Source organism: Streptomyces sp. NBC_00273, from assembly GCF_036178145.1.
GTDB lineage: Bacteria > Actinomycetota > Actinomycetes > Streptomycetales > Streptomycetaceae > Streptomyces.
On sequence record NZ_CP108067.1, the window covers coordinates 3,558,073 to 3,672,175 of the forward strand.

The 114,103-nt window shown below is 71.5% G+C and carries 100 protein-coding genes, 5 tRNA genes and 1 riboswitch (1 of these 106 cut by a window edge); of the genes, 33 read left to right on the forward strand and 72 right to left on the reverse strand.

Going from position 1 to position 114,103, the window contains the following annotated elements; genetic code table 11:
- Positions 1-2: 2 nt before the first annotated feature.
- From OG386_RS14880 to OG386_RS14925, 10 genes are all read right to left on the reverse strand, one after another.
- A tRNA-Glu gene (locus OG386_RS14880) sits at positions 3-75 on the reverse strand.
- A gap of 23 nt (positions 76-98) precedes the next feature.
- Positions 99-170, reverse strand: a tRNA-Gln gene (locus OG386_RS14885).
- A 24-nt stretch (positions 171-194) separates the two neighbouring features.
- Positions 195-267, reverse strand: a tRNA-Glu gene (locus OG386_RS14890).
- A 61-nt stretch (positions 268-328) separates the two neighbouring features.
- Positions 329-401 (reverse strand) — tRNA-Glu (locus OG386_RS14895).
- Between the two features lie 27 nt (positions 402-428).
- Positions 429-500: transfer RNA gene (locus tag OG386_RS14900), tRNA-Gln, on the reverse strand.
- An 86-nt stretch (positions 501-586) separates the two neighbouring features.
- Entirely contained in the window at positions 587-1,315 is a 729-nt protein-coding gene (locus OG386_RS14905) for an HAD family hydrolase (protein WP_328788570.1), read from the reverse strand.
- Between the two features lie 10 nt (positions 1,316-1,325).
- Positions 1,326-2,003 carry a DUF4241 domain-containing protein gene (locus OG386_RS14910; protein WP_328788571.1) on the reverse strand — a complete coding sequence of 226 codons (678 nt, stop codon included), beginning with the start codon at positions 2,001-2,003 and terminating at the stop codon, positions 1,326-1,328.
- A gap of 95 nt (positions 2,004-2,098) precedes the next feature.
- Positions 2,099-3,574: a glutamate--tRNA ligase gene (gene gltX, locus OG386_RS14915; protein ID WP_328788573.1), complete on the reverse strand. Its 1,476-nt coding sequence runs from the start codon at positions 3,572-3,574 to the stop codon at positions 2,099-2,101.
- Positions 3,567-4,373 (reverse strand): fumarylacetoacetate hydrolase family protein, encoded by an 807-nt coding sequence (locus tag OG386_RS14920; RefSeq protein ID WP_189745462.1) that lies wholly within the window; start codon positions 4,371-4,373, stop codon positions 3,567-3,569. Before OG386_RS14920 ends, gltX begins: the two co-directional genes overlap by 8 nt.
- A 97-nt stretch (positions 4,374-4,470) precedes the next feature.
- The gene (locus OG386_RS14925) at positions 4,471-4,659 is read right to left on the reverse strand and encodes a hypothetical protein (protein ID WP_030009260.1); all 189 of its coding nucleotides are present in this window, start codon (positions 4,657-4,659) and stop codon (positions 4,471-4,473) included.
- Positions 4,660-5,238: 579 nt separating this feature from the next.
- On the opposite strand from OG386_RS14925, the gene OG386_RS14930 reads away from it, so the two are divergent.
- From OG386_RS14930 to OG386_RS14965, 8 genes are all read left to right on the forward strand, one after another.
- The gene (locus tag OG386_RS14930) at positions 5,239-8,847 is read left to right on the forward strand and encodes a sensor histidine kinase (RefSeq protein ID WP_328788575.1); all 3,609 of its coding nucleotides are present in this window, start codon (positions 5,239-5,241) and stop codon (positions 8,845-8,847) included.
- A gap of 9 nt (positions 8,848-8,856) precedes the next feature.
- On the forward strand, positions 8,857-9,270 hold the full coding sequence (locus OG386_RS14935; protein ID WP_030708442.1) for a roadblock/LC7 domain-containing protein: 414 nt from the start codon (positions 8,857-8,859) through the stop codon (positions 9,268-9,270).
- Between the two features lie 151 nt (positions 9,271-9,421).
- Entirely contained in the window at positions 9,422-9,814 is a 393-nt protein-coding gene (locus OG386_RS14940) for a DUF742 domain-containing protein (protein WP_030014827.1), read from the forward strand.
- The gene (locus tag OG386_RS14945; RefSeq protein ID WP_266605322.1) at positions 9,795-10,379 is read left to right on the forward strand and encodes a GTP-binding protein; all 585 of its coding nucleotides are present in this window, start codon (positions 9,795-9,797) and stop codon (positions 10,377-10,379) included. Before OG386_RS14940 ends, OG386_RS14945 begins: the two co-directional genes overlap by 20 nt.
- A gap of 293 nt (positions 10,380-10,672) precedes the next feature.
- The gene (locus OG386_RS14950) at positions 10,673-13,858 is read left to right on the forward strand and encodes a nitrate- and nitrite sensing domain-containing protein (RefSeq protein WP_328788576.1); all 3,186 of its coding nucleotides are present in this window, start codon (positions 10,673-10,675) and stop codon (positions 13,856-13,858) included.
- 10 nt (positions 13,859-13,868) lie between these two features.
- Entirely contained in the window at positions 13,869-14,282 is a 414-nt protein-coding gene (locus OG386_RS14955; protein ID WP_030037347.1) for a roadblock/LC7 domain-containing protein, read from the forward strand.
- A gap of 93 nt (positions 14,283-14,375) precedes the next feature.
- On the forward strand, positions 14,376-14,930 hold the full coding sequence (locus tag OG386_RS14960) for a DUF742 domain-containing protein (protein WP_030016788.1): 555 nt from the start codon (positions 14,376-14,378) through the stop codon (positions 14,928-14,930).
- Positions 14,911-15,498, forward strand: a complete 588-nt coding sequence (locus tag OG386_RS14965) for a GTP-binding protein (protein ID WP_215149809.1) — start codon at positions 14,911-14,913, stop codon at positions 15,496-15,498. Before OG386_RS14960 ends, OG386_RS14965 begins: the two co-directional genes overlap by 20 nt.
- Positions 15,499-15,684: 186 nt before the next feature.
- Here the strand turns inward: OG386_RS14965 and OG386_RS14970 are convergent, their stop codons facing one another.
- The gene (locus OG386_RS14970; RefSeq protein ID WP_327383072.1) at positions 15,685-15,885 is read right to left on the reverse strand and encodes an acyl-CoA carboxylase subunit epsilon; all 201 of its coding nucleotides are present in this window, start codon (positions 15,883-15,885) and stop codon (positions 15,685-15,687) included.
- 23 nt (positions 15,886-15,908) lie between these two features.
- Positions 15,909-17,492 carry an acyl-CoA carboxylase subunit beta gene (locus tag OG386_RS14975; protein ID WP_327383073.1) on the reverse strand — a complete coding sequence of 528 codons (1,584 nt, stop codon included), beginning with the start codon at positions 17,490-17,492 and terminating at the stop codon, positions 15,909-15,911.
- A gap of 271 nt (positions 17,493-17,763) precedes the next feature.
- Here OG386_RS14975 and OG386_RS14980 point away from each other — a divergent pair, with 271 nt between their 5' ends.
- Positions 17,764-18,384 carry a YceI family protein gene (locus OG386_RS14980; protein WP_328788577.1) on the forward strand — a complete coding sequence of 207 codons (621 nt, stop codon included), beginning with the start codon at positions 17,764-17,766 and terminating at the stop codon, positions 18,382-18,384.
- Between the two features lie 47 nt (positions 18,385-18,431).
- Here OG386_RS14980 and OG386_RS14985 read toward each other — a convergent pair whose 3' ends face one another.
- From OG386_RS14985 to ureA, 6 genes are all read right to left on the reverse strand, one after another.
- Positions 18,432-19,787 carry a hypothetical protein gene (locus OG386_RS14985; protein WP_328788578.1) on the reverse strand — a complete coding sequence of 452 codons (1,356 nt, stop codon included), beginning with the start codon at positions 19,785-19,787 and terminating at the stop codon, positions 18,432-18,434.
- 122 nt (positions 19,788-19,909) lie between these two features.
- Positions 19,910-21,538 carry a citramalate synthase gene (gene cimA / locus OG386_RS14990; RefSeq protein ID WP_328788579.1) on the reverse strand — a complete coding sequence of 543 codons (1,629 nt, stop codon included), beginning with the start codon at positions 21,536-21,538 and terminating at the stop codon, positions 19,910-19,912.
- A gap of 362 nt (positions 21,539-21,900) precedes the next feature.
- On the reverse strand, positions 21,901-22,521 hold the full coding sequence (locus tag OG386_RS14995; protein ID WP_314244299.1) for a TetR/AcrR family transcriptional regulator: 621 nt from the start codon (positions 22,519-22,521) through the stop codon (positions 21,901-21,903).
- A 39-nt stretch (positions 22,522-22,560) separates the two neighbouring features.
- The gene (locus tag OG386_RS15000) at positions 22,561-23,610 is read right to left on the reverse strand and encodes an agmatine deiminase family protein (protein ID WP_328788580.1); all 1,050 of its coding nucleotides are present in this window, start codon (positions 23,608-23,610) and stop codon (positions 22,561-22,563) included.
- A gap of 30 nt (positions 23,611-23,640) precedes the next feature.
- Entirely contained in the window at positions 23,641-25,374 is a 1,734-nt protein-coding gene (locus tag OG386_RS15005) for an urease subunit alpha (protein WP_328788581.1), read from the reverse strand.
- On the reverse strand, positions 25,371-26,081 hold the full coding sequence (ureA, locus tag OG386_RS15010) for an urease subunit gamma (RefSeq protein ID WP_328788582.1): 711 nt from the start codon (positions 26,079-26,081) through the stop codon (positions 25,371-25,373). Before ureA ends, OG386_RS15005 begins: the two co-directional genes overlap by 4 nt.
- A gap of 155 nt (positions 26,082-26,236) precedes the next feature.
- On the opposite strand from ureA, the gene OG386_RS15015 reads away from it, so the two are divergent.
- Positions 26,237-27,667, forward strand: a complete 1,431-nt coding sequence (locus OG386_RS15015; protein ID WP_328788583.1) for a cytosine permease — start codon at positions 26,237-26,239, stop codon at positions 27,665-27,667.
- A gap of 84 nt (positions 27,668-27,751) precedes the next feature.
- On the opposite strand, the gene OG386_RS15020 is transcribed toward OG386_RS15015, so the two are convergent.
- The 4 genes from OG386_RS15020 to OG386_RS15035 form a co-directional block, all read right to left on the reverse strand.
- Positions 27,752-28,837, reverse strand: coding sequence for a branched-chain amino acid aminotransferase (locus OG386_RS15020; RefSeq protein ID WP_052872307.1), 1,086 nt, complete (start codon positions 28,835-28,837; stop codon positions 27,752-27,754).
- Between the two features lie 225 nt (positions 28,838-29,062).
- Positions 29,063-30,103, reverse strand: a complete 1,041-nt coding sequence (locus OG386_RS15025) for a 3-isopropylmalate dehydrogenase (protein WP_252309876.1) — start codon at positions 30,101-30,103, stop codon at positions 29,063-29,065.
- 100 nt (positions 30,104-30,203) lie between these two features.
- Positions 30,204-30,332 carry a hypothetical protein gene (locus OG386_RS15030; RefSeq protein ID WP_263411712.1) on the reverse strand — a complete coding sequence of 43 codons (129 nt, stop codon included), beginning with the start codon at positions 30,330-30,332 and terminating at the stop codon, positions 30,204-30,206.
- Between the two features lie 260 nt (positions 30,333-30,592).
- Complete coding sequence (locus OG386_RS15035) at positions 30,593-31,474, reverse strand: LysR family transcriptional regulator (protein ID WP_328788584.1); 882 nt, start codon at positions 31,472-31,474, stop codon at positions 30,593-30,595.
- Positions 31,475-31,575: 101 nt separating this feature from the next.
- Here OG386_RS15035 and OG386_RS15040 point away from each other — a divergent pair, with 101 nt between their 5' ends.
- Complete coding sequence (locus OG386_RS15040) at positions 31,576-32,589, forward strand: NADP-dependent oxidoreductase (RefSeq protein WP_328788585.1); 1,014 nt, start codon at positions 31,576-31,578, stop codon at positions 32,587-32,589.
- Positions 32,590-32,708: 119 nt separating this feature from the next.
- Complete coding sequence (locus OG386_RS15045) at positions 32,709-34,739, forward strand: phosphocholine-specific phospholipase C (RefSeq protein ID WP_328788586.1); 2,031 nt, start codon at positions 32,709-32,711, stop codon at positions 34,737-34,739.
- Positions 34,740-34,763: 24 nt separating this feature from the next.
- On the opposite strand, the gene OG386_RS15050 is transcribed toward OG386_RS15045, so the two are convergent.
- The gene (locus tag OG386_RS15050; RefSeq protein WP_328788587.1) at positions 34,764-35,303 is read right to left on the reverse strand and encodes a GNAT family N-acetyltransferase; all 540 of its coding nucleotides are present in this window, start codon (positions 35,301-35,303) and stop codon (positions 34,764-34,766) included.
- 463 nt (positions 35,304-35,766) lie between these two features.
- Here OG386_RS15050 and OG386_RS15055 point away from each other — a divergent pair, with 463 nt between their 5' ends.
- Positions 35,767-36,504, forward strand: coding sequence for a nitroreductase family protein (locus OG386_RS15055; RefSeq protein ID WP_328788588.1), 738 nt, complete (start codon positions 35,767-35,769; stop codon positions 36,502-36,504).
- Here the strand turns inward: OG386_RS15055 and OG386_RS15060 are convergent.
- From OG386_RS15060 to OG386_RS15075, 4 genes are all read right to left on the reverse strand, one after another.
- On the reverse strand, positions 36,488-36,703 hold the full coding sequence (locus tag OG386_RS15060; protein ID WP_327383089.1) for a hypothetical protein: 216 nt from the start codon (positions 36,701-36,703) through the stop codon (positions 36,488-36,490). The two genes, OG386_RS15055 and OG386_RS15060, sit on opposite strands and share 17 nt — an antisense overlap.
- Positions 36,703-37,596: a hypothetical protein gene (locus OG386_RS15065; protein ID WP_328788589.1), complete on the reverse strand. Its 894-nt coding sequence runs from the start codon at positions 37,594-37,596 to the stop codon at positions 36,703-36,705. The genes OG386_RS15060 and OG386_RS15065 overlap by 1 nt, the downstream gene beginning before the upstream one ends.
- Positions 37,597-37,847: 251 nt before the next feature.
- A complete protein-coding gene (gene pruA / locus OG386_RS15070; protein WP_328788590.1) occupies positions 37,848-39,479 on the reverse strand; it encodes an L-glutamate gamma-semialdehyde dehydrogenase in 1,632 nt (543 codons plus the stop codon).
- 32 nt (positions 39,480-39,511) lie between these two features.
- Entirely contained in the window at positions 39,512-40,438 is a 927-nt protein-coding gene (locus OG386_RS15075; protein WP_327383092.1) for a proline dehydrogenase family protein, read from the reverse strand.
- A gap of 160 nt (positions 40,439-40,598) precedes the next feature.
- On the opposite strand from OG386_RS15075, the gene OG386_RS15080 reads away from it, so the two are divergent.
- Entirely contained in the window at positions 40,599-41,894 is a 1,296-nt protein-coding gene (locus OG386_RS15080; RefSeq protein WP_328788591.1) for a PucR family transcriptional regulator, read from the forward strand.
- A 15-nt stretch (positions 41,895-41,909) separates the two neighbouring features.
- Here the strand turns inward: OG386_RS15080 and OG386_RS15085 are convergent, their stop codons facing one another.
- The 4 genes from OG386_RS15085 to OG386_RS15100 form a co-directional block, all read right to left on the reverse strand.
- Positions 41,910-42,170 carry a hypothetical protein gene (locus OG386_RS15085; protein ID WP_328788592.1) on the reverse strand — a complete coding sequence of 87 codons (261 nt, stop codon included), beginning with the start codon at positions 42,168-42,170 and terminating at the stop codon, positions 41,910-41,912.
- Positions 42,171-42,371: 201 nt separating this feature from the next.
- Positions 42,372-42,617 carry a hypothetical protein gene (locus OG386_RS15090; RefSeq protein WP_328788593.1) on the reverse strand — a complete coding sequence of 82 codons (246 nt, stop codon included), beginning with the start codon at positions 42,615-42,617 and terminating at the stop codon, positions 42,372-42,374.
- Positions 42,618-42,623: 6 nt separating this feature from the next.
- The gene (locus OG386_RS15095) at positions 42,624-43,193 is read right to left on the reverse strand and encodes a hypothetical protein (RefSeq protein WP_328788595.1); all 570 of its coding nucleotides are present in this window, start codon (positions 43,191-43,193) and stop codon (positions 42,624-42,626) included.
- Between the two features lie 70 nt (positions 43,194-43,263).
- Positions 43,264-43,842, reverse strand: a complete 579-nt coding sequence (locus tag OG386_RS15100; protein ID WP_328788596.1) for a TetR/AcrR family transcriptional regulator — start codon at positions 43,840-43,842, stop codon at positions 43,264-43,266.
- A gap of 89 nt (positions 43,843-43,931) precedes the next feature.
- Here OG386_RS15100 and OG386_RS15105 point away from each other — a divergent pair, with 89 nt between their 5' ends.
- Positions 43,932-45,500, forward strand: a complete 1,569-nt coding sequence (locus OG386_RS15105) for an MFS transporter (RefSeq protein WP_328788597.1) — start codon at positions 43,932-43,934, stop codon at positions 45,498-45,500.
- A gap of 90 nt (positions 45,501-45,590) precedes the next feature.
- On the opposite strand, the gene serA is transcribed toward OG386_RS15105, so the two are convergent.
- The 6 genes from serA to OG386_RS15135 form a co-directional block, all read right to left on the reverse strand.
- Entirely contained in the window at positions 45,591-47,180 is a 1,590-nt protein-coding gene (serA, locus tag OG386_RS15110) for a phosphoglycerate dehydrogenase (protein WP_327383098.1), read from the reverse strand.
- Between the two features lie 321 nt (positions 47,181-47,501).
- Positions 47,502-48,503, reverse strand: a complete 1,002-nt coding sequence (ilvC, locus tag OG386_RS15115; protein ID WP_030010003.1) for a ketol-acid reductoisomerase — start codon at positions 48,501-48,503, stop codon at positions 47,502-47,504.
- Positions 48,504-48,636: 133 nt separating this feature from the next.
- Positions 48,637-49,161, reverse strand: a complete 525-nt coding sequence (ilvN, locus tag OG386_RS15120; protein WP_030010002.1) for an acetolactate synthase small subunit — start codon at positions 49,159-49,161, stop codon at positions 48,637-48,639.
- A 31-nt stretch (positions 49,162-49,192) separates the two neighbouring features.
- The gene (locus OG386_RS15125; protein ID WP_327383099.1) at positions 49,193-51,079 is read right to left on the reverse strand and encodes an acetolactate synthase large subunit; all 1,887 of its coding nucleotides are present in this window, start codon (positions 51,077-51,079) and stop codon (positions 49,193-49,195) included.
- A 204-nt stretch (positions 51,080-51,283) separates the two neighbouring features.
- Complete coding sequence (locus tag OG386_RS15130) at positions 51,284-54,181, reverse strand: putative bifunctional diguanylate cyclase/phosphodiesterase (RefSeq protein WP_405788798.1); 2,898 nt, start codon at positions 54,179-54,181, stop codon at positions 51,284-51,286.
- Positions 54,182-54,463: 282 nt separating this feature from the next.
- The gene (locus OG386_RS15135; RefSeq protein ID WP_328788598.1) at positions 54,464-55,411 is read right to left on the reverse strand and encodes a 2-hydroxyacid dehydrogenase; all 948 of its coding nucleotides are present in this window, start codon (positions 55,409-55,411) and stop codon (positions 54,464-54,466) included.
- Between the two features lie 73 nt (positions 55,412-55,484).
- Between OG386_RS15135 and OG386_RS15140 the strand changes: the two genes are divergently transcribed.
- From OG386_RS15140 to OG386_RS15150, 3 genes are all read left to right on the forward strand, one after another.
- The gene (locus tag OG386_RS15140; protein WP_327383101.1) at positions 55,485-56,492 is read left to right on the forward strand and encodes an aldo/keto reductase; all 1,008 of its coding nucleotides are present in this window, start codon (positions 55,485-55,487) and stop codon (positions 56,490-56,492) included.
- A 144-nt stretch (positions 56,493-56,636) separates the two neighbouring features.
- Positions 56,637-57,872: a PQQ-dependent sugar dehydrogenase gene (locus OG386_RS15145; protein ID WP_328788599.1), complete on the forward strand. Its 1,236-nt coding sequence runs from the start codon at positions 56,637-56,639 to the stop codon at positions 57,870-57,872.
- Between the two features lie 33 nt (positions 57,873-57,905).
- On the forward strand, positions 57,906-58,085 hold the full coding sequence (locus OG386_RS15150) for a DUF6191 domain-containing protein (protein ID WP_328793258.1): 180 nt from the start codon (positions 57,906-57,908) through the stop codon (positions 58,083-58,085).
- Here the strand turns inward: OG386_RS15150 and OG386_RS15155 are convergent.
- The 6 genes from OG386_RS15155 to OG386_RS15180 all read right to left on the reverse strand — a co-directional run bounded on the left by OG386_RS15155 (position 58,048) and on the right by OG386_RS15180 (position 65,687).
- Entirely contained in the window at positions 58,048-61,116 is a 3,069-nt protein-coding gene (locus OG386_RS15155) for a helix-turn-helix transcriptional regulator (protein WP_328793259.1), read from the reverse strand. The genes OG386_RS15150 and OG386_RS15155 overlap by 38 nt on opposite strands.
- A gap of 59 nt (positions 61,117-61,175) precedes the next feature.
- Positions 61,176-61,376: a hypothetical protein gene (locus tag OG386_RS15160; protein WP_328788600.1), complete on the reverse strand. Its 201-nt coding sequence runs from the start codon at positions 61,374-61,376 to the stop codon at positions 61,176-61,178.
- A 166-nt stretch (positions 61,377-61,542) separates the two neighbouring features.
- Positions 61,543-62,133, reverse strand: a complete 591-nt coding sequence (locus tag OG386_RS15165; RefSeq protein WP_328788601.1) for a hypothetical protein — start codon at positions 62,131-62,133, stop codon at positions 61,543-61,545.
- A 121-nt stretch (positions 62,134-62,254) separates the two neighbouring features.
- The gene (locus tag OG386_RS15170; RefSeq protein WP_328788602.1) at positions 62,255-62,809 is read right to left on the reverse strand and encodes a GNAT family N-acetyltransferase; all 555 of its coding nucleotides are present in this window, start codon (positions 62,807-62,809) and stop codon (positions 62,255-62,257) included.
- A 39-nt stretch (positions 62,810-62,848) separates the two neighbouring features.
- Entirely contained in the window at positions 62,849-65,098 is a 2,250-nt protein-coding gene (locus tag OG386_RS15175) for an MMPL family transporter (protein WP_328788603.1), read from the reverse strand.
- A gap of 181 nt (positions 65,099-65,279) precedes the next feature.
- The gene (locus OG386_RS15180) at positions 65,280-65,687 is read right to left on the reverse strand and encodes a signal peptidase I (RefSeq protein WP_328788604.1); all 408 of its coding nucleotides are present in this window, start codon (positions 65,685-65,687) and stop codon (positions 65,280-65,282) included.
- Between the two features lie 53 nt (positions 65,688-65,740).
- Here OG386_RS15180 and OG386_RS15185 point away from each other — a divergent pair, with 53 nt between their 5' ends.
- The 3 genes from OG386_RS15185 to OG386_RS15195 all read left to right on the forward strand — a co-directional run bounded on the left by OG386_RS15185 (position 65,741) and on the right by OG386_RS15195 (position 67,585).
- Positions 65,741-66,547, forward strand: a complete 807-nt coding sequence (locus tag OG386_RS15185) for a GNAT family N-acetyltransferase (RefSeq protein ID WP_328788605.1) — start codon at positions 65,741-65,743, stop codon at positions 66,545-66,547.
- 56 nt (positions 66,548-66,603) lie between these two features.
- Positions 66,604-67,104 (forward strand): DinB family protein, encoded by a 501-nt coding sequence (locus OG386_RS15190; RefSeq protein WP_328788606.1) that lies wholly within the window; start codon positions 66,604-66,606, stop codon positions 67,102-67,104.
- A 208-nt stretch (positions 67,105-67,312) separates the two neighbouring features.
- Entirely contained in the window at positions 67,313-67,585 is a 273-nt protein-coding gene (locus OG386_RS15195; protein ID WP_328788607.1) for a hypothetical protein, read from the forward strand.
- 88 nt (positions 67,586-67,673) lie between these two features.
- On the opposite strand, the gene OG386_RS15200 is transcribed toward OG386_RS15195, so the two are convergent.
- Positions 67,674-68,408: a siderophore-interacting protein gene (locus OG386_RS15200; protein ID WP_328788608.1), complete on the reverse strand. Its 735-nt coding sequence runs from the start codon at positions 68,406-68,408 to the stop codon at positions 67,674-67,676.
- Positions 68,409-68,598: 190 nt separating this feature from the next.
- On the opposite strand from OG386_RS15200, the gene OG386_RS15205 reads away from it, so the two are divergent.
- From OG386_RS15205 to OG386_RS15220, 4 genes are all read left to right on the forward strand, one after another.
- Positions 68,599-70,713, forward strand: coding sequence for a penicillin acylase family protein (locus OG386_RS15205; RefSeq protein WP_328793260.1), 2,115 nt, complete (start codon positions 68,599-68,601; stop codon positions 70,711-70,713).
- Complete coding sequence (locus OG386_RS15210) at positions 70,710-71,321, forward strand: GNAT family N-acetyltransferase (protein WP_328788609.1); 612 nt, start codon at positions 70,710-70,712, stop codon at positions 71,319-71,321. The genes OG386_RS15205 and OG386_RS15210 overlap by 4 nt, the downstream gene beginning before the upstream one ends.
- A gap of 253 nt (positions 71,322-71,574) precedes the next feature.
- A complete protein-coding gene (locus OG386_RS15215; protein ID WP_328788610.1) occupies positions 71,575-73,449 on the forward strand; it encodes a protein kinase domain-containing protein in 1,875 nt (624 codons plus the stop codon).
- A 44-nt stretch (positions 73,450-73,493) separates the two neighbouring features.
- The gene (locus OG386_RS15220) at positions 73,494-74,159 is read left to right on the forward strand and encodes a DUF6461 domain-containing protein (RefSeq protein WP_328788611.1); all 666 of its coding nucleotides are present in this window, start codon (positions 73,494-73,496) and stop codon (positions 74,157-74,159) included.
- A 7-nt stretch (positions 74,160-74,166) separates the two neighbouring features.
- On the opposite strand, the gene OG386_RS15225 is transcribed toward OG386_RS15220, so the two are convergent.
- From OG386_RS15225 to OG386_RS15280, 12 genes are all read right to left on the reverse strand, one after another.
- Entirely contained in the window at positions 74,167-74,682 is a 516-nt protein-coding gene (locus OG386_RS15225) for a hypothetical protein (RefSeq protein ID WP_328788612.1), read from the reverse strand.
- A gap of 124 nt (positions 74,683-74,806) precedes the next feature.
- Positions 74,807-76,318, reverse strand: a complete 1,512-nt coding sequence (gene gatB, locus OG386_RS15230) for an Asp-tRNA(Asn)/Glu-tRNA(Gln) amidotransferase subunit GatB (protein WP_328788613.1) — start codon at positions 76,316-76,318, stop codon at positions 74,807-74,809.
- A gap of 16 nt (positions 76,319-76,334) precedes the next feature.
- Complete coding sequence (locus OG386_RS15235; RefSeq protein ID WP_030010588.1) at positions 76,335-76,580, reverse strand: hypothetical protein; 246 nt, start codon at positions 76,578-76,580, stop codon at positions 76,335-76,337.
- Positions 76,577-78,070: an Asp-tRNA(Asn)/Glu-tRNA(Gln) amidotransferase subunit GatA gene (gene gatA / locus OG386_RS15240; protein ID WP_030010587.1), complete on the reverse strand. Its 1,494-nt coding sequence runs from the start codon at positions 78,068-78,070 to the stop codon at positions 76,577-76,579. Before gatA ends, OG386_RS15235 begins: the two co-directional genes overlap by 4 nt.
- Positions 78,071-78,075: 5 nt before the next feature.
- The gene (gene gatC / locus OG386_RS15245) at positions 78,076-78,372 is read right to left on the reverse strand and encodes an Asp-tRNA(Asn)/Glu-tRNA(Gln) amidotransferase subunit GatC (RefSeq protein WP_030010586.1); all 297 of its coding nucleotides are present in this window, start codon (positions 78,370-78,372) and stop codon (positions 78,076-78,078) included.
- 279 nt (positions 78,373-78,651) lie between these two features.
- Positions 78,652-80,841 (reverse strand): putative bifunctional diguanylate cyclase/phosphodiesterase, encoded by a 2,190-nt coding sequence (locus tag OG386_RS15250; protein ID WP_405788791.1) that lies wholly within the window; start codon positions 80,839-80,841, stop codon positions 78,652-78,654.
- 387 nt (positions 80,842-81,228) lie between these two features.
- Positions 81,229-83,430: an NAD-dependent DNA ligase LigA gene (gene ligA / locus OG386_RS15255; protein WP_328788614.1), complete on the reverse strand. Its 2,202-nt coding sequence runs from the start codon at positions 83,428-83,430 to the stop codon at positions 81,229-81,231.
- 31 nt (positions 83,431-83,461) lie between these two features.
- Positions 83,462-84,445 (reverse strand): methionine synthase, encoded by a 984-nt coding sequence (locus OG386_RS15260; RefSeq protein WP_328788615.1) that lies wholly within the window; start codon positions 84,443-84,445, stop codon positions 83,462-83,464.
- A complete protein-coding gene (locus OG386_RS15265) occupies positions 84,442-85,131 on the reverse strand; it encodes an SDR family oxidoreductase (RefSeq protein WP_328788616.1) in 690 nt (229 codons plus the stop codon). Before OG386_RS15265 ends, OG386_RS15260 begins: the two co-directional genes overlap by 4 nt.
- Before the next feature lie 122 nt (positions 85,132-85,253).
- The gene (locus OG386_RS15270; RefSeq protein ID WP_328788617.1) at positions 85,254-86,207 is read right to left on the reverse strand and encodes a hypothetical protein; all 954 of its coding nucleotides are present in this window, start codon (positions 86,205-86,207) and stop codon (positions 85,254-85,256) included.
- The gene (locus OG386_RS15275) at positions 86,207-86,551 is read right to left on the reverse strand and encodes a DUF1330 domain-containing protein (protein ID WP_328788618.1); all 345 of its coding nucleotides are present in this window, start codon (positions 86,549-86,551) and stop codon (positions 86,207-86,209) included. Before OG386_RS15275 ends, OG386_RS15270 begins: the two co-directional genes overlap by 1 nt.
- A gap of 89 nt (positions 86,552-86,640) precedes the next feature.
- A complete protein-coding gene (locus OG386_RS15280; RefSeq protein ID WP_328788619.1) occupies positions 86,641-87,606 on the reverse strand; it encodes a GlxA family transcriptional regulator in 966 nt (321 codons plus the stop codon).
- 116 nt (positions 87,607-87,722) lie between these two features.
- Between OG386_RS15280 and OG386_RS15285 the strand changes: the two genes are divergently transcribed.
- The gene (locus OG386_RS15285; protein WP_327383123.1) at positions 87,723-88,646 is read left to right on the forward strand and encodes an NADP-dependent oxidoreductase; all 924 of its coding nucleotides are present in this window, start codon (positions 87,723-87,725) and stop codon (positions 88,644-88,646) included.
- A 174-nt stretch (positions 88,647-88,820) separates the two neighbouring features.
- On the opposite strand, the gene OG386_RS15290 is transcribed toward OG386_RS15285, so the two are convergent.
- Together OG386_RS15290 and OG386_RS15295 are read right to left on the reverse strand one after the other, a co-directional pair.
- Entirely contained in the window at positions 88,821-89,714 is an 894-nt protein-coding gene (locus OG386_RS15290; RefSeq protein ID WP_328788620.1) for an IS982 family transposase, read from the reverse strand.
- Positions 89,715-89,769: 55 nt separating this feature from the next.
- Positions 89,770-92,253 (reverse strand): helix-turn-helix domain-containing protein, encoded by a 2,484-nt coding sequence (locus tag OG386_RS15295; RefSeq protein ID WP_328788621.1) that lies wholly within the window; start codon positions 92,251-92,253, stop codon positions 89,770-89,772.
- 200 nt (positions 92,254-92,453) lie between these two features.
- On the opposite strand from OG386_RS15295, the gene OG386_RS15300 reads away from it, so the two are divergent.
- Positions 92,454-93,227: a PE-PPE domain-containing protein gene (locus tag OG386_RS15300; RefSeq protein WP_328788622.1), complete on the forward strand. Its 774-nt coding sequence runs from the start codon at positions 92,454-92,456 to the stop codon at positions 93,225-93,227.
- A gap of 72 nt (positions 93,228-93,299) precedes the next feature.
- Here the strand turns inward: OG386_RS15300 and mnmA are convergent, their stop codons facing one another.
- Complete coding sequence (mnmA, locus tag OG386_RS15305; protein WP_328788623.1) at positions 93,300-94,433, reverse strand: tRNA 2-thiouridine(34) synthase MnmA; 1,134 nt, start codon at positions 94,431-94,433, stop codon at positions 93,300-93,302.
- A 61-nt stretch (positions 94,434-94,494) separates the two neighbouring features.
- Here mnmA and OG386_RS15310 point away from each other — a divergent pair, with 61 nt between their 5' ends.
- Positions 94,495-95,175 carry an N-acetylmuramoyl-L-alanine amidase gene (locus OG386_RS15310; protein WP_328788624.1) on the forward strand — a complete coding sequence of 227 codons (681 nt, stop codon included), beginning with the start codon at positions 94,495-94,497 and terminating at the stop codon, positions 95,173-95,175.
- Here OG386_RS15310 and OG386_RS15315 read toward each other — a convergent pair.
- From OG386_RS15315 to OG386_RS15365, 11 genes are all read right to left on the reverse strand, one after another.
- Entirely contained in the window at positions 95,168-96,331 is a 1,164-nt protein-coding gene (locus tag OG386_RS15315) for a cysteine desulfurase family protein (protein WP_328788625.1), read from the reverse strand. The genes OG386_RS15310 and OG386_RS15315 overlap by 8 nt on opposite strands.
- Positions 96,332-96,485: 154 nt before the next feature.
- Entirely contained in the window at positions 96,486-97,343 is an 858-nt protein-coding gene (locus tag OG386_RS15320) for a thioesterase family protein (protein WP_150259545.1), read from the reverse strand.
- A 47-nt stretch (positions 97,344-97,390) separates the two neighbouring features.
- A complete protein-coding gene (locus OG386_RS15325; protein ID WP_266605178.1) occupies positions 97,391-98,047 on the reverse strand; it encodes a trimeric intracellular cation channel family protein in 657 nt (218 codons plus the stop codon).
- Positions 98,048-98,236: 189 nt separating this feature from the next.
- Positions 98,237-99,349: an ABC transporter ATP-binding protein gene (locus tag OG386_RS15330; protein WP_388619883.1), complete on the reverse strand. Its 1,113-nt coding sequence runs from the start codon at positions 99,347-99,349 to the stop codon at positions 98,237-98,239.
- The gene (locus tag OG386_RS15335) at positions 99,346-100,410 is read right to left on the reverse strand and encodes an ABC transporter ATP-binding protein (RefSeq protein WP_327388468.1); all 1,065 of its coding nucleotides are present in this window, start codon (positions 100,408-100,410) and stop codon (positions 99,346-99,348) included. Before OG386_RS15335 ends, OG386_RS15330 begins: the two co-directional genes overlap by 4 nt.
- An 80-nt stretch (positions 100,411-100,490) precedes the next feature.
- Positions 100,491-101,498, reverse strand: a complete 1,008-nt coding sequence (locus OG386_RS15340; protein WP_327383130.1) for an ABC transporter permease — start codon at positions 101,496-101,498, stop codon at positions 100,491-100,493.
- Between the two features lie 152 nt (positions 101,499-101,650).
- The gene (locus OG386_RS15345; protein WP_327383131.1) at positions 101,651-103,399 is read right to left on the reverse strand and encodes an ABC transporter substrate-binding protein; all 1,749 of its coding nucleotides are present in this window, start codon (positions 103,397-103,399) and stop codon (positions 101,651-101,653) included.
- Between the two features lie 77 nt (positions 103,400-103,476).
- Positions 103,477-104,472 carry an ABC transporter permease gene (locus OG386_RS15350; RefSeq protein ID WP_328788626.1) on the reverse strand — a complete coding sequence of 332 codons (996 nt, stop codon included), beginning with the start codon at positions 104,470-104,472 and terminating at the stop codon, positions 103,477-103,479.
- 463 nt (positions 104,473-104,935) lie between these two features.
- A complete protein-coding gene (locus OG386_RS15355) occupies positions 104,936-105,676 on the reverse strand; it encodes an enhanced serine sensitivity protein SseB C-terminal domain-containing protein (protein WP_327383133.1) in 741 nt (246 codons plus the stop codon).
- 94 nt (positions 105,677-105,770) lie between these two features.
- The gene (locus tag OG386_RS15360; RefSeq protein WP_328788628.1) at positions 105,771-106,505 is read right to left on the reverse strand and encodes an enhanced serine sensitivity protein SseB; all 735 of its coding nucleotides are present in this window, start codon (positions 106,503-106,505) and stop codon (positions 105,771-105,773) included.
- A 116-nt stretch (positions 106,506-106,621) separates the two neighbouring features.
- Positions 106,622-107,278, reverse strand: coding sequence for an AAA family ATPase (locus OG386_RS15365; RefSeq protein ID WP_328788629.1), 657 nt, complete (start codon positions 107,276-107,278; stop codon positions 106,622-106,624).
- A 206-nt stretch (positions 107,279-107,484) separates the two neighbouring features.
- A riboswitch (glycine riboswitch) is annotated at positions 107,485-107,588 on the forward strand.
- Positions 107,589-107,763: 175 nt separating this feature from the next.
- Between OG386_RS15365 and gcvT the strand changes: the two genes are divergently transcribed.
- The 5 genes from gcvT (at position 107,764) to OG386_RS15390 (ending at position 113,098) form a co-directional block, all read left to right on the forward strand.
- On the forward strand, positions 107,764-108,879 hold the full coding sequence (gcvT, locus tag OG386_RS15370) for a glycine cleavage system aminomethyltransferase GcvT (protein ID WP_328788630.1): 1,116 nt from the start codon (positions 107,764-107,766) through the stop codon (positions 108,877-108,879).
- A gap of 101 nt (positions 108,880-108,980) precedes the next feature.
- Entirely contained in the window at positions 108,981-109,364 is a 384-nt protein-coding gene (gcvH, locus tag OG386_RS15375) for a glycine cleavage system protein GcvH (RefSeq protein WP_327383136.1), read from the forward strand.
- A 17-nt stretch (positions 109,365-109,381) separates the two neighbouring features.
- On the forward strand, positions 109,382-110,638 hold the full coding sequence (gene glyA / locus OG386_RS15380; protein WP_030763890.1) for a serine hydroxymethyltransferase: 1,257 nt from the start codon (positions 109,382-109,384) through the stop codon (positions 110,636-110,638).
- Between the two features lie 408 nt (positions 110,639-111,046).
- Positions 111,047-112,429, forward strand: coding sequence for an L-serine ammonia-lyase (locus OG386_RS15385; protein ID WP_328788631.1), 1,383 nt, complete (start codon positions 111,047-111,049; stop codon positions 112,427-112,429).
- Positions 112,430-112,591: 162 nt separating this feature from the next.
- A complete protein-coding gene (locus OG386_RS15390) occupies positions 112,592-113,098 on the forward strand; it encodes an AMIN-like domain-containing (lipo)protein (protein WP_328788632.1) in 507 nt (168 codons plus the stop codon).
- A 50-nt stretch (positions 113,099-113,148) separates the two neighbouring features.
- On the opposite strand, the gene OG386_RS15395 is transcribed toward OG386_RS15390, so the two are convergent.
- Positions 113,149-113,793: a dihydrofolate reductase family protein gene (locus OG386_RS15395; RefSeq protein WP_328788633.1), complete on the reverse strand. Its 645-nt coding sequence runs from the start codon at positions 113,791-113,793 to the stop codon at positions 113,149-113,151.
- 52 nt (positions 113,794-113,845) lie between these two features.
- Positions 113,846-114,103, reverse strand: the final stretch of a protein-coding gene (locus OG386_RS15400) for a flavodoxin family protein (RefSeq protein ID WP_328788634.1). The gene runs 456 nt beyond the window's last position; the window shows 258 of its 714 coding nt (coding positions 457-714); its start codon lies beyond the right edge, outside the window — the gene reads right to left on this strand; the stop codon is at positions 113,846-113,848.

Consider the following 114,103-nt stretch of genomic DNA (forward strand, 5'->3'; position numbering starts at 1 on the left):
CGTACCCCCGACCGGATTCGAACCGGCGCTACCGCCTTGAGAGGGCGGCGTGCTAGGCCGCTACACAACGGGGGCTAGCTGGTGCTGCTTTTACTGCGCTGGGCTACCAGGACTCGAACCTAGAATAAGGGAACCAGAAACCCTCGTGTTGCCAATTACACTATAGCCCAAAGTGGTCTAGACCAGACCAACAGTACCCCCGACCGGATTCGAACCGGCGCTACCGCCTTGAGAGGGCGGCGTGCTAGGCCGCTACACAACGGGGGCCCTAGCGATCCTGCATCAAGACGTCCGGGTGCGACCCTGGAGATCTCGCGGGAAGGATCTGTACCCCCGACCGGATTCGAACCGGCGCTACCGCCTTGAGAGGGCGGCGTGCTAGGCCGCTACACAACGGGGGCAAAGCACTGCGTTACTGCTGCACTGCGCTGGGGTACCAGGACTCGAACCTAGAATAAGGGAACCAGAAACCCTCGTGTTGCCAATTACACTATACCCCACCAAAAGTCAACCCCTTACCGGGGCTTTTCTTCGGGTGGCGCCTCCGTCCGGCCTTTCGGCCCGCTCCGGCGGCGCAGAAAGAACATTACCGGATGCCTGACCGTGCTCCAAAACGGGTATCCCGCGCCAACAGCTGAGGGAGCTGGTCAAGGCCCTCGATGCGGTGCGCGCCCTCGGGCCCGGGGCCCCGACCGCCGTAGCGGTCGATCCAGACGGCCGTCAATCCGGCGTCACGCGCTCCGCGTGCGTCGATCTCCGGCTGGTCCCCCACGTACGCCACCTCGCCGGGCGGCAGCCCGAGCGCCTCGCACGCGGCCAGGAAAGCCCCCGCCTCGGGCTTGCTGACCCCGAGTTCGACGGCGCAGACCAGCACCTCGAAGCGGTCGCGCAGTCCGAGGTCGCGCAGCTTCGGGTCCTGGTTGGCGGTGGAGGAGTTGGAGAGCACCCCGTGGCGGTAGTCGGCCGCGAGGGCGTCGAGGGCGGGCACCACGTCGGGGAAGACGGCCCAGGCGGCCTTGTAGTGCTCCACGTACTGGTCGAACCAGACGTCGGCCTCGTCCGCGGTCATCCCGGGCTCCTCCAGGAACTCCCGTACCCGCTCCTGCCGCTGCCCCTGGAAGGTGCCCTCGCCGGCCGCGAAGCGCGCCCAGTGCCGGTCGGTGATCTCCCGCCACAGCGCGAGCGCCTGCGCGGGGGTCCCGTACCGGCCCGCCAGACCCGTGACTTCCACCTGTCGCGCCAGCCCGGCGGCGTCGGCCCCCGTGTAGTCGAAGAGGGTGTCGTCGATGTCCCACAGCACGGCGCGGATCGGCATGTGCCCGAGCCTATGCCGAAGCGCCCTCCTGCGGGGGCACGACGAAGAAGTCCGTCACGAAACAGGTGACCCGGCCGGCCGCGTCCCGCCCCACCCAGGTGGGGTACGCCCCGTCGCCCCAGCCGGACTGGAAGACCGCCACTTGATGTCCCCCGGGGCCGCTGAGCACGTAGGGGCCGGGGTGTCGGTACCCGTCCGCGAGGAACGGGGCGCGCAGCAGCTCCCGGGTGGCTTCGCGGTCGGCGAAGTCCCGCCCGGCGGACGCGTCGTGGAAGGCCCCCACGCCGGCGTCCACGCCGTAGCCGTAGAGCTCGCCCGGCCCCAGGTCCTCCAGGCGCTGCTCGCCGCTGAGCGCGAGCTCCCAGGCGGCCGTCGGCGCCTCGTTGACCACCAGCCGCAGGGCGGCGAGGTCCGGGCGGGGGGACCCCTGCGGCGGCGGCTCGTCGGCCGGGGCCCAGGTGACGAGCGCCGCTTCCAGCCGGTAGTGGCCCGGCGCCACCTCGACGTGGAACGCCGGCGTGCTGTCCAGCCCCAGATAAGCCATGGGATCGCAGGCCACCAGCCGGCCGGTCGGCAGCCACAGCTCGCCCCCGTCCGCCACCGAGAGGGTCCCGAGGTCTCCCTCCTCGTCGCGGAAGGCGTGGCCCGGCGTAAAGTGCCGGGCGAAGTCGGGAGCGGCGAGGGGCATGTGGAGCCTTCCGGAACGCGTGCGGGACGCCGCAGGGGGCGGCGGCCGGGGGTCCGGCCGCCGCCCCCTGCGGGACGGACGGGTGCTGCTGCGGGTCAGGCGGAGAGCTTGGCCAGGGCCGCGTCGATGCGGGCCAGCGAGCGCTCCTTGCCGAGGATCTCCAGCGACTCGAAGAGCGGCAGGCCGACCGTGCGGCCGGTCACGGCCACGCGGACCGGGGCCTGGGCCTTGCCGAGCTTGAGGCCGTGGGCCTCGCCGGCGGTCAGGACGGCCTGCTTGAGGGACTCGGGGTCGGTCCAGTCCGCCGACTCCAGGCCCGCGCGCGCGGTGGTGAGCAGCGCGGCCGGCTCGCCCTTCATCGCCTTGTCCCAGGAGGCCTGGTCCTCGACCGGCTCCTTGAGGAACAGGAAGTCGACGTTGGCGGTGATCTCCGACAGGACGCCCACGCGCGTCTGGGCGTACGGCGCGATGCGCTCCCAGGCCTCGGCGTCGAAGTCCTCGGGGGCCCAGTTGGCGTGCGGGGCCTGCAGCCACGGGGCGCAGCGGTCCGCGAAGACCTTCGGGTCGAGCAGGCGGATGTGGTCGCCGTTGATCGACTCGGCCTTCTTGAGGTCGAAGCGGGCCGGGTTGGCGTTCACGCCGTCGATGTCGAACTTCGACACCATCTCCTCGATCGAGAAGACGTCCTGGTCCTTGGAGAAGGACCAGCCGAGGAGCGAGAGGTAGTTCAGCAGGCCCTCGGGGAGGAAGCCGCGCTCGCGGTACAGGTTGAGCGAGGCCTCGGGGTCGCGCTTGGAGAGCTTCTTGTTGCCCTCGCCCATCACGTACGGCAGGTGGCCGAAGGCGGGGGTGCTCTTGGCGACGCCCAGCTCGATCAGTGCGGCGTAGAGGGCGATCTGGCGGGGGGTCGAGGACAGCAGGTCCTCCCCGCGCAGGACGTGCGTGATCTCCATCAGCGCGTCGTCGACCGGGTTGACCAGCGTGTACAGCGGGGCGCCGTTGGCCCGGACGATGCCGAAGTCCGGCACGTTGTCCGGGGTGAAGGTCAGCTCGCCGCGGACGAGGTCGGTGAAGGTGATCGGCTCGTCGGGCATCCGGAAGCGGACGATCGCCGGGCGGTGCTCGCCCCGGTACGCCTCGACCTGCACGGGGGTGAGCTCGCGGCAGTGGCCGTCGTAGCCGGAGGGCTTGCCGGCGGCGCGGGCGGCCGCGCGGCGCGCGTCGAGCTCTTCGGTGGAGCAGTAGCAGTGGTACGCGTAGCCGCCGTCGAGCAGCTTCTTCGCGACGTCCGCGTAGATGTCCATGCGCTCGGACTGGCGGTACGGGGCGTGCGGGCCGCCGACCTCGGGGCCCTCGTCCCAGGTGAAGCCGAGCCAGCGCAGCGAGGCGAGCAGCTGGTCGTAGGACTCCTCGGAGTCACGGGCCGCGTCGGTGTCCTCGATGCGGAAGACGAACGTGCCGCCGTGGTGGCGGGCGAACGCCCAGTTGAAGAGTGCGGTCCGGACCAGGCCCACGTGGGGGTTGCCGGTCGGGGAGGGACAGAAACGTACGCGGACAGGTCCGTTAACCACGCTTGATCACCTTGTTGGTGAGAGTGCCGATGCCTTCGATGGTGACGGCGACCTCGTCGCCGACGTTGAGGGGGCCGACTCCGGCCGGGGTCCCCGTGAGGATGACGTCGCCGGGCAGCAGCGTCATGGCCTCGGAGATGTGGACGATCAGGTCCTCGATGGAGCGGACCATGTCACTGGTACGGCCGAGCTGGCGCTGTTCGCCGTTGACCGTGCACTGGATGGTCAGGTCGCTCGGGTCCAGGTCGGTCTCGATCCAGGGGCCGAGGGGGCAGGCGCTGTCGAAGCCCTTCGCCCGGGCCCACTGCTTCTCCCGCTGCTGGACGTCGCGCGCGGTGACGTCGTTGGCGCAGGTGTAGCCGAGGATGACGTCCTTGACGCGCTCCTTCGGGACCTCGCGGCACATGCGGCCGATGACCACGGCGAGCTCCGCCTCGTGGTGGAGGTCCTGGGAGAAGGAGGGGTAGGTGATCGGGTCACCCGGGCCGACCACCGAGGTGGAGGGCTTGAAGAAGGTGATCGGGGCGTCGGGACGGCCTTGATCGTCAAAGATGGCGTTGCCGAGCTCCGCCGCGTGCTCCGCGTAGTTGCGGCCGATGGCCACGACCTTGTTCGGGAGCACGGGCGGCAGCAGCCGGACCTTGCTCATCGGGACCTTCGTGCCCGAGAGCTCGAAGTCCGCGAAGGGGATGCCCTTGATGATGTCGAGCACGAGCGTGGAGTCGTCGCCGGGGGCGCCGTCGCCCTCGACCGCGCCGAACGCGACGTTGCCGTCGATCGAGAACCTGGCGATGCGCACCGGTTGCGTCTGCCCCTCTGTATTTCCGCTGGCTGGAGTCTGCGGACCCCAGGCTAACGCGGCGGGCAGCGGCGCTTCACGTTCCTTTACGGGGTGGCTACTCCGCGGCGGCGGCGACCGGCACGTTCATCAGGACGGTGCGGCGCGGGTTCGCGGTCTGCGTCGGCAGCTCGACGGCGTGCTCCGGGGTGGCCGGTGCCGCCTGCAGGTCCTCGGCGTCCTTGAGGTGCGCGAGGGTCGTGCGGCGGGGGTTGGCTATGTTGCGGAACATCGTCGTCGTCTTCATCTGAGTTCGGGGTCCTCGGTTCGATCTTTGAGTGTCGGCTGTTGCATGCACCAACCCTGGCGCCAACCCTTTAAGGGGCAAGGCTAAACATCTGAATCCCCCGGCGAACCAGGAAGTAATGGCCACGGCTGTGTGAGTTTGCTCACCCTTGACCCGACATTACTGGCATATTGGACAGTCAATTCCAGCCCCCGAAACGGACATTGCGCCACTGAATGCTGCATTCCGCTCCTGATCATCTCGACTGGGACACCTTGACAGCCCTGTTGTTTGGATGGCGTAAGTCCGATTTCTACCGAATGCAGTCGCACATCGAGTAGCTCATCTGTCACAAGCCGTAACCGACTCTCCGGGCCGACACTCGCACCTTGTTGGAGATCCGCCACTGTGCTGGAATTCGCGGGACCGCCGCGGGAATGAGCCGGCGCGCAGGTGGCGCGACACCGCGCCGAGCGCGGTGGCAAGGAGAGGAAGACGCGCCGGTCACCGACGACCACCATGGGGCGGCAAGTGCCCCACGACTCGACACCGTCCCACCGGTCGCCCGGCGGGACGCCTGGTCCAGAGGTTGCGACGCTAGTGCAGGGACGATTCAAGAGGGATGGCAGCGCTGCGGCGGAGCAGGAGCCGCGCGGCGGGACCGACCGTGGCTCCTCGCCCCAGCACGCCCAGAACCGCGGGCCGGCTGTCGAAGGCGCAGGCCCCGACACCTCCGCCGCGGTGAAGGCGAAGGGCCGTGGGAAGTCCGTGAAGGCCAGGGTCAAGGCGAAAGCCGGACCCCTCGCGCCTGCCGGACCGGCTGAGCAGGACGAAGCGATACCGAAGGCCCCCAACGGGCCCGGCTCTCGCCTCGCCATGCAGAACTGGCGCATCAGCACGCGACTCGTGTCGCTGCTGACCCTGCCGGTCGTCGCCGCCACCACGCTCGGTGGTTTCCGTATCAACGACTCGCTCAACGACATCGCGCAGCTGGAGCACATGCAGCTGCTGACGACGATGACGCGACAGGCCACCAACCTGGCCGCCATGCTCCAGGAGGAGCGCGACCTCTCCGCAGGTCCGCTGTCCCTCTCCAAGGGCAAGACCACCAGCAGTGTCGACGTGGTCCGGCAGCAGACCGACACCGCCGCCAAGGCCTTCGCCGCGGCGACCGACAAGGTCGACAGCACGGGCGAGAAGGACGACACGCTCAGGTCGATCCGCAACAACGTCCTGCAGATCGGTCGCCAGCTCACCAACATCGATACGATCCGCACCCGTGCGTACGTCAACGGCGCCCAGCAGACCGTCAGTGAGTACAACGCGGTCATCGTCTCGCTGCTCTCGCTCTCCCAGGACATGGCGCAGGCCACGTCCAACCCGGAGATGATCAAGCGTACCCGCGCCCTGGCCGCGTTCTCCGCCGCCAAGGAGTACGCCTCCATCCAGCGCGCGATCATCGCCGCCTCGCTCCCCGACACCAACGAGCGCCAGGGTGAGCTGAAGGAGAACGACCGGCTCTACGCCCTCTCCGCCCAGAAGGGCGAGCAGCAGTCGAAGACGACCTTCGGACTCGTCTACCAGGGCCGGACCGAGGAGCTCCTCGCCGGTCTGGGTGACAGCAACTCCGAGATCTCCACCGCCGACGGCTACTCCCGCCGCGTCCTGGCCAGCCAGGACGCGTTCCTCCGGGAGAAGAACCGCTCCTGGCTCGACTGGTACGACGCCGACGGCACCAAGCTCCAGGCCATGAAGGTCATCGAGCTGACCCTGCTCGAGGAGATGGAGCAGAAGGCCCGTGAGCTGAAGAACGAGGCCCAGCAGGACGCCATCATCAACGGTGCCCTGATCCTCCTCGTCCTCGGTGTCTCCCTCGTCGGCGCCTTCGTCATGGCCCGCTCGATGATCCGCTCGCTGCGCCGCCTGCAGGACACCGCGACGCGCGTCGCGCAGGACCGGCTGCCCGAGCTCGTCAAGCAGCTGTCCGAGTCCGACCCGCAGGACGTGGACACGTCCGTGGAGTCGGTCGGCGTGCACACCCGCGACGAGATCGGCCAGGTGGCCGCGGCATTCGACGACGTGCACCGCGAGGCCGTCCGACTCGCCGCCGAGCAGGCCCTCCTGCGAGGCAACGTCAACGCGATGTTCACCAACCTCTCGCGCCGCTCGCAGGGCCTCATCCAGCGTCAGCTCTCGCTCATCTCCGAACTGGAGTCGCGCGAGGCCGACCCGGACCAGCTCTCCTCGCTCTTCAAGCTCGACCACCTCGCGACCCGCATGCGCCGTAACGGCGAAAACCTCCTCGTCCTCGCGGGCGAGGAGCCGGGCCGCCGGTGGACCCGCCCCGTCCCGCTGGTCGACGTGCTCCGCGCCGCCGCCTCCGAGGTGGAGCAGTACGAGCGCGTCGAGCTGGCCTCGGTGCCCGGCACCGATGTCGCCGGCCGCGTGGTCAACGACCTCGTGCACGTCCTCGCCGAGCTGCTGGAGAACGCCACCTCGTTCTCCTCCCCGCAGACCAAGGTCAAGGTCACCGGTCACGCACTGCCCGACGGCCGCGTGCTCGTCGAGATCCACGACACCGGCATCGGCCTCTCCCCCGAGGACCTCGCCGCGATCAACGAGCGACTCGCGTCGCCGCCGACCGTGGACGTCTCCGTCTCCCGACGCATGGGTCTGTTCGTGGTCGGCCGCCTGTCCCTGCGACACGGCATCCGCATCCAGCTGCGCCCCTCCGACTCGGGCGGTACGACGGCCCTCGTCATGCTGCCGGTGGACGTCGCCCAGGGCGGCAAGAAGCCGGCTCCGATGCCGGGCCAGGGCGGCCCCGGTGGCGCTCCGGGTGCTCCCGGTGCGCAGGGTGCCATGGGCGGCGCGGCCGCACGTCCGTCCGTCGGCTCGGGTCCGCAGCGCGGTCAGGTCGCCGGTGGCGGCCAGCGCGCCGCTCTGCCGGGCCGCGACAGCGCGGGCCAGCGTCCGCAGGGCGGTCGCCCGCAGCAGGGTGGTCCCGGTGGCCGTCCGCAGCAGGGTCCGACCACCGCGGGCCAGGGCCAGGGTGCCTTCGGTTCCGGTGCGCCGCTGCCGGCCCGCGGTCCGGTCCCCAGCCCCGGATTCGGTGGTGGCCCGCAGGCCCGTCCGGCTTCCGGTCCGACCGGATACCCGCAGGGCAACGCCTTCGAGCGACCCCAGCAGTCGCAGCAGCAGTCGCAGCAGCAGCCCCAGCAGCCGGCCGCTCCCGCGGCGCCGGCCCAGAACGGCCCCCGGCCGCAGCTGCCGCCGCGCGGTGGCGCTCCTCGTGCGGAGCTCCCCGGGCCGCAGACCACCAGCTGGGGCAGCGACCAGGCGCGCGGTCACGACGAGCTCTCGGGCCCCGGCTCGACGGCCGAGTTCGCCCGCCCGGACTTCAACGCCCCGATGCCCCAGGCGGACGGCGTCGCCAGCACGACCGGACAGTTCGAGCGTCCGGACGTGCGGGGCACCGTGGACCCGTCCACCACCGGACAGTTCGAGCGCCCGGGCTACCAGCCCCAGCGTCCCGGCGGCCCCGGTGTCGGCGGCTACGCCCCGCAGCAGCCCCAGGCACAGGCCCCGCAGGCCGGCAACGGGTACGCACCCGTACCGCCCGCGCGGCCCGAGACCCCGCGGCTGCCGCAGGCTCACCGGCCGGAGGCGCTGCCCCCGGCCCAGAGCCCCGGCGAGGCCCGCAGCCCGATCTTCGACACCCTGGAGTCGAACTGGTTCCGCGAGGAGGGGCAGCAGCCCCCCGCGCAGGGACCGGGCACGGCGATCCCCCAGCAGGGCCAGCAGTCCGCTCCGGCGGCCCCGGCGCCGCAGCAACCGCTGCCGCAGCGCGGCCAGGAGCAGGCGGCCGAGCCCGCCGGCACGGCGACCGGCGCCATGCCGACCGTCAGCTGGAAGTCCTCGCCGAACGACGAGCTGATGCGGCAGGCCGAGCGCGTGCGCCAGCCCGCCGCCGGCGGCATCACGACCTCGGGGCTGCCCCGCCGGGTCCCGCGGGCGAACCTCGTGGCCGGCACTGCGCAGCAGCAGGCCGAGGCGCAGTCGGGTCCGCAGGTCTCGCGTGCACCGGACGACGTCCGTGGCCGTCTGACCAACCTCCGACGCGGTATCCAGCAGGGCCGTCAGGCCGGCAACAACGGACCGGCGACCGGCAGTTACCACATCGACCCCACTTACCAGCAGGAGCGTTAGTTGAGTTCGATGAGCCAGGCGGCACAGAACCTGAACTGGTTGATCACCAACTTCGTGGACAACACCCCCGGGGTGTCCCACACGGTGGTGGTCTCCGCCGACGGCCTCCTTCTGGCGATGTCCGAAGGATTCCCGCGCGACCGCGCCGATCAGCTGGCGGCCGTGGCCTCCGGACTGACTTCGCTGACCGCCGGTGCCTCCCGTATCTTCGAGGGTGGCGCCGTCAACCAGACCGTGGTCGAGATGGACCGGGGATTCCTCTTCCTCATGTCCGTCTCGGACGGATCCTCGTTGGCCGTACTGGCGCACCCCGAGTGCGACATCGGCCTCGTGGGCTACGAGATGGCTCTTCTGGTGGATCGCGCGGGCAGTGTCCTCACCCCGGACCTGCGCGCCGAACTGCAGGGAAGTCTGCTCGGCTGACTTCCCACTCTCCCGGCCGGACGGTACTACCGGCCGGGAGATCGGGGCCCCACCCCGGAATCCAGTACTCCCGCCAGGCCGTCATCCCGTCCCCCCACCGGCCGCCCCGTAAGACGGCACGCTGACCACTGCTGTCCAGCCCGGAGGATCAATGACCCCGCCCCCCGCCTACTCCGATTCGTACGGAGACTCGTACTCGGAAGGCGATCAGCCGCTGGTGCGTCCGTACGCCATGACCGGCGGCCGGACCCGGCCCCGCTACCAGCTCGCCATCGAGGCGCTGGTCAGCACCACCGCCGATCCGATGCACCTGTCCGGCCTGCTCCCCGAGCACCAGCGCATCTGCACCCTGTGCCGCGAGGTCAAGTCGGTCGCCGAGGTCTCCGCACTGCTGTCGATGCCGCTCGGTGTCGCCCGGATCCTCGTCGCCGACCTGGCGGAGGCCGGAATGGTGGCCATCCACCAGCCGGGCAATGGAGAGGCCGGCGGCACGCCGGATGTAACGCTGCTCGAAAGGGTGCTCAGTGGCCTTCGGAACATCTAGCGGAGCGGCTCCTGCTCGCTCCACCACCTCCGCGAAGATCGTGGTGGCGGGCGGCTTCGGCGTGGGCAAGACCACGTTCGTCGGAGCCGTGTCGGAGATCAACCCGCTGCGCACCGAAGCCGTGATGACCAGTGCCTCGGCCGGGATCGACGACCTCACCCACACCGGTGACAAGACGACCACCACGGTCGCCATGGACTTCGGCCGCATCACGCTCGACCAGGACCTGATCCTGTACCTCTTCGGTACCCCGGGCCAGGACCGCTTCTGGTTCATGTGGGACGACCTCGTCCGCGGCGCCATCGGCGCGATCGTGCTCGTGGACACGCGCCGCCTCGCCGACTGCTTCCCCGCGGTCGACTACTTCGAGAACAGCGGCCTGCCGTTCGTCGTGGCCCTCAACGGCTTCGAGGGGCACCAGCCCTACACGCCGGAAGAAGTCCGCGAGGCCCTGCAGATCGGCCCCGGTGCTCCGATCATCACCACCGACGCCCGCCACCGCGCGGACGCCAAGAGCGCGCTCATCACGCTCGTCGAGCACGCGCTGATGGCGCGGCTCAAATAACACGGTTTCAGTTGTCGTGCGGGAGGGGCGGGCTGTGTCATACGACACGGCCCGCCCCTGTCGTTCATAACGTTTCGACAGTGAATTGCGGCCACTCGGCAACGGGATGCGGTCGCCCGGTGCCACTGCGCGCACAACTGCCCCCATTTTTGCCGCAGGTCGCTCTTTATGTCCGATTTATGTAGGGCATAAGCTTCTGGGTGTGGCCGGTTTCAACTGTTTGGAACACGGCCGTTAACCGTGCTGGAATTCAACGAACTAGCTAGTAGCACCGCCGAGAGGTTGTTGGTCGAGTGAGGCGAAGCATCGCAAGCCCCGCGGATGAACCCGCGCGCGGCAACTTCACCCCGCCGCCGCGAGCGGCCGCGTCGCCCGTCGACGTGCCCGTGGACCCGCCCGCGAGCAGCGGGAGCAGCAGCAGGTTCTCGCCCCGCAACTGGCGTGTGCCGACCCGTCTGAACGCCATCCTGCTCGTGCCGGCCCTCGTGGGCCTGGTCATGGGCGGCTTCCAGGTGAAGGGCTCCATCGACACCTGGAACGAGGCCCAGGACGCCGAGAAGATAGCCACGGTCGTCCAGGCGGCCTCCGGCTACAGCCAGGCACTGCTCAACGAGCGTGACCTGACCGCCGAACCCCTCCTGAACGGCCAGACGAAGGACGCGAAGGTCCTCAAGGCCTACGCGGACACCACCGCGGCCAAGGAGAAGTTCGACAAGGCCGTCAAGGACATGCCGAAGAACCTCGGCCTGGAGCGGCGCCTGGACCTCTTCCGCGCGGAGGAGCCCAAGCTCGACGCCGTACGCGACAAGGCGTACGTGGCGGCCCTGGAGAGCCCCAAGAAGAACCTCTCCGCCGGCGCGGCCGGCCCCATCCCGACCGAAGAGGGGTATGTGCTGGTCCAGCACTACCTCATGCAGTTCTCGAACGAGCTCGGTCTCGGGACCGGCAACGTGACCTCGTACGGCCGCATGGTCTACGCGATCGAGCTGGCCAAGGCGGCGAACTCGCTGCAGCGCGCCGTCGGTACGCACCTGCTGGTGCGCCCGAGCGCCGACGAGAACACCCGCAAGGCCCAGCTCGTCGCCTTCTCCTCCTACGCCTACCTCGAAGACATCGCCATCGGCGAGTACGTCGCGGCGGGTACCGAGGACGACGTGAACCGCCTCAAGGCGGTCATGGCCAAGAAGTCCGAAGAGGGCAAGGCCAAGATCGCCGACGCGAAGCACCAGGCCGAGCAGGCCGGTGTCCGCTTCATTCCCCCGCCGACGATCGGCGAGTCCGCGCTCGCCGGCATGACCGACGCGATCGCCAACAGCGAGAGCAAGAAGAAGCTCTCCGAGACCGGGGCGACCCCCGCGTTCTGGCAGGCCGCCGCCACCGCGAAGTTCGACGGTTACGACGAGGTCGAGAAGGAACTCCTCGACAAGGCCGTCAAGGACGCCGTCGCGGTCTCCGACGAGGCCCGCACCGACGCGATCGTCAACGGCGCCATCGTGGTCGTGGCCCTGCTCGCCGCCTTCATCCTCGCCGGCATGATGGCCCGCCAGATGGGCCGCGCGATGGCCCGCCTGCGCACCGCCGCCTTCGACATCGCCGAGCAGCGCCTGCCGATGCTCGTCGACCAGCTCTCGCGCACCGATCCCGGCAAGGTGGACACCCGTGTCCTGCCGATCCCCATCGACTCCCAGGACGAGATCGGCGAGGTCGCCCGCGCCTTCGACCAGGTCCACCGGGAAGCGGTACGGCTCGCGGCCGAGCAGGCCCTCCTGCGAGGGAACGTCAACGCGATCTTCACCAACCTCTCCATGCGCAACCAGTCGCTGATCGAGGGCCAGCTGACCCTCATCACCGACCTGGAGAACAACGAGGCCGACCCGGACCAGCTGGAGAACCTCTTCCGCCTGGACCACCTGGCCACCCGTATGCGCCGCAACGGCGAGAACCTCCTCATCCTCGCGGGCGAGGAGCCGGGCCGCCGCTGGGACCAGCCGGTCCCGCTCGTCGACGTGCTGCGCGCCGCCTCCTCCGAGGTGGAGCAGTACGAGCGCATCGAGCTCTCCGGCGTCTCGGAGGCCGAGATCCACGGCCAGGCCGTGACCGACCTCGTGCACCTGCTCGCCGAGCTCCTGGAGAACGCCACCACGTTCTCCTCCCCGCAGACCAAGGTCCGCGTCAACGCCACGCGTCTGCCCGACGGCCGTGTGATGGTCGAGATCCACGACAAGGGCATCGGCCTCACCGCCGAGGACTTCGCGGACATCAACCACAAGCTGGCCAACCCGCCGACCGTGGACGCCGCGATCTCGCAGCGCATGGGTCTGTTCGTGGTCGGCCGGCTGGCGGACCGCCACAGCATCCGCGTCCAGCTGCGCCCCTCGGGCGAGGCGGCCGGTACCACCTCGCTGGTCATGCTCCCCGACGCCATCACCCACGGTGGCGGTGGCGAGGGCATCCCGGACGACGACTTCACGGTCTCGCAGATCATTCCGGAGCAGCAGGCCCAGCTGGCTCCCCCGCTGCGCACCGCCGCCGAGCTCGGCTTCGACGACTCGCGGTACGACCAGCAGGGCTCCGAGGGCCCCGGCGCCGACCCGGTCGGCCGGTCCCTGGGGCAGCAGGAGCGGAGGGCCGCGCTGGCGGCCCAGGTGGGTTACCCGCAGGAACAGCAGCAGTACCCCGCCCAGGACTATCCGGAACCTCAGCCGGAGCACGGGTACCAGGAGTACCAGGGCTACGAGCAGCAGTCCGAGCAGGCCTACGACACCTCCTACGAGGCTCAGCAGGCACAGCAGGGCTACGAGGCGTACCCGCAGCAGGACTACGGCTATACGGAAGACGGTTACCCGGACCAGCAGCCGGCCACTCAGGGCTACGACAATGGCTTCGAAGCCCAGTCGGGGCAGGCCGAATGGCCCGAACAGAACACGTATCCGGCTGCCTACCAGCAGGATTACGGGACTGAATCGGAATCCCAGGCCGTCCCCGAACCGGCTCCGGAGCGCGTAGGCTTCGACCGTCCGGGTGCCGCTGCCGACACCGGTCACGCGATGACCGGAGCGGGCCTGCCGCGACGCGGCAGCCAGCAGCAGTGGCCGTCCGGGAAGCAGCAAACGGAGTCCACCGGATCCCTCTTCGAACAGCGGTCGCCGCGTCAGCAGCAGCCCGTCGAAACGGAGCAGGCGCCGGAGGGAACCGAAGGCACCGCTGCCTGGCGTTCGCGCAACGACGAACGCTGGCAGCAGGCCGGAAAGCTCCGTGAGCCGAAGGCGGGCGGGATCACCCCGTCCGGTCTCCCTCGGCGCGTGCCCAAGGCCAACCTGGTCGAGGGTGCAGCGGAGACGACCCCGCAGGGCGGCCCCCAGGTCTCCCGCGCACCGGAGGACGTCCGCGGCAGGTTGAGCAACCTGCGGCGCGGTGTCCAGCAGGGACGCAGCGCGGGTTCTGAGCAGTCAAGTAACAGCTATGACCAGGAGCGTTAGTGTGAGCCCGATGAGCCAGGCGGCACAGAACCTGAACTGGTTGATCACCAACTTCGTGGACAACACCCCCGGGGTGTCCCACACGGTGGTGGTCTCCGCCGACGGCCTTCTTCTGGCGATGTCCGACGGGTTCCCGCGCGACCGCGCCGATCAGCTGGCGGCCGTGGCCTCCGGACTGACCTCGCTGACCGCCGGTGCCTCTCGCATCTTCGAGGGTGGCGCCGTCAACCAGACCGTGGTCGAGATGGACCGGGGATTCCTCTTCCTCATGTCCGTCTCGGACGGATCGTCCCTCGCGGTGCTCGCGCACCCGGAGTGCGACATCGGCCTCGTGGGCTACGAGATGGCTCTTCTGGTGGATCGCGCGGGCAGTGTCCTCACCCCGGATCTGCGTGCCGAGCTGCAAGGAAGTCTTCTCAACTAGCAGACAGGCAGTGCGTTTCGCGCCATCGCACCATAGGGTGCGGTGGCGCGGTTCCACAGGGAGTACTGCGTTCTTGGAGTCGGAGGAGGAAACGTGACAACACCCGGAGGACATCCTTATGGCGGCGCGCAGCAGCCGCAGGGTGGGCACGACCAGAACCGCTTCAACTTTCCCTCGGCGCCGAGCCGGCCCGTGCCGGAGCAGAACCCCTACCAGCAGCAGCCGTACGGACAGCCCCAGCAGCCCCAGTACCAGATGCCTCAGCAACAGCCTCCGCGCGCCGCGCGGCAGCCGGCGCCGAAGGCCCACAACCCGCTGGTGCGTCCGTACGCGATGACCGGCGGCCGTACTCGGCCGCGCTACCAGCTCGCCATCGAGGCGCTGGTCAGTACCACGGCGGATCCCGCGCGTCTGCAAGGGCAGTTGCCCGAGCACCAGCGCATCTGCCGCCTGTGCCAGGAGATCAAATCCGTCGCGGAGATCTCGGCACTTCTCTCCATTCCTCTTGGTGTCGCCCGCATCCTCGTCGCCGACCTGGCGGAGGCGGGCCTTGTCGCCATTCACCAGCCCGGCGGCGACGAGTCTGCCGGTGGCCAGCCAGACGTGACACTGCTCGAAAGGGTGCTCAGTGGACTTCGCAAGCTCTAACGGCGGAGCGGCTCCTGCTCGCTCCACCACCTCCGCGAAGATCGTGGTGGCGGGCGGCTTCGGCGTGGGCAAGACCACGTTCGTCGGCGCGGTCTCCGAGATCAACCCGCTGCGCACCGAAGCCGTGATGACCAGTGCCTCGGCCGGGATCGACGACCTCACCCACACCGGTGACAAGACGACCACCACGGTCGCCATGGACTTCGGCCGCATCACGCTCGACCAGGACCTGATCCTGTACCTCTTCGGTACCCCGGGCCAGGACCGCTTCTGGTTCATGTGGGACGACCTCGTCCGCGGCGCCATCGGCGCCGTCGTGCTCGTGGACACGCGCCGCCTCGCCGACTGCTTCCCCGCGGTCGACTACTTCGAGAACAGCGGCCTGCCGTTCGTCGTGGCCCTCAACGGCTTCGACGGGAACCAGGCCTACACGCCGGAAGAAGTCCGCGAGGCCCTCCAGATCGGCCCGGACGCTCCGATCATCACCACCGACGCCCGCCACCGCGCGGACGCCAAGAGCGCGCTCATCACGCTCGTCGAGCACGCGCTGATGGCGCGCCTGCGGTAGCAGCCCTGCCGCACTCGATAGGCCCCCGTGTCACACGACGCGGGGGCCTTCGCCATGGGGGCGGGGTCCTGGACGGCTCCCCGGTCTCCCACGCGCCCCGGGGAGGCCCGCGCGTCCGGCGCCCTCGGCAGGTACGAGGAAGGCCCCGCACCCTGGACGGGTGCGGGGCCTTCTGGGCTCGGGAACTCAGCCCTGCCAGCTGTGCGGGGCGCGGAAGCCGGGCGTGCGCTCCAGGCGGCGCCAGCCGGCCTGGCCGGGCACGCGCACCGGGGTCTCCTCGGGCGTGGCGGCCGCGCGGGCGAGCAGGATCGCGGTGATCGCGGCCAGCTCTTCGGGCTGGGCGTTGCCCTTTTCGACGCGCAGCAGGGTGTCAGTGGCGGTGGTCATGTGGTGGCAGGTCTCCTTCGCGGTTACTGCGGCGGGTTGCCGTGCTTGCGGGACGGCAGATCGGCGTGCTTGTTGCGGAGCATCGCGAGGGCGCTGATGAGCACCTCGCGGGTCTCGGCGGGGTCGATGACGTCGTCGACGAGGCCGCGCTCGGCCGCGTAGTACGGGTGCATCAGTTCGGCCTTGTACTCCTTGACCATGCGCACGCGCATGGCCTCGGGGTCTTCGGCGTCCGCGATCTGCTTGCGGAAGATGACGTTGGCCGCGCCCTCGGCGCCCATCACGGCGATCTCGTTGGTCGGCCACGCGTAGGTGATGTCGGCGCCGATGGACTGCGAGTCCATGACGATGTACGCGCCGCCGTACGCCTTGCGCAGGATCAGCGAGATCCGCGGGACGGTGGCGTTGCAGTACGCGTACAGCAGCTTGGCGCCGTGGCGGATGATGCCGCCGTGTTCCTGGTCGACGCCCGGCAGGAAGCCGGGGACGTCCAGCAGCGTGATGATCGGGATGTTGAAGGCGTCGCACATCTGGACGAAGCGCGCGGCCTTCTCGGAGGCCTCGATGTCCAGGACACCGGCGAGGTGGCCGGGCTGGTTGGCGACGATGCCGACGACCTGGCCGTTCATCCGGGCCAGGGCGCAGATGATGTTGCGGGCCCAGCGCTCGTGGATCTCCAGGACGTCGCCTTCGTCGACGAGCTCCTCGATGACCTTGAGCATGTCGTACGGGCGGTTGCCGTCGGCGGGCACCAGGTCCAGCAGGACCTCGCTGCGGCGGTCGGCCGGGTCGCTCGTCTCGTGGACGGGCGGGTTCTCGCGGTTGTTGGAGGGCAGCATCGAGATGAGGTAGCGGACCTCGGAGATGCAGGTCTCCTCGTCGTCGTACGCGAAGTGCGCGACGCCGGAGGTCTCGGCGTGCACGTCGGCGCCGCCGAGGCCGTTCTGGGTGATCTCCTCGCCGGTCACCGCGCGGACCACGTCCGGGCCGGTGATGAACATCTGCGAGGTCTCCCGGACCATGAACACGAAGTCCGTGAGGGCCGGGGAGTAGGCGGCGCCACCGGCGCAGGGGCCCAGCATGACCGAGATCTGCGGGATGACGCCCGAGGCCTTGGTGTTGCGCTGGAAGATGCCGCCGTAGCCCGCCAGCGCCGAGACGCCCTCCTGGATGCGGGCGCCGGCGCCGTCGTTCAGGGAGACCAGCGGGGCACCGGCCGCGATGGCCATGTCCATGATCTTGTGGATCTTCGTGGCGTGGGCCTCGCCCAGGGCGCCGCCGAAGATGCGGAAGTCGTGCGCGTAGACGAAGACCGTGCGGCCCTCGACCGTGCCCCAGCCGGTGATCACACCGTCGGTGTAGGGCTTCTTGTTCTCCAGGCCGAACCCGGTCGCCCGGTGGCGGCGGAGCTGCTCGACCTCCCGGAAGGAACCTTCGTCGAGCAGCAGCGCGATGCGCTCACGGGCGGTCAGCTTGCCCTTGGCGTGCTGGGTCTCGGTCGCGCGGTCGCTGGGGCCGCGCCTCGCCTGCTCGCGCAGGGAGTGCAGCTCGGCCACGCGCCCGCGGGCGTCCGTCGGCTCGCTCGGGGTCTGGTCCACAACGGTCATGTACCGACCTTACGAAGATCGCGATGAAAAACCTCCGTTCATTCCTCACAGTCTCGGAAGACTTCCGCTGTCCGGCCCGCACAGTACGCCCAGTGGATGTAGGGACTCCGCCAGACGGGGCGCTCGCCCGTTGTGGGACCTTCACAAAATGACCTGACACCCCGGCTAGATGTTGAAACTTGAACGGAATAGGTCTAGCGTCGTTCCCGTTGAAGTCGTTGAAGATTCAACAGATTCTTCGGACCGTGCAGGAACCACCAAGGAGCAAGTCATGGGTCTCTTCACCCGCCGCAGCCAGAACGTGAACGTCCAGGACGGCGCCGCCGTCGCCACCCTGGAAGTGGACCCGGCGCTCGCCGCGCTCACCGGCGATTACGTCATCGACCCGGCCCACAGCAGCATCGGCTTCACCGTCCGCCACGCCATGGTCACCAACGTCCGCGGAGCCTTCACCGAGCACGAGGGAAGCCTGCACCTGGACGGCGCCGACCCGGCCCGCTCCACCGCCTCCATCGACGTGAAGATCGCCTCCGTCGACACCGGCATCGCCGACCGCGACGGTCACCTGCGCAGCGGCGACTTCTTCGACGCGGAGGCCTTCCCGCTGATGACCTTCCGCTCCACCGAGGCGCGCCAGCTCGGCGGGGACGCGTACCGCATCACCGGTGAGCTGACCATCAAGGACGTCACGCGCCCGCTCTCCATCGACCTGGAGTTCAACGGCTCGGCCACCGACCCCTACGGCAACGAGCGCGTCGGCTTCGAGGGCTCCACCGAGATCCTGCGCTCCGACTGGGGCCTGACGTGGAACGCCGCCCTGGAGGCCGGCGGCGTGATGGTCAGCGACAAGGTGAAGCTGACCTTCGACATCTCGGCCATCAAGCAGGCCTGACGGGCGGGCTCCCCCGACGCTCGGCACCGGGGGCGGCCGGACACCACCTAGAAGCCGCCCCCGCCGTCGAAGCCGCCACCCCCGTCGAAGCCTCCGCCGCCGAAGTCCCCGCCGCCGAAGTCGGACGGGTCGAAGTCGGCCCCGGAAACGTCCCCGCCCTCGAAGCCGCTGCCCGTGCCGCCGAAGTCCGCGGCGTAGGCGGGGCTGGACATCATCGAACCGAGCATCGTGCCCACCAGCAGGCCGGGCAGGATGCCGCCGCCGAAGTACCCGCCGGCCCAGGGACCGTACGCCGGGCCGGCGTCGTAGTACGGCCGCGGCCCGCGCTCGGTCTCGACCGTGCGGACCGCCGGGTCCAGGCCGTCTCGCAGCCGTACGGCGTCCGCCGTGCAGACCGGCACGGTACGGGCCGCCCCGCCGGCCGGAGCCCAGGTGGCGTCCTCGGTGCTCGGCCCGTGGCGCGGATCGAAGAAGCAGGGCGAGCGGCGCTCGGGAAGCGGCCTGCCCTGCCGGCGCGCGTCGAGCGTGGCCAGCGCGAAGCGACCGTCCTCCAGCGCCTGCGTGACGCCCTTGACCTCGTCGGGCCGCTGGACCGAGGCCATGATCTGCTTGGCCTTCTCGTACGAGTCGAGCCCCTGCTCGTAATCCCCCCGCATGGCGTCGTCGGCGCCGGGCTCACCGGGGTGGAAGTCGAGCCGTTCGAGCTCCTCGCCGAAGGCCGTGATGTCCTCGTCGACGACCACGGCCAGCCGGGCGATGGCCTCGCGCCGGGTCTCTTCCTTCTTCTTCCGGTTGCGGCGGACCAGCGCGTAGGCACCGCCGCCGCCCACCACGGCCACCGCGCCGAGGGCGATCAGCCCGCCGACCGGGGCGCCCTGGTCGGCGCCGGTCGTGCCCCAGGAGGCGGGGGCGCCGCCCTTGACCTGGGTCAGGGCCTGGTCCACGAAGTTGTTGAGCTGCGTGTTCGCGTTCACCGGTGCACCGGTCTTCACGGCCTCGGTGAGGTTGCGCACGGCATTGCGCGGCATGACCGCCCTGTCGGCGCCGGCGTCGAAGCCGTCGCCGAGCCGGATCGCGTAGAGCCCGGTGATCCCGGTCTCGGCCCGGACCGCGCCGAGCACCTTGTCCGCGGGGAACTCTGCGGTGGCCGGCAGCACGGCCACGAACACCGGCTTCCCCGCGTCCTTGATCTTCTTCGCGAGCGCGTCCGCCTGGGCCGTGGACAGCTGCGCCTCGGCCCCGGGAGCGACGTAGACCGGGCCCTGCTGGAGGGCCTCCCCCACGGCGGCGACCCCGCTGGCCGCCGAGGCCTGCGGCGCGGCGACGAGGGCGGTCGTCGCCAGCGCCAGCAGCAGACCGGAGAGCAGCGGTCCGAAGCGCATGGATATCAGCCTGGTCCTCATATCCATGACGCTACCGGAACCGGTACTTTCCCGTGTGAGCTGGACATAAGGGCCTCACCGGGCCGAAGTCCGGCGGGGCGAGGACCAGCGGACGCGGGCCCGGCAGACGCGGGCCCGGCGGGCTACTCGGCGGGTTCGACGCCCGCGTGCAGCAGGCCGTAGGTGAACGCGTCCTCCAGGGCCTGCCAGGAAGCGGCGATCACGTTCGGGGCCACGCCGACCGTGGACCAATCGCGTTCGCCGTCCGTCGTGGCGATCAGCACGCGGGTCGTGGACTCCGTGCCGTGCGTGCCCTCCAGGATGCGGACCTTGTAGTCGACGAGCTCGAACTTGGCGAGCTGCGGGTAGAACCGCTCCAGCGCCACCCGCAGCGCCCGGTCCAGCGCGTTGACCGGGCCGTTGCCCTCGGCCGTGGCGACGATCCGCTCGCCCTTGGCCCACAGCTTGACCGTGGCCTCGTTGGCGTGGGTGCCGTCCGGGCGGTCCTCGACGATCGCCCGCCACGACTCGATGCGGAAGTACTTGCGGGCGCGGCCCTCGGCCTCGGCGCGCAGCAGCAGCTCGAAGGAGGCGTCGGCCGCCTCGTAGGTGTAGCCCTGGAGCTCCCGCGCCTTGACCCGTTCCACGACCCGGGAGATGAGGGCGCGGTCCCCTCCGAGGTCGACGCCGAGCTCCTTGCCCTTGAGTTCGATGGAGGCGCGGCCGGCCATGTCGGAGACCAGCATCCGCATGGTGTTGCCGACCCGTTCGGGGTCGATGTGCTGGTAGAGGTCCGGGTCGACCTTGATGGCCGAGGCGTGCAGGCCCGCCTTGTGCGCGAAGGCGGAGACGCCGACGTAGGGCTGGTGCGTGGAAGGGGTGAGGTTCACGACCTCGGCGATGGCGTGCGAGATCCGGGTCATCTCGGCGAGCGCCCCGTCGGGGAGCACCTTGCGCCCGTACTTGATCTCCAGGGCGGCGACGACGGGGAAGATGTTGGCGTTGCCGACGCGCTCGCCGTACCCGTTCGCCGTGCACTGGACGTGGGTGGCGCCCGCGTCCACCGCGGCCAGGGTGTTGGCGACGGCGCAGCCGGTGTCGTCCTGGGCGTGGATGCCCAGGCGGGCGCCGGTGTCGGCGAGGACGGTGGCGACGGTGGCGGTCACCTGGGCGGGCAGCATGCCGCCGTTGGTGTCGCAGAGGATGACCACGTCGGCGCCGGCCTCGTGGGCGGTGCGCACGACGGACTTGGCGTACTCCGGGTTGGCCCGGTAACCGTCGAAGAAGTGCTCGCAGTCGACGAAGACGCGGCGGCCCTGGGCGACCAGGTGGGAGACGGTGTCGCGGACCATCTCCAGGTTCTCGTCGAGGGTGGTGCGCAGGGCGAGCTCGACGTGACGGTCGTGGGACTTGGCGACGAGCGTGATGACCGGGGCGCCGGATTCCAGCAGGGCCCGCACCTGCGGGTCCTGGGCGGCCGAGCCGCCCGCGCGCCGGGTCGCACCGAAAGCGACCAGCTGGGCGTTCTTGAAGGCGATCTCCGCACGGGCGCGGGAGAAGAACTCGGTGTCCCGGGGGTTGGCGCCGGGCCAACCGCCCTCGATGAAGCCCACTCCGAAGTCGTCCAGGTGCCGGGCGATCGTCAGCTTGTCGGCGACGGTGAGGTTGATGCCCTCGCGCTGGGCGCCGTCGCGCAGGGTGGTGTCGAAGACGTGGAAGCTGTCGTCCAGGCCTTCTGACAGCACAGTTGCCGCCTCTGGTGTCGTCGTCATGCTGATCTGACTCCTGTCGGATGAGTGGTTCCGGATATGCCCGGCATCCACTGCCCCCATCATCGCGCGCGGTCCGGTCCCGGCAGGGATGGTCCGGGAAACGAAAAAACCTCTCGCGGGTAGCGAGAGGTCTGCGCGCGGGTCCGAGGCACGGTGGCCGCTTCCGCGAAGTTCTTCCACGGTTCAGCGGCCACTGGGGACCGGCGCGCTGCTGGCGATAATCATGAGCTGAGCAGGCACGCTGGCAGTGTGCCACACCGCTCGCCGCGGATGGACGGGCATCTCACCATGCGGTCACCGCGGTCGGCGTGCCCGCCCGCACCCGCCGGTGGCCGGGTGGCGCGCCTCGAATGCCGGCGGGGCTAGTGCGGCGGGGAGAGGGTCTCCGTCAGGAATTCCCTCACGTGGGTGAGGATCGCCGTGCGGTCCAGCGTCGGCAGGCCCACCGCCAACTGGATGCTGAATCCGTCGAGCAGGGCCCGGACGCGGGTCGCCACGCGCTCGGCGTCCACCGGGCGGAACTCCCCGCGCGAGATGCCCTCGGCGAGCAGTGCGACCAGGTCGCGGTGCCAGGCGCCCTCGATGGCCGCCTGCCGGTCGCGCTCTTGGGGGCCGGCGTTCTGGGAGCGGTTCCAGACCTCCAGCCACAGCGTCCAGTGCGGGTCGCGGGCGCGCGTGGGCACGTACAGGTCCACGTACGCCTGCAGGCGCTCGCTCACCGGACCGCGGCGGGCGAGCAGGGCCCGCCGCTCGCCGCCCAGTTCCGCCTCGCTCCACTCCAGGGTCTGCAGCAGCAGCTCGTCCTTGCTGCGGAAGTAGTAGAGGAGGTGGCCGCTGCTCATGCCGACCTCGCGGCCCAGGCCGGCCATCGTCAGGCCTTCCAGGCCGCGCTCGGCGATCGTGGCCATGGCGGCGACGAGTACGTCCTCGCGCGGCGGCGCGTTCTTCCGCGCCGCGCGTACCGGTACTCCACCCGCCACCATGGACCACTCCTCGTCGGTCGGCTGCCGGTCGTCTGCGGATCAGACCTTCGGCTGCTGCTGGGTGATGCAGTGGATACCGCCACCCCCGGCGAAAATCGTACGTGCGTCAACGAGGGTCACGGTCCGCTCGGGGAACAGTCCGCGGAAGATCTCTGCGGCCTCCTCGTCGCGCGGGTCGTCGAACGCGCACAGCACGACGCCGCCGTTGCACAGGTAGTGGTTGATGTACGAGTAGTCCACCCACTCCCCGTCCTCCTCCAGCACGGTCGGCGCCGGGACCTCCACGACCTCCAGCTGCCGCCCGCGGGCGTCGGTGGACGCGCGCAGGAGGGCGGCAATGGTCTTGCAGCGCTCGTGGTCCGGGTGGGCCGGGTCGGGCTGGGTGTGGACCATGACGACGCCGGGGCGGGCGAAGGCGGCGACGATGTCGACGTGGCCCTGGGTTCCGTAGGTGCCGTAGTCGCCGGCCAGGCCGTACGGCAGCCAGATCGCCTTGGTGGTGCCGAGGTGGGCGTGGATCTCGGCCTCCACCTGCTGGCGGGTCCAGCCGGGGTTGCGGCCCTCGCCCAGCTGGACGGTGTCGGTGAGCAGTACGGTGCCCTCGCCGTCGACGTGGATGGCGCCGCCCTCGTTGACGAGCTCGGTGCTGTACGTACGGGTGCCGGCCACGTCCGAGACGTGCCGGGCGATCTTCGAGTCGTGCTCCCAGCGGGCCCACTCCTGGGCGCCCCAGCCGTTGAAGGTCCAGTCGACGGCGGCGAGCTCGCCCGCGTCGTTGGTGACGAAGGTCGGGCCGATGTCACGCATCCAGGCGTCGTCGAGCTCCTGCTCGACCAGCTGGACGTCGTCGCCCACGTGTTCGCGGGCGCTGTCGGCGTCGCCGGGCGAGACGACGAGGGTCACCGGCTCGTACGCACGGACCGCGCGGGCTACGGCGCCCCAGGCGGCGCGGGCCTCGGCGAGCTCCTGCGCGTTGGTGAAGGTCGGGTTGGGGCTGGGCCAGGCCATCCAGGTGCGCTCGTGGGGCGTCCACTCGGCGGGCATCCGGAATCCGGCGTCGACCGGCTTGGCGGGCTGATGGGCGGTCATGGCAGGCAGGTCCTTACGGGCTGTGCTGACTTACAGGAAGTACAGGCGGTTGAGGGAGACCGATTCGGCGGCTTCGGAGCGCAGCGGTTCCCCGTCGAGGGAGACCAGTCCGCTGCGCGCGTCCACATCGACCGCGCCCACCCGGGAGTTGAGCAGGAGGTCCCCGGGGCCGATCCCCCGGGTACCGCGGACGGCGACGCGGCGCCGGCGGGTCGGCATCTCGTCGCTGCCGAGGGCTGCGGCCGCGGCGGAGACGAAGGCGACGGAGATGTCGGCGGCCGCGGCCCCGTACGAGCCGAACTGCGGTCCGAGCACGAGCGGTTCGCACGTGTCGGTGGCGGCGTTCGGGTCGCCGGTGACGCCGTAGGCGGGGAAGCCGGACTTCAGTACGAGCTGGGGCTTGGCGCCGAAGAACTGCGGCCGCCACAGGACGATGTCGGCGAGCTTGCCGACTTCGATGGAGCCGATCTCGTGGGCGAGTCCGTGGGCGATGGCCGGGTTGATGGTGAGCTTGGCGATGTAGCGCAGGACGCGGGCGTTGTCGTCGCCCTCGCCGTCGCCGTCCATCGGGCCGAGCTCGCCCTTCATCTTGGCGGCCATCGCGAAGGTGCGGCGGATGGTCTCGCCCGCGCGGCCCATGCCCTGGGCGTCGGAGGAGGTGATGCCGATGGCCCCGAGGTCGTGGAGGACGTCCTCGGCGCCCATGGTGCCGGCCCGGATCCGGTCGCGGGCCATGGCGGCGTCGCCGGGCAGGTCGGGCTTGAGGTCGTGGACGGAGACGATCATGCCGTAGTGCTCGGCGACCGCGTCCCGACCGAAGGGCAGCGTGGGATTGGTCGAGGAGCCGATGACGTTCGGCACGCCCGCCATCTTCAGGACGTTGGGGACGTGTCCGCCACCGCATCCCTCGATGTGGAAGGCGTGGATGGTCCGGCCCTCCAGGACCCGCAGGGTGTCCTCGACGGAAAGGCACTCGTTCAGGCCGTCGCTGTGCAGGGCGACCTGCACGTCGTGCTCCTCGGCCACCCGCAGCGCCGTGTCCAGGGCCCGGGTGTGCGCGCCCATGTCCTCGTGCACCTTGAAGCCGGACGCGCCGCCCTCGGCGAGCGCCTCGACCAGCGGGGCGGCGTCCGAGGACGAACCGCGGGCGAGGAAGCCGATGTTGACCGGCCAGGCGTCGAAGGCGTTGAAGGCGTGCTTCAGCGCCCACGGGGAGTTGACGCCGACGCCCCAGACGGGGCCGAACTCCTGGCCGATGATCGTGGTGACGCCCGCGGCGAGCGAGGCTTCCATGATCCGCGGGGAGAGCAGGTGGACGTGGGTGTCCACGGCTCCGGCGGTGGCGATCAGACCCTCGCCGGACACGATCGAAGTGCCGGTGCCGACGACCACGTCGACGCCGTCGAGGGTGTCGGGGTTACCGGCCCGGCCGATCGCGTGGATCCGGCCCTCGCGGATGCCGATCGACACCTTGCGGATCCCGAGGACGGCATCGATGACCAGCACGTTGCTGATGACCACGTCGCAGGTCTCGCGGACGGCGGCGGCCTTCAGGTGCAGACCGTCACGGGCCGTCTTGCCGAAACCGGCCAGGAACTCGTCGCCCGGCTTCTGGGCGTCGTGCTCCACCCGGACGGTCAGCCCGGAGTCACCGAGCCGTACCCGGTCCCCGGCGCGGGGGCCGAAGACGGACGCGTACTCGTGCGGATCGACGTGCCGGCTGCCCGGCGCGCAGTGGTCGCTGTGCGGGGTCTTCTTGCTCACGCCCGGTCTCCGTCCTCGCGTTCGGCGGTGACGCCGAGGTAGCCGCAGGCCGCCGCGCGGCGCAGGGCCTCGTCCTTGGCTCCGGGTGCGTCCAGCGGCCCGTCGACCAGGCCCGCGAAGCCGATCGCGATCCGGTCTCCGCCGATGGGGACGAGGCCGACCTCGCCCTCGCCGTGGGGGTCGAACCGTACGGACGAGCCCGCCGGCACGCACAGCCGCATCCCGTAGGCCGCGGCCCGGTCGAAGTCGAGCCGCGGGTTCGCCTCGAAGAAGTGGAAGTGCGAGGTGACGCTCACGGGCACGGCGGCGGTGTTGCGGACGTGCAGGTGCAGGACCGGCTCCGGCTGGGGGGCGCCGGGTCCGGGGACGACCGCGCCCGGGGCGTGGTCGCCGAGCGGGACCGCCCCCCGGATGGGGGACGAAACCACTGCGAGGCGGGATCCGTCGTCGAAGACGGCCTCCACGTGCACCTCGGCGACCACGTCGGCGACGCCCGGCAGGACGTCGCCCGGGCCCAGCACGCTGCGGGCCTCCTCGATGGCCTCCGCGAGCCGCTTGCCGTCGCGCGCCGCCTCGCAGACCGTGTCCGCGATCAGCGCGGTGGCCTCCGGGACGTTCAGTTTCAGGCCACGGGCCCGCCTGGCCCGGGCCAGCTCCGCAGCGCTGCGGAGCAGCAGCCGGTCGCGCTCCGTAGGGGTCAGCCGCACGCCGATCCACCACCTCTTGAGTCGATGGGTTAGAGCATCACTCTAACTCTTCATTTCGTTGGAGGGAATCATTGACCTGGAGGCAAGCCTTGGGTCACATTGAGTGTCGCTCAAACGAAGCGCAACCACCCCCCGCCCTGCCAAGGGAGTCCCCCATGCCCATCGAACAGCGCGGAGTCGACACCATCCCCGAGGACGAGCGGACGAGCGGTCCCCGTGACCTGATCTCGATCCTTCTCGGCTCCAACCTCTGCCTCGGTGTGATCGTCTTCGGCTGGCTGCCCCCGTCCTTCGGACTGGGGCTGTGGCCCTCGGTCACCGCCATCGTGACCGGCACGCTCGTCGGCATCGCCTTCACCGCGCCGCTGGCGCTCGTCTCCCTGCGCACCGCGACCAACCTCTCCACCTCCAGCGGCGCGCAGTTCGGCGTCCGCGGCCGGCTCGTGGGCTCGGTGGTGGGTCTGCTGCTCTCGCTCGGCTACACCGCCCTCACCCTGTGGATCGGCGGCGACGTGATGGTGGGCGTCCTCTCGCGGCTCACCGGGCTGCCGGACACGGGCGCCACGCGCGGCCTGATGTACGGCGTGCTCGCCGCGTGCACCGTCGTCGCGGCCGTCTTCGGCTACCGGCTGCTGCTGCGCATGAGCAAGATCCTGGCGATCGGCATGGTGGTGCTGCTGGCCATCGGCGTCTTCGCCTACGCGGGGGACTTCACCACCGCAGCCCCGCCGGAGACCGCGTACCTGCTCGGCTCCTTCTGGCCGACCTGGATCCTCGCCGCCGTCGCCGCCGGGCTCAGCGGCCCGGTCGCCTTCATCACCCTGCTCGGCGACTACACGCGTTACATCTCCCCGCGGCGGCACGGCTCCCGCAAGGTGCTCTGGGCGACCGGGTTCGGACTGCTCTTCGGCCTCCTGGTCCCGCAGCTGTTCGGCACCTACACGGCGCTCGCCGCCCGGGCCGGAGCCGAGTACGCCGGACCGCTCGTGGCGACCTCGCCCTTCTGGTACCTGGTCCCGCTGCTCGCCGCCGCGGCGGCCGGCTCCGTCGGCAACGCCGGGCTGATGCTCTACTCGATGGGCCTCGACCTCGACGCCATCGTGCCCAAGGCCACCCGGACCACGGCCACCCTCGTCGCCGCGGCGGTCGCCACGGCCTTCGTCTTCATCGGCTCCTTCGAGTGGGACGTGCAGTCCGCGATGACCTCGTTCGTGCTGGTGCTGACCGCGATCGGCACCCCGTGGGCCGTGATCACCCTCATCGGGTACGTGCGCTGCCGCGGGCGCTACGACGCCGACGCGCTCCAGGTCTTCAACCGCCGCTCGGTGGGCGGGATCTACTGGTACCGCTCCGGCTGGAACGTCGCCGCCACCGCCTCCTGGGCGATCGGCGCCGGCATCGGCCTGCTCGCCGTGACCACCCCCTTCTACGAGGGCCCGCTGCTCGCCCTCACCGGCGGTGTGGACTGCTCCTTCGTCCTGTCCGGCCTGACGGGCGGACTCGTGTACACCGCCCTCACCGCCCGCCGCTCCCCCGCCCCGGCCCCGGCGCTCGCCGGCGCCGCCGAGGAGCCCGCGAACGCCTGAGCACCCGATCCCCCCGTACGTACGCAGGCCCGCGCCCCGGACGTTCCGGTGCGCGGGCCTGCCTACGTACGGGGCCGGTCGGGACTAGCCCAGCGGGTGCATCCAGCCGTGGGTGTCGGCGCTGTGGCCGGTCTGGAGTTCCAGCAGTGCCTTGCGCAGGCGCATGGTGACCTGGCCCGGCTCGCCGTCGCCCTGGGTCCAGTTGGCGCGCTCGGACTTGACCGAGCCGACCGGGGTGATGACGGCGGCGGTGCCGCAGGCGAACACCTCGGTGAGGGTGCCGTTGGCGTTGTCGCGCTGCCAGTCCTCGGTGGTCAGGCGGCCCTCTTCGGCGGTGTAGCCGAGGTCGCGGGCGATGGTGAGGAGGGAGTCGCGGGTGATGCCGGGAAGGAGCGAGCCGGTGAGCTCCGGGGTGACGATGCGGTCGCCGTACACGAAGTACAGGTTCATCCCGCCCATCTCCTCGATCCAGCGGTGCTCGACGGCGTCGAGCCAGACCACCTGGTCGCAGCCGTGCGAGGCCGCCTGGGCCTGCGCGACCAGCGAGGCCGCGTAGTTGCCACCGGTCTTCGCGGCGCCCGTGCCGCCCTTGACCGCGCGGACGTAGTCCTCGGAGAGCCAGACGGAGACGGGCTTGACGCCACCGGGGAAGTACGCGCCGGCGGGCGAGGCGATGACGATGAAGAGGAACTCGTTCGCCGGACGGACGCCGAGGCCGACCTCGGAGGCGAACATGAAGGGGCGCAGGTACAGGGAGGCCTCGCCGGAGTCCGGCACCCAGGCGCGGTCCTGCTTGATCAGCGCGTCGCAGGCCTCGATGAAGAGCTCGGTCGGCAGCTCCGGCATGGCCATGCGGCGCGCGGAGGACTGGAAGCGCGCGGCGTTGGCCTCGGGGCGGAAGGTGGCCACGGTGCCGTCGGGCTGGCGGTAGGCCTTGAGGCCCTCGAAGATCGTCTGCGCGTAGTGCAGCGTCATGTTCGCCGGGTCGATCGCGAGCGGCGCGTACGGGACCAGCTCGGCATCGTGCCAGCCGCGACCCTCGGTCCACTTGATAGTCACCATGTGGTCGGTGAAGTGGCGGCCGAAGCCGGGGCTGGCCAGGATCGCCTCGCGCTCCGCATCGGACAGCGGGTTCGAGGAGGGCTTGAGCTCGATCGTGGGCGTCGTCATGAGTGCTTGTCCTTCACCGGTTGTGTATGGCGGACCGCGCTCACGGCGCACTAGGACGTCCGAGCTTCCCCGCATTCCGCGGCCTCGCGTTCGATTATCGCGCGCGGGCAGGCTTCGGAGAAGCGGGGAGAGCGGCCCAGGGGAGATGGTGGCACCCGGGGCCGCACAGGAGAAGCCGCCGGGTCCCATTGTGACCCGGCGGCTTCCTGAGGTGGAGCTACCGGGTCAGCCGGCTACCCGAGCGGCGAGGGCGTCGCCGATCGCGTCGGTGGAACGGAAGGTTCCGTCGCGCTCCGCCAGGTCGGCGGAGACCGCGTCCTCGATGCGGACGGCCTGGGCCTCGTAGCCGAGGTGACGCAGCAGGAGGGCGACGGAGAGGATCGTCGCGGTCGGGTCGGCCTTGCCGGTGCCGGCGATGTCCGGGGCCGAGCCGTGGACGGGCTCGAACATGGACGGGAAGGCGCCGGTCGGGTTGATGTTCCCGGAGGCGGCGAGGCCGATTCCGCCGGTCACGGCGGCGGCCAGGTCGGTGAGGATGTCACCGAAGAGGTTGTCCGTGACGATGACGTCGAAGCGCTCGGGCTGGGTGACGAAGAAGATCGTCGCGGCGTCGACGTGCAGGTAGTCGGTGGTGACCTCGGGGTACTCCTGGCCGACCTTGTCGAAGATGTTCTTCCACATGTGGCCCGCGTACACGAGGACGTTGTTCTTGTGGACCAGGGTCAGCTTCTTGCGGGGACGGGCGTTCGCCCGCTCGTACGCGTCACGGACGACGCGCTCCACGCCGTACGCGGTGTTGATGCTGACCTCGGTGGCCACCTCGGCGGGGGTGCCGGTGCGCAGGCTGCCGCCGTTGCCGGTGTACGGGCCCTCGGTGCCCTCGCGGACCACGACGAAGTCGATCTCCGGGCGGCCGGCGAGCGGGGTGGCCGTGTTCGGGAACAGCTTCGACGGGCGCAGGTTGATGAAGTGGTCGAAGGCGAAGCGGAGCTTCAGCAGCAGACCGCGCTCCAGCACGCCGGACGGGACCGAGGGGTCGCCGATCGCGCCCAGCAGGATCGCGTCGTGGTGCTTCAGGGCTTCGAGCTCCGCGTCCGGGAGGGTCTCACCGGTGCGGTGCCAGCGCTGGGCGCCGAGATCGTATTGCTTGGTCTCCAGCTTCACATCCTGGGGCAGGACCGCGGTAAGGACCTTGAGTCCCTGAGCCACGACTTCCTGGCCGATGCCATCACCGGGGATCACTGCGAGATTGATGCTGGTCGACATGACGGAACCGTACTCCGTGTCCCAGCCCTCAGACATTCTGCGTCCATCATGTGGACCGATGTGGACCCAAGTGGACGCAGAACGTCTCGGGCGGCGCAGGTCAGTGGCCGGTCGACCCGCCGTTGTCACGGCGGTCGAGGGCGCGCTGGAGGGCGGCGGCGGCGTTCTTGCGGTCGTCGGCCGAGGCGGAGGTGTGGCGGACGCGGCGGGTGGCGGTGGAAGTGGTCATGGTGATCGACTCCTTGAGATCACGGCGTGGCGGGGCCACGGATGAGGGGTTCCTTCAAGGCGCCGGAAGAGGCGGGGAGCAGTGCGCCGCAGGGGTTGCCTGCCAGGGGCGCGCGCTCTCGACCGCCATTCGCCTGATTGGCGAGACGTTCGGCTTCTACAAAGCTAGGCCAGGTCCCGTTGTATGTCTCGGCAATTACTCGGGCTTCCTACTATCTGAGACGCGCAGCCCCCTGGAAAGGCGCGTCCAGAGGGTCCGTTTCAGCCCTTCTCGGAGCGAAGTTCCCTGATCAGGGCACGTACGGCGAGAGTTGAGGCCGATTCCGACGTAGTGACGTATCCCACCTGCCTCACCGGCCCCTCAGGGCCCAAATCAGTGATGTCCACCGCCTCGGTCGCCTCCCTCAGGGACAGCTCGGGCATGATCGCCATCCCGAGCCCGCGGCCGACCATGGTCAGCACCATCGCGTCGTCCTCCGCCTTGACCGTCGCCCGCGGGATCCAGTCCTGGGCCCGCCACCAGGAGCGGGTGTAGGAACCGCAGTTCTCGTCCCAGTCCATCAGCGGCAGGCCCTTCGGGTCCGGGTGCCCGGCCGGGTGGACCAGCCGGTACGCCTCCTGCGCGAGCACCCCGGTCAGCAGGCCGGGAGCCAGGTCCTGCGAGCCGCCCAGCGTGGCGATGCCCAGGTCGGCGCGGCCCGCCACCACCTCCCCGGCCGCTCCGGCGCCGATCTCGCGCACCACGCGGACCTCGGGGCGGATGCCCGGGTGCCGGGCCGTGAGCCGCTCCAGCGCGGGCGGCAGCAGGTGCAGGGCCGCGCTGCGGAACGCGGCGATCCGCAGCACCCCTTCCACCGCGCCGCGGACCGCGCCGCGGGCCTCCGCACCGAGGACCTCGTACATCCGCAGGATCCGGCGGGCGAGGGCGACGGCCCGCTCCCCCGCCGGGGTGGGTGTGGCTCCGGCACGGCCCCGCTCGAAGAGCACCGTGCCGACCTTGGCCTCGCTGCCGCGCACCGAGTGGGAGACGGCCGACTGGGTGAGGCCGAGCGCGGCCGCAGCGGCCGAGAAGCCGCCGCGGTCGGCGACGGCGACCAGGATCCGCAGCTCCTGGGGCAACAGGTCGGCAGTACTGCCCGGCATCGGCGCTTCCACCTCGTTCTATGAGCGGTGTTCATGGGTGTGGGGCTTCCATGAGCGCAACCCCCTGCCCGGGCCGGCCATTCCTTCCTAGCGTCGGGCCCATGACCACGAACACCGCTCACGCCGTCCACCAGATCGCCCGCCCCACCGGCTTCCCGACCGCCGGGGACTTCGTCCACGCCGCCTCCCCGGTCCCGGAGCCGACGCCCGGCACCGCGCTCGTCGAGAACCTGCTGCTCTCCGTGGACCCGTACCACCGGGGCATGATGGACGGCGGCGAGGGCGGCTTCGAGCTGAACACCCCGCTGGAGGGCCGCTCGGTGGGCCGGGTGCTCGCCTCCCGCGACCCGGGGCTGCGCGAGGGCGACCTGGTCTTCCACCGCGCGGGCTGGCGGACCCACGCCCTGGTCACCCTCGGCACGGACGGGACGCGCAAGCTGCGCGGCCACGACGGCGTCCCGCTGGAGGCGTACCTGAGCATCCTCGGCGGGACCGGCCTGACCGCGTACGCCGCGCTGACCCGGACCGCCACCCTGCGCGAGGGCGAGGACCTCTTCGTCTCCGCCGCCGCGGGCGGGGTCGGCACGGCCACCGGCCACATCGCCCGGCTGCTGGGTGCCCGGCGGATCATCGGCAGCGCGGGCTCGGCGGCCAAGGTCCGCCACCTCACCGACGCACTCGGTTTTGACGCGGCCTTCGACTACCACGACGGGCCGATCGGCGAGCAGCTCGCGCAGGCCGCGCCGGACGGCATCGACGTCTACGTCGACAACGTCGGCGGGGACCATCTGGAGGGGGCCATCGACGCGTTGCGCGAGTACGGGCGGATCGCCTGGGTGGGTGCGATCTCGATGTACAACGGGGACCGCTCGCCTGCCGCGCCCCGCAACCTCTTCGAGGTCGTACACAAGTCCCTGCGCCTGGAAGGTGTATTGGTTCGCAATCACACCAATCTGCAGGATGAGTTGGAGGACTTCCTCGTCCCTCATCTGCGCAGCGGCCGGATCGGTACCGACACCACCGTTGTCCAGGGCTTTGACCGTACGGTGGAAGCCTTCCTGGGCATGCTCCGCGGGGAGAACCTGGGCAAGATGCTGGTCCGGATCGGCAACTGATTCCGGCCACCCTTTTGTTCACCGATTTCTTACCGCACGGCTGTAGACCTTTGATCCCGGCGCCGCCACTCTTGCCGTCGATGTGCCAGCGGGGCACTTGAGTGGGAGGCGAGAGGCCAGTGACACCGATCAGCCGCAGAGGTTTCGTGGGAATCGGCGCCGGGCTCGTGGCGGGCGCCACCCTGCCCGCGGTCACGCCGACGACGGCGGCCGCGGCCGCCGCGACCGGCACCATCACCGATGTGAAGCACGTGGTGATCCTGATGCAGGAGAACCGCAGCTTCGACCACTACTTCGGCAGGCTGAAGGGCGTCCGCGGGTTCGGCGACCGCGCCGCCGGCAACATCCCGGGCGGCTGGGGCATGTTCAACCAGCCCAACTGGGGCGGCCGCCAGTACCCGTGGAAGCTGTCGGCCACCCCGCCGGCGGGCGGCGCGGACAGCGAGACCCTGGCCCAGTGCACCGGCGACCTCCCGCACAGCTGGACCTCGCAGCACGCCGCCTGGAACCAGGGCCGGATGGACAACTGGGTCACCGGCGTCGGCAACGCCCGCACCCTCGGCCACCTGGACCGCGGGGACATCCCCTTCCACTACGGCCTCGCCGACCACTACACGATCTGCGACGCGTACTTCTGCTCCGCCCTCAGCGCGACCGGCCCGAACCGCACCTTCCTGTGGAGCGGCAAGATCGACGCCACCAGCAAGGACGGCGGCGACGAGTCCGGGCTGACCTGGGAGACGTACGCGGAGGCCCTCCAGCGGGCCGGCATGAGCTGGAAGGTCTACCAGAACGCCCAGGACAACTACGGGGACAACGGGCTCGCCTACTTCAAGCGGTTCACGGACGCCGCCCCCGGCGATCCGCTGTGGGACCGGGGCATGGGCTCGGTCCCCAAGGTCACCGGCTCCACCCCGGACGACATCGCGGCCGCGATACGCGCCGACGTCGTGGCGGGCACCCTCCCCCAGGTGTCCTGGGTCGTGGCCAGCGAGGCCTTCTCGGAGCACCCCTACGCCCCGCCCGGTGACGGCGCCCACTTCGTGGACCTGGTCTACCGCGCCCTGGCCGCCGACCCCGAGGTGTTCGACTCCACGGTCCTCTTCCTCAACTACGACGAGAACGACGGGTTCTTCGACCACGTTCCGCCGCCGGTCGCCCCGCCCGGCACTCCCGGCGAGTACATCGACGGCCTCCCGATCGGCCTGGGCTTCCGCGTCCCGATGATCGTGATGTCCCCCTGGACCCGCGGCGGCTGGGTGAGCTCGGAGGTCTTCGACCACACCTCGGTGCTGCGGTTCATGGAGAAGTGGACGGCCGCCCTCGGCACCCCCGCCACCTGTCCGAACATCAGCGCTTGGCGCCGCAAGGTGGTCGGCGACCTGACCGGCGTCTTCGACTTCGCGCGCCCGGTCTACGGGGTCCCCGCCGGCCTCCCGTCCACCGCCAAGGTGATCGGCCAGGCGACCTGTGCCCCGCTCCCCAACCCGACGCCGCAGAACAACGCCCTCCCGGCGCAGGAGCCCGGCACCCGCCCGGCGCGGGCCCTGCCGTACCAGGCGAACGGCAACCTGGACCGCTTCGAGTTCGGGCCGACCGGTCAGATCACGGCCTGGTTCTCGATGGCCAACCAGGGCGCCGAGGCGAGGCGGGCGGCGCACTTCTCGATCCACCCGCACCAGCACCGGGACACGACGGCCTGGCAGTACACCGTCGACCCGGGCGGCACCAGCAGCGACTACTTCCACATCGGCTTCGGCCACGGCTCGGGCAAGTACGACATCTCGATGCACGGGCCGAACCGCTTCCTGCGCCGCTTCATCGGAGACGCGTCGAAGCCGGGCAAGGACATCGAGGTGGCGGCCCGTTTCGCGGTCGAGCCGGGCACCGGCAAGCCGGCGGTCTACTTCAAGATGAAGAACTCCTCCGGCTCCCCCGTCACGTTCACGATCCGCTCGAACGCCTACCGCACGGACGGCCCGTGGACCTACACGGTCCCGGCGAACTCCTCGCGCGAGGACTTCTTCAACGCCGTGGCCTACAGCAAGGGCTGGTACGACTTCACGATCCTCGCCGACTCCGACGGCACCTGGTCGCGCCGCTACACGGGCCACATCGAAACGGGCTCGGCCAGCATCACGGGGTCGTAGCCACCCCGACAGGGCCTGCACCAGCTAGAGGACGTCCCCGTCCCGCCAGTCGAAGTCGAGCCGCCCGGCGGGGTCCAGCCGGACCCCGCCGGGCGGCGCCCACACGTAGGTGGAGCCCTCTTCCTCCGGGAGCGGGACGGGCCCCTGCGGTGAGAGCGCCCCGATCCGACCGCCCCACACCTGCCAGCCGCGGCCCAGGTACAGGGCCGCCCCGTCCTGCGACGCCGAGAGCGCCCCGAGCACGTACGCCCGCCCGATCACCTGCTCCAGCCGGGCCATGACCTGCCCGCCGAGGCCGCGGCGCCGCGCGTCGGCCCGTACGGCCACGGCCTCGACGTACCCGGTGCGCAGGGCCCGCCCCCGGTGCACGACCCGCCGCATCACCACGCTGCCGTGCGCGACGAGGTCCCCACCCGCGTCCCGGACCAGCGCGTGCATCCCGCCGAGGGCGTGCTCGAAGTCCTCGTCGGCGAAGTCCCCGTCGAAGGCCCCGTCGAGCAGGGCCCGGATCTCGCGCAGCTCCGTACCGGTCAGCTCCGCCGTGTGTCGTACGAGGATCTCCATCGGGCGACCGTACCAACGCGTACCGGCGGCCCGGGACGGCCGGGAAAGGCCGGAAACAGCCGGGGGTTCGAAACCCGGAGTGCTGCCGGGCGCGGCCGTCCGCGTCGCCTTCGGCCGCGCTCGGACGAGCGCGCATCCGGCCTCCGGCGCCGGGCCGTCCCAATGGTCCACTTCGGCAGCGCCCGCACCGCCCAGTCCGGCGAGGGTACGTACGGTGGGCGGGGCCGGGGTGGTCCACCTGCGCCCGGTGCCCGCGGACGGCCGCCGGAGCGGGGGCCGCGGCGCTGCGCGCCGTCGCCGCCGGGTCCGTCGGCTCCAGGTCACATCGGCGGAGGAAGGTGTCCCGCAGGAGGAATCGACCGGTGATCACCGCGTCCGAAATCGCCCGAGCCCCCGCATACCGGGCGGGAGGTCCGCGTACGGCCCTGGCGGCGGGCCGCGCAGCGGCGTGAAGATCTGCTCCATGTCGCCTGAGACCACACCTGAGACCGCCTCCGGCACCGCTCCTGAGACCAGGCAGTGGACGCCCACCCACGGGGATCCGTACCGCCCGGTCGCCTACCGTCCCGCGCGGATGCCGCAGCCGCAATCCCTCGCGCGCGCCGCCGAGTTGCGGATCCGGATGGACGAGCGGCGGACCGTGCGCCACTTCTCCCCCGATCCGGTGCCCGAGCAGGTGGTCCGGGACGCCATCGCCTGCGCCGCGACCGCCCCCTCCGGGGCGCACCAACAGCCGTGGACCTTCGTCCTGGTCAAGGACCCGGCCGTGCGGCAGCAGATCCGCGCGGCCGCCGAGCAGGAGGAACAGCTGTCCTACGACGGCCGGCTGGGCGACGAATGGCTCGCCGCCCTGCGTCCCATCGGCACGGACGCCGTGAAGACCCACCTCACGGACGCCCCCGCGCTGATCGTGGTCTTCCAGCAGCGCTACTGGCTCGGCCCGGACGGCACCAAGCGCAAGCACTACTACGTGGACGAGTCGGTCGGCATCGCGGTCGGCATGCTCCTGTCCGCGCTCCACCTGTCCGGGCTGGCGGCGTTGATCCACACCCCCAGCCCCATGCGCTTCCTCAGCCACGTCCTGAACCGCCCGGAGAACGAGAAGGCCTTCGCCGTCATCCCGGTGGGCTACCCGGCGGACGACTGCGAAGTCCCGGACCTCCTGCGCAAGTCCCTGGACCAGGTCATCGTGGAGGTGTGACGGCCTCCCCGGCGGGCGGCTCCGGAGCGGGCCCGGACTGCCCGCCGCCCAGGGCTTCCGCGAGCCGCAGCCCGATCCGCACCCGGTCCTCGGACGTACCCGCCTCCATGGCCGCCCGCACCTGCCGCAGGATGAGCCAGTCCCGCACCACCTTGGCGACCCCGAGCACGGCCGCCGTCACGATCACCGCGGTCAGCATCACAGCGCCCTCGCTGTCGGAGCATCCGGCGCGTAACAGGGCCCGCGCCGCAGGGTGACGAATGCTCCGCCCATCGCGATCTCACCGGGAAACCACGGCTGGTCCCGCAGCCGCTCGGCGATCCCGTCCGGCCGCTCCGCCAAGCCGCTGCGACGCAGCCGCCGCTCGAGTTCGTCCCGTTCCACTCCGCAGCACCACTCGACGACCACGTCCCCGCCACCGTGGGTGTACACGTTGGCCGATCCGTGCGCGGCCCCGGCTGCGCCCAGCAGCCCCGGACGCCTCAGCAGCCTGCTGTTCAGCCAGTCCTGCGCCATGACCGATCCCGGGTCGTCCCCCGCGTCGGCGCGCCCGCCGAGCTCCGCCGCCTCCACGGGATGCAGGCGATGGCGGTTGCGCCGCCACAGTTGCGTCAGTCCGTCACCGTGCTCCGGCAGCAGCGGGCGCCAGTCCGGGTCGGGGTGCACCACCGCCACCGTTGCCCGGCTCTGCAGCTGGTTCAGCGCCCAGCTGCTGCCCATCGGGGCGATGCGCAGCCCCGGCACCCCGCGCAGTCCGCCGTAGTGCTCGTCGATGCGCGGCAGCACCGTGGAAAGGACTCGGTCCGCCATCGCCGGATGCAGGACGAGGGCCAGACCGGCGCGGACCGGCCGGGCGGCGGTGAAGCCGAACAGGGCCCCGTCACGGCGCTCGTGTTCCCGAAGCCCGTCGGCGAGCTCGGCCACCAGGAGCGATTCGAGGGTGCGCTGCGCCTCGTCCTCGGGGTCCGGCACCGGTCGGCGGCGGGTGATCAGGCCCGCTTCGGCCCAGCCGAGGCAGGTGCGGTGCGGCAGGCCGGTGGCTTCACGGCAGATGTTGGCCACGCGGTGGCGGTTGTCGGTGCGCCTGGACATACGTCTCCCCGGGCGTCGTCCCGGCACGGACGCGTAGAGGTCTCGTATCTCCTGGCAAACATCCCACCCCGTACGGGAACTCGTCAGAGCCCTTGGCTCCCTCGGGATACCGGGCCCGAGTGGCGGAGCTGGTCGCCGTACACGACAACTGCGCTCAGGCTAGCAGGAGTTGCCGAGGGGGGAAATGGATACCGCCCCCGCTCCGGACTTGGGGGTACCGGAGCGGGGGCGGGGTTCAGCGGGGCCCGTGATCAGCCCATGTGGGGGTACGCGTAGTCGGTCGGCGCGACCAGCGTCTCCTTGATGGAGCGGGTCGACGTCCAGCGCTGCAGGTTGCTCGCGGCACCCGCCTTGTCGTTGGTGCCCGAGGCGCGGCCACCGCCGAAGGGCTGCTGGCCGACGACGGCGCCGGTGGACTTGTCGTTGATGTAGAAGTTGCCCGCCGCGAAGCGGAGCTTCTCCATCGCGTCCGCGGCCGCGTACCGGTCCGCCGCGATGATCGAGCCGGTGAGGGCGTACGCCGAGACGGACTCCATCTGGGCGAGCATCGCGTCGAAGTCGGAGTCCTCGTAGACGTGCACGGCGAGGATCGGGCCGAAGTACTCGGTCGTGAAGACCTCGTTCTCCGGGTCGGTGCACGCGATGACGGTCGGGCGGACGAAGTAGCCCTCCGAGTCGTCGTAGCTGCCGCCGGCGATGATCTCGCAGGTCGGGTCGGCGATGGCGCGGTCGATCGCGGCCTTGTTCTTCGCGAAGGAACGCTCGTCGATGACGGCGCCGATGAAGTTGGTCAGGTCGCGGACGTCACCCATGGTGATGCCGTCGACCTCGGCCGCGAAGGCCTCCTTGAAGCCGTCGTTCCAGATCGAGGCCGGAACGTAGGCGCGCGAGGACGCCGAGCACTTCTGGCCCTGGAACTCGAAGGAACCGCGGGTCAGGGCGGTCTTCAGGACGGCGCGGTCCGCGGACGGGTGCGCGACGACGAAGTCCTTGCCACCGGTCTCGCCGACCAGGCGCGGGTAGGACTTGTACTTCTCGATGTTGTTGCCGACCGTCTTCCACAGGTACTGGAAGGTCTTGGTCGAGCCGGTGAAGTGGATGCCGGCCAGCTCGGGGTGGTTCAGGGCCACCTCCGACACCGCGATGCCGTCGCCGGTCACCAGGTTGATGACGCCCTTGGGCAGGCCGGCCTCCTCCAGGAGCTCCATGAGGAGGATCGCGGAGTGGGTCTGCGTGGGGGACGGCTTCCACAGGACCACGTTGCCCATCAGGGCGGGGGCGGTCGGCAGGTTGCCCGCGATGGCCGTGAAGTTGAACGGCGTGATCGCGTAGACGAAGCCTTCGAGCGGGCGGTGGTCGCTGCGGTTCCACACGCCGGCGGAGTTCGCGACCGGCTGCTCGGCCAGGATCTGGCGGGCGAAGTGGACGTTGAAGCGCCAGAAGTCGACGAGCTCGCACGGGGTGTCGATCTCGGCCTGCTGAGCGGTCTTCGACTGGCCCAGCATGGTGGAGGCGGCGAGCTTCTCGCGCCACGGACCGGACAGCAGCTCGGCGGCGCGCAGGATGATCGCGGCGCGGTCGTCGAAGGACATCGAGCGCCAGGCCGGGGCGGCGGCGAGGGCGGCGTCGATGGCCTCCTGCGCGTCGGCCTCGGTGGCGTTGGCGTAGGTGCCGAGCACCGACTTGTGGTCGTGCGGCTGGACCACGTCGAAGCGCTCGCCGCCGCCCATCCGCTTGACGCCGTTGATCGTCATCGGGAGGTCGATCGGGTTCTCGGACAGCTGCTTGAGCTGCGCTTCGAGCCGCGCGCGCTCCGGGGTGCCGGGGGCGTACGAGTGGACCGGCTCGTTGACCGGCGCGGGGACCTGGGTCACAGCATCCATGGGGCTGGTAACTCCTTGAGCTAGTGGGGTGCCTAGTTCTTGGTGATCATCGAGCGGAGGAAGAAGAGCAGGTTGGCCGGCTTCTCCGCGAGGCGGCGCATGAAGTAGCCGTACCAGTCCGTCCCGTACGCGGTGTAGACGCGCATCCGGTGGCCCTCGGCGGCGAGCCGCAGGTGCTCCTCGCTGCGGATGCCGTACAGCATCTGGAACTCGTACTCGTCCAGCTTGCGCCCGGCCGTGCGGGCGAGCTCCTGGCCGATGGCGATCAGGCGCGGGTCGTGCGACCCGATCATCGGGTAGCCCTCGCCGTCCATGAGGATCTTCAGGATCCGCACGTACGCCTTGTCGATCTCCGCCTTGTCCAGGTAGGCGACCTCGGCGGGCTCCTTGTAGGCGCCCTTCACGATGCGGACGCGGCTGCCGGCGGCGGCCAGGCGGCGGGCGTCGGCCTCGGTGCGGAAGAGGTACGCCTGGATCACGCAGCCGGTCTGCGGGAAGTCCCGGCGCAGCTCCTCGTGGATGGCGAACATCGAGTCGAGGGTGGTGTGGTCCTCGGCGTCGAGCGTGACGGTGGTGCCGATGGCGGCCGCGGCCTCGACGACCGGGCGGACGTTGGCGAGCGCCAGCTCGTGGCCGCCCTCCAGGGCCTGGCCGAACATCGACAGCTTGACCGACATCTCGGCCTTCTCGCCGAGGCCGAGCTCCGCGAGGCGCTCGATGAGCAGGAGGTAGGCGTCCCGGGCGGCGTAGGACTGCTCGACCTCGGTGATGTCCTCGCCGACGACGTCGAGGGTGACCTCCAGGCCGCTCCGCGTGAGCTCCTCGACGATCGGGATGACCTGGTCGACGGTCTCGCCGGGGATGAACCGATTCACCACGGGCTTGGTCACCGGGGCGGCGGAGACGATGCGACGCATCTTGTCGCTGCGCGAAGCGGCGAGGATCACGGGACCCAGCACGGGGGCACCTCCAACGGGTGGCAGAAGAAATGCGCAAGTAAAACCACCGTGAAACCTAAGGATCGCTTTGATCCTCTGCCATCGACAGCTGTCACGCATCCGTGTCCCGGATCTCATACATCTGTCTGAAGGGTCCGCGCCGGGGTGGGAGAATGGCCGCGTGAAGGGCGATTACCAGGACCTGGTGGACGAGATCTCCGCGCTGCTCGGCGCCCCGGCGACCCTGGAGAACCGGGACTTCCGGCTGATCGCCTTCGGCGCCCACGACAGCGACGACGATCTGGCCATGGACCCGGTACGGACCCGCTCGATCCTGACGCGGCAGTCGACGGCGGACGTCCGGTCCTGGTTCGAGGGCTTCGGCATCGCCCGCGCCACCGGGCCGGTCCGGATCCCGGCGGCGCCCGACGCCGGGGTGTTCCGCGGGCGGATCTGCCTGCCCGTGCGGTACCGGGGCATCGTGCAGGGCTACGTATGGCTGCTGGACCAGGAGCCCGGCAAGCCCGGGCCGGAGCCGGCGGCGCTGGACGCGGCCATGGAGGTGGCCCAGCGCATCGGGGTGCTGCTCGCCGAGGAGGCGAAGGCCGGGGCCGACCTGTCGCGGGAGTTCCTGGCGGTGCTCACGGCCGGCCCGGGCTGGCCGCAGGACATGGCGGTGGCCGCGCTGCGGGCAGCCCTCGGGCCGGGCGGGGACGGGCTGCACGCGGCGGTCTGCGTGGCGCCTTGGCCCGGGGAGGCCCCGGCATCGGTACCGGGCGCGGCGGCGGTGTGCGTCGTACCGCGGCGGGGCGGAGGCGAGCCGGGCGGCGCCTTCGGGCCCGGTGCAGCAGCGGGGCCGGGGTCGGAGCCCGCGGGCGATCCGGCGCTGGCGGTACTGCTCCGGCTGCGCTCGACGGACGCACTGGCTCCGGCCCTGGCGGCGGTGGCCCGGCTGCTGCCGCGCACGGCGGAGGCGACGGGAACGGGCGGGAGGGCCGCCGGCGGAACGGGCGCGGGCGGGACGGGCGGGGGCGTCGGGGCCACGACCACCGCCGTCGCCCGCGGGGTGACCGCCGGCGTCGCCGACCCCGTACGGGGCCTCGCGGACCTGCCCGCCGCCTGGGAGCAGGCCGTCGCCGCCGCCCGGGCGGCCGCGGCCCAGCCCCGCTTCGGGCCGGTCGCCCAGTGGTCGGCGATCGGCCCGTACCGGCTGCTGGCGGCGCTCGCCGCCGATCCGGTGGACGACCCCGCGGCCCGCACCCTGCTGACCCCGGCCAACCGCGAACTCGCCCGCACCGCCGAGGTCTTCCTGGACTGTGCGGGCCAGGCGGGCCGCGCGGCGGCCGCCCTGGGCATCCACCGCCAGACGCTCTACTACCGTCTGGCCCGGGTGGAGCAGCTGACCGGCCTCGACCTGGACGAGGGCGAGGACCGTCTGCTGCTCCACATGGCCCTCAAGGCCTCCCGCCTGGCCTGAGCGCCGACCCTTCGATCAGGTGCGGATCGCCGCGCGCTCGAACCACACGGTGAGCAGGGTCGGCACCAGCGCCACCCAGAACAGCACCTGCGGGACGATCCGTTCGGACCACGGCACGGTCACGATGACCACGGCGGTGAGCGTGCACCACGCCGCCTGCCCGACGACCAGCCGCGCCCAGCCGAGCCGCCGGAGCAGCGACCACAGGCTCATCCGGACTCCGCTGCGCATCGCCCGGTAGCGGCGCCAGGCACCGAAGCCCCAGACGGCGGCCATCAGGACGAGCGCTCGGGGCGGCCGGAGGTGGCGGGGGCGTCTGGAGTGCCGGGGGTGTCGTCGGGCATGGCGCCACCCTACGAACCCGCCGCGCGACCGCGTCAACCAGGTTCCGCCCGGCCGGGATCGCTCCTTCGCGGACGGCCCGGGCCGGGGTCGCCGGCGATCGGGCCGGTGTCCCGACCGCGCGGTGACCGGCCGTCAGCCGCCCCTCCCCTGTTCCAGGGCCCGGCCCGTGACCGCGTCGAGGACGATCCGGTCGCCCGCCGGCCGGCTCAGCGCGACCTCGACGGTCAGCGTGTGGAGCATCGCGTCGCAGCCCGCGCCCGGTTCCGGGGCGGCGCCGGGCAGGATCCGGCCCGACAGCACCACCGTGCCGGCGCCCTCCAGGACGTCCACGGCCACGCCGCCGTCGGTGTCTTCAAGGGGCGGGACCGGTGGTGTCACCGCCTCTCACGGGTCGACGGCGATCCGGGCGAGCGGGGTGTCGTACCCCTCCACGGTGAACAGCCATGCGGGCACCCGCGCCGGGCCGCGGCCGGTGCGCACGGCGGTGTCGCCGAAGCGGACTCCCGTGACCGGCAGCGCGTGCTCGCGGTCGCGGTCGGGGCCGCGGTCGATCTCCCCGTACGCCTGCGCCGCCGTCCGCAGCGGCAGGGTGAGCGTGCTGCCGTCGGGCCGGTGGATCGGGGCGGCCGGGGGCGGCGCGTCGGGCAGTGCGGCGCGCAGGAGGAAGTTCCCTTCCGCGTAGGCGCCTTTGTCCCCTCCGGAGTGGAAGCCGCCCGGCGGCTGCCAGTCCTGGGGATCCGGCGGGTGGTAGCCCGCATGCCACTGCCGCAGGGCCGCCGAGCCCTCCCAGGCGGCGGCCACCTGCTCCATGCGTGCGCGGCCGTCCGGCCGGGGACGGGGCGGGGCGCCCGGCGCCGCCCCGGGCTGCGGCGCGCCGCAGCCGGCCGTCAGGGCCACCGCCGTCAGGCCGCACAGCACGGCACCCGCCCGCATGCCCGTCCTCGCTCGCGCCACGGCTGCTCCCCTCGCTCGAGGCCGGTTCGGGGGTGGGACGGGGCGCGCCCGGCGGTGGTTCCGGCTCCGGTCAGCCCTGGGGCCGGGTCATCGCTTCGGCCGCCCGGCGCATGCCTTCGGTGAACTCCTCGGCGGTCGCGGCCGACTCCGGGTCGAAGAGCCACTGGATCATCAGGCCGTTCAGCAGGGCCTGGTAGAAGCCGCCCAGCGTCCGTACGTCCCGCTCGTCGAGCTGGTCCTCCGGGGTCCCCGTGAGTATCGAGATCAGTCCCCGGCGCCCCTCGGCCTGCGAGGCCGCGAGGATGGTCCTCAACTCCGGCCGCTGGCCCCGGCCGAGCGCCACCTCCAGGCTGGCCGCCCAGATCGGGCCCGACTTCTCGTGCTGCTCCAGCACGCCCTCCCACAGGGAGCGGAAGCGCTCCAGCGATCCGTCCGCGCCGTCGAGTCCGTTCTGGAACACCGCGCCCCACTCCTCCATCAGGCCGATGAAGGCCTGGGCGAGGAGGGCGTCCTTCGAACCGTAGTGGTAGCCGATGGAGGCCAGGTTGGTCCCCGAGGCGCTGACGATGTCGCGCGCGGTCGTGCGCACGAACCCCTTCTCGGCCAGGCACTTCTTGGCGCCTTCGAGCAGATCTTCACGATGTCCCATGGCCACACGGTAGCAAGACAAGCGTCCCAGACAACAGTTCTAGACGACTGTCATAGACAAGCGTTTAAGACGTATGTACATTCCTGCTCATGACAACTCCCGCTGCCACAGCGCGACGTGCCGGCCGCCGCGAATGGACCGCCTTCACCGTCCTCCTGCTGCCCCTGCTCCTGGTCTCGATGGACGTCTCCGTCCTCTACTTCGCCATCCCGGCCATCACCGAGCAGCTCGACCCGAGCTCCACCCAGCAGCTCTGGATCTTCGACAGCTACGCCTTCGCCCTCTCCGGCCTGCTGATCACGATGGGCTCGCTCGGCGACCGGATCGGCCGCCGCAAACTGCTGCTGATCGGCGCGACCGCCTTCGGCCTCGCCTCGATCGGGGCCGGCTGCGCCACCAGCGCCGAGATGCTCATCGCGGCCCGCATCCTGCTCGGCATCGGCGGCGCGACCCTGATGCCCTCCACGCTGGCCCTCGTACGGAACCTCTTCCAGGACGACAAGCAGCGCGGACAGGCCATCGCCATCTGGTCCGGGGCCATGACCGGTGGCATCGCCCTCGGCTCGGTGCTCAGCGGGGTGATGCTGAACCACTTCTACTGGGGCTCCGTCTTCCTCATCAACGTGCCCGCCATGCTGCTCCTGCTGCTCCTGGTCCCGGTCCTGGTCCCGGAGTTCAAGGACCCGAACCCCGGTCGCTTCGACCTGCTGAGCGTCCCGCTCTCCACGGCCGCCGTGCTGCCGGTCGTCTACGGGCTCAAGGAGATCGCCGCCGAGGGCTTCGAACCCCTCTACCTGGGTTGCCTCGCCCTCGGCCTGGCCTTCGGATACGTCTTCGTCCGCCGCCAGCGCACCCGTGACGACGCCATGGTGAGCCGGGCCCTGTTCCGGGGCCGCGGTTTCGGGGCGGGCATCGCTCTGAACACCATCGCCGCCTTCGCCATGATGGGTTCGGCCTACTTCACCACCCAGTACCTCCAGTCGGTGCTCGGGATGGGCACCCTGGAAGCCGCCCTGTGGAGCCTGGCCCCCTCGGTCGTCATCGGCGCCGCGGCTCCGGTCTCCGCCGCACTGGCCCAGAAGGTGGACCGGGCCTACGTCATCGCCGGCGGGTTCGTCCTCGCCGCCGCCGGGTTCGTCCTGATCGGCCTGGTGGACACCGACTCCCTGTGGCTGATCCTCACCGGCGCCGGGGTACTGGCCTCGGGCATCGTCACCGTGCTGTCCCTGGTGTCCGACATGGCGCTCGCTTCGGCCCCCGCGGAGAAGGCCGGTTCCGCCGCCTCCCTGCTGGAGACCGGGACGGAGTTCGGCGGCGCCCTGGGCATGGCGCTCCTCGGCAGCCTGGGCACCGCGGTCTACCGCAGCGACCTGGCCGGTGCCGAGCCCGCGGTACGGGAGACCCTGGGCGGGGCCGTCGCCACCGCCCACCACATCGGCGGGGCGGCCGGGGAGCAGGTGCTGGCGCTGGCCCGGGAGGCCTTCGTCCACGGAATGCAGTACGCGGCCTGGGGCGGTACGGCGCTGCTGCTCGGGGCGGCCGTGCTCGCCGCGGCCCTGCTCCGCGGGATCGAAGCACCCGCCCCGCCCGCGGCGGAGCCCGCGGCCGAGCCCGCGGCCGAGCCCGCAGTCCGCGTCCACGAGGCGGCGCACCACTGATCCGCTCGCCGCGGCACGCGGCCGGCGGAACGCGGAAGGGCCCGGGGGGCGTCCCCCGGGCCCTTCCTTCACGTCGTCACCCTGACGGGCTCAGGCGAGGCTGACCGTGCGCGCCGAAACGGCGCCGATCTCGGTGGCGATGTCCGCGAGGACGTCTCCCGGAACCGGGGCGTCGACGGTGAGGACGGCGAGCGCCTCACCGTGCTCCTCGGCCCGCGCGACCTGCATGCCCGCGATGTTCAGACCGCCCTCACCGAGGACGCGGCCGACGGCGCCGACCACACCGGGGCGGTCGGTGTAGCGCAGCACGACCATGTGGTCGGCGAGCGCCAGGTCGACGTCGTACTCGCCGACGCCGACGATCTTCTGAAGGTGCTTCGGGCCCGCGAGCGTGCCGGAGACCGAGACCTCCTGGCCGTCCGACAGGGTGCCGCGGACGGTCACCACGTTGCGGTGGTCCGGGGACTCCGAGCTGGTGGTCAGTCGGACCTCGACGCCGCGCTCCTGCGCGAACAGCGGGGCGTTGACGTAGGAGACCGTCTCGTCGACGACGTCCTCGAAGACACCCTTGAGGGCGGAGAGTTCCAGCACCTTGACGTCGTGCTGGGTGATCTCGCCGCAGACCTCGACGTCGAGGCGGACCGCGACCTCGCCAGCGAGGGCGGTGAAGATGCGGCCGAGCTTCTCGGCGAGCGGCAGGCCCGGACGGACGTCCTCGGCGATGACACCGCCCTGGACGTTGACCGCGTCCGGCACGAGCTCACCGGCGAGCGCGAGGCGCACCGACTTGGCGACCGAGACACCGGCCTTCTCCTGGGCCTCGTCCGTGGACGCGCCGAGGTGCGGGGTGCAGACGACCTGGTCGAGCTCGAACAGCGGGGAGTCCGTGCAGGGCTCCTTCGCGTACACGTCGAGGCCGGCGCCGGCGACGCGGCCCTCCTTGATGGCCGTGTACAGCGCGGCCTCGTCGACGATCCCGCCGCGGGCGGCGTTGACGATGCGGACCGACGGCTTCACCTTGTGCAGGGCCTCGTCCCCGATGAGACCGAGGGTCTCGGGGGTCTTGGGCAGGTGCACGGTGATGAAGTCGGCGACCTCCAGGAGCTCGTCCAGCGCCAGCATCTTGACGCCCATCTGGGCGGCGCGCGCGGGCTGTACGTAGGGGTCGTACGCGACGATCTTCATGCCGAAGGCCGACATGCGCTGGGCGACCAGCACGCCGATGCGGCCGAGGCCGACGACGCCGAGGGTCTTCTCGCTGAGCTCGACACCCGTGTACTTGTTCCGCTTCCACTCGCCGTTCTTCAGGGCGGTGTTGGCCTGCGGAATGTTGCGGGCGGTGGCGACGAGCAGGCCGCAGGCGAGCTCGGCCGCGGTCACGATGTTCGAGGTCGGCGCGTTGACGACCATCACGCCGGCCTTGGTGGCGGCGGAGACGTCCACGTTGTCCAGACCGACACCGGCGCGCGCGACGACCCGCAGCTTCTTGGCCAGGGCGATGGCCTCGGCGTCGACCTTGGTGGCGGAGCGGACGAGGATCGCGTCCACGTCGACGATCGCGGGCAGCAGCTCGGCGCGGTCCGCGCCGTTGCAGTGCCGGATCTCGAAGTCCGGGCCCAGCGCCTCGACGGTGGCGGGCGACAGCTCTTCGGCGATGAGTACGACAGGTTTCGAGCTCACGTGGGTCATCCTCACAAGTCCAGTGCGGACGGCCGTCCCGACGGCCGCAGGCGGTGGAGGGGGTAGCCGCGTGGAAGACGCACGACACTGTGGGCCTGACGCGTATGTGTTGAGCAGTGTAGTGGCGCAGACGGACCGGATTTCCGCCTGTACGGAAGGATCACTCTTCCGTGGTTGGCCGGGGTGGACAAGGCGTGCCCGTGAGGGCCGGATTCCCGGCACCCCGGATCCCCTGCGTCCCGGCCGTCCGGACGGCCGGGGTCCTGCGCCGATGCGCGGCGGGGCCGGGACCTCACGCGTCCCGGCCCCGCCGCCACGAGATCAGCTCTCGTCGCTGTCGACCCAGCTCATCAGCTTGCGCAGCTTCTTGCCGGTGGTCTCCAGCAGGTGCTCCTCGTCGGCCTTCTTGTACTCGTTGTACTTCGGCAGACCGGCCTTGTACTCGGCCATCCAGGTGTTGGCGAACTCGCCGCTCTGGATCTCCGCGAGGACCTTCTTCATCTCGGCCTTGGTGGCGTCGGTGATGACGCGCGGGCCGGTGATGTAGTCGCCCCACTCGGCGGTCTCGGAGACCGACCAGCGCATCTTCTCCAGGCCGCCCTCGTACATGAGGTCCACGATGAGCTTCAGCTCGTGCAGGCACTCGAAGTACGCGATCTCCGGCTGGTAGCCGGCCTCGGTCAGGGTCTCGAAACCGGCCTTGACCAGGGCGGAGGCGCCACCGCAGAGGACGGCCTGCTCACCGAACAGGTCGGTCTCGGTCTCCTCGGTGAAGGTGGTCTTGATGACGCCGGCGCGGGTGCCGCCGATGCCGGCCGCGTAGGAGAGCGCCAGCGCGAAGGCGGAACCGGTGAAGTCCTGCTCGACGGCGGCGATGCACGGAACGCCGCGGCCCTCCTCGTACTGACGGCGGACCAGGTGGCCCGGGCCCTTGGGGGCGACGAGGGCGACGTCCACGTTGGCCGGGGGCTTGATGAAGCCGTAGCGGACGTTGAAGCCGTGACCGAAGAAGAGCGCGTCGCCCTCCTGGAGGTGCTCCTTGATGGACTCCTCGTAGATCTCGGCCTGCAGCGGGTCCGGCGTGAGGATCATGATCACGTTCGCCCAAGCGGCGGCCTCCGCCACGGGGACGACCTTCAGACCCTGCTCCTCGGCCTTGGCCTTGGACTTCGAGCCCTCCTTCAGACCGACGACGACGTCGACGCCGGAGTCACGGAGCGACAGCGCGTGGGCGTGGCCCTGGCTGCCGTAACCGATGACCGCGACCTTGCGGCCCTGGATGATGGACAGGTCGGCGTCGTTCTCGTAGAACAGCTCGGCCACTGGGATATCTCCTTGGTGCGCTGGTGTTGCTCCCACCGTACGGCGGGGAACGGAATCTGAGTTTCTCGGTCTCGCTATGCGAGCAGAGCGTGTCTGACCCGGCTCACGTGTCCGCGGTGCCGGGCCGGGCGGGTCAGGCGCTGCGGTCGAGCGCGCGCAGACTGCGGTCCGTGATGGACCGGCCGCCACGCCCTATGGCGATCGTGCCGGACTGGACGAGCTCCTTGATGCCGAAGGGCTCCAGCATCTTGAGCATCGCGCCGAGCTTGTCGGAGCCGCCGGTGGCCTCGATGGTGACGGCCTCCGGGGAGACGTCGACCGTCTTGGCGCGGAACAGCTGGACGATCTCGACGATCTGCGAACGGGTCTCGTTGTCGGCGCGGACCTTCACCAGGACGAGCTCGCGCTCGATGGCGTTGTGGGACTCCAGCTCGACGATCTTGAGCACGTTGACCAGCTTGTTCAGCTGCTTGGTCACCTGCTCCAGCGGGAGGTCCTCGACGTTGACGACGATGGTGATGCGGGAGATGTCGGGGTGCTCGGTGACACCGACCGCGAGGGAGTCGATGTTGAACCCGCGGCGGGAGAACAGTGCGGCGATCCGGGCGAGGATGCCGGGCGTGTTCTCGACCAGGACGGAGAGCGTGTGCTTGGACATGTGGGGCGTTCTCTCTCTCGGCTCTCTCGGCTCAGTCGTCTTCGTTGTCGCCGAAGTCGGGACGGACGCCCCGGGCTGCCATGACCTCGTCGTTGGAGGTGCCGGCGGCGACCATCGGCCACACCATGGCGTCCTCGTGGACGATGAAGTCGATCACGACGGTACGGTCGTTGATCGCGTTGGCCTCGGCGATGACCTTGTCCAGGTCGGCCGGGTCCTCGCAGCGCAGCGCCACGCAGCCCATGGCCTCCGACAGCTTGACGAAGTCCGGGACGCGCGTGCCCTTGCGGGGCGCGATGGACTCGCCGAGCTGGGAGCCGACCGTGTCGTGACCGGTCTCGTCGGCGTGCAGAACGGTGTTGGAGTACCGCTGGTTGTAGAACAGGGTCTGCCACTGGCGGACCATGCCCAGCGCACCGTTGTTGATGATCGCGACCTTGATCGGGATGTTGTTCAGGGCGCAGGTGACCAGTTCCTGATTGGTCATCTGGAAGCAGCCGTCGCCGTCGATCGCCCAGACCGTGCGCTCGGGCATGCCGACCTTGGCGCCCATCGCGGCCGGGACCGCGTATCCCATGGTTCCGGCGCCGCCGGAGTTCAGCCAGGTGCGGGGCTCCTCGTACTTGACGAAGTGCGAGGCCCACATCTGGTGCTGGCCGACGCCCGCCGCGAAGATCGTGCTCTTCGGCGCCAGCGCGCCGATCCGCTCGATGACCTGCTGCGGGGAGAGGCTGCCGTCGGCGGGCAGGTCGTAGCCCAGCGGGTAGGTCTCGCGCCAGCGGCTGAGGTCGTTCCACCAGGCGGCGTAGTCGCCGGCGTTGCCCTCGGTGTGCTCGGCCTGGACGGCCTGGATCAGGTCCGCGATGACCTCGCGGGCGTCTCCGACGATCGGGACGTCGACCGCGCGGTTCTTGCCGATCTCGGCGGGGTCGATGTCCGCGTGGATGATCTTGGCGAACGGGGCGAAGCTGTCCAGCTTGCCGGTGACGCGGTCGTCGAAGCGGGTGCCGAGGGCGATCAGCAGGTCCGACTTCTGCAGCGCGGTGACACCGGTGACGGAGCCGTGCATGCCCGGCATGCCGACGTGCAGCGGGTGGCTGTCGGGGAAGGAGCCCAGCGCCATCAGGGTGGTGCACACGGGGACGCCGGTCAGCTCGGCGAGGACCTTGAGCTCGGCGGTCGCGCCGGACTTCATGACGCCGCCGCCGACGTACAGGACCGGGCGCTTGGCCTGGCAGATGAGCTTGGCGGCCTCGCGGATCTGCTTGGCGTGCGGCTTGGTGACCGGCCGGTAACCGGGGAGGTCCTGGGAGGGCGGCCACGAGAAGGTGGTCTTCGCCTGCAGGGCGTCCTTGGCGATGTCGACGAGGACGGGGCCCGGACGACCGGTGGCCGCGATGTGGAACGCCTCGGCGATCGTCCTCGGGATGTCTTCGGCCCTGGTGACCAGGAAGTTGTGCTTGGTGATCGGCATGGTGATGCCGACGATGTCCGCCTCCTGGAAGGCGTCGGTACCGATCGCCTTGGAGGAGACCTGCCCGGTGATCGCGACGAGCGGGACGGAGTCCATGTGCGCGTCGGCGATCGGGGTGACGAGGTTCGTGGCGCCCGGTCCGGACGTGGCCATACAGACGCCGACCTTGCCGGTGGCCTGCGCGTAGCCGGTGGCGGCGTGACCGGCCCCCTGCTCGTGACGGACCAGGATGTGACGGACCTTCTTGGAGTCCATCATCGGGTCGTACGCGGGGAGGATGGCGCCGCCCGGAATGCCGAAGACGGTGTCGCACCCCACCTCTTCGAGAGAGCGGATGAGGGACTGCGCGCCCGTGACGTGCTCAACTGCGGCGGACTGCTGTCCGCCGGAACGGGGCCGCGGCTGCGGATGGTGGGCCCCGGTGGCCTGCTCGGTCATCGGCATTCTCTTCTCGAAGCTGAGGGTTTTACGCGGATTCGACTCTGTGCCAGTGCAACAAAAAACCCCTCGTGCCAGGAGGCAAGCGAGGGGAGCGCGTCGGGGGTGTTGAGCGGGGACATGCAGGTCCCAGCTTCAGCCGACGCGCTTTCCAAGTACGAGAATTCGGGTGCGCATGGCATTGACCCTCCCTCTGGCGGGAGGGTGATGTCAAGTAGGTGGGACGGGCGTCTCATTATGTGAGCCTCTAAGGATGGCCATCGAGCCTCCGGGGGATCCGCCGGCCAGTGCGGGGTGGGCCGCTCCGCCCGGTACTGGGAACGTACCGCGCACCAGCGCACGGCGCAGCCTGTACTCGTCGAGCGGGCCGGAAAAAGCCATTCCCTGGCCGTGCGTGCACCCCATCGCGCGCAGCGCCAGGACCTGCTCGGGCAGGTCCACCCCGTCCGCGACGGACCGCATGCCGAGGTCGTTTGCGATCCGCAAGAGACCTGCAGTGATCTTGTGCAGGCGGGCGGACTCGACCACCCCCTCCACCAGGCCCCGGTCCAGCTTGAGCATGTCCACGGGGAGGCGGCGCAGTGCGCTGATGGCCGCGTAGCCGCTGCCGAAGCCGTCCAGGGCGATGCCCACCCCGAGCCGGTGCAGGGCGGCCAGGCGGCGCTCCAGGTCGTCGAAGGGCACTCTGGGGTCGGATACGGCGAGCTCCAGCACGAGGGCCCCGGAAGGCAGCCCGTGCCGGGCCAACAGGGCCTCCACGGAGCCGAGCGGCATGGACCGGTCCAGGAGCCGCTGGGCGGTCATCCGCACGGCCACGGGTACGTCGTGCCCGGCGCGGTGCCGGTCGGCGGCCTGCTCCACGGCCTCCTCCAGCAGCCATCGTCCCAGCTCGGCGGTGCGCGAGGCGTCGTGGCCGGCGGCGCCTGAGCCGCCGCCCCCACCGGTACCGCCCTCGCTGTACTCGGCGACCCGGAGGAACTCCGCCGGGGTGAAGAGGATCCCCTGGGCGGAGCGCCAGCGGGCCTGCGCGGCGACGGCCGACACCTCACCGGTGGCCAGAGAGACCACGGGCTGGTGCAGCAGGGCGAACTCGCCCTCGTGCAGTGCCGTCCGCAGCCGGCCGGCCAGCTCGGCCTTGCGCACGACCTCGGCCTGCATCTGGGGGGCGTACATCTCGACGCGGTCCTTGCCGCCGGCCTTGGCCCGGTACATCGCGAGATCCGCATTGCGCATCAGGTCCGAAGGGGTGATGCCGGGGTCGGCGAAGGCGGCTCCGATGCTCGCCGCGACCCGGACCTCGCTGCCGCCGATCCGGTACGGCTGGGAGAGCGTGGTGCGCAGCCGGTCGGCGATCTCGCGCACCTGATACTCGCGGGCGCTGGGGTCGCGGTTGCCGTCGCCCAGGATCAGTGCGGCGAACTCGTCGCCGCCGAGGCGGGCCGCGGTGTCCCCGGCCCGGACCGAGTCCTGGAGCCTGCGCGCGGCTTCGACGAGCAGTTCGTCGCCGGCCTGGTGGCCGATGGTGTCGTTGACCGCCTTGAAGCCGTCGAGGTCGATGAAGAGCACGGCGGTGCTGTGGTCGCCCGCGCGCCGGCCGGTCAGGGCCTGGCGCACGCGCCGGGTGAACAGGGCCCGGTTGGGCAGGTCGGTCAGCGGATCGTGTTCGGCGCTGTGCTGGAGCTGGGCCTGGAGCCGGACCCGCTCGGTGACGTCCCGGCTGTTGAGGATGAGCCCGCCCTGGTGGCGGTTGACGGTGGACTCCACGTTGAGCCACTCGCCGCCGCCCGATTTGAAGCGGCATTCGATGCGGGTGGTGGGCTCCTCGGTCGGCGGTGCGGCGAGGAAGCGGCGTACCTCGTGGACCACCCGGCCGAGGTCGTCGGGGTGGATCAGGGTGGCGAGCTCGGTGCCGACCAGCTCCTCCGCCTCGCGGCCGTAGACCCCGGCGGCCGCGGGGCTGACGTAGCGCAGGGTTCCGGTGGGCGCGGCGATCATGATGACGTCGCTGGAGCCCTGGACCAGGGAGCGGAAGTGGTTCTCCTTCTGGGCCAGTTCCTGGGTCAGCGCGATGTTGTCGAGGAGCATGATGCCCTGCCGGATGACGAGGGCGAGCACGACGGTGCAGCCGGTGAAGACGACCATCCGGTCCACCTTCCTGCCGTCCACGACGTTGTACAGGATGCCGAGGGTGCACACGGCGGCCGCGAGGTACGGGGTGAGGGCGGGCAGCGAGCCGGTGATCGGGCGGCTGTGCGCCCGGTCCACGCGCGGGCGGGCGGCCGGCTCCGGGCCGGGGTGGAGGCGCCGGGCGCCCCAGGGCGCGTACGCGAGGAGCAGCGAGCCCGCGAACCAGCCTGCGTCGAGCAGCTGTCCGGACTGGTACTCGGCGCTCAGCAGGGGCGAGGTGAACAGGGCGTCGCTGAGCACGGTCAGGGCCAGCGCCGCGATGGCGGTGTTGACGGCGGAGCGGTTGGTCTCGCTGCGCCGGAAGTGCAGGACCAGGACCATCGACACGAGGGCGATGTCCAGGAGCGGGTAAGCGAGGGAGAGCGCGGCGCGCGGGACGCTGCCGGGGGCGCCGGACTGGGCGGTCCGCGCCGCGTGGGCCAGGGCCAGGCTCCAGGAGAGCGTGAGCAGGGAACCGCCGATGAGCCAGGAGTCGAGTCCGAGGCACACCCAGCCGGCGCGGGTGACCGGGCGTTTGGCGAGGACGAGCAGGCCCACGATGGCGGGCGGGGCGAAGCAGAGGAAGGCGAAGTCGGCGAGCGAGGGTTTCGGCACTTCCTCGCCCAGGATCACCTCGTACCAGCCCCAGACCGCGTTGCCGCCGGCCCCCATGAGGGAGGAGAAGGCGAAGAGCAGCCAGGCGGGGCGTTCGCGACTGTCGATCGCCCTCGCGTAGGAGTAGCAGGAGACCGCGGCGAGTAAGCCGGCCGCGCTGAGCCCGAAGTCGCCCATGATCTCGGCGACTTCCTCCGAGCCCCAGTTGAGCGCGGCGCCGACGGCGTACCCGCCGCTGACCACCGCGAGGAGCAGCTGCATCGCCAGGCCCTTGCCTCCGCCCGAGACGGACGGTCGGTTCAGGAGCGCCGCCCCCGGGGGACTCACCGGTCCCCCTCGCCGGCTGGTTCCGGTGCAGCCCAGTCTCGGCAGCGTCGCCTCCGGCGGCCGTGCCGCATCGGATCCTTCGTCCATTGGCCGTACATCGCCCGTCGCCCCCCAAAGTGTCCGATCACTCCCCAGCGCCTGACGTTCGTGGCGCAGCCCCTTCTTCCGGACGATACACCACTTTCGTCACTCAGGGACATAGTCCCTCTACTCTCCGTTACCGATCGGGGAGTTGTGCCCACTCAGAGCATTCGAGTGATTGCGGAGCGTGCGCAACAGGCGTCACTCGGTGATCAACACCGTGTGTTCCACCGGCTCGCCGGCGGCGAACCGGGTGAGTTGGCGGGCCAGCAGGCGCTTGGCCCTCGGCTCGAACGCCGAGCTGCTGCCGCCGACATGAGGGGTGATCAGGACGTTCGGAGCGTGCCAGAGCGGGTGGCCCGCGGGCAGCGGCTCCGGGTCGGTGACGTCGAGTGCCGCGCGCAGCCGACCCGACTCCACCTCCGCCAACAGGGACTTGGTGTCGACGACGGGACCGCGCGCCACGTTCACGAGCAGGGCGCCGTCCTTCATCCGACTGAGGAAGTCGGCGCCGACCAGCCCCCGGGTGGCGTCGGTCAGCGGTGTCACGAGGATCACCACGTCGGCCCGGGGCAGGAGCCCGGGCAGGTCGGCGAGGGTGTGCACGGGCCCGCGTCCGGTGGTCCTGGCCGTACGCGCCACCCGTGCGACCGGGCCGCATTCGAACGCCACCAGCCGGTCCTCGATCGCGGAGCCGATCGATCCGTAGCCGATGATCAGAACCGACTTGTCGGCGAGGGCGTCGTAGAACCCGGAACGCCATTCCTCGCGGTCCTGGCCGCGCACCATGCCCGGGATGCCGCGCAGGGAGGCGAGGGTCAGCGTGAGGGCGAGTTCGGCGGTGCTGGCCGTGTGGACCCCCGCGGCGTTGCACAGCCGAACGCCCGGGCGCAGGTCACCGAGGCGGCCCAGCACGTCGTCGATGCCGGCGGTCAGGGTCTGGACGACCTGGACCGCGGGCATCGCCGCCAGCGGGCGCACGGCGACCTCGGGGGACTTCATGTAGGGCGTCACGTAGAAGACGCAGTCGGCCGGATCGGCCGGGAAGGCGTCCTCGCCGTCCCAGAGGTGGTACCGGAAGGCGTCGGGGAGGCCCTCGATCTCCTCGGCGGGGAACGGGAGCCAGACATCCGGGGTCATTGCAGTCATGATCACGAGGCTATGCCAAGGCATCCGGATCAAGCCGTTAGTTTGATGGCCGGAGCCGGAGGGGGACGCAGGGGTGGAGCGCAGGGCGATCGGGGCGGGGGCGCTGACGGTGGGCGCCGTCGGCCTCGGCTGTATGCCGATGAGCTGGGCGTACGCGCCTTCGCGGCGACGGGGGCAGGAGTCGCTGGCCGCCGTGCACACGGCGCTGGACCTGGGGTCGAACCTGCTGGACACGGCCGACGTGTACGGGCCGTTCACCAATGAGCTGCTGCTCGGGCGGGTGCTGCGGGAGCGGCGGTCCGAGGCGTTCGTCTCGGCCAAGGTGGGACTGCGGGCGGGTGACCAGCACGTGGTCGCCGACGGGCGGCCCGGCTATCTGCGGCGGGCCTGCGACGCCTCGCTGCGGCGGCTGCGGACCGATGTCATAGACCTCTACCAGCTGCACCGGGTGGATCCGGACGTGCCCGTGGAGGAGACCTGGGGGGCCATGGCCGAGCTGGTGGGCGCGGGCAAGGTGCGGGCGCTCGGGTACTGCGCGCTGGGCGCCGGGGCCGGGCCCGGGGCCGGGCGGAGCGGGGACCGGGGGTACCGGACGACCCTGCGGCACCTGGAGCGGCTCCAGCAGGTGTTCCCGGTGAGCGCGGTGCAGGCGGAGCTGTCGGTGTGGTCGCCGCAGGCGGCGTGGCAGCTGCTGCCGTGGTGCGCGGCGCGCGGGGTGGGGTTCCTGGCGGCGATGCCGCTGGGCAGCGGGTTCCTCACGGGGACCCTCACGCCGGGTGAGGGGTTCGAGCCGCAGGACGTGCGGGCCCGGCATCCGCGGTTCACGGCGGAGGCGATGGCGTCGAACCAGGTGCTGCTGGCGGGGCTGCGGCGGGTGGCCCGGCGGCACGGACCCGGAGTGACGGTCGCGCAGGTGGCCCTGGCGTGGGTGCTGGCGCAGGGGCCGCAGGTGGTGCCGGTGCCGGGGGCCGACCGGGCGCCGTGGGCGGCGGAGAACGCGCGGGCGGCGGAGGTCCGGCTGTCGGCCGGGGACCTGGTCGAGATCGCGGCCCTTCCGGTCGAAGTGGGAGCCTGGGACTGATCCGGCACCGGCGGGGGCCGGGGTCGATCCGGGGACGGTCGGACAACCACTCGATCGAGTGTACGAGTGGTGGAACTTCGCGAACTGCCGGAGCTGTTGAGAGGGATGAAGGGCACGATCGGAGGACCGGAAGGGAGCAGGGCGATGCGATACGGAAGTTCTCCCGGGCAGGCGGGATCCGCGGGCGCGGGCGGGCGGAGCCGGGGTGTGGTGGCGGCGCTCGCGCTGGCCGGCTGCGGCGCCCTGCTGGCGGCGGGGTGCTCGCCGGAGGGCGCACCGGGCACGGGGCCGGGCGGCTCCCCACCGAGCACGGCCTCGGCGGGCTCCGGGTCGCCGGGACCGTCGGGGAGCCCGTCCGCGTCGCCGCAGGCCGCCGGCCCACCGGCGAAGGGGACCGTGACGGTGACCGGCGAGGTGGCCAAGGGGCTGGAGTCGCCGTGGGGCGTGGCCCCGCTGCCGGGAGGTGACCTCCTGGTGGCCTCGCGGGACAAGGGGACGATCAGCAGGGTCGCGACGGGTTCGGGCACGGTGACCCAGATCGGCAAGGTGCCGGGGGTGGCACCGGGCGGGGAGGGCGGGCTCCTGGGCCTCGCGCTGTCGCCCACCTTCGCGTCGGACCGGCTGGTGTACGTGTACTTCACGACCGAGTCCGACAACCGCATCGCCCGGCTGCGGTACGACGAACAGAGACCTGCCGGACAGCAACTGGGGGCGCCGGACACGGTGTTCCGGGGCATTCCCAAGGGCCTCATCCACAACGGCGGCCGAATCGCCTTCGGCCCGGACAAGATGCTCTACGCGGGGACGGGTGAGACCGGTGACACCGGGCTCGCCCAGGACAAGAAGTCGCTGGGCGGCAAGATCTTGCGGATGACCCCGGACGGGGATCCGGTGCACGGCAATCCGGAGGCGGATTCCGTCGTCTACTCCTACGGGCACCGCAATGTGCAGGGCCTCGCTTGGGACAAGGACAAGCGGCTGTGGGCGGCCGAGTTCGGCCAGAACACCTGGGACGAGCTGAATCTGATCGAGCCCGGTGCCAACTACGGGTGGCCCGAGGCCGAGGGGAAGGCGGGAAAGCCCGGCTTCCGGGATCCGGTGGCCGTGTGGAAGACCGACGAGGCTTCGCCGAGCGGGATCGCGTGGGCGGAGGGTTCGGTGTGGATGGCCGGGCTCAAGGGCAAGCGGCTGTGGCGGATCCCGCTCGCCGGGACGGAGCTGGTGGCGGAGCCCGAGCCCTTCCTCGAGGGCGAGTACGGGCGGCTGCGGACGGTGGTGCCCCTCGGTGGGGACCGGCTGCTGCTGGTCACCAGCGAGACGGACGGACGCGGGTCCCCGGAAGCGGGCGACGACCGGATCCTCACTCTGACGGTGCATTGACCAGTGACTCCCCCGCAGGGGACGAAGGGGGCGGTGTTCAACATGTTCGAAGAGCTGTTCAACCCGGGACGCAAGCACACGGACGAGGAGAAGAAGCGGCTGGAGCTGTCCCGGACCGACGTCAGTGACAACGATCCGGGACGGGGTCCGATAGACCTCGACTCCGGCAGGGTGCTCATACGCCTGGACGAGCAGCCTCCGGACGGGGGCTGACCGGGGCCGGCGCGGCGAAGAGATGCAGCCTATGAGCGAGGGCGGCCGCCTCGCCACGGCCGGTAACGCCTAGCTTCGCCAGGATGTTCGAGACGTGCACGCTCGCCGTCTTCGGTGAGATGAAGAGCTCCTCGGCGATCTTCCGATTGGTGCTGCCGGCCGCCACCAGGCGCAGTACGTCCCGCTCGCGGCTGGTCAGCCCGAGCGCCTCGACCGGATCGGTCTCCGGAACCTGCGTGGCGGCGGCGCTGTCGGCGTCGGTCAGGGGGAGGCGGGCGCGCTGGGCCAGCAGGGCCAGGTCCTCGCGCAGGGTGCGTGAGCCGATCCGCTCGGCGGTGGCGTAGGCCTCGCGGAGCAGGGCGGCCGCGGGCTCCCGGTCACCGGCGGCCAGCAGGGCCTCCGCGAGCCGGTGGCAGGCCCTGGCCAGCAGGTACGGGCGCTCCAGCGGGCGGATGGCCTTCTCGACGGCGGTCCAGTCGGCGAGGGTGTCCCGGGCCTCGGCCCGGAGCAGCTCGGCCCGGACGTACTCGGCGTGGGCGGTCCACACCGGGACCGGGGTGGCGAGCGGGCGGGCGGCGGTGCGCAGCACGTCTAGGGCCGCGTCCCGGCCGGCCTCCGCGGCCGGAAGCCCCCGGGCGTCCGCTTCCGCGGTGGCCGCGGCGAGCAGCAGCGGCCAGGCGTAGCGGTGATGCCCGAGCGGGAATCCGTAGGCGACGGCAGCGGATGCCTCGGTGCGGACGTCGGCGATCCGGCCCTCCGCCGCAGCCACGCCGATCGCGAGGCGGTAGAGCGGGATCCGCTGCTGGGGCTGGGGCCGGTTTCCGTGGCTGCCGAAGTGGACGTGGGCGGCGGCCAGCTGGTGAGCGGCTTCGGTCAACTCGCCGCGGGCCAGCGCCAGGTGGGCCAGTCGTGTGGCGGCGCAGCCGCGCGGGGCCGCGCTCTGGCCGACGAGCAGGGCACGCCGGGCCGCTTCGGCGGCCTCGTCCCAGCGGCCGAGGCTGTAGAGGCTCTCGGCCTTGTTCCCGCAGACCCAACCCTCGCTGTCCATGAGCCGGGATCTGCGGACCAGTTCGGCCCCCTGTTCGGCCAGTTCCACGGCTTCGCGGGACCGGCCCAGACTTTCCAACTGAGAGGTGAGATTGATATGCGCACGCCCTGCCAGCACGGTGAGCCCCAGTTCCGTGGCCCGTTCCCGGACCGCGTGCATCTCGGCGAGACCGCCCGGAGCGTCTCCGGAGTCGGTGAGCAGAGCTCCGACCGTGATCCTGGCGTTGAGCTCGGTCTCCTCGGCGCCGACCATCCGCGCGTACTCGACGGCGCGTTCGGCGGCGGCGAGGTTGCCGGGGCCCGGCTTGTGGAACATGCCCCAGCTCGCGGCCCGGACCAGGACCTCGGCGTGCACCTGGGACGGGGGCAGCCCGCGGACGAGGTCCTGCGCCTTGGCTATCTCCTCCCAGCCGTCGCCTCGCCCGAGGCCGGCGATCAGCCGGGAGCGCTCGGTCCAGAACCAGGCGGCCCGCAGCGGGTCGCGGTCGTCCTCCAGCAGGCGCAGCGCCGTCTTCGTGATCTTCAGGGCGCGGTCGCGCTCGCCGCCGTAGCGCGCCGCCACGGTGGCCTCGGCCAGCAGGTCGAGCCGCCGGAGCGCGGTGGTGGCCGGGTCGCAGCCGCACGGAGGGTACACCTCGGTGTAGTCCGCCGGGCGGAGCGCCTCGATGATGCCCTCCGGGGCGCTGTCCCACAGGTCCATGGCCCGTTCCAGCAGGCGCAGTTGCTCCGAGTAGGCGTGCCGGCGGCGGGCCACCACGGAGGCGGCGAGTACGGCGGGCAGCGCCTTGGCGGGATCGTTCGCGTGGAACCAGTAACTGGCCAGCCGGATGACCCGCTCCTCGACCCGGACGAGCGACCCGTCGGCCTCCATCGCCTCGGCGTAGCGGCGGTTGACGCGGGCCCGTTCCCCGGGCAGCAGGTCGTCGCTGACGGCCTCGCGCACCAGGGAGTGCCGGAAGCGGTAGCCGTCGCCGTCGGGGGTGGCGAGCAGGATGTTGGCCCCGACGGCGGCTCGCAGCGCTTCGATCAGCTCGTCCTCGGTGAGCCCGGCGACGGCGCGCAGCAGCGGGTACTCCACGGTGGAGCCGCCCTCCGCGACGATGCGCACCAACCGCTGGGTCTCGTCGGGGAGCACCTCGACACGGACGAGGAGCAGGTCGCGCAGGGATTCGGTGAGTCCGGTGCGGCAGCCGCTCTCCCTGGAGGCGACGAGTTCCTCGACGAAGAAGGCGTTGCCGTCCGACCGGTCGAAGACGGAGTCCACGAAGTCCTCGTCGGGCTGTGCGGCGAGGATGCCGGTGAGCTGGCGGCGTACTTCGGCCCGGTTGAAGCGGGACAGCTCGACGCGGTGGACGGTGCGGAGCCGGTCGAGTTCGGCGAGGAGCGGGCGCAGCGGGTGACGCCGGTGCACGTCGTCCGCACGGTAGGTGGCGACGATGACGAGCCGGCCGCTGGTGAGGGTGCGGAAGAGGTAGGAGAGCAGGTGCCGGGTGGAGGTGTCCGCCCAGTGCAGGTCCTCCAGGACGAGGACGACGGTGCGGTCGGCGGCGAGGCGCTCCAGCATCCGGGCCGTCAACTCGAAGAGCCGGGCGGTGCTCTCCTCGTCGTGCGGGCCGCGCGGGGTGTCGCCGAGTTCGGGGAGGATGCGGGCGAGTTCGTCCTCCTGGCCGGCGGCAGCAGCGGCCAGTTCCCCGGGCAGCAGCCGGTGCAGGGTGCGCAGGGCCGTCGAGAACGGGGCGAAGGGAAGGCCCTCCGCCCCGATCTCCACACAGCCTCCGACGGCGACGACCGCGCCGCGGCGGTCCGCCTCGCAGAGGAACTCCTCGGTGAGGCGGGTCTTGCCGACTCCGGCCTCTCCCCCGATGAGCATCGCCTGCGGTTCCTGCCCGGCGGCCCGGGTCAATGCGTCGGTGAGTACGGCCAGTTCATCGGCTCGGCCGACGAACACCGGGCTGACAGATCTGGTCTCCACGCCGCCGAGCATCGCACAGACGTCCTGCTCGGCGGCACTCGCCGCCGGTGCGCTCCTCATCACGTGTCAGGTCACGCGGTGCGCGGCGCGGAGCGGGCGGCACGGGCCGAGCGGGTGAACCGGCTCCGGAACGTTCTCACCCGCCTCCGGTGTTCCTGGCCCGGCAAGGAGGCGCGGTGCGCCCGCCGCGCCGCCCGGGCCGTGCGGTACTCGGCGGCCTCACGGATGAGGTCGGCGCTGCGGGCGGCGGTGGCGATCTCGTACTCGTACATCTCTGCTCCCTGGTCGCGTTGCTCGGGCACCTCGTTCGGTGTGATCCAAGATTCGCGCCCCAGGGGGTACCGGCACATCGGTCGCATGCCGCATCTGCCGGGGGCAGGGGGCCTTAGTCCGGGGCCGGGGAGCCCCGGGCCGGTCCGTGCGGACCTAAGGAACTGCCTAGGCGCCGGCTCCGGCCGCCTTGGGAATGGCGAGGAGGAGGTCGAAGTACATGAGGACGAAGAGCAGTACGCCGAGGGCACCCAGTCCGATGCCCGCCCAGGAGACGGACCGTACCCAGGTGGGGAGGGTGCGCTCGGGGCTGCTGAAGGCGGGGAGGGCCAGCACGAAGGTGGCGATGATCAGGGCGAGGGCGGAGAAGATGCCGTTCACCATCGCGGTGGCGTGCCACGGGTCGACGAACTGGGCGGCGATCTGCGCGTTGGCGTCGGCGGCCTGGGTCAGCTCCAGCCGGGCGGCGACGCTCGCACGCTCGGACACGATGCCCGCGACCCAGCTACCACTGAGGGCGACGACACCGAGGCCCGCGGCGACGATCGCGAAGGCCGCGGACCCGACCTGGCTCGGCTCCCCGTCCTCGGCCTGGTCGTCGGCGAACGCCTCGTCGTCCAGGTCCGTGTCGGTGACCTCGTCGGTGACCGCGGAGTCGGCTTCGACCTCGGCCGGCTGGGGGGTCTCGGCCTTGACCAGGTCAGCCGGGGTGGTGTCCGCCTCGGCGGCGTTCGGGGCGGGGGTCTTCGTGGTGTCCATGCGGGGCACCGTAGGCGCCCTGTCTGAGAGTTTTCTGAGAATCCGCTGGTTCCGGCCGTGGTGGGCCCCGCGGCCGGCGGAACCCGTGTGCGGGCCCGCCCGGAGGGGGCCCGGAGCGGGCTCAGGCGGACCGGGTCCCGGCCCACTCGTGGGAGAGGATCGACCAGACCTCGGTGTCCTGGCGGACTCCGCGGTGGAGGTAGTTCTCCCGCATGACGCCGTCGCGGGTCATCCCGAGGCGCGCGGCCACGGCGAGGCTCTTCTTGTTGCCGGAGGCCGCGTGCCACTCGACGCGGTGCATGCCGCGCTCGCCGAAGGCGTAGTCGATCAGGACCTGGCAGGCCTTGGTGACCAGGCCGCGGCCGGCCGCGTCGGGCTCCAGCCAGCAGCCGATCTCGCAGTTGCCGTAGTGCGCCTCGAACGTCCGGAAGAGGACCCCGCCCACCAGGGTGCCGTCAAGCCGGATGCCGAAGAACCGGGCGCCGTCCTCCCCCGCCGTCGCCGCGTACTTGGCGAGCAGGGCCCGGGCGGAGTCGAGGTCCGTGGTCCGGTCCGGGAAGCCGACGTACTGCCCGATGAATTCGCGTCCGCGCTCGATGTGCGCGAAGAACTCCTGGGCGTGCCGGGCCTCCAGCGGGAACATCTGGGCGTCTTCGGCCAGGTCTATCGAGAACATGCTCGGTCTTCCTTGGGTCTCGGGCGGCGGGTGGCCGGATCACCGGGAGGTGGTGGCGGACTCGGCGCTGTCCTCGCTCGTGGCGAGGTCCTCGGCGGGCCGCTGCTTCGGAAGTCTTGCATGCGGGCGGTGTTCGGGGGGCTCGATGCTGATCCGGGGCAGGCGCCGGTCGAGCCAGGCGGGCAGCCACCAGTTGGCCCCACCGAGCATGTGCATCAGGGCCGGGACGAGGAGGGTGCGCAGCACGAAGGCGTCGAGGGCCACGGCCGCGGCGAGCGCGATGCCGAACATCGCGATGATCCGGTCGCCGCTGAGCACGAAGGCCAGGAAGACGGAGATCATGATGACGGCCGCCGAGTTGATGACCCGGCTGGTCTCGGCGAGGCCCACGCGCACGGCCCGCCGGTTGTCGCCTGTCTCCAGCCACTCCTCGTACATCCGGCTGACGAGGAAGACCTGATAGTCCATCGACAGTCCGAAGAGGACGGACACCATGATCACGGGCAGGAAGGGTTCGATGGGGCCGGCACTGCCCAGACCCAGCAGCTCGCTGCCCCAGCCCCACTGGAAGATCGCGACCACGACGCCGAAGGAAGAGGCGACGGCGGCGACGTTCATGGCCGCCGCCTTGAGCGGGATGCCGATGGACCGGAAGGCCAGCAGCAGGAGCACGCAGCCGAGGGCGATGACCACGCCCACGAAGAGCGGCAGCTTCCCGATGATGACCTCGGCGAAGTCGTCGTAGGCGGCCGTCACACCGCCGACGTGGACCTCCATGGAGTTGCCGTGCCCGGCGGCCGGGATGACGTCCTGGCGGAGCCTGTCGACGAGGTCGCTCGTGGCCCGGGACTGCGGGGCGGAGTCCGGTACGACGGTCAGTACGGCGGTGTCGCCGCTGCGGTTGAGGACGGCGGGGCCGGTGGAGGCGACGCCCTCGGTCGTGCGCAGTGCCTGCGCCAGCTGGTCCACGGCGAGCCGGTCGCCGGCGCCGTCCAGCCGGGCGACGACGGTGAGCGGACCGTTGGTTCCGGGGCCGAAGCCCTCCGCCAGCAGGTCGTAGGCCTGCCGGGTGGTGGAGGTGGCCGGATTGTTGCCCTGGTCGGACGTGCCCAGATGGAGGAAGAGGGTGGGCAGGGCCAGCACCAGCATGACCGCGGTGGCGACGGCCCCCAGCAGCTTGGGGTGCCGCTCGACGAAGACGGACCAGCGGACGGCGAAGCCGGAGGTCTGCTCGGGGCGCGGCCCCTCGGCGGCGAGCTTGCGGCGCTCGCGGCGCGAGAGGGCGCGCATGCCTATGTACGAGAGGAGGGCGGGCAGCAGGGTGACCGAGGCGGCGACCGTCAGGACCACCGTCACGGAGGCGGCTATCGCGACGCCGTTCAGGAAGTTCAGCCGCAGCACCAGCATGCCGAGCAGTGCGATGCAGACGGTGGCACCGGCGAAGACGACGGCCCGGCCGGTGGTGGCGACGGCGTTCGCTGCCGCCTCCTCGACCGTGCTGCCCCGCGCCAGGCCCTTGCGGTGCCGGGTGACGATGAACAGCGCGTAGTCGATGCCCACGCCGAGGCCGATGAGGGTGCCGAGCATCGGGGCGAAGTCGGCGACCGGCATCGCGTGGCCGAGCAGGGTGATGCCGAAGTAGGCGGTGCCCACGCTGACCAGGGCGGTCGCGATGGGCAGCAGGCTCGCGGCGAGCGAGCCGAAGGCGAGGAAGAGGACCAGGGCCGCGACGGCGACACCGATGACCTCGGCGAGGTGCGCGGTGGGGGCCTCGGTGAGCTGGATGGCGCGGCCGCCCAGTTCGACCTGGAGACCGCCGGCCTCGGTGGTGGGGTTCTTCGCCGCGTCGACGACCGCCCTGGCCTGGGCCTTGGGTACGGAGTCGGCATGCTGGTCGAAGGTCACCACTGCGTAGGCGGTGCGCCCGTCGGGGCTGATCCGGGCAGCGCTCTCGGGGGCGGGGCCGTAGGGTCCGGCGACCGATCCGACGCCGGGGAGCCCGGCGACGGCCTCCAGTGCCGCGGTCATGCGCTGCTCGATGTCCGGGGTGCGGACGTTCTGCCGGTCCGGGGCCCGCCACACGATGGTGTCGGTGTCGCCGCCCTGGCCGTGGAATGCCTCGCGCAGGAGGGCGTTCGCCTTGCCGGACTCGGTGCCGGGGACCTCGTAGTCGTTGGAGAACGCCGACCCGGTGGTCACTGCGGCCGCCGCGGTCCCGCCGAACGCGAGCAGCCAGATCAGGACGGCGAGGAGGCGGTGGCGCATGCACCAGCGTGCGATTACAGCCAACGGACGTGCTCCCTGGTGGTTCGGATCTTTACCGGGAGGCAGCCCGTCGCAAAGAACGCATGAACGCGTGAAGGCCCGGCCGAAGGGCCCGGGGGATCACCACGGGAAGGCTCGGCGCAGAGGGTCTACACCCTCCACGATCTCAGCGTTTCGTGATCGTTGGCCCCTTTCGTGTGCATCGTCACAGTGCGGGGGACCCGGCCTCCAGCTGGGTTTCGGGCTCGTCCACCCGGTAGCCCGGGATCGAGGGCCACCGGACGGTGAGGACGACGGCGTCCTCCTCCGCGTACCAGGAGTGGTCGACGCCGCGCCCCCAGAGCACGTAGTCCCCCTGCTCGGCGAGGACGACGGTGCGACCGGGGAACTCCAGCCGGAAGCGTCCGCTGATCAGCACCAGCAGTGCGGTGCGCTTCTCGGCGGTCGCCCACCGCTCCCGCTCGTCGCCCTTCGGGTGGACACCCCATTTGATCTCCACGTCCTGGCTGTGGCGGGGATCGGAGGGGTCCTTGAAGTGGCCGAGGAGCCAGCCGCGGTCGGCGGCGGCGTCGGGGGTGGCCTTACCGGTGTAGATGGTGGAGTCGTGGTTCACCAGGTGAGGCTAATGCAGTTGTGGCGCCCGCCCGACACTGGTGAGCTGGGACGATGACGATCGATCTTGATGAACTGATGAAGGTGCGCGCCCGCTTCGATGCCGAGGTGCGCGAGGGTGCGCAGGCGGACGCCCCGCCGGCCAGCGTGGAGCGGGCGGGCGCCGTCGTACGGCACGTCGCGCCCGCGCTCGGGTGGAACGGCGTGCTCTGGTCGGACCTCGACGAGGGGACGGCGGACGCGGAGATCGCGGCGCAAGTGGCGTTCTTCGCGGGGCGCGGCTGTCCGGAGTTCGAGTGGAAACTGTACGACTACGACCGGCCCGCCGACCTCGGGGACCGGCTGCGGGCGGCGGGCTTCGTGCCGGAGCCGCCCGAGACCCTGATGGTGGGCCTGTCGTCCGAGCTCGCGAAGCTGCCGGTGGAGCCGCCGGAGGGGATCACCCTGCGGGTGGTGACGGACGAGGAGGGCGTCGACCTGATGATGCGGGTCCACGCCGGAGCCTTCGGGACGGAGCGGCCGCGGATCCGGGAGCAGCTGCTCAGCAAGCTGCGGGAGGAACCGGAGACGATCGCCGCAGTGCTCGCGATGGCGGGCGAGACCCCGGTGAGCGCGGCCCGGATGGAGATGCGGCCGGGGCTGGCCTTCGCGGGCCTCTGGGGCGGCGGCACGATCCCCGAGTGGCGCGGCCGGGGCATCTACCGCCTGCTGGTCGCCCACCGCGCCCGCCTGGCGGCGGAGCTCGGCATCACCTACCTGCAGGTGGACGCGTCGGACGACAGCCGCCCGATCCTGGAGCGGCTCGGCTTCGGGATCCTGGGCGTGACGGTGCCGTACATGTGGACCGGTGCCACCTCGTAGAGCGGGGGCGGGACCGGCCCTATGCCGGCCCGGGAGCAGCAGGCAAGATCACTGCCATGGAACGCATCAGCCCGCCCCTGACCGGGGACGAACGCGAGACCCTCCGGACCTTCCTCGACTACCACCGGGCCACCCTCGCCTGGAAGTGCGAAGGCCTCGGCGACGAGCAGCTGCGCCGCGCCTCGATGCCCCCCTCCACGCTGTCCCTGCTGGGGCTGGTCCGGCACATGGCCGAGGTCGAAAGGCACTGGTTCCGCCGTGTCCTCGACGGCCAGGACCTCCCGCACCTGTGGTCGGACACCCACGACTTCCAGGCCGCCTACGACGCCTCGGGATCCAGCCGCGCGGAGGCGTTCACCGCCTGGCAGGAGGAGATCGCGCACGCCCGCCGGATCGAGGCCGCGGCCGGGTCCCTGGACGTGACGGCGTACGTGCCGAGCTGGGAGGAGGAGGCCTCGCTGCGTCTGGTGATGCTCCACCTCATCCACGAGTACGCCCGCCACAACGGCCACGCCGACTTCCTCCGCGAGGGGATCGACGGCACCACCGGCGCCTGACCGGGGGAAAGGCTCCTGCGGGTGCGTGCGGCAGGAGCCTGCTCTAGCGTCGGACGGAGGAGGGGATTCCCTGCCGAGCCGGTCCGGGCCGGGGACCCGGGCCCCTGTGGCCGGAACCCGGCCGCGTGAGCTCGGCGCTTTTCCTGCGCGGATCCGGCACCTCTCGGGTACCGGGCCGCGCGACGATCCCGGAGAGCAGGTGCGTCCCATGCGCACGTCGGCCCGTATCGCAGGTGTCCTCAGCGGCCTGACCCTCGTACTCGGTGGTGCGGCCTTCGCGGCACCCGCCGCCCACGCGGACGTCTCGGCATGCATCAACCAGGTCGAGCGGGAGCTGCAGGGCGGCGAGGCCCCGGAGTCCGTCCGGTCGGCGTGTTCCGCCGGGTACTCCGGTGAGCAGGAGCAGTGCGTGAGCGGGCTGACCAAGGGCGGTGTGACCAACGGGACCGCGGTGAGCGCCTGCAAGGCGTCCGCCCAGTAGCCGGCCCGACCACCTCCCCGGCCCGACCGCCTCTGCGGCCCGTCCGCTCCACCGCGTGCCGGACGGGCCGGCAGGCCCGCAGGCCGCCTCAGGCTCCCGGCCGCCAGTAGCCCAGCGCGTTCACCCGGTGCTTGGGCAGCGCGAGTTCCTTGCGCAGGTACGCCGTCAGGGCGCGCGTCGTCACCGTGTCGCAGGCCAGCCAGACGTACGCCGCCTCCGGGTCCCCGACCAGTTCGGGAAGGTCGGTGCGCACCCGGTCGACCAGGTCCGTACCGCTGCGCCGCACCCGGCGGATGTCGTGCCGGCCCGGCTCCACCCGCATCGGCAGCCGCTCGTCCGAGTCGTGCTGCGTCTCGAACCAGATGGTCGCCGGGGTCTTCGGGTACGTGTCCAGCAGCGAGTTGATCGCCGGGAGGGACGCGGAGTCCCCGATGACGAGCAGCCGCTCCGGGGCCGGCGCCGGGGCCGTGAATCCGGTGCCCTGGACGGTGGCCTCGACCGTGTCGCCCGGCTTGGCGCCGCGCGCCCAGGCACTGGCGACCCCGTCGTGCAGGGCGAACTCGAAGCTGAAGGTGCCCGCTTGCGGATCCGGGTCCACCAGCGTGTACGCCCGCTGGTGCGGCTTGCCGGCGCCCTGGAACCAGACGCGCACCCACATCGTCGGGTGCAGCGATCCACCGGCGGCCGCGAGCAGCCCGCCGTCCGTGAAGCTCACGCGGCGGTAGTTCTCCGTGAGGTCTTCCGTTCCCGTAACCGTGAACGTGAAGTCCTTGCCCCGCATGAGCTTGAGGACCACGCCCTCCCAGCCCTTGCCGACAGCCATGTCCAACCCCTCCCCTGACACCCCTATAGTTAGGTCAGCCTAACCTAAACGCACGTCGGGGAAGAGTGTGAGCAGCGTGAGCAGTGCCAGCAGCGAGAGCGGCGACGCCCGGTCGTACGGAACGAACCGGAGCGAGCCCCCCGTAGACGTCCCCGCGGACGCCCCCGTGGACACACCCGTCGACACCTCTGTGGAGACCCCGGAATCCTACGGCGTCCACCGCGACCGGTGGGGCATCCCCCACCTCCGCGCCTCCGACGAACTCCGGCTCGTCCATGCCCAGGGCCGCGTCACCGCCTTCGACCGCGCCTGGCAGTTGGAGGTCGAAAGGCACCGCTCCGAGGGCTCCAGCGCCTCCTTCCTCGGCGCGGACGCCGTCACCTGGGACCGCTTCGCCCGCCAGTCCCGGCTGGCCGACACGGCCCGCCGCTGCTACGAGGCCATGGAGGCCGGCGACCCCGACACCGCCGCCTGGGTGCGCGCGTACGTGGACGGGGTCAACGAAGGGCTCGCCGCCGGCGCCGCCCGTGACGAACGCTTCGCGCGCACGGGCCTGGCCCCCACCCCCTGGGAGCCGTGGGTCCCGCTGGCCATCTGGATCGCCACGCACATCCTGTTCGCCGGTTTCGCCACCAAGCTGTGGCGCGAGCGCGTGGCCCGCGCCCTCGGCGACGAGGCGGTCACCCTCTTCGCCACCGACGGCCCCGGCACCGCCGGCAGCAACGGCTGGCTGGTGCCCGGCGACCGCACCACCACCGGCTCGGCGATCATCGCCGGCGACCCGCACCGCTTCATCGAGGACCCGGGCGTCTACCAGCAGATACGCCTCGCCTGCCCCGACTACGACGTGCTGGGCCTCGCCGTCCCCGGCGTCCCCGGCCTCGGCCACTTCGGGCACACCGGCACCGCCGCCTGGGCGATCACCAACGCGATGTCCGACTACCAGGACCTGTACGTCGAGCAGTTGCGCCGCGACGACGACGGCGCCGTGGAGGCCCTCGGCGCGGACGGCGCCTGGGAGCCCGTCTCCCGCCACACCGAGACCATCACCGTGGCCGACGGCGACGACGTCGAGGTGGAGGTCCTGGAGACCCCCCGCGGCCCCGTGATCATCCACGCCGACGGCGACCTCGGCGCCGACCCCGATGCCGAGGCGCACGCCGACGGCAGCGCCCAGACCCTCTCCCTGCGCTACCCGCCGCGGGTCCGCCTCGACCTCGGCTTCGCCGCCCTCCCCGCGCTGCTGCGCGCCCGCACCGTCGCCGACATCGACCGCGCCTTCGACGGCTGGGCCGAGCCGGTCAACGTCGTCCACGCCGCCGACTCCGAGGGCGGGCTGCTGCACCGCGTCGCGGGCGCCGTACCCCTGCGCCACCGCACCAACCGGCTGCGCCCCGTGCCCGCCTGGGAACCGCAGCACGCCTGGCAGGGCTGGGCCCCGACCCCGGCGGAGCCGGTGCAGGGCTTCGCCGTGATGGCGAACGCGCGCGGAATCGCCTCCCCGCTCGGCGTGGAGTTCGCACCCCCGCACCGCGCCGACCGCATCCGCGAGCTGCTCAGCGGCTCCGCGGACTGGTCCCCGAGGGCGATGGCCGACGTACACCGGGACACGCACCTGGCCTCGGCCGCGCCCCTGCTCGCCCTGCTGACCGGCTTCGAGGACCTTTCGCCGGCGGCGCAGGCCCTGCGGACCCGGCTGCTGGCCTGGGACCGGCACATGGCGGCCGACAGCACCGACGCCACCGTCTTCTCGGCCTTCCGCAGCGCGACCGTACGCCGCTTCGCCGCCGACCCCGTCTTCGAGGGGCTGTGGGGGGCGCCCACCGGCCCGGCGGTCTTCCACCCGTGGCTGTACCTGGTCCCGCGGATCGGCTACGCCCTCGAGGGCCTGCTCACCACCTCCCTCGTCCCCGGCCTCGACCGTGCGGGGCACGTCCGGGCCGCGCTGGAGGAGACGGCCGCGGCCGAGACCCCCGACACCCCCTGGTCGGAGGTGCACCGCCTCACCCCCTGGCAGGCCGTGCCCGACCTGGAGGTCACGGACTGGCCCGGCCTCGGCGGCGACCACGACTGCGTGAACGCCACCTCCACCGTCCCCGGCTTCACCGACCTCACCGCCCGCGCATCGGCGGCCCGTTACGTCTGGGACCTCGCCCGCCGCGAGGACAGCCTCTGGGCGGTCCCGCTGGGCGCGGACGGCGTCACCGGCTCGCCCCACCACCGCGACCAGCTGCCCCTGTGGGCACGGTGCGAACTCGTCCCCGTCGTCACCGACTGGGCCCAGCTCACCAAGGAATCGATATGACCTCCGCCACCTCCCTCAGGCAGCCCGTGCACACCCAGGTCGTCGAGGGCTTCGGCACCGTCGCCATCACGCCCGTCGACCCGGCGGCCGACTCCGCGCTGATCCACAGCTGGGTCACGCAGGAGCGGGCCCGCTTCTGGGGCATGGGCGAGGCCAGCCGCGAACTGGTCCAGGAGATCTACGAGGACGTCGACCGCCGCACCACCCACCACGCCTTCATGGTGAGCCGGGACGGTGAGCCGGTCGCGCTGTTCCAGACGTACGACTGCGCCGAGGACCGGGTCAGCGAGTGCTACGACGTCCAGCCCGGGGACGTCGGCGTGCACCTGCTGATCGGCCCGACCACGGGCGCGGCCGAGCACGGCTTCACCGGCTCCCTGATGACCGCCTTCATCGCGTTCGTGTTCTCCGACGACGCCGCGCGGCGCGTGGTCGTCGAACCGGACGCCCGCAACGCCAAGGCCATCTCCCTCATGGAACGCACCGGCTTCGTGCTCGGACCGCAGATCGCGCTCCCGGAGATCGACTTGCCCGAGGTCTACCTCCCGGCCAAGCCGGCACAGCTGGCCTTCCTCACCGCTCCGGGGGCCGTGCCGGCGGCAGGCTGACCGGAATTGCCCCTTCCACCGGGCGCCCGGCGAACGACGGCCGCCCACGGGGCGGTTGCGGGAGCCGGGCGCCCGGCGGCACGTCCGGGCACCGTCGTTCGCCACCGGTCGCCGACGGCCGGCCGAGGGCCGGCACCGGGCCTGCCGGCCCGTGGAAGGGTGAACCCCGAGGGGGATTCCCCATTCCGATTGACCTCGTGCGCTTCCCGGCTGGAAGCTGATGCCCTCTCAAAGCGCGCTGAGGTGGGGGACATTGACCAGTCAGAACCTGCACATCGGTCCGGACGCGGCGGCCGACCGGTACCGTCTGCTCCGCTCGATCGGACGCGGTGGGGAGGCCGTGCTCTATCTCGCGGAGATCGAACTCGCCGGCGGATCCGAACCCGTGGTCGTCAAAGTGCTCGACTCCAAGACGACCATCACGCCGGACGTCTTCGACCGGATCAGCCAGAAGTGGAACGAGCAGGCCGAGCTGCTGCGGTTCGTCCACCGGCCCGGTGTCGTGGGCGTGCGCGAGCACTTCGAGGGACCGCCCATCCACCGGCCCGGGGAGTCCTCGACCCTGAGCGGGCGGGCGCTCGTCCTCGTCATGAACCACGTGGACGGGCTCGACCTGCGGGACTGGCGGGCCGAGCGGACGCTGGCCAGCGCCGCCGAGCGGCGCGAGGTGATGCGCACGCTGGAGCAGCTGGCCGACGTCCTGGACTGGCTGCACTCGGGGAAGGCCACCCCGTCCGGGCGCCAGGTCATCCACGGCGACCTCTCCCCCGGCAACGTGATGGTCGATGCGCACGGGCAGGCCACCCTGGTGGACTTCGGCCTCAGCAAGCTGACCGCCGACCACCAGACGGCCGAGGTCTGGTTCACCCCGGGCTACGCGGCGCCCGAGGTCTTCGACGGCAAGCGGACCCCGGGCACGGACCGGTACGCCTTCGGGGCGATCGCGTACTTCCTGCTGAGCGGGGAGTCCCCGCCGGCCACGCCGGAGCAGCTGGCGCAGGCGCTGACCGCGCTGCCGCAGATCGCCGTGCTGGACGCCGAGCAGCGGGCGCGGATCACCGCGATCTACTCGGCCGACCCGGGGAAGCGGCCGGTGAACCTGGCCGGCTGGATGAAGGACATCCGTCATGCGGTGGTGTCCACGACCACCGCGACCTCGCAGCGGGCCGCCCAGGAGGCTCCGCCCAGGCCGGCCGCCCCGCCACCGCCCGTGGTCCCGCCGCAGCCCGTCACCGCGCCGTCGGTGGCGGCGCCGCCCCCGTACGCGCCCACGGCGCAACCCGTGCAGCCCGAGCCGGCCACGGCCGCGGCCCCTGAACCCGCGCCCGCGCCCGCGCCCGTACCGCAACCCGAGCCGGTTCCGGTGCAGGCCCAGGTGCCCGCCGGGTACGGGCCCACGTACAACCTGACCCCGGCTCCCGCTCCCGTCCCCGAGCCGCCGCGTCCCGCCAAGAAGCGGCGGACCGGGCTGATCCTCGGCTCGGTGGCCGCAGTGCTGGTACTGGCCTCCCTCGCCGTCGTCGGCGTACGGCTCCTGGGTGACAAGGACAAGGAGAACGCCGCGGGGGGCGAGAAGCCCGGCGGTACGAGCGCACCCCAGGCGCCGGCGTCGGCCTCCTCGCCGTCGGCGCGGGCGACCGAGACCGAATCCGCCGACCCCACGCCCTCCGAGCCCTCTCCCGGGGGATCCGCCGGTCCGGAAGCCTCGTCGAGCCCCGGAACGCCGGGTTCGGTGAAGGACAGCAACGTGGCCGATCTGACCGTGCTGTCGTCGGTCGGAGCGGTCCGGCACTTCGAGGTGGGCTCCGCCAAGCTGAACACGAAGGAATACGGAGCCGCCCTCCTCGGCAGCTGCTACTACGGCGCGACGATCGAGTACGACGTGAACCGCGCCTGGTCCACGCTGGAGTTCACCGTGGGCGTCGACGACGGCTCGACCATGGAACAGGCCCGCGTGACCATCTCCGTGGACGACAAGCCCGCCCTCTTCTCCGAGGCGGTCCACCTGGGCAAGCCGGTCACCAAGTCCCTGGACATCAAGGGGGCCCTGCGCCTGCGCCTGAAGGTGGAGGAGGGCTGCCGCAACAGCGGCAACGCCGTCATCGCCGCCCCGGTCCTCAAGCGCTGAGCGGGCGGCCCCCGTTGTCAGTGGCGCCGGGCAGGATGGCCCTCATGACAGACGGAACGACCTGGCTCGCCGAACCCCAGTCGATCGCGTTCGGGGGCTACTACGTGGTGCTGGCCCGCGGGCTCGCTCCGGACGAACTCGTGGGCCGGCTCGTGGAGTCCGTGAACGGCTGGTCGTGCAAGGCCGTGGCGGTCGGGGACCGCACCGGGGACGGCCTCCTGGAGTTCATGGACGACACGTACGGCGGCTGCTGCGTGGAGATCGGCCTGCGCCTCGGCCGCGCCGGGGACTGGACGTACGCGGTCGCGTACGGCGGCTGGCAGGGCGAGTTCGGCTCCCTGACCCCCCTCTCGCGAGACGGCGCGCACATCTGCGTCCTGCAGTTCGAGGAGGAGAACGGCAAGCCGGTCCCGCCGCAGTTCGAGTACGCGCACGACGGCCGCCTCCTGAGCGCCTGCAATCTGTACCTGGACGGCTCGTGGGGCTCCGAGGAAGTCGAGGGCGACCCCGCGACGGCGCTGCGCCTGCAGGAGCTGCTGACCGCCGCCGGGCTCCCGGACGAGGAGCTGGACGACCGGGAGGTGCACCGGACCGCGCTGGGGGTCATCGAGCGGTTCTTCGGGCTCTCGCTGCCGGAAGAAGCGATCGTGCACGGCACCCTGCCGGCCGTCGTACTGGAATCGGGGTTCCCGAAGCCGGCCCGGGACTGATCCGGCCTCAGCCCACGCCGAGGTCGACGCGCATGGCCGCCCGCATCTCCCGGAGCGGGTCCCAGATCCCCTGCTGTGCCTGCGCCGCCGACTCCATCGACTCCCCCGCCTCCGGTGCGCCCCGCTCCAGGCGCTTCACTTGTCCGTAGACGGCGGTCAGGGCGTGGTGGACCACCGTCGCGGGCGCGAGGACCGGGTCGGGGGCGATCATCTGCGCCTCGGAGTACCGGTCCCGGAAGGCGTTCTTCGCGGCGTCGAGCGCGGCCCGGTCGGCGTCCTCGACCCCGCGTTCCCGCAGGATGTGCAGGTGCTGGTTGAGTGCGGTGGTGAACTGTCGGGCGTCCCGGTTGAGGTCCGCGTAACACGTGCGCCGCAGCGTCCGGTTCTCGCGCTTCTCCTCGTGGGCGCGCACGAGCTCGATCTCACGGCGCTTCGCGCGCTCCGCACCCCGCTGGGTGAGCAGCGCACCGCCCAGCGTGCCCGCGACGCCCGCCACCGCGATGACCATCGCACCGATCTCCACCGGCGCACCCCCCGACTCCACCGACCGCGCGCCCGTCCTACGCGATCACCCCGTACCCAGTCTGTACGACAGCGGCCCCGCGCCGGGAGATCCGGTGCGGGGCCGCTGTCGTAGGTGACGGGGACTACTCGGAGACGCCCAGGCGCTCCAGGATGAGCTCCTTGACGCGCGCGGCGTCGGCCTGGCCGCGGGTGGTCTTCATGACCGCTCCGACCAGGGCGCCGACAGCGGCGATCTTGCCGCCGCGGATCTTGTCCGCGATGGCCGCGTTGCCCGCGATGGCCTCGTCCACGGCCGCGCCGAGCGCGCCCTCGTCCGAGACGACCTTCAGGCCGCGCTGCTCGACGACCTCGTCCGGGGTGCCCTCACCGGCGAGGACGCCTTCGAGGACCTTGCGGGCCAGCTTGTCGTTGAGCGAACCATCGGCGACCAGGGCCGCGACCCGGGCCACCTGGACCGGGGTGATCGGGAGCTCGTCGACGACGACGCCCTGCTCGTTGGCGTTGCGGGCCAGCTCGCCCATCCACCACTTGCGCGCGGCGGCCGAATCGGCACCCGCCTCGATCGTGGCGACGATGGAGTCCACCGCGCCCGCGTTGAGGATCGACTGCATGTCGTGCTCGGTGACGTCCCACTCCTCGCGGAGCCGGTTGCGGCGCACGCGCGGCATCTCGGGCAGACCGCCGCGCAGCTCCTCGACCCAGTCGCGGGCCGGGGCGACGGGGACCAGGTCGGGCTCCGGGAAGTAGCGGTAGTCCTCGGCGTTGTCCTTGATGCGGCCGGCCGTGGTGGAGCCGTCCTCCTCGTGGAAGTGCCGGGTCTCCTGCACGATCGAGCCGCCCGAGGAGAGCACCGCCGCGTGGCGCTGGATCTCGAAGCGGGCCGCGCGCTCGACGGAACGCAGGGAGTTGACGTTCTTGGTCTCCGAGCGGGTGCCGAACTCGGACTCGGGGGTCGGGCGCAGCGACAGGTTCACGTCGCAGCGCATCTGGCCCTTGTCCATGCGGGCCTCGGAGACGCCGAGCGCCTTGATGACCTCGCGCAGCTCGGCGACGTACGCCTTGGCGACCTCGGGGGCCCGCTCGCCCGCGCCCTCGATGGGCTTGGTGACGATCTCGATGAGCGGGATGCCGGCGCGGTTGTAGTCCAGCAGGGAGTGGGACGCGCCGTGGATACGGCCGGTGGCGCCGCCGACGTGCAGCGACTTGCCGGTGTCCTCCTCCATGTGGGCGCGCTCGATCTCCACGCGGAAGATCTCGCCGTCCTCCAGCTGGACGTCCAGGAAGCCGTTGAAGGCGATCGGCTCGTCGTACTGGGAGGTCTGGAAGTTCTTCGGCATGTCCGGATAGAAGTAGTTCTTCCGGGCGAAGCGGCACCACTCGGCGATCTCGCAGTTCAGCGCGAGGCCGATCTTGATGGCCGACTCGACGCCGATCGCGTTGACGACCGGCAGGGAGCCGGGCAGACCGAGGCAGGTCGGGCAGGTCTGCGAGTTGGGCTCCGCGCCCAGCTCGGTGGAGCAGCCGCAGAACATCTTGGTCTTGGTGCCGAGCTCGACATGGACCTCGAGGCCCATGACGGGGTCGTACGAGGCGAGAGCGTCCTCGTACGAGAGCAGTTCGGTGAAGGTGGTCACGGTGAAACTTTCCCTCTCAGCCCAGCAGGACGTCGTCGTCGCCCAGGCGCTTCAGCTCGCGGTACAGGATCGCGAGGCCGGTGACGATGGCGGCGGCGGACACGGCGGCGTCGACCAGCTTCAGCACGTCGTGCTCGCTGCGGGCCTTCTTGACCTGCTTGATCACGCTGATCGCGCCGAAGGCGGTGGTGCCGATCGACAGGTAGGTGCCGGTCTTGGACTTCTTGAAGCCCTTGGCCTTGGTCAGTGCACTGGTGCTCACAGGGACGGTGCCTCCTCAAGCAGCGGGTGACCCCAGCGTGCGACGAAGGCCGCCTCGACGGCGGCACCGACCTTGTAGAGCCGGTCGTCCTTCATCGCCGGGGCGATGATCTGGAGCCCGACCGGGAGACCGTCCTCCGGTGCCAGGCCGCAGGGGAGCGACATGGCGGAGTTGCCGGCCAGGTTGGTCGGGATGGTGCACAGGTCCGCGAGGTACATGGCGAGGGGGTCGTCGGTGCGCTCGCCGATGGGGAAGGCGGTGGTCGGGGTCGTCGGGGAGACGATCACGTCGACCTGCTCGAAGGACTTCTCGAAGTCCTGCGTGATGAGCGTGCGGACCTTCTGGGCGGAGCCGTAGTACGCGTCGTAGTAGCCGGAGCTGAGCGCGTACGTACCGAGGATGATGCGGCGCTTGACCTCGTCGCCGAAGCCGGCTTCGCGGGTCAGTGCGGTGACGTCCTCGGCGGACTTCGTGCCGTCGTCGCCGACCCGCAGGCCGTAGCGCATGGCGTCGAAGCGGGCCAGGTTGGAGGAGCACTCGGACGGCGCGATCAGGTAGTACGCGGCCATCGCGAGGTCGAAGGAGGGGCAGTCCAGCTCGACGATCTCGGCGCCGAGCTCCTTGAGGAGCTCCACCGACTCGTTGAAGCGCTGGACGACGCCGGCCTGGTAGCCCTCACCGGCGAACTGCTTGACCACACCGACGCGCATGCCGGCGACGGAGCCGTTGCGGGCGGCTTCGACGACCGGCGGGACCGGGGCGTCGATGGAGGTGGAGTCGAGCGGATCGTGGCCGGCGATCACCTCGTGCAGGAGGGCCGCGTCCAGGACCGTACGGGCGCAGGGCCCGCCCTGGTCGAGGGAGGAGGAGAAGGCGACCATGCCGTAGCGGGAGACACCGCCGTACGTGGGCTTCACGCCGACCGTGCCCGTGACGGCGGCGGGCTGGCGGATGGAGCCGCCGGTGTCCGTGCCGATCGCGAGCGGGGCCTGGAAGGCGGCGAGGGCCGCCGCGGAGCCGCCGCCGGAGCCGCCGGGGATCCGGGTGAGGTCCCAGGGGTTGCCGGTGGGGCCGTAGGCGCTGTTCTCGGTGGAGGACCCCATGGCGAACTCGTCCATGTTGGTCTTGCCGAGGATGACGACGTCGGCTTCCTTCAGCTTGCGCGTCAGGGTGGCGTCGTAGGGCGGGATCCAGCCTTCGAGGATCTTCGAACCGACGGTCGTCGGGACCCCGACGGTGGTGAAGATGTCCTTGAGGGCGAGGGGTACGCCGGCCAGCGGGCCGAGCTTCTCGCCGGCCTCGCGCTTGGCGTCGACGGCGCGGGCCTGGGCGAGCGCGCCCTCGCGGTCCACGTGCAGGAAGGCGTTGACCTTCTCGTCGGTGGCGTCGATGCGGGCCAGGTGGGCCTCGGTCACCTCGACGGCCGTGAGCTCGCCGGAGGCGATCTTCTCGGCGGTCTGGGCGGCCGTGAGCTTGATGATGTCGACCATGGTTGTTAGTCCTCCCCCAGGATCTGCGGCACCTTGAAACGCTGCTGCTCCTGGGCGGGAGCACCGGAGAGCGCCTGCTCGGGGGTGAGCGACGGACGGACCTCGTCCGCGCGCATGACGTTCGTCAGCGGCAGCGGGTGGGAGGTCGGCGGGACGTCTTGGTCGGCGACCTCGGAAACGCGGGCGACCGCGCCGATGATGTCGCCGAGCTGTCCGGCGAAGTGATCCAGCTCGTTGCTGGACAGCTCAAGGCGCGCCAGCCGAGCGAGGTGGACGACCTCCTCGCGCGTAATGCCAGGCATGCAGCGATCCTCTGGGGGTGGGTGGATGTGTAGTTTCGGTCCCAATCCTATGGGGCCGGGCGCTCGGCCCGCGAAACGGTTTGGACCGGTGCCGGGACGGGACCGGGCGAGGGCCGCTGCACGGGGCCTCCCGGGCTCCGCCCGGACCCGCGCGTCACTCGCCGGCGGGGCTGGAAGGTGCCGGCGTCGGCCACATCCAGCCCCGCCGGCGTTTGAGGCGCGGGGGTCCGGGGGCATGGCCCCCGGCAGCGGCTCCGCGCCCGGCCGGGCCGACGGCGGTCAGACCGCGTCGGCTTCCGCCGCGGCGAGCTCCGCCGTGATGTCCGCCGGGCGGCGCCAGCCGCGCTCGCCGCGGGCCAGCAGCCAGGCGGTGGCCTCCTGCGGCGGCATGGCGGCGGCGACCAGCCAGCCCTGGACGGCGTCGCAGCCCAGGTCCCGCAGCCGCTCCCACGTCTCGTCGTCCTCCACGCCCTCCGCCACGACCAGGAGGCCCAGCGAGTGCGCGAGGTCCACCGTGCACCGGACGATCTCCGCGTCCTGCGTGTCGACCGCCAGCCGCCCGACGAAGGAGCGGTCGATCTTCAGCTCGCTGACCGGCAGGCGGCGCAGGTGGACGAGTGAGGAGTAGCCGGTGCCGAAGTCGTCCAGGGACATCTTCACGCCGTGACCGGTCAGTCCGGCCATGGTGTCGGCCGCCCGCTGGGGGTCCTCCAGCAGGACGTGTTCCGTTATCTCCAGCTGGAGCCCGCTCGCCGGCACCCCGTGGCGGGCCAGCCGCGCGGCGACCGCGCCCGCGAAGCCGGGGGTGTGGACGTCGCGCGGCGATACGTTGACGGCCACCGGGACCTTGAGGCCCTGGGCCCGCCACCGCGCCACCTGGGCGAGGGCGGTCTCCAGTACGTACTCCGTCAGGTGCGGCATCAGCCCGGAGGTCTCGGCGATGGCGATGAACTCGTCCGGGGACACCCGGCCGCGTTCCGGGTGGACCCAGCGCACGAGGGCTTCGAGCCCGGCCACCTGGCCGTCGAAGCGGACCTTGGGTTGGTAGTGGAGTTCCACTTCGCCGGCGTCGAGGGCCCTGCGGAGGTCGCCGAGGAGGCCCAGGCGGTCGGGGGTGTTGCTGTCCCGCTTGGACTCGTACACCTCCACGCCGGTGCGGTCGCGCTTCGCCTGGTACATCGCCACGTCCGCGCGTCGCAGCAGCCCCTCCGCGTCGAGCGCGTGGTCGGGGAAGACGGCGAGGCCCGCGCTGGCTTCCAGGACGAGCGTGAGGCCGTCCAGGTCGAGGGGTGAGCTGAGGTCCGCGACGAGGTGGCGGGCGATGCGCTGGGCGCTGGTGGTGGAGTCGGTGAAGGGGAGCAGCACGGCGAACTCGTCGCCGCCGAGCCGGGCCGCCTCCGCGTCTTCGGGCAGGGCCTGGCGCAGCCGTTCGGCGATCTGGAGCAGTAGCCGGTCGCCCGCGAGGTGCCCCAGGGTGTCGTTGACCGCCCGGAAGCGGTCCAGGTCGATGAGGACCAGGGCGGCCCGGGTGCCGGAACGTTCGGCCTCGTCCAGGGCGGACCAGGCCCGCTCCAGCAGCCACTGCCGGTTGGGCAGCCCGGTCAGCGGGTCCCGCAGCTGTTCCTCGGCGCGGGCCCGGGCGATCCACAGGGTGGAGTCCAGTGCGATCAGCGGTACGGCGAACAGCGGCAGCAGGACCGGCCGGCTGATGGCGACGACGCAGATCAGGGGGGCGATGCCGAGCAGCGCCACGGCTACTAAGGCCTGCCGGAGCAGGGCGGTGCGGGCGACGGTGGGCAGCCCGTCCCCGCGCGGGGCCAGCGCGATCCAGAGCAGGAACCGGGTGGCGAGCAGGTAGGCGACGGCGACGAGGACGATCTCGGGGACCGCCTCCAGCCCCCAGGAGGTGGGGAGCCAGGGGGTCTCGACGGAGGGCACCTCACCGAAGGCGGCGAGGACGAGGGCCCCGGCACCGATGCCGAGGATGTCCACGGAGCCGTGCAGCAGCCCCTGCCGCCAGCGGTGCCGGCGCGCGGCCCCGACCAGGGAGACCACCGCCAGCGAGACCAGTCCGGCGGGGACCCAGCCGTAGAGGATGAGCACGCCGAGGGTGAGGGCCGCGCCCGATCCGGTGCCGCCCCACCAGCGGTCGCGGCCGAGGGCGACGAGGTGGCCGACGATGATGCCGGTGAGGAGGGCCAGTGCCCAGCCGACCGGCCCGCCGGGGAACAGCGCATGACGGCCGCTCAGTGCGGAGACGATGCCGATGGTGAGCACCGTGACGGCGAGGCCCACGACGAGGAAGGGCAGCACACCGCGCCGCCCCTGCCCGCCCGCACCGGTGGGGACCGGTCGGGTCTCCGGTGTCCTGGCACCCAGGACACCGGGCCTGCCCGCCCGGCCCGCCCGCATGGACGGGAGTTCCCCGCCGAATTCAGGTGACGGGTCGGCGCTTTCGGTGGGTTTCATGCCCGTACCTCTCACAGCCGGCGATGCCGATGTCACGCGATGGCCCCGATGTCATGCCACCACGGCCGAAATCGCATCCTGCAGCCGTGCACGACAGGCGCACCCCTCAACAGTAGGACGCGCGAGGCTCCCAGGGGCAGCGGTCGGCAGTGGTTGCCCGAATGCGACCCAGCCATCCTCATCAGTACGGTATCCGCCGAACGGGTGAGTTTGGACCGGGGCCCCCCGTCACCCATCCGATGATCCGACAGCTCACCGCCCTGCGACCAGCCTTGTACCGGCCGTTTACCACCGTTCGCCGCGCCTGGCGTGCGCCCGCCCGTACGGCCGCACGCCACGCATCCGTTCGCCTTCGCTACTCCCCCTCGGCGATTCCCCCCGCCGGTACTACTGCGCTTCGCCCTCGCCGTCCACCGGGAGCGCGGCCTCCCGCGCCGCGTCCGGCCCCTGCTCCAGCAGCACGGCGAACCCTGCGTCGTCGAGGACGGCGAGTTTCAGCTGAACGGCCTTGTCGTACTTCGAGCCGGGGTTGTCCCCGACCACGACGAAGGAGGTCTTCTTCGACACGGATCCGGTGACCTTGGCGCCGCGGCTCTGCAGGGCCTCCTTCGCGCCGTCCCGCGTGTGGCTCTGCAAAGTGCCGGTGACGACGACGGTCAGCCCCTCCAGCGGCCGCGGCCCCTCCTCCTCGGCGGAACCTTCCTCCTCCATCCGGACCCCGGCCTCCCGCCACTTGCGCAGGATCTCCTGGTGCCAGTCGACGGCGAACCACTCCTTGAGCGAGGCGGCGATGATCGCTCCGACGCCCTCGGTGGCGGTCAGCTCCTCCTCGGTGGCCTGCTCGATGCGCTCGATCGAGCGGAACTCGCGGGCGAGGGCCTCGGCCGCGACCGGTCCCACGTGACGGATCGACAGGCCGTTGATGATGCGTGCGAGCGGGCGGTCCTTGGCGGCGGCGATGTGCTCCAGCATGGACAGGGCGTTCTTCTTCGGTTCGCCCTTCTGGTTGGCGAAGACCGTGACGATCTTCTCCTCGCCCGTCTTCGGATCCCGCTTGGGCAGTCCGCTGTCCGGGTCGAGGACGTACGCCTTGATGGGCAGCAGCTGCTCGATGGTCAGGCCGAAGAGGTCGCCCTCGTCCAGCAGCGGCGGCTCGGCCGGCTCCAGCGGGCCGGTCAGCGCGGCCGCCGCCACCATGCCGAAGTTCTCGATGTCCAGGGACTGTCGGCCGCCCAGGTAGAAGAGCCGCTCGCGCAACTGCGCCGGGCAGGTCTGGGCGTTGGGGCACCGGACGTCGATGTCCCCCTCCTTCATGGGCCGCAGCTCCGTCCCGCACGCGGGACAGCCGGCCGGCATCACGAACTCCCGCTCGGTGCCGTCGCGCAGGTCCACCACCGGGCCGAGGATCTCGGGGATGACGTCGCCCGCCTTGCGCAGGACGACGGTGTCCCCGATGAGGACGCCCTTGGCCTTGACGACCTCCTGGTTGTGCAGGGTGGCGAACTCCACCTCGGAGCCCGCCACCTTCACCGGCTCCACCTGCGCGTACGGGGTCACGCGGCCGGTGCGGCCGACCCCGACCTTGATGTCGATCAGCTTGGTGTTGACCTCTTCGGGCGCGTACTTCCAGGCGATGGCCCAGCGCGGGGCGCGCGCGGTGGAGCCGAGCCGGCCCTGGAGGGAGATCTCGTCGAGCTTGACGACCACGCCGTCGATCTCGTGCTCCACCGAGTGCCGGTTCACGCCGAAGTCCGCGATGAACTCCCGGACCTCGGCGAGCGTGGCGACCACCTTGTTGTGCTGGGCGGTCGGCAGGCCCCACTCGTGCAGCAGCTCGTACGCCTGCGACTGGCGCTCGATCTCGAAGCCCTCGCGGGCGCCGATGCCGTGCACGACCATGTGCAGCGGGCGGCTCGCGGTGACCTTGGGGTCCTTCTGCCGCAGCGAACCGGCGGCCGCGTTGCGCGGGTTGGCGAAGGGCTTGCCCTCCGCCTCCACCAGCCGGGCGTTGAGCTCCTCGAACTTCTCCATCGGGAAGTAGACCTCGCCGCGGATCTCGACGAGGGCCGGGATCCGGTCGCCCTTCAACCGGTCGGGGATCTCGGCGATGGTGCGGACGTTGGGCGTGATGTCCTCACCGGTGCGGCCGTCGCCGCGGGTGGCCGCCCGGGTCAGGCGGCCGTTCTCGTAGGTGAGGTTGACGGCGAGGCCGTCCACCTTGAGCTCGCACAGGTAGTGGTAGTCCGAGGTGTTCACGTCCCGGGCCACCCGCTCGGCCCAGGCCGCCAGTTCCTCGTCGTCGAAGGCGTTGTCGAGGGAGAGCATGCGCTCGCGGTGCTCGACGGAGGCGAAGTCCGTCTCGTACGCCCCGGCCACCTTCTGGGTGGGCGAGTCGGGCGTGCGCAGCTCCGGGTACTGCTCCTCCAGTGCCTCCAGCGAGCGCAGCAGCTGGTCGAACTCGGCGTCGCTGACGACCGGCTGGTCGTTCACGTAGTACCGGAAGCGGTGCTCCTCGACCTGCTCCGCCAGCAGCGCGTGCTGATCGCGCACCGCCGTCGGTACTGCCGTGTCCTGCTGTTCGGCTGCCATGCCGTGTCCTCCCGTGGCCCGTCTTCGACCGTCACTCAGGGTTGTCGGCGAGCGACCTCGCCGCCCTGACGCAATGCGCCTGCACCGCGCGGGCGTAGGCGGGCGAAGCGCCCGCCAGACCGCACGACGGGGTGACCACGACGGACTCCGCCAGAGTCCCCGGGGCCAGCCCCAGCCTGCGCCAAAGCTTCCTGACACCCATGACGCTACCGCCCGGGTCCGACAACGGGGCGTCCGTGCCGGGCACCACTCCGGCGAAGAGTTTCGTGCCGCCTTCGACCGCCTCCCCGATGGCGTCGTCCTCGCGCTCGGTGAGCAGGGAGAAATCGAACGACACCCCCGTGGCACCGGCCCTGCGGAGCAGGCCGAAGGGGACCTCGGGCGCGCAGGAGTGCACGACGACCTCCCCGTCGTGGACGGCGAACAGGTCGCGCAGCGCGCCCTCGACCACCTGCCGGTCGACGGCGCGGTAGGTGCGGTAGCCGCTCGCCGAGCGGACCCGGCCGAGCAGGACGGCCGTCAGGGAGGGCTCGTCGAGCTGCAGCACGACGTCGGCGCCGGGGACCCGCTTGCGCACGTCGGCCAGGTGCTCGCGCAGGCCCTCGGCCAGCGATCCGGCCAGGTCCCGGCAGGCCCCCGGGTCCTGGAGCATGGCTTCGCCGCCGTGCAGTTCCAGGGCGGCGGCCAGCGTCCACGGTCCGACGGCCTGGACCTTGAGCTTCCCCGTGTACCCCTGGGTGAACTCCTCCAGCGCGTCGAGGTCCTCCCCCAGCCAGGACCGGGACCGCTTGGAGTCCCGTCCCGGGCGGTCGCTGATCCGCCAGCCGCTGGGCTCGACGTGGGCGTACATGTCGACGAGCAGTCCGAGGGACCGGCCGATCATGTCCGCGCCGGGCCCGCGGGCGGGCAGCTCGGCGAGGTAGGGGAACTCTTCGAAGGACCCGGTGACGGTCTTCGCTGCCTCGCGGGCGTCGCCGCCGGGCAGCGATCCGACGCCGGTGGCGCCGGCGCTCATCGGCCCGGCCGGACGCTCAGGTCGTTGACCTCGGCGTCACGGGGCAGGTCGACGGCCATGACGATCGTGGTCGCGACGGACTCGGGGTCGATCCAGGCGGCCGGGTCGTACTCCTTGCCCTCCTGCGAGTGCACCTTGGCCTGCATGGGGCTGGCGGTGCGGCCCGGGTAGACGGAGGTGACGCGGATGCCGTTGGCCCGCTCCTCGCCGCGCAGCGAGTCGGCGAGGGCCTTGAGCCCGTGCTTGGAGGCGGCGTACGCGCTCCAGTCGGCGTGGGCGGTCAGGCCGGCGCCGGAGTTCACGAAGACGACGGTGGCCTTGGAGGCGCGCAGGGTGGGCAGCAGCAGCCGGGTGACCTCGGCGGGGGCGATCAGGTTCACGTTGAGCTGCTGGTGCCAGGTCTTGGGCCGGAGCTCGCCGACCGGTCCGAGGTCGACGATCCCGGCGACGTGCAGCAGGGAGTCGATCCGCTCCGGGAGGGCCTGCTTGGAGAACGCCCACGACAGCCGGTCGGGGTCGGCGAGGTCGCCGACGAGGGACGTGGCGCCGGGGTAACGGGCGACGAGCTCGCGGGCCCGGCCGGCGTCCCGGGCGAGGAGGACGAGGTCGTCGCCGCGAGCGTGCAGTCGGGCCGCGACGGCGGCGCCGATGCCGGAGCCGGCACCGGTGATCAAGTGAGTAGCCATACCGCCATGCTCGCAGGTCCCGCGTGCCGGGGAGGGCGAAGCCCCGGTGCCGCCGCCCGCCCCGGGGCTCCCCGTCCCGGCGGCCCTTCCCCACCCGGACGAGCCGTCCGCGCGCCGGGCGCTCAGCCGGCTGCGGCGGCCCTCCTGGCCCGTTCGACGGCCGCCCGTGCCAGGGCCGCCCGCTGTGCGGTGACGGCGGGCGGGAAGCCGGTGCCGATGAGGACTCGCGGGTGCGCGGCGACGAGCTGTGCCCGCCGGTCGGCACGTGGCCCGGCCCAGCGCTCCAGCGCCTCGTCGCGTACGGCGTCCAGCGCGGCCGCCGGGTCGCCCGCGGGCGGGGTGAACAGGCCGGGGGCCGACCGGGCGTGCTCGCTCCAGCGGTCGGCCCAGAACTCCACGGTCCAGCCGGGCCAGCGCGCCGCCGTGCGTCCGGCGTGGGGCACGATTCCGGTCAGCCACCAGCCGACCCTGCGGGCCTCGGGATCGACATGGACGCCGGCTTCGGCGCGGCCCGCGTACGCGGCGTGGCCGGGGGCGGCCGAGAGCCGGTCGAGGAGCGTCGGGCCCTCGGCCACCGGATGGTCGTCGATGTGGGCGAGGACGTGGCAGCGGCCGGATCCGACCGTGACGACGGCGACCATCGGGTCGGGGTCGGCCAGCTCCTCGTCGTCGGCCTCCAGCGGCGGGCCGGGGTACGGGCTGTCGCGTACGTGCCCCGGGTCCAGGCCGACGTGGGCGCGCAGGCCGCTCTGGCCGTCGTACACCCAGCGGAGCTCCCATCCGGGCCAGGCGAGCGCGAGCAGCCGCCACCAGGCCGCGCGGGTGCGCATGGCCACCGACGGGCCTTCTTGGGCGAAGACCAGCAGCAGTCTGCGGGAGGGGTCGATCAGGGCGCCCGCTTCACACATGTCGTCGTCGTACCAGGGGCCTTCCTCGAGCCGGTGGCCGAGGACGAAGGGCAGGACCGCCTCCGGGCCACCGAGCAGGTCGAGATCGAGGCCGACGGCGCCGAAGGAGGAGCCCCGGCGCTCGTACCCCTCGGCGCCCGCGATCACGAAGGTGGCCCGGTTCCCCATCAGAAGCCGGCTTCGGCGCGCAGGCCGGCGGCCGTCTTCGAGGCGTCGTAGTCGGCGGGGACGCCCTCGACGAGGATGACCTCGCCCGCGATGTGGTCGGTGCGCAGCGGCAGGATCGCCTGGTAGGCGTCGGAGGCGTACCAGGCGCGGGCGCTGTCCATGTCCGGGAAGCCGATCATGACGATGGTGCCGGGGAAGGGGCCCTCCAGGACCTCGACCTCCTTGCCGTGCACGAGGAAGCGGCCGCCGAAGGGGTCCAGCGTCGACTGCATGGTCTCGATGTAGGTGAGGATGTCCTCGTTCATCGTCTCGGGGCGGATGTGGGCGATGGCGTACGCGGTCATGGTCTGCTCCCCTGTCAGCCGGCCCGTCGGTCCGGGTCCGTTGGTCCGATCCTGTCAGCGCGCGGCCTCGGCGGCGATTACTTTGCAGGTCACGCCGAGGCGGGCTGGAAGGTGCGCCGGTAGGCGATCGGGGAGACGCCGAGCGTGGAACGCATGTGCTGGCGCAGGGAGTTGGCCGAGCCGAAGCCGGCGCGGTGGGCGACGAGGTCGACCGGCAGGTCGCTGGACTCCAGCAAGTGACGGGCCAGTTCCAGGCGTTGCGCGGTGAGCCACTGCACCGGAGTCATGCCGACCTCGTCGCGGAACCGGCGGGTGAAGGTGCGCAGGCTCATCCGGGCGTGCGCGGCCAGCTCGGCGAGGGTGACCGGTTCGGCGAGGCGTTCCAGGGCCCACGCGCGGGTGGCGGTGGTGGTGGCGACGGTGGGCTCGGGGACGGGTCGGTCGATGTACTGGACCTGGCCGCCGTCGCGCCAGGGCGGGACCACGCACAGTCGCGCGGCCCGGTTGGCCACGCCCGTGCCGTGGTCCTGGCGGATCAGGTAGAGGCAGAGGTCGATGCCGGCGGCCACGCCGGCCGAGGTGAGGATGTCGCCGTCGTCGACGAAGAGGACCTCCTCGTCGAGGCGCACGCGCGGGAAGCCCCGCTGGAACTCGGGCGCGTGCAGCCAGTGCGTGGTGGCGGGCCGGCCGTCGAGCAGTCCGGCGGCGGCCAGGACGTACGAGCCGGTGCACAGGGAGACCAGTCGGGTGCCGGGCCGGATCGCCGCCAGGGCGTCGGTCAGCTGCTGCGGCAGGGGCGCGCCGTGCGCGAGCTCGTCCATGGCGTGGGTGGGCGTGACGATCACGGTGTCGGCGGCGGCGAGGGCCTCGGGGCCCGCCGAGACGCCGACCGTGAAGCCCGCGTCGCTGGTCACGGGCAGTCCGTCGGCGGTGCAGACGGTCACCTCGTAGAGCGGGTCCCCGGCCTCGTCGTGGGCGTTGCCGAAGACGCGGGAGGGGATGCCGAGCTCGAACGGAGGGACCCCTTCGAGGGCGAGAACGGCGATTCGGTGCATGGCCAGATCCTGACACATGGTGGCCGTACGGCCAACACTGCGAGGGTCGGCGGGCGGGGAAAGTGAGGTCATCGGCCGGGACACCGGCCGGCAAGAACCCAGCAAGGAGACATGTCATGCGCGCCGTCGTCATCAGCAAGTGGGGCGGACCCGAGGTCCTCGTCGAGACCGAGGCCGAGCGTCCGGAGCCCGGTATGGGCGAGGTCCTGGTCCGGGTCCGCGCCGCCGGGGTCAACCCGGTGGACTGGAAGACGCGCGAGAGCGGCGCCCTGATCCCCTGGGGCCCGGTGCCGGCGGTCGGCTGGGACGTGTCCGGCACCGTCGAGGCCGTGGGGCCGGGCGTGACCCTGTACCGGGTGGGCGACGAGGTCTACGGGATGCCGCGCTTCCCGCAGCAGGCCGGCGCGTACGCCGAGTACGTGACGGCCCCCGCCCGGCACTTCGCCCCGAAGCCGGCCGCGCTGGACCACGTGCAGGCCGCGGCGCTGCCGCTGGCCGCGCTGACCGCCTGGCAGGCCCTGGTGGACACCGCGGGGGTGAGCGCCGGACAGCGGGTGCTGGTGCACGCGGCGGCCGGCGGGGTCGGCCACCTGGCGGTGCAGATCGCCAAGGCCCGCGGCGCTTACGTGATCGGCACCGCGAGCGCGGGCAAGCACGCGCTGCTGCGCGAGCTCGGCGCCGACGAGGTGATCGACTACCGGACCACGGACTTCGAGGACGCCGTCGCCGACGTGGACGTCGTGATCGACGCCATCGGCGGGGACTACACGCGGCGCTCGCTGAAGGTCCTCAAGGCCGGCGGCCACCTGGTGACCCTCCCCGGCCCCGACTCCCTCCCGGCCGACCCGCAGGGGGTGCACGCCTCCTGGGTCCTGGTGGAGCCGGACCTGGGCGGCCTGCGGGAGATCGCGGCGCTCGTCGAGCAGGGCCTGCTGAAGCCGCTGGTCGACACGGTGCTGCCGTTGGAGCAGGCCGCGAAGGCCCATGAGATCGGCGAGCAGGGCCGCACCACCGGCAAGATCGTCCTGACCGTGGCCTGAGCGCGGGCCGTCCAGGACGTGCCCGGGCGATCACGACGTTCGCCGCAACCCGCCCGCTGCCCCGGCGCGACCGCCGGGGCAGCGGGCGGCCGCGTCCGTCACCGCCGGGCCCGCGCTCGGAACGCGGCTGGGTCCGCCCCGACAGGGCCTAGACGAGTAAGTCCGAAGTGCTGGTCAGTGGTCGTAGGCGATCAGTGATCGTGCGACCGGTGTTTCGTTGGATCGGTTGTGCCAGATGGCTGCGGTGAGGGCGAGGATGCGTTGTCCGACGCGGGCCAGGACTCCGGCTGGGGTTCTGGCCCCGTGTCGTTCGAGGTCGAGCTGGCCTTTGAGGGTGTCGTTGACCGACTCGATGAGCTGCCGGATCGGCTTGAGGAGGTGCTCACCCGGCCGGGGCTTCTTGTTGCGGTAGCTGGGCCGCAGCAGGGTCAGGCCGTGGTCGGCCATGAAGGCGTCCAGGTGCTTGGAGACGTAGCCCTTGTCGCCGACGATCGTCTGCCCGGGATGGGTGGCCAGCAGGTCCTGGTCGCCTGTGAGTATGTCGGCCAGGACCTCGCGTTCGTCGGTTTTGGGGTTGGCCAGGGCCCAGGCGATTGGCAGGCCGCCGGGTGTGCAGAGCAGGTGCAGGCGCAGGCCCCAGAAGAACCGTGAGTGCGAGGGGCAGTAGGAGTAGGCGGCCAAGCCGGCGAGGTCGGATCGTTTGACGGTGGGTCGGGAGCGTGCACATTCGACGGGTGTGGAGTCCACGACCCATACGTCGTCGTGCCACAGGTCGGTGTCGCGGGCGAGGGTGCGGATGAAGCGGCTGAGCAGGGTGTTTGCGGCCCGTAAACGCTTGTTGTAGCCGGACTGTTCGGGCAGGTAGGGGAATTCGGCGGCTAGATGGGTGCGGGCGAACCGCAGCCAGCGTGCCTCGGAGACGAAGCCGAGCAGGGCCTGCATGACCGCGAGTGTCAACAGTTCGGCGTCCGTCAGCCTCGGCGGACGGCCTGTCCGCCGCGTTCCTGCCAGAGAGTCATCGATCCTCACGTACAGTGCAGTCGCGAGGGTCTCCAGGTTTGTCGTCACAAACGAACCAACGAGACCCTCGCTTCATGCGCCCGAAGACTTCGGACTTACTCGTCTAGGCGTGTTGTCCGCGCAGGTGGCGCTGGAGGCGGGCGTGGCGGAACTGGTAGACGGCGCCGACCTGGCGCAGGACGCCGCGCCGGTAGGCGTCCTCCAGGAAGGCGACCGTCGCCCAGGGGAGGCGGCCCATCAGCGGCAACCAGATCCGGGTCAGGAGCACCCACTGCCCCCAGGCGGTGAACGCCAGGACGTAGGAGAGCGCGCCGGCCACCCCGCCCACGGCGCCGAGCGCGAGCCCGTCGGCCATCGGCCAGGTCAGGGGGCCGACGACGCCCTGGAGCAGCTCGGTCATGAGCCGGCCGCCGAAAGCGATCACCAGGGTGAGCATCGGTGCGAGGAAGAGCGCCTGGCGCACCACGATGCTGCGGTTGACGGCCAGCAGGTCCGTCGGGGTGGCCGCGCAGCCGAGGTCGATGGGGGTCTCCAGCGTGGCCACGAGCCCGAGTACGAGGCCTCCCGCCAGGGCGAACGTGAGCCCGTACATGAGGCAGTTGACGGCCGTCGCCCCGATCACCGCCGCGTGGACCAGCACCCCGCCGTACGTCAGCTGCGCGCCCACGGTGAAGGCGATCCCGCACCCGAGGCCCATCACGGAGCCGCCCAGCAGTCCGGCCGGGACCAGGGTGGCGAACCTGCGGGAGGACGGTCCGGCGTCCCGCCGGCGGCGGCCGGGCAGCCGCATCCGCACCCGGGACGGTTCGAACGCCCGGATCCCGAGCACGTCCATGAGCCCGTAGACCAGCCCGAAGGCGAGGCCGACCGCGGGGCCGAACAGCAGGGCGTCCAGCAGGCCCGCACCCAGCGCGAACGCGGCGCCGCGCCCCGCGGCCAGGTTCTTCGCCGGGAAGACCAGCCAGTCGGCGACGGCAGTGACCAGGGAGCAGGCGAGGACGACGGCCAGGATCCGTGAGGACAGCCGCAGCGAGTCGCGCAGCTGCCACCACGCCAGGTCCTGGCCGGCTCGGCGCCCGGGCCGGTCCAGGTGGTCTGCGAGGTGGCCCAGGTAGCGCCGGGCGCGGTGCGGGTCCCAGCTACGGGGCCTGCGCGTGCGGCGGCCGCCCGGGACGGCCGTGGGCAGGGGTTGGTAGACGCTCGGCACGAACCCGGCCAGCAGGTGCTCCTCGATGGCCTGCGGGGTCGGGAAGCGGGCCTCGTCCAGCAGCCCGGCCGGGTCCTGGGCCGGGGTGTCGCTGTAGGCGGTCCGGGCGAGCAGGACCATCAGCGGGGTGCTCAGTACGGCCCTGAGGCGGGCGCCCGGACCGTCGTCCCGGTCCGTGCGCAGCCGTTCCAGGACGGGGTCCCACCCGGTTGCGGCCCGGCCGTCGGGGCCCTCCCGGACGGCGGGCGCGCTCGGGCGCGCGGTGCGGGGCAGGTAGTGGACCAGGTCGTCGGCGTCCAGGTCGAGTAGCTCGATGCCCGCGGTCCGGCGGAGCACCTCGACCCCGACGGCCTCGGCGAACTGCTCGGTGCGGCTGGTCAGGAGCAGGGGCAGCGAGCTCGCGTTGAGTTCGCGCAGGGCGACGCCGAGCAGCCCCGTGGCCATCTCGTCGAACCCGTCCAGGACCGGCAGGATCCATCCGGCGTCCACGAGGGCGGCGGCGAGGGTCGAGCCGCCGGGGGCGCGGGCGTCGAGGTTCGGGTGGTCGCGCAGCAGGCGGGCGATCAGCCAGTCGCGCAGGGTGGTGCCGGTCGGGTCCCACGATCCCATGCTGAAGACCACGGGTACGGGCTCGAATGCGGAGCGCGCGCCCAGGTGGTCGAGGACGAACCTGAGGACGAGGACGGTCTTGCCCGAGCCGGCCCGGCCGAGCACCACCAGCCGTCCGGACCGGACGCGCCGGTAGACGTCGGCGATGTCCGTGAGGCCGCCTTCCAGGGACAGCGGCCCGCGGGCGGCTCCGGGCGGGGTGCCGCGGATGTTGTCCCAGTGGTCCAGCAGCTCGGCGGGGGCCGACCGCCAGCGCACGGGCAGCGGGAAGGGGTCGTGGATGCGGCGCTGCTCCTCCTCGCGGATGCAGCGGCCGTAGACGTCGTGGGCGAGCGACCCGGCGGCCTCGGCCAGGGCGCCCCGGGACGTGGGCAGGGTGCGCTGCGGCACCGGCCGGACCGGACCGTCCGGTTCGGGCGCCTGCTCCTGCGCCTGCTCCCGCACCTGCGCCGCCTCGGGCATGGGTACCGGCGCGTGCTGCGGCTCCGGGTCGGGAGCACGGGCGGCGCGCGGGTCCTCCCCGGCGGCGGCTCCGTTGGCGCGGTGGGCGGTCAGCAGGTCCGTCCAGAGCTCGTCCCGGTCGCGTTTGAGCTCGTCGGCCAGCGCGTGTGCGACCTGCTTCACCGTTCCCATCCGGGCGTCGGTGGGTTTGCCGGTCTCCAGCCGGTGGATGGTGCGGACCCCGAGCCGGGCGCGCTCGGCCAACTGCTCCTGCGTCATCCCCGCCTCGTGCCGCAACCCGCGGAGCAACGCACCGAACCGGCTGCCCACTCGTCCGCCCCTCCACCCGACGACGACCCTGCCACTTGAGTCCGATGTCCTCCCGGATCCCGGTCAAACCACGGGGCACCGTCGACCGGCCAGATATGGCCGGTTGCGGGCATGGTCCCCCGACCAGCACGAACACCACGATGAGTGCCGGTCGCCGCACCCGACGCGGTGCCCGCCTTGACCCAGGGGAGTTGACCCGCATGTCCACCACGAAGCCGAACCGGCTCGCCCGCCGCCTCAAGTCCGTCGTCGCGTCGACGGTCCTCTTGCTCGCCGGCGCCGTGGTCGCGCCGACCACCGCGCACGCCGCCCCGGCGAACCACTACTACGTCGAGATCGGCGGTACCGGTGCGGCCGCGGACGCACCGGGGTGCACCACGAGCTTCGACTCCGCCAACCGGCAGCTGAACGGGGGCATCGCGATTCCGGTCTGCTACGTGGCCAGCGGCGGCCCCTTCGTCGGCAGCCACAACGAGCAACCGGCCCCCTTCGCACCGAGCTTCGGCGACAGCGTGAACCAGGGCTACTGGAACGCCAAGGCCGCCCTGGAGAACGCCTACCGGGCCGACCCAACCGCGACGTTCACGATCGCCGGCTACTCCCAGGGCGCCTGGGTCGGCGACCTGCTGCTCCAGACGATCGCCGCGGGCGGCACCGAAGTACCGCGCGACCGGGTCGACGGCATGCTCTACTCCGACCCGATGCAGCCCGGAACCGGCTTCTGGCGCCTGGTCCCCCAGGGGGTCCTCGTCCCCTTCGTGGCGTACTCCCCCGGCACCGGGCCGGAGGCGTTCCCCGGCGTCCCGGTCCAGCGCCACTGCATCAAGACCGACGGGGTCTGTGACGCGACGTCCCTGGATTCCTTCCCCGGCTTCCTCCAGCAGCACCCGCGTTACTTCCGGGAGGGCGAGATCATCGCGAGCACCCTCGCCCAGCACGGCGGCAGCGGGACCGTCTGGTACCCCGCGGCCTGATCCCGGGCAGCACGGCGCCGCGGCCCGCCCCGTGGGGGGCGGGCCGCGGCGTCATGTCCTGCACGGTGCCGTTCAGACGGTGGCGGCGGCCCGCGTCGTGGTCGCGATGGTGGCCGAGCCGACCACGCGGGTGCCGTCGTAGAGCACGATCGCCTGGCCGGGGGCCACGCCCCGGACCGGCTCGGTGAAGGAGACGCGCAGCTCTCCGTCCACGACCTCGGCGAAGACCTCGGTCTCGCCGCCGTGGGCGCGCAGCTGGGCGGTGTAGGTGCCCGGGGCGGCGGCCACGGCTCCGCACCAGCGGGGGCGGATCGCGGTGAGCGCGGTGACGTCGAGGGCTTCGACGGGGCCGACGGTGACGGTGTTGTTCACCGGGGAGATGTCGAGGACGTAGCGCGGCTTGCCGTCGGGGGCGGGGTGGCCGATGCGCAGGCCCTTGCGCTGGCCGATGGTGAAGCCGAAGGCGCCGTCGTGGGTGCCGACCTTCTCGCCGGTCGCCTCGTCGACGATGTCGCCCTCGGCCTTGCCGAGGCGGTTCGCGAGGAAGCCCTGGGTGTCGCCGTCGGCGATGAAGCAGATGTCGTGGCTGTCGGGCTTCTTCGCGACGGCCAGCCCCCGCTCCTCGGCCTCGGCGCGGATCTCTTCCTTGGTGGTGAGGGTGTCACCGAGCGGGAAGAGGGCGTGGGCGAGCTGCTTCTCGTCGAGGACCCCGAGGACGTACGACTGGTCCTTGGCCATGTCGGAGGCGCGGTGCAGCTCGCGGGAGCCGTCCTCGGTGAGCACGACGGTCGCGTAGTGACCGGTGCAGACGGCGTCGAAGCCGAGCGCGAGGGCCTTGTCGAGCAGCGCCGCGAACTTGATCTTCTCGTTGCAGCGCAGGCACGGGTTCGGGGTGCGCCCGGCTTCGTACTCGGAGATGAAGTCCTCGACGACGTCCTCGCGGAAGCGCTCGGCGAGGTCCCAGACGTAGAACGGGATGCCGATGACGTCGGCGGCCCGGCGGGCGTCGCGGGAGTCCTCGATGGTGCAGCAGCCGCGGGCGCCGGTCCGGAAGGACTGCGGGTTCGCGGAGAGCGCCAGGTGGACGCCGGTCACGTCGTGCCCGGCTTCGACCGCTCGGGCGGCGGCGACGGCGGAGTCCACGCCCCCGGACATGGCGGCCAGGACGCGAAGGGGACGGTCGGTGCGCGGCAGGTTCTCAGTCATAGCACCGTCCAGGGTACGGGGGAACCGAGCGGGGTCACAGCGCGTTGTCGGGGTACGGGGGGTGGATCACATCGTCGAGCAGGGGAACAAGGGGAAGAAGTCGCCGGGGCGGACCCGCAGGGCCGTGCTCTTCGGCGGGCTCGGGGTCTTCGCGGTGGCGGCGGTGGCCGGCCGGGAGGAGATCGGCCGCGCCTGGTGGCTGATACCGGGCGTGGACAAGCCGCGCAAGGAGGGCGAGCTCGACCACGCGGGCGCGAGCTGGACGTCGGCCTCGCCGGCGAACTGGCGCAAGGCGGACCGCCCGGCCGACTACCGGGTGGACCGGATCGTCGTGCATGTCACACAGGGCGGCTTCGAGTCCTCGGTGGACGCCTTCAAGAACCCGTGGCACAAGGCGTCGGCGCACTACATAGTGCGCGGGGACGGGCACGTGGAGCAGATGGTGCGCGAGCTGGACGTGGCCTTCCACTCGGGGAACCGCTCGATGAACGAGCGCAGTGTCGGCATCGAGCACGTGGGCTTCGTGGACCGCCCGCAGGACTTCACGGACGCCATGTACGCGGCTTCGGCCCGGCTGGCGGCCGACGTCTGCCGCCGGTACGACATACCGGCGGACCGCAGGCACATAGTCGGCCACTCCGAGGTCCCGGGCGCCGACCACACCGATCCCGGCCGCCACTGGGACTGGAACCGCTACATCGGCCTGGTCCGGGCGGCCCTCGAGGCTCCGGCTCCTAGCTGAGGCCCGCCGTGCGGGCGCGCTCGACCGCCGGGCCGATGGCCGCGGCCAGGGCCGCGACGTCCTCCTTGGTGGAGGTGTGGCCGAGGGAGAAGCGCAGGGTGCCGCGGGCCAGCTGCGGGTCGGTGCCGGCGGCCAGCAGGACGTGACTGGGCTGGGCGACGCCGGCAGTGCAGGCGGAGCCCGTGGAGCACTCGATGCCCTGGGCGTCGAGCAGGAGCAGCAGGGAGTCGCCCTCGCAGCCGGGGAAGCTGAAGTGGGCATTGGCGGGAAGGCGCTCGGTGGGGTCTCCCCCGAGGACGGCGTCGGGCACGGCCGCACGGACGGCGGCGACCAGCTCGTCGCGCAGGGCGCCGATCTCGGTGGCGAACCGCTCGCGCCGTTCGACGGCGAGGACGGCGGCCACGGCGAAGGCGGCGACGGCCGGGACGTCGAGGGTGCCGGAGCGGACGTGCCGCTCCTGGCCGCCGCCGTGCAGGACGGGTACGGGGCTCTGGTCGCGGCCGAGCAGCAGTGCGCCGATGCCGTAGGGGCCGCCGATCTTGTGGCCGCTGACGGTCATGGCGGCGAGACCGCTGTCGGCGAAGTGGACGTCGAGCTGGCCGAGGGCCTGGACGGCGTCGGAGTGCAGCGGGATCCCGGACTCGCGGGCGATGGCGGCCAGTTCGCGGACCGGCATGACGGTCCCGATCTCGTTGTTGGCCCACATGACGGTGGCCAGGGCCACGTCGTCGGGGTTGCGCTCGACTGCCTCGCGGAAGGCGTCGGCGTGGACGCGCCCGTAGCGGTCCACGGGCAGGTACTCGACCTGCGCGCCCTCGTGCTCGGCGAGCCAGTGGACGGCGTCGAGCACGGCGTGGTGCTCGACGGGGCTGGCGATGACCCGGGTCCGGGCGGGGTCGGCGTCGCGCCGGGCCCAGTAGAGGCCCTTGACGGCGAGGTTGTCGGCCTCCGTGCCGCCGGCGGTGAAGACCACCTCGCTGGGGCGGGCGCCGACCGCCTCGGCGAAGGCCTCGCGGGCCTCCTCCACGGTACGGCGGGCCCGGCGGCCGGCGGCGTGCAGGGAGGAGGCGTTCCCCGTGGCGGCGAACTGCGCGGTCATCGCCGCGGCGGCCTCCGGCAGCATCGGGGTGGTGGCGGCGTGGTCGAGGTAGGCCATGATCCCCCGATTCTACGAGTCCACCGGTGGCCGCTTGCGCCGCGGGACCCCGCGATGGCCGGCGGGGCACCCCCGGCGCCGCCGGATCCCCCGGTCCGGGCCCGGGCCGAGGTCAGGCCGGGGCCGAGCCGGGGAGTCCTGAATCGGGCAGGGGTCAGGCCGGGCGCAGGGCGCGGGCCAGTTGGCGGGACTGCGCGACCAGGTGGTCCGACGAGTCCCAGACCTCGGCGTCCTCCTCCAGGAAGCCGCCGGCCAGGTTGCGGGTGGTGATGGAGACCCGGAGCGGGCCGGGCGCCGGGCGACGGCGGACGTGCGTGGTGAGTTCCACCGTCGGGGTCCAGGCCACCAGGCCCAGGTCGAAGGCGGTCGGCGGGAGCGCGTCGACGGCCAGGAGCATGGAGAGCGGGTCGGCGTCGCGGCCGTCGGCCAGCTCGAACCAGGCCCGCATCTCGCCCTTGCCGGAGGGCGCGCCGACGGCCCATCCGGCGGTCGCCGGGTCCAGCCGGAGCCGGAGCCGGTCCACGATGGCGGAGCTGCCGGGGATCGGGGCCGGGCCGGCCTCGGGGCCGATGCAGTCCTCGTAGGCGGGGATGGCGGGCGGCACGGCGACGGTGCGCACGTCGTCCGGCAGGGCCGCGAGGTCGCCGTAGGAGGCGAGGACGCGGATGCGCTCGATCTCGGCGCCGCTCTCGTCGTACTGGAACAGCGAGGCCTGGCCGGTGGAGAGGGTGCGGCCGACGCGGACGACCTGGGTGCGGATCACGGCGGGACCGGGCACGGAGGAGGTCAGGTAGTGCGCGGAGACGGTGAACGGGTCCGGGTGCGGGAGGGCCGCCGACAGGGCCCGGCCGACCAGGGCCAGCAGGTATCCGCCGTTCACGGCGGCGATGATCGTCCAGCCGGCGGAGAGTTCCGCGTCGTACACCCCGGGCTCGCCCGCGCGTGCGGTGATGGCGGTGTCGCGGTCGAACTCACTGTCGCCGATGGAGGCCTTGGCAGCTGCGTGTGACATGTAAACGACGGTACACGGGCTTGCTACTAAGCGGTAGCTTTCTTTTGTTACGGCTCTTCGGCCACCGACGAGCGCCTGTTCCAGGCCAGCGGCGCCCGCCAGTGGTAGCGCATGGCGAGGAGGCGCAGGACGAAGGTGGTGACGATCGCGAGGCCGGTGGTGATGCCGTTGAGGGCGTGCATGCTGATGAAGACGGCGACCATCGAGGCGCCGACCAGCGCGGGGACGGCGTACATCTCGCGGTCGCGCAGCAGCGAGGGCACCTCGTTGACCAGCACGTCGCGCAGGACGCCGCCGCCGACGGCCGTGGTCACGCCGAGCGCCGCGGAGGCGGTGAGGCCGAGGCCGTACTCGTAGGCCTTGGTCGTACCCGTCACGCAGAACAGCCCGAGGCCGGCCGCGTCGAAGACGTTGATGGCGCGGTTGATCCGCTGGACCTCGGGGTGGAGGAAGTAGACGATCGCGGCGGCGACCAGCGGGGTCACGAAGAAGCTGAGCTCGCCGAAGGCGGCGGGTGGCACGGCGCCGATGACGATGTCCCGGAAGAGACCGCCGCCCAGGGCCGTGACGAGCGCGAGGACGGCGATGCCGAAGACGTCGAAGTTCTTGCGGACGGCGAGCAGGGCGCCTGCGGTGGCGAAGACGAAGATGCCGGCGAGATCCAGGGCATGCTGGATCCCGGGCGGGAAGAGATCGTGGAGCACCGGGCCATTGTCACCTGCGGCGGGCTCGGCAGAATGCGGGGCTCCGCCGAGTCCGGTGTGCGGTGCGGCGCCGCTGCCGGGGCTCCGCCCCGGACCCCGCGCCTCAAACGCCGGCGGGGCTGAAAGGGGGCCGGAGTCGTCCGGTGGGGCCGCAACCGCGTCGAAGGCGGTTTCGGCCCCACCAGGTGGTCACTCCGTGACCGTCGCCACCGCGTCCGCCGCGCCCGGCAGGGGCTGGTCGCCCGGTGCCTGGTCGGGCGCGTTCTCCGGGTGGTGGCAGGCCACCTGGTGGCCCGGCTTCAGCGCCAGCAGCGGCGGCTCCTGCGTCGCGCAGATCTGCGTGGCCTTCCAGCACCGGGTGTGGAAGCGGCAGCCGCTCGGCGGCGAGATCGGCGACGGGACGTCGCCCTTGAGCAGGATGCGGCCGCTCTTGGCGCCGCGCCGCCTCGGGTCGGGCACCGGCACGGCCGACATCAGGGCCGTGGTGTACGGGTGCATGGGCGCCCCGTACAGCCCCTTGTTGTCCGCCAGCTCGACGATCTTGCCGAGGTACATCACGGCGATGCGGTCCGAGACGTGCCGGATGACCGACAGGTCGTGCGCGATGATCACGTAGGTGAGGCCGAGCTCGTCCTGGAGGTCGTCCAGCAGGTTCACCACCTGCGCCTGGATCGACACGTCCAGCGCCGAGACGGGCTCGTCCGCGACCACCAGCTTCGGCTTCAGCGCCAGGGCCCGCGCGATGCCGATGCGCTGGCGCTGGCCGCCGGAGAACTCGTGCGGGTAGCGGTTGTAGTGCTCGGGGTTGAGGCCCACGAGCGAGAGCAGTCGCTGGACCTCCGCCTTGAGCCCGCCCTCCGGGTTGACCTTCTGGAGCTTGAACGGCGCGCTGACGATGGTGCCCACGGTGTGGCGCGGGTTCAGCGAGCCGTACGGGTCCTGGAAGATCATCTGAACGTCACGGCGCAGCGGGCGCATGCCCGAGACCCCGAGGTGCGTGATGTCCTTGCCCTCGAACTCGATGGAGCCGCCGGTCGGCTCCAGCAGCCGCGTGATCAGCCGGCCCATGGTCGACTTCCCACAGCCGGACTCGCCGACGATGCCGAGGGTCTCCCCGCGCCGGACGTCGAAGTCGAGGCCGTCGACGGCCTTGACCGCGCCCACCTGGCGCCGGATCAGCCCCTTGGTGATCGGGAAGTGCTTCGCCAGGCCGGTGACCTTGAGCAGGACCTCGGGAGAGTCCGTGGCCTGCGCGGGAATGACCGCCGTTTCCGGCTTCTTCGTGTCAGGCGTTTCGGTCACAGCTTCGGCGCAATCTCTTCGGTCCAGATCCGGGTCCGCTCTTCCTGCGACATGTGGCAGGCGGACCAGTGGCGGCTGTCGTCCTGGGTGAGCTCGGGCCGGACCGTACGCGTCACGTTGCCCTTGGGCACGTCGGCGTACGGGCAGCGCGGGTTGAAGGCGCAGCCGTCGGGGATGTTGATGAGGCTGGGCGGGGAGCCCTTGACCGGGATGAGGCGCTCGCTCTGCTCCCGGTCGATGCGCGGCATCGAGCCCAGCAGGCCCCAGGTGTAGGGGTGGCGGGGCTCGTAGAACACCTTCTCGGCGGTGCCCCGCTCGACGCACCGGCCGCCGTACATCACGAGGATCTCGTCGGCCATCTCCGCGACCACGCCGAGGTCGTGCGTGATCATGATGACGGCGGAGCCGAACTCCTTCTGCAGATCCCGGATCAGGTCCAGGATCTGCGCCTGCACGGTGACGTCCAGCGCCGTGGTCGGCTCGTCCGCGATCAGCAGGTCGGGGTTGTTGACCAGCGACATCGCGATCATCGCGCGCTGGCGCATGCCGCCGGAGAACTGGTGCGGATAGTCGTCGACGCGCTTGCCCGGCTCGGGGATGCCCACCCGGTCGAGCATTTCGACGGCCCGCTTGCGCGCCGTCTTCTTGTCGACGTCGTTGTGGACGCGGTACGCCTCCACGATCTGGGAGCCGATCGTGTAGTACGGGTGCAGCGCGCTCAGCGGGTCCTGGAAGATCATCGCCATGTCGCGGCCCCGCAGCCGGCGCACTTCCTCGGGGTCGGCGGAGAGCAGTTCCTTGCCCCCGAGCCAGATCTCGCCCGACATCTCGACCTTGGAGCGGTCGGCGTTGCCCGCCCGGTGCAGGCCCATGACGGCCAGCGACGTGACCGACTTGCCGGAGCCGGACTCGCCCACGATGCCGAGGGTCCGGCCCTTCTCCAGTTGGAAGGAGAGCCCGTCGACGGACTTCACGAGGCCGTCGTCGGTGGGGAAGTGGACCTTGAGGTCGCGTACGTCGAGGAAGGCCTCGGAGGGAGGGCCGTCACCCGGTCCCGCCACGAGCGCCGTGGCGGTGGCGGTGTGCGCGGCACGGTCGGCAGCGGCCGCGCCGGCCTCGCTCCCCTTCGGAGTCGGATCGGTCACGACAGCCTCACCCTCGGGTCGATGATGGCGTAGACGAGGTCCACCACCAGGTTGCACAGCACGATGAAGGCTCCGGCGAAGAGGGTCACCCCGAGGATCTTCGGCAGGTCGTTCACCGCGATGGCGTGGTACGCGTACTCACCGATGCCGTGGTACGAGAAGACCGTCTCGGTGACGATGGCACCGCCGAGGAGCAGCCCGAAGTCCATGCCGAAGATGGTCACGATCGGGGTCAGCGCGGAGCGCAGCCCGTGGCGGGTGATGACCACCCGTTCGCGCAGGCCCTTGGCGCGCGCGGTGCGGATGTAGTCCTCGCTCATGGTCTCCAGCATCCCGGCCCGGGTGAGCCGGGCGTAGAGCGCGGAGTAGAGGAAGGCCAGCGTGCTCCAGGGCAGGACCAGCCCCTGGAACCAGGCGGCCGGATCCTCGGAGAAGTCCACGTACACGTTGGTGAACACGGGCCAGTTGAAGACGAAGACCGCCAGCGAGAGCGTGCCGGTGAAGAACATCGGCAGCGAGACGCCGGCGAGGGCCACGCCCATCGCGAGCCGGTCGAAGAGCGAGCCCGGGCGCAGGGCCGAGACCACGCCCGTGGTCACACCGGTGATCAGCCAGATGACGGCTGCTCCCAGGGTGAGGGAGGCGGTGATGGGGAGCCGGTTGACGATGTCGGGCCAGACCTCGACGTGGTCCTTGAAGGAGTAGCCGAGGCAGGGGGCGTTGCACTGCGAGGGGTCGGGGCCGTAGTTGAACTCGCGGCCCACGAAGACGCCCCGCAGGAAGTCCCAGTACTGCGCGTACAGGGGCTGGTCGAAACCGAGGTTCTTCTTGACCGCGGCGATGGACTCGGGCGAGGGGTTCTTGCCCACGTACTGGGTGGCCAGCGAGTCGGCCGTGCCGCCGGCCAGCCGGGGCAGCAGGAAGAAGATCGCGAAGGTGATCGCGCTGACAACGAGCAGCAGGAACACCGCGGCGAACAGCCGCCGGACGATGTACACAAACACGGGGGTCGGCTTCGGCGTCCGCCGGTCCGCCCCGCACCCCGGTCGGGGGCGCGGGACGGACCGGCGCGCGCACTGCTGCCTTCACCTGCCTTCCACGGTTCTGGCAGATCTGGCTGAGAGGGTCGAACTGCCTGAGGACTTGACGTCCGGGGTTACTTCAGGCCGATGTTGAGGTAGTCGTACTGACCGCTCCACGCCGGGTTGGAGACCACGTTGGTGATCTTGGGCGAGCGGTAGTGCAGCACCTTGAAGTAGGTCAGGGGCACGATGACCGCCTGGTCCATGACCTTCTTGTCGATCTCGCCGTAGACCTTCTCGCGGGCGGCGGAGTCGGTGTTGGCGATGTTGTCGTTCAGCATCTTGTTGATCTCGGGGTCGTTCAGCTGCGACAGGTTGGTGTTGCCCGTCTTGCTGATCGAGTCACCGTGGACGACCTGCTGGAGGAAGCCGAAGCCGCTCGGCCAGTCGGCGCCCCACTGCATCATCATGAGGCCGATCTTGTTGTCCTCGGTGAACTTCGGGACGCCCGCGTAGTCGCTGAAGTACTTGCCGGCCGGGAACTGCTCGATCTTGACCGTGATCCCGATCTTCTTCAGGGACGCCTGGATGGCCGTGGCCATGTCGACCTCGCCAGCGCGGTCGTTGCGCGCGGTGATGGTGGTCTCGAAGCCGTTCGGCTGACCGCAGGCGGTCAGCGCGGCCTTGGCCTTGGCCTCGTCGCCCTTGTCGTCCGGGGTCTTGTAGGTGTTGAAGTCCACGTGACCCGGGATGTCGGTCGGCAGGACGGTGCTGGCGATCGCGCCGCGGATGGGGCCGCCGAAGGCGGTCTGCACCGAGACCTTGTCGATCGCGTACTGGACCGCCTTGCGGCACTCCACGTTGTCGAACGGGGCCACCTTGGTGTTCATCGCCATGTAGACCAGGCGACCACCCTCGGCGTTGTCGGTGTTGGGGTCCTTCGAGGTCAGCAGCTCGGTCTGGGTCTGCTGGGCCACACCGTTACCGACGATGTCGATGTGGGTGTTGCCGGCCTTCAGGTTGGAGTCGATCGTCTCCTGGTTGACCTTCAGCTTGACGACGATCTTCTCCGGGAGCTGCTTGCGCAGCGGGTCCGTGGAAGCGTCCCAGTTCGGGTTGCGGACCAGGACGGCCTGCTTGTCGTGCTCGTAGCTCTCGAACATGTACGAGCCCGAGGAGACGATGTTCTTCACATAGTCCGCGCCGTTGTCCTTCGCCTTCGGCACGGGGGCCGACTGCGGGTTGGCCAGCAGGTAGTCGAACTCGGCGAAGGGCTGCTTCAGCTTGAAGACGATCGTCTGGTCGTCGGGGGTCTCGATGGACTGCAGCCCCGTGTCGGACTTGTCCTTGTACGGGCCCTCGTACGGGGTCTCGTTGTTCTTGAGGTACTGCGCGAGGTAGTTCGGGCCGTTGGAGTGCACGTCACGCGCGAAGTTGCTGCGCTCGACCGCGTACTTGACGTCCTTGGAGGTGACCACCGAGCCGTCGCTGTACTTGACGCCCTTGCGCAGCTTGTACGTCCAGGTGGCGCCGCCGTCGCTCGGCACGCCGAGGCTCTCGGCGAGGTCCGGGACCACCTTGTTGCCCTCGGCGCCCGGGGCGGGCGCGAAGGTCGTCAGCGGACGGGCGTACAGGCGGCTGAAGTTGAAGACGAAGCCGTAGTACGTGTTGCCGGGGTCGAAGGAGTCGGGGGTGTCGGACGCCTCGTAGACGACCGTCCCGCCCTTCTTGTCCGAGGCGTTGACCACGGCCTTGACGGCGGCGTTGGCGCCGGCCGACTTGTCGTCGCCGCCGGTCTTGTCACCACCATTGCAGGCGGAGGCGGTGAGGGCGACGGTGATGGCGGCGGCAAGCACCGCGGCTGTTCTCGACCTGCTTCTCATGGCGGAGTGATGCCCCCTGATTCGGAGTGATGGTGGGTACTGGCGGACCTCGGCCGGGTGCCCGAGGAGCGGGAGGGTCAGCGCGAGCTCTTGGGGTCCAGGGCGTCGCGCAGACCGTCGCCGAGGAGGTTGAAGGCGAGCACGGTGACGAAGATCGCCATGCCCGGGACGACCATGAACATCGGGTCGACCTTGTAGTAGGCGACGGCGGAGCTGAGCATTCCGCCCCATGAGGCCTGCGGCGGCTGGATGCCCACGCCGAGGAAGCTCAGGGAGGCCTCGAAGAGGATGTTGGTCGGGATGAGCAGCGTGGAGTAGACGAGGATCGGCGCCATCAGGTTCGGCAGCAGCTCGCGGAAGACGATGAAGGGGCCGCGGGCTCCGAGGCTGCGGGCCGCGTCGACGAACTCCCGCTCGCGCAGCGAGAGGGTCTGGCCGCGCACGATGCGTCCGATGTAGGGCCAGCTGAAGAAGCCGATCACGAAGATCAGCACGCTGATGTGCAGCGGCAGTCCTTCGAGGCCGAAGGCCCCGCCCTGGAGGGCGGCCGAGATGGAGATCGCGAAGAGCAGCAGCGGGAAGGCGAGGAAGGTGTCCATCATGCGGCTGATCACCGTGTCGGCCCAGCCTCCGTAGTACCCGGCGATGACGCCCAGCACGGAGCCGATGAACACCGAGACCACGGTCGATCCGAAGGCGACCAGCAGGGAGACCCAGGAGCCTTCCAGGATGCGGGTGGCGATGTCGCGGCCGAACTTCGGCTCCACGCCCAGCGGATGCTCCAAGCTGATGCCGCCGAAGGAGCCGATGGGGGTGGCCAGGGAGGGGTCGATGAGGTCCTGGTGCAGGGCGTCCGGGTCCAGCCCGAACATCCACTGGATCGGCTGCGAGAGCATGGCCAGGACCACCAGCAGCAGCACGACCATGCCGCCGGCCATCGCCACCTTGTCGCGCTTGAGTCTGGTCCACGCGATACGGCCGAGCGACCGTCCCTCGATCGCCTTGCGCGGAACCTCGGAGGTGGCCACGGCTGCGGGCTCGGCCGCGCTGGTGTCCTGCAGTGGTGCCGTCATCGTGGTGGGACCCCTCTCGGCCGACATCGGTCGGCCCATGCCCGCCGCTGTGGCGGCTTGGTTCAATCGGCGTCGCTGGTGGTGCGATTGGCACGAAATGTGCCGGAAGTGCACGTGAAGGGCTGGTGTTTGCGAGATGGACCGGCCTTCGGTGGGGTGGAGTCTTCAACGCCCTCTCGAGCGCCCGCCAGACCCCCCGGGGATGTGATGCGCAACCGTGATCTACGCCTACACCTTCCGTTATCCGAACCCCGGGATCTGTTGAGCGGTGAAACACCGCCCGTTCGGCACGGAACGGACATGACGCCCAACTACCCTTTCGGGCATGGATCTTGGGCGGATTCACCGAATGCGCCGAAGGCCGCACCGATGGGGATCGGTGCGGCCTTCGAGAGGGATGCCCCCATGTCCGGACATCGCGGAACGCTTACCCCGGGTCAGTACGCCGGGTCAGTACGCCGGGTCAGTACGCCGGCGCCTGGCCCTCGCGGTCGTAGAAGGGGCGGGTCTGCGCGCGCAGCCACATGGCGACGGGGTCGTGCTCGTCCCCCAGTGCGACCGTGCACACCGGGACGCCCTCGGGGACCACACCGACCGACTGCCGCATCATCTCCCGTACGGATTCCAGCGCGGGCGCGGAGGCGTCGTACAGGTCGAGCCCCACCGCGAGGTACGGGGAGCCGAGCGCGGGCTGCACCCACGCGCGGCGCAGCGACCGCACCGCCGGAGTGCGGTGCGCGTGCTGGGTCAGCAGCCCGTAGAACTGCGGGAGCTCGATCGCGGGCTCGGACAGGCGCAGCGGGCCCGCCGGCATCCGGTCCAGGCCGGTGGCGATCCGGCGCAGGTCGGCCCAGGGCACGCCGAGGCCGCCGCCCTGGGCGTGCGGGTTGAGCCACAGGCCCCAGCGGTCGGGGTACAGCGCGCGGGCGATGTCCCGCCCGGTGACCACCTCGTAGCCCCGGTTCCAGCCGCTGGCGGCCAACTCCTGGGGGGAGGTGACGCAGGGCGCGTAGCCCAGGCTGTCGACCTCCATGCCGCCGTACTGGGCGTCCGGGGAGCCCGGCTGCCCCTGCCAGAGCAGCATCCACAGCCGGCCCTCGGCGAGGGCGTGCAGGAGTGACTCGTAACTCTCGTAGCGCCCGGGAGTCACCTGGCGCATCATGTGCTCGACCTGCCCGGCCGCGGCCGTGCCTGACGCACTCACCCGGAACCCCTCTTCGTCCGCCCGTCGCTCCACGCGTGTCCTCCGAACCGGCAGTCGCGCGTGCGGCCAGGAGATGTAACCAGCTTAAGCGGCCCTACGGCAGGTAGAAGGGGCGTACGCGCTCACGAATCCAGTCCGTGACCGGGTCCTGGACGGCGTCCAGCAGGATCAACTGCACGGGCCACGGCGGCGGGACCCGGGTCAGGGCCCGTCCGAGAGCCTCCATCGGCGCGCCCTGCATCTCGGGTTCCCATCCCACCAGGCGGACACCGACGAACAGCTGGGGCTCCCCGCCCTCGATGCTGGCGAGGCAGCGGTGCGCGGCGGCGACCACCCCGGTGGCCCGGAACTCCTCGGTGGCGGCGGCCAGGAAATCCACCGGATCGTCCTGCCAGTCCGGCTCGAAGAGCCGGACCCGGCCGCCGGTGGCCGGGCCGTCGAGCACGGTCCGGCCGCTGCGGCAGAGTTCCGCGACGGCGGGCGGCGGGAGCGGTACGCCGACGGCGCCCTCGGGATTGAGGGCTATGCCGAGCTGCGGGGGCAGGCCGCGGGCGAACTCGATGGCCGGAGCCACCGCGAAGTCCATGCCGGGGCCGACGCAGGCGAGGAACTGGGCCTCGGAGCTGTAGACGGGGACGTACGCCGCTCCGCCGATGTCCATGGTGGGCAGGTCGAGGCCGGCCGTCGTCGGGCCGCCCCCGCCGGGCAGGGGCACCCACACCCGGCTGCGTCCGAGGACCTCCAGGATCCGTCCCCCGGCGTCCGGCTGCCCGAGCGCCGCCCCGAGCACCTGCTCCAGCTCATTCCCCGGCCAGCCGCTGCCCTGCATCTGCCCCTGCCTCTGTCTTGTTTCCCGCGCGTGTCGCCCCGCAGGGTACCGGCCCCGTGTGCCGCACCGTTGCCGGGGGCGGCCGCCGGGGCCCGGCAGTGGCGCGGCCGCCGGGCTCAGGTGGTGAAGGCGATGCGGGTCACCGTCGCGGCGGAGGCCCGGTCCAGCAGGGTCACCGAGGCGCAGCCCGCGGGCGGGCGGCCCGCTTCGGCCTCGCGCAGCAGCCGGGTCACCGCGCCGCGGTGGCGGGCGAAGGCGTAGGCGGAGACCCGGCGGCCGCGCGCGGCCTGCCCGGAGAGGGCCTCCTCGGGACTGCTGTCCAGCAGGAGCAGGTGCAGCGCGCGGCCCCGGCGGCGCGCTGCGGCCGCGAGCAGTCCGCGCACCCAGGACTGCGTTCCGCAGTCGTGGACGACCACGGAGGCTCCGGAGCGCAGGATCCGCCACAGCCCCCAGTAGTGCGCGGCGCGCACCAGCGGCCGGTACACCGCGTACGGCAGCGGCGCGGGCATGCGGCGCTCCCAGCGCTCACGGGTGTCCTGGGAGTCCACGGCCCCGCCCTCGGCGGCCGCCCGCTTGATCAGCGTGCTCTTGCCGCCGCCGGGCAGGCCGGACACCACGACGATGTCCCCGGCCGCGAAGCCGAGCGGGCTCGGGGCGCGCAGGGCCGCTCCGCGCAGGTCGCGTACGAGGCCGAGGCCGGTACCGGCCGCCCTCTCGCGCTCGCGCGCCCCGCGCTGTGCGGGCACCGCCTCCACGGTTCCTGTCGTCGTCACCACTCCGAATCTCCGCACAGTGTTCGCCTCCCCCGAATCGGGTCACCAGGACCCTTGCCCACTGAGTGTAAAGAGACGGTAATCCGGCGGCCCTGGTTCCGGTCCGACTCTTCGGAGGGCCGTACGAACTTTCGGACCCCGCCGCCCGATCTCGGGCATGGCGTGCAATGATGTGCGCCATCTGGACCAACTGCATACCGGCCGCTTGAATCCGCGCGGGAGAGTCCCGGCACGCCGCAAGGCCGTGCGCGGGCGCCGAAGGAGCAAGAACCTCCCTTGAATCTCTCAGGCCCCGTACCGCGTGGATGAGGCAGATCTGAAAAGCGAGCTGCTGCGCAGCTCCACCCAAGGTGCAAGTCGATGAGAAGAACCGGCGATCGGGCGATCGGCGGAACTCTCGGCGAACCTCTCAGGTTCCGATGACAGATGGGGAGGAACGTCCTCGTCATGTCATGTCGATGCCCTGGGACCCGGGAGCCACACCCATGAGCACTGCCCCCCGCCTGACCGCCCTCGATGCGCTGCACCGCTCGCTCGGTGCGACCATGACCGATTTCGCGGGCTGGGACATGCCGCTGCGGTACGCCAGCGAGCGCGACGAGCACAACGCCGTACGCACCAAGGCCGGTCTCTTCGACCTGTCCCACATGGGCGAGATCACGCTGACCGGCCCGGAGGCCGTCAAGGCCCTCGACTACGCCCTGGTCGGCAACATCTCCACCGTCGGCGTCGGCCGCGCCCGCTACACGCACATCTGTCAGGAGGACGGCGGGATCGTCGACGACCTGATCGTCTACCGCCTCGGCGAGACCGAGTACATGGTCGTCGCCAACGCCTCCAACGCCCAGGTCGTCCTGGACGCCCTGACCGAGCGCGCCGCCGGCTTCGACACCGAGGTCCGCGACGACCGCGACGCGTACGCGCTGCTCGCCGTGCAGGGCCCGGAGTCCCCCGGCATCCTGGCTTCCCTGACCGACGCCGACCTGGACGGCCTGAAGTACTACGCCGGCTTGCCGGGCACCGTCGCGGGCGTGCCCGCGCTGATCGCGCGCACCGGGTACACGGGCGAGGACGGCTTCGAGCTGTTCGTCGCCCCCGAGCACGCCGTGGAGCTGTGGCAGGCGCTGACCAAGGCGGGCGAGGGCGTCGGCCTGGTCCCGGCCGGTCTGTCCTGCCGCGACACGCTGCGCCTGGAAGCGGGCATGCCGCTGTACGGGCACGAGCTGACCACCGCCCTCACCCCGTTCGACGCGGGCCTGGGCCGGGTCGTGAAGTTCGAGAAGGAGGGCGACTTCGTCGGCCGCGCCGCGCTGGAGGGCGCCGCCGAGCGCGCCGCCACCGCCCCGCCGCGCAAGCTGGTCGGTCTGATCGCCGAGGGCCGCCGCGTCCCGCGCGCCGGGTTCCCGGTCGTCGCCGACGGTCAGGTCATCGGTGAGGTCACCTCCGGCGCCCCGTCCCCGACGCTGGGCAAGCCGATCGCGATGGCGTACGTGGACGCGGCGCACGCCGCGCCCGGAACGTCCGGCGTCGGCGTCGACATTCGCGGTACGCATGAGCCGTACGAGGTCGTGGCGCTGCCGTTCTACAAGCGGCAGAAGTAGCCCCACGCACCACGTCCGCCGTCCGGGAACCCGTACGGCGCCGTCTCAGTACCCAAGACCGCAGTTCGTATCCACTCCCCCGCATCCAGGAGAATCAGGTCATGAGCAACCCCCAGCAGCTGCGTTACAGCAAGGAGCACGAGTGGCTGTCGACCGCCGAGGACGGCGTCGCGACGGTCGGCATCACGGAGTTCGCGGCCAACGCGCTCGGTGACGTCGTCTACGCCCAGCTCCCCGAGGTCGGCGACACGGTGACCGCGGGCGAGACCTGTGGCGAGCTGGAGTCGACCAAGTCGGTCAGCGACCTGTACTCCCCCGTCACCGGCGAGGTCGTCGAGTCCAACCAGGACGTCGTGGACGACCCGGCGCTCGTCAACACCGCCCCGTTCGAGGGTGGCTGGCTGTTCAAGGTGCGCATCGCGGAGGAGCCGGCCGACCTGCTCTCCGCCGAGGAGTACGCCGCGCTCACCCACTCCGACAACTGACACCCCAGGGGATCCTGATGTCTGTTCTCAACACCCCGCTGCACGAGCTCGACCCGGACGTCGCCGCCGCCGTCGACGCCGAGCTCGTGCGCCAGCAGTCCACCCTGGAAATGATCGCGTCGGAGAACTTCGCTCCGGTCGCCGTCATGGAGGCCCAGGGCTCGGTCCTGACCAACAAGTACGCCGAGGGCTACCCGGGCCGCCGCTACTACGGCGGCTGCGAGCACGTCGACGTCGTCGAGCAGATCGCGATCGACCGCATCAAGGCGCTGTTCGGCGCCGAGGCCGCGAACGTCCAGCCGCACTCCGGTGCGCAGGCGAACGCCGCCGCGATGTTCGCGCTGCTGAAGCCGGGCGACACGATCATGGGCCTCAACCTGGCCCACGGCGGTCACCTGACCCACGGCATGAAGATCAACTTCTCCGGCAAGCTCTACAACGTGGTCCCGTACCACGTCGACGAGACCGGCGAGGTGGACATGGCCGAGGTCGAGCGCCTCGCCAAGGAGTCCAAGCCGCAGCTGATCGTCGCCGGCTGGTCCGCCTACCCGCGCCAGCTGGACTTCGCCGCCTTCCGCCGCATCGCGGACGAGGTCGGCGCGTACCTGATGGTCGACATGGCGCACTTCGCCGGCCTGGTCGCCGCCGGTCTGCACCCGAACCCGGTGCCGCACGCCCACGTCGTCACCACCACCACGCACAAGACCCTCGGCGGTCCCCGCGGCGGTGTCATCCTGTCGACGCAGGAGCTGGCCAAGAAGATCAACTCCGCGGTCTTCCCGGGTCAGCAGGGCGGTCCGCTGGAGCACGTGATCGCGGCCAAGGCGGTCTCCTTCAAGGTCGCGGCCTCGCCCGAGTTCAAGGAGCGCCAGGAGCGCACCCTGGAGGGTGCGAAGATCCTCGCCGCCCGCCTGGTCCAGGACGACGTCAAGGCCGTGGGCGTGGACGTCCTCACCGGTGGCACCGACGTGCACCTGGTCCTGGTCGACCTGCGCAACTCCGAGCTGGACGGTCAGCAGGCCGAGGACCGCCTCCACGAGGTCGGCATCACGGTCAACCGCAACGCCATCCCGAACGACCCGCGGCCGCCGATGGTCACCTCGGGTCTGCGGATCGGTACGCCGGCCCTGGCCACCCGCGGTTTCGACGCCGAGGCCTTCACCGAGGTCGCCGAGATCATCGCGCAGGCGCTGAAGCCCGCGTACGACAGCGAGGCCCTGAAGGCGCGCGTCTCCGCGCTCGCCGCGAAGTTCCCGCTGTACCCGACGCTCTAACCGGCGTCCGGCCCATGGCCACGGAAGGGCCCGGCCTTGTTCCCGCACAGGCCGGGCCCTTCTCATGACCGGGGCCGACACCACCCGACACCGCCCGACACCGACCGACACCGCCCGGCCCGGTCGCGGTGGGGGCCCGCCCCGACCCTGCGCCCCGCGGCGGCCGCGGCCCGCACGCCGGACCGGTCCGGCGCACGCCCCGGTGGATCCCCCGTGGACCCGAGCCCCGGGCCCCGGGACCACGGGCCGACACCCGGCCGCCCCGTCCACGTAATCCTTCCCACCTCCTCCGACAGCCGAGACGTTCACCTCTCCGCGTTAAGCTCGTCTGCCGGACAAAATCCGAATAATCCACTTCTCCTCTCCTGCCCCCTCCCACCCCACGAGCAGACAAGGGAGTCCGCCACCGTGGCCATCTCCGTCTTCGATCTCTTCTCCATCGGTATCGGTCCCTCCTCCTCCCACACGGTCGGCCCGATGCGGGCCGCGCGCATGTTCGTGACGCGGCTGAAGAAGGACGGCGTGCTGGCCCAGACCACCTCCGTCCGGGCCGAGCTCTTCGGATCCCTCGGTGCGACCGGCCACGGGCACGGCACCCCCAAGGCGGTGCTGCTCGGTCTGGAAGGCCACTCCCCCCGCACGGTGAACGTCGAGACCGCCGACGACGAGGTCGAGCGCATCCGCAAGAGCGGCCGGCTGCGGCTGCTGGGCGCGGAGATAGGCGACGTGCACGAGATCGCCTTCGACGAGCCGAACCAGCTGATCCTGCACCGCCGCCGCTCCCTGCCCTACCACGCGAACGGCATGACGCTCTTCGCGTACGACGGCGCCGGCACCCCGCTGCTGGAAAAGACCTACTACTCGGTCGGCGGCGGCTTCGTCGTGGACGAGGACGCGGTCGGCGAGGACCGGATCAAGCTCGACGACACGGTGCTGAAGTACCCCTTCCGCTCCGGCGACGAGATGCTGCGCCTCGCGAACGAGACCGGTCTGTCGATCTCCTCCCTGATGCTGGAGAACGAGAAGGCCTGGCGCACGGAGGACGAGATCCGCGAGGGCCTCCTGGAGATCTGGCGCGTCATGCAGTCCTGCGTCTCGCGCGGCATGTCCCGCGAGGGCATCCTCCCCGGCGGCCTGCGGGTCAAGCGCCGGGCCGCCGCCACGGCGCGCCAGCTGCGCACCGAGGGCGACCCGATGCTGCACCGCAGCGAGTGGGCGACGATCTACGCGATGGCGGTCAACGAGGAGAACGCGGCGGGCGGCCGGGTCGTGACCGCGCCGACCAACGGCGCCGCGGGCGTCCTGCCGGCCGTGCTGCACTACTACATGAACTTCGTGCCGGGCGCGGACGAGGACGGCGTGGTCCGTTTCCTCCTCGCCGCGGGCGCGATCGGCATGCTCTTCAAGGAGAACGCCTCGATCTCCGGCGCCGAGGTCGGCTGCCAGGGCGAGGTGGGCTCCGCCTGCTCGATGGCGGCCGGCGCCCTCGCCGAGGTCCTCGGCGGCACCCCGGAGCAGGTCGAGAACGCGGCCGAGATCGGCATGGAGCACAACCTCGGCCTGACCTGCGACCCGGTCGGCGGCCTGGTGCAGATCCCCTGCATCGAGCGCAACGGCATGGCGGCGGTCAAGGCCGTCACCGCGGCACGGATGGCGATGCGCGGCGACGGCAGCCACAAGGTGTCCCTCGACAAGGTCATCAAGACCATGAAGGAGACCGGCGCCGACATGAAGGTGAAGTACAAGGAGACCGCCCGCGGCGGCCTCGCCGTCAACGTCATCGAGTGCTGACGCGCACCGCGTGACACGAGGGGGGCCCGGCGCGTGCGCCGGGCCCCTCTTCCGTCCACGGATCCCGGGAACGGGAAACGAGCGCAACCGCAACCGTGCCGTCCCCCGGGGCGTCCTAGGCAGTGCCACCAGTCCCCGTCTCTCGAGAATCGAGGGGACGTCATGATCCACGCCCGTCTCCGGCAGTTCGTGGCCCTGGCAACCGGCGCCCTGCTCGCCGCCTGCCTCTCCTTCGCCGCCCCTGCCTCGGCTTCCACCACCGTCTCCGCCGCCCCCCAGGCCCAGACCCCGCTCGTCGTCAACGCCCGCTGGGCCGGGCACCCCACGTACGACCGCATCGTCATCGACCTCCAGGGCTACGGCCCCGCGGTCACCGTCACCCCCGTCCCGCACCTCGTCTACGACGGGTCCGGCAAGCCCGTGCCGCTGCCCGGGACGTACTTCCTGGAGATCCGCCTCCACCCCGCCGCCGCGCACGACGACGCGGGGCAGAGCGTCTACCACGGGCCCAAGCTGCAGAAGATCAACCTCAGCAAGCTCAAGGGAATCGCCCTGACCGGCGACTACGAGGGGTACGTGACCTTCGGCGCCGCCTTCGACACCCTGCCGTACTACCGCGCGTTCCCCCTGCACTCGCCGGAGCGGTTCGTCGTGGACATCGCGCACTGAACCGGACGCGAGCGAGCCGGCCCGGGGCGCACGCCCCGGGCCGGCCCGTGTCACCTGCGCCAGAACAGGTGGTGCGTGACACCGCTCGGGCTGGGCACGACATCGAGGTGGAAGCGGTCGAGCAGCTCCTCGGGCGACTCCCAGAGCCTGACCCCGGACCCGAACTCCACCGGCGCGACCGCCACGTGCAGGGTGTCGACGAGGTCGGCGTCGAGGAACTCCCGAATGGTGGTGGCCCCGCCGCCGAGCCGGACGTCCTTGCCCCGCGCGGCTTCCCGCGCCCGGTCCAAGACCGTGGCCGGGTCGGCGTCGACGAAGTGGAAGGTGGTGTCGGAGAGCGTGAACGAAGGGCGCACGTGGTGGGTCATGACGAACACGGGCGTGTGGAACGGGGGCTCCTCACCCCACCAGCCGCGCCACTCGTGGTCGGCCCAGGGCCCGCGCTGGGGACCGAACTTGTTGCGGCCCATGATCTCGGCGCCGATGTTGTGCGCGAAGTCCCGGGTGAGGTAGTCGTCGAGACCCCGGCTCCCTCCGGGGTCGGTGCGGTTGGGCCAGCTCGCCGTCGCTCCGGCCCAGGCGAACAGTTCGCCCGGCTCCGCGTCGCCGAACGGCCGCGCGAGGCTCTGGTGCTCCCCGGCGCCGAATCCGTCGCGCGACACGCTGAAGTTCTGGACCCTCAGCAGTTGCTCCATGGGCTTCCTCCGGTCTGGTCGTCCACCGTGAGACCGCCCCGGGGCGCAGAACTCATCGGTGCTCGGGGTTGGGGAAGTCGAAGCGGCAGCCCGCGTCCCACTGCGAGCGCTGGTTGCCGTACGGCGGGATGCCGCCCGAGCGCTTGAGCAGGGCGGCCAGGTGCATGAGGTTCCAGGACATGAAGGCGGTGTTGCGGTTGGTGAAGTCGTTCTCGGGGCCGCCCGAGCCGGGGTCCAGGTAGGAGGGTCCGGGCCCGGCCTCGCCGATCCAGCCCGCGTCGGCCTGCGGCGGAATCGCGTAGCCGAGGTG

Excerpts from the sequence above, each read along its gene's own strand:
- OG386_RS14955 (WP_030037347.1), top strand. The coding sequence starts at position 13,869 with ATGAGCCAGGCGGCACAGAACCTGAACTGGTTGATCACCAACTTCGTG.
- OG386_RS15360 (WP_328788628.1), bottom strand. The coding sequence starts at position 106,505 with ATGCAGGGCAGCGGCTGGCCGGGGAATGAGCTGGAGCAGGTGCTCGGG.
- OG386_RS15050 (WP_328788587.1), bottom strand. The coding sequence starts at position 35,303 with ATGGAGATCCTCGTACGACACACGGCGGAGCTGACCGGTACGGAGCTG.
- OG386_RS14995 (WP_314244299.1), bottom strand. The coding sequence starts at position 22,521 with ATGGTGGCGGGTGGAGTACCGGTACGCGCGGCGCGGAAGAACGCGCCG.
- OG386_RS15300 (WP_328788622.1), top strand. The coding sequence starts at position 92,454 with ATGTCCACCACGAAGCCGAACCGGCTCGCCCGCCGCCTCAAGTCCGTC.
- OG386_RS15000 (WP_328788580.1), bottom strand. The coding sequence starts at position 23,610 with ATGACCGCCCATCAGCCCGCCAAGCCGGTCGACGCCGGATTCCGGATG.
- OG386_RS15125 (WP_327383099.1), bottom strand. The coding sequence starts at position 51,079 with ATGCCGATGACCGAGCAGGCCACCGGGGCCCACCATCCGCAGCCGCGG.
- OG386_RS15285 (WP_327383123.1), top strand. The coding sequence starts at position 87,723 with ATGCGCGCCGTCGTCATCAGCAAGTGGGGCGGACCCGAGGTCCTCGTC.
- OG386_RS15135 (WP_328788598.1), bottom strand. The coding sequence starts at position 55,411 with ATGACTGCAATGACCCCGGATGTCTGGCTCCCGTTCCCCGCCGAGGAG.
- OG386_RS15015 (WP_328788583.1), top strand. The coding sequence starts at position 26,237 with ATGCCCATCGAACAGCGCGGAGTCGACACCATCCCCGAGGACGAGCGG.
- OG386_RS15200 (WP_328788608.1), bottom strand. The coding sequence starts at position 68,408 with ATGGCTGTCGGCAAGGGCTGGGAGGGCGTGGTCCTCAAGCTCATGCGG.
- OG386_RS15060 (WP_327383089.1), bottom strand. The coding sequence starts at position 36,703 with ATGCTGACCGCGGTGATCGTGACGGCGGCCGTGCTCGGGGTCGCCAAG.
- ligA (WP_328788614.1), bottom strand. The coding sequence starts at position 83,430 with ATGGCAGCCGAACAGCAGGACACGGCAGTACCGACGGCGGTGCGCGAT.
- OG386_RS15210 (WP_328788609.1), top strand. The coding sequence starts at position 70,710 with ATGACCTCCGCCACCTCCCTCAGGCAGCCCGTGCACACCCAGGTCGTC.
- OG386_RS15265 (WP_328788616.1), bottom strand. The coding sequence starts at position 85,131 with ATGGCTACTCACTTGATCACCGGTGCCGGCTCCGGCATCGGCGCCGCC.
- cimA (WP_328788579.1), bottom strand. The coding sequence starts at position 21,538 with ATGACGACGACACCAGAGGCGGCAACTGTGCTGTCAGAAGGCCTGGAC.
- OG386_RS14985 (WP_328788578.1), bottom strand. The coding sequence starts at position 19,787 with ATGAGGACCAGGCTGATATCCATGCGCTTCGGACCGCTGCTCTCCGGT.
- OG386_RS15105 (WP_328788597.1), top strand. The coding sequence starts at position 43,932 with ATGACAACTCCCGCTGCCACAGCGCGACGTGCCGGCCGCCGCGAATGG.
- OG386_RS15020 (WP_052872307.1), bottom strand. The coding sequence starts at position 28,837 with ATGACGACGCCCACGATCGAGCTCAAGCCCTCCTCGAACCCGCTGTCC.
- gcvH (WP_327383136.1), top strand. The coding sequence starts at position 108,981 with ATGAGCAACCCCCAGCAGCTGCGTTACAGCAAGGAGCACGAGTGGCTG.
- OG386_RS15065 (WP_328788589.1), bottom strand. The coding sequence starts at position 37,596 with ATGTCCAGGCGCACCGACAACCGCCACCGCGTGGCCAACATCTGCCGT.
- OG386_RS14940 (WP_030014827.1), top strand. The coding sequence starts at position 9,422 with ATGACCCCGCCCCCCGCCTACTCCGATTCGTACGGAGACTCGTACTCG.
- OG386_RS15270 (WP_328788617.1), bottom strand. The coding sequence starts at position 86,207 with ATGGGGAACCGGGCCACCTTCGTGATCGCGGGCGCCGAGGGGTACGAG.
- OG386_RS15085 (WP_328788592.1), bottom strand. The coding sequence starts at position 42,170 with ATGGCCGCCGTCTGGGGCTTCGGTGCCTGGCGCCGCTACCGGGCGATG.
- OG386_RS15040 (WP_328788585.1), top strand. The coding sequence starts at position 31,576 with ATGACCACGAACACCGCTCACGCCGTCCACCAGATCGCCCGCCCCACC.
- OG386_RS15160 (WP_328788600.1), bottom strand. The coding sequence starts at position 61,376 with ATGTACGAGTACGAGATCGCCACCGCCGCCCGCAGCGCCGACCTCATC.
- OG386_RS14970 (WP_327383072.1), bottom strand. The coding sequence starts at position 15,885 with ATGACCACCGCCACTGACACCCTGCTGCGCGTCGAAAAGGGCAACGCC.
- OG386_RS15315 (WP_328788625.1), bottom strand. The coding sequence starts at position 96,331 with ATGGCCTACCTCGACCACGCCGCCACCACCCCGATGCTGCCGGAGGCC.
- ilvN (WP_030010002.1), bottom strand. The coding sequence starts at position 49,161 with ATGTCCAAGCACACGCTCTCCGTCCTGGTCGAGAACACGCCCGGCATC.
- OG386_RS15390 (WP_328788632.1), top strand. The coding sequence starts at position 112,592 with ATGATCCACGCCCGTCTCCGGCAGTTCGTGGCCCTGGCAACCGGCGCC.
- OG386_RS14925 (WP_030009260.1), bottom strand. The coding sequence starts at position 4,659 with ATGAAGACGACGACGATGTTCCGCAACATAGCCAACCCCCGCCGCACG.
- OG386_RS15155 (WP_328793259.1), bottom strand. The coding sequence starts at position 61,116 with ATGCTCGGCGGCGTGGAGACCAGATCTGTCAGCCCGGTGTTCGTCGGC.
- mnmA (WP_328788623.1), bottom strand. The coding sequence starts at position 94,433 with ATGACTGAGAACCTGCCGCGCACCGACCGTCCCCTTCGCGTCCTGGCC.
- OG386_RS15190 (WP_328788606.1), top strand. The coding sequence starts at position 66,604 with ATGGAACGCATCAGCCCGCCCCTGACCGGGGACGAACGCGAGACCCTC.
- OG386_RS15170 (WP_328788602.1), bottom strand. The coding sequence starts at position 62,809 with ATGTTCTCGATAGACCTGGCCGAAGACGCCCAGATGTTCCCGCTGGAG.
- OG386_RS15280 (WP_328788619.1), bottom strand. The coding sequence starts at position 87,606 with ATGCACCGAATCGCCGTTCTCGCCCTCGAAGGGGTCCCTCCGTTCGAG.
- OG386_RS15260 (WP_328788615.1), bottom strand. The coding sequence starts at position 84,445 with ATGAGCGCCGGCGCCACCGGCGTCGGATCGCTGCCCGGCGGCGACGCC.
- OG386_RS15250 (WP_405788791.1), bottom strand. The coding sequence starts at position 80,841 with ATGAAACCCACCGAAAGCGCCGACCCGTCACCTGAATTCGGCGGGGAA.
- OG386_RS14975 (WP_327383073.1), bottom strand. The coding sequence starts at position 17,492 with ATGACCGTTGTGGACCAGACCCCGAGCGAGCCGACGGACGCCCGCGGG.
- OG386_RS14905 (WP_328788570.1), bottom strand. The coding sequence starts at position 1,315 with ATGCCGATCCGCGCCGTGCTGTGGGACATCGACGACACCCTCTTCGAC.
- gcvT (WP_328788630.1), top strand. The coding sequence starts at position 107,764 with ATGAGCACTGCCCCCCGCCTGACCGCCCTCGATGCGCTGCACCGCTCG.
- OG386_RS15025 (WP_252309876.1), bottom strand. The coding sequence starts at position 30,103 with ATGTCGACCAGCATCAATCTCGCAGTGATCCCCGGTGATGGCATCGGC.
- OG386_RS14910 (WP_328788571.1), bottom strand. The coding sequence starts at position 2,003 with ATGCCCCTCGCCGCTCCCGACTTCGCCCGGCACTTTACGCCGGGCCAC.
- pruA (WP_328788590.1), bottom strand. The coding sequence starts at position 39,479 with ATGGATGCTGTGACCCAGGTCCCCGCGCCGGTCAACGAGCCGGTCCAC.
- OG386_RS15320 (WP_150259545.1), bottom strand. The coding sequence starts at position 97,343 with ATGTCACACGCAGCTGCCAAGGCCTCCATCGGCGACAGTGAGTTCGAC.
- OG386_RS15145 (WP_328788599.1), top strand. The coding sequence starts at position 56,637 with ATGCGATACGGAAGTTCTCCCGGGCAGGCGGGATCCGCGGGCGCGGGC.
- OG386_RS15345 (WP_327383131.1), bottom strand. The coding sequence starts at position 103,399 with ATGAGAAGCAGGTCGAGAACAGCCGCGGTGCTTGCCGCCGCCATCACC.
- OG386_RS15195 (WP_328788607.1), top strand. The coding sequence starts at position 67,313 with ATGCGCACGTCGGCCCGTATCGCAGGTGTCCTCAGCGGCCTGACCCTC.
- OG386_RS15275 (WP_328788618.1), bottom strand. The coding sequence starts at position 86,551 with ATGACCGCGTACGCCATCGCCCACATCCGCCCCGAGACGATGAACGAG.
- OG386_RS15100 (WP_328788596.1), bottom strand. The coding sequence starts at position 43,842 with ATGGGACATCGTGAAGATCTGCTCGAAGGCGCCAAGAAGTGCCTGGCC.
- gatA (WP_030010587.1), bottom strand. The coding sequence starts at position 78,070 with ATGGTCGACATCATCAAGCTCACGGCCGCCCAGACCGCCGAGAAGATC.
- gatC (WP_030010586.1), bottom strand. The coding sequence starts at position 78,372 with ATGCCTGGCATTACGCGCGAGGAGGTCGTCCACCTCGCTCGGCTGGCG.
- OG386_RS15055 (WP_328788588.1), top strand. The coding sequence starts at position 35,767 with ATGTCGCCTGAGACCACACCTGAGACCGCCTCCGGCACCGCTCCTGAG.
- glyA (WP_030763890.1), top strand. The coding sequence starts at position 109,382 with ATGTCTGTTCTCAACACCCCGCTGCACGAGCTCGACCCGGACGTCGCC.
- OG386_RS14980 (WP_328788577.1), top strand. The coding sequence starts at position 17,764 with ATGGGTCTCTTCACCCGCCGCAGCCAGAACGTGAACGTCCAGGACGGC.
- OG386_RS14935 (WP_030708442.1), top strand. The coding sequence starts at position 8,857 with ATGAGCCAGGCGGCACAGAACCTGAACTGGTTGATCACCAACTTCGTG.
- OG386_RS15350 (WP_328788626.1), bottom strand. The coding sequence starts at position 104,472 with ATGACGGCACCACTGCAGGACACCAGCGCGGCCGAGCCCGCAGCCGTG.
- OG386_RS15395 (WP_328788633.1), bottom strand. The coding sequence starts at position 113,793 with ATGGAGCAACTGCTGAGGGTCCAGAACTTCAGCGTGTCGCGCGACGGA.
- OG386_RS15030 (WP_263411712.1), bottom strand. The coding sequence starts at position 30,332 with ATGACCACTTCCACCGCCACCCGCCGCGTCCGCCACACCTCCGCCTCG.
- OG386_RS15220 (WP_328788611.1), top strand. The coding sequence starts at position 73,494 with ATGACAGACGGAACGACCTGGCTCGCCGAACCCCAGTCGATCGCGTTC.
- OG386_RS15165 (WP_328788601.1), bottom strand. The coding sequence starts at position 62,133 with ATGGACACCACGAAGACCCCCGCCCCGAACGCCGCCGAGGCGGACACC.
- OG386_RS15035 (WP_328788584.1), bottom strand. The coding sequence starts at position 31,474 with ATGCCGGGCAGTACTGCCGACCTGTTGCCCCAGGAGCTGCGGATCCTG.
- OG386_RS15185 (WP_328788605.1), top strand. The coding sequence starts at position 65,741 with ATGACGATCGATCTTGATGAACTGATGAAGGTGCGCGCCCGCTTCGAT.